Here is a 112,590-nt window from a genome sequence, read left to right on the forward strand (position 1 = left end):
CGTTAACCTCTCGGCTACCTCGCGGCGACTGCGATTAATTTACACACAGTCCTAGAAAGACACAAATCCGCCGGTCACCGGTACTTTCCGGTGACCGGCGGATGAGAGCTTGTAAGCTAGTACCGCTCCTCTTCCTGGGTCCGCTCCACCTGAGCACCCAGTCGGTTCAGGTTCTCTACGAAGTTCGGATAGCCGCGGTCGATGTGGAAGACATCGTGGACCACGGAGACCTCGTCCGCGCACAGCCCCGCCAACACCAGGCCGGCGCCGGCGCGGATATCGGAGCTCCAGACGTGGGTCGAGGACAACCGCTCTTGTCCCCGGACGATGACGTGGTGCCCATCAACTTGTGCGTCCGCGCCTAGGCGGAGCATCTCATCAACAAAGCGGAAGCGGGATTCAAAGACGTTCTCGGTGATCATCGTTGTACCCTCGGCCACCGCGGACAGGCCAATGGCCATCGGTTGCAGGTCGGTAGGAAAGCCTGGGAACGGCAGAGTATTGAAGTTGACCGCCTTCGGGCGCTCATCCATACGGACCCTAAAGCCCGTCTCGTAGGTTTCCACGTCCGCGCCGGCGGACTTGATCTTTTCCAACGGCAGGTGCAGGTGCTTCGGGGCGATCCCGCCCACGGTCAGGTCACCGCGGGTCATGGCCGCAGCGTAGGCCCAGGTGCCGGCGACGATACGATCGCCGACGACTTCGTGCTCGGTGGGCTGGAGTTTGTCCACACCCTCGATAGTCACGGTCGAGGTCCCCGCGCCGCTGATGTGGGCGCCCATGGAGTTGAGCATGTTGCACAGGTCCACGATCTCCGGCTCGCGCGCGGCGTTATCTAAAACCGTGGTCCCCTCCGCCAGCACCGCGGCGGTCAAGATGTTCTCGGTGGCGCCGACCGACGGGAAGTCGAGCTTGATCTTCGCGCCGTGGAGGCGCTGCGCCTCGGCGACGACGGCGCCGTGCTCGATCCGAGTTTTGGCACCCATCTTCTCCAGACCCGACTGGTGCATGTCCAGCGGGCGGGAGCCGATGGCGTCACCTCCGGGGAGGGCGACCTTTGCCCGGCCGCAGCGCGAGGTCAGCGGGCCCAAGACGCAGACGGAGGCGCGGAACTGCCGAACGGCGTCGAAGTCGGCGTCCGATCGCGGCTGGTCCGGGGTATCGATAGTGACTACCGAGCCATTGATAGCAACCTCGCAACCCAGCCCCTCAAGAACCTTCTTCATGAGAGGTACGTCGAGAATCTCCGGACAGTTAGTCAACGTCGTGCGACCCTCCGCAAGCAAGGCGGCCGCCATCAGTTTCAGCACACTATTCTTGGCGCCGTCGACCCTCACAGAACCCTGCAGGCGGGCGCCACCGGTGACAATAAATTGGTCCTTCACACCGACCAACTTACAGCGTCTTAGGGCAGAGCGCCGATCCGGCGGGCGGCGTTTACCGCCTCGTAGCGGGTGTGCGCGCCGAGTTTACGCATCACAGAGCGCAGATAGGACTTGACGGTTTCGGCGCCAATGCCCATCTCTTCGGCGGCCTCGACGTTCGTATGCCCCAGGGCCACACACGAGAGCACGTCGAGCTCGCGGGCAGAAAGCTTGGTGGACTGCTTGACGCGGACCGGCGAGACCATCTGATCGCACAGAGTCTCGAGTTCCTTGCGGATATCGTCCTCGGCCACGCGGTTGGCCAGCATTCGCAGCTTCGAGTGGGTGGAACGGACCTGCTCCCACTCCGCACCGTTCATGACGTGCCCGCTGCGGCCGGCACCGCCCTTGCCGCCGTCGGTGCGGCGCAGCACCGAGTTCACGGCCAGATCCTGCTCGAGGCAGCGAGCCGTCATGGTGACTTCCTCGATGACCTTGTCGCCTAGGCGGACCGGCGAGTGCACACCGACGTAGAGCACTCCGCGGATTTCGCGCTGAACGATGACCGGCACGGCGACGATGGAGTGCAGTCCCTCGTCCTGGATGAGCCGGTCGTTTTCGTGGGAGATGGTCTTGGCGCGCAGGTAATCCGAAACGCCTACCGCGCGGCGACTCTTGACGACGCGGCCACCGACGCCGACACCGGCATCGATAGTCAGGTTCTGCAGGGCGGGGGTGCGCAGGCCGACCCACTGTGTGATCTGCAAGCGATTATCCGGCAGTAAGGTGCCGTACATCGTCACCGGGATACCAGTGGCGGTCTTCAAGGAAGACAATGCGGCCCGTACGGCCTCGTCGTCATCTTTAATTCGGTGCGCTTCCAAGACGTACTCCTACTCGGGGGTACCCATTAAGGTGCACCCAGGGGTGCCCCTTTTGAACGGGTGTATTACAACACTGTTTCCCAACTGTAACGGGCTAGCGGGGGTAATTCTAAATCAGCGCTCACATAAAACACGAATCCGGCGCCTATTTAAAATACAGACGACGGGGTTAGCCCTAAGCGCCAGCGCGCTCCAGCTGGTATAAGTAGCCGCCCTCCCCGCGGCAACCGCCGCGGTAGGCGCGGTGGCCAACTGAATAAAACTCGGTCTATTTCTTGCGGACTGGTCGGTCTAGCCAACTAGTGTAGGGTGGGAAAAGTAAATCGGAAAACAGCTGCACAAGGAGTCCCGAATACCAATGGCAAAGATCTACGACAACATTCTCGAGACCATCGGCGGCACCCCGCTGGTTCGCGTCAACCGCCTGACCGAGGGCCTGAAGGCCGACGTGCTCGTTAAGGTTGAGTCCTTCAACCCGGCCAACTCGGTCAAGGACCGTATCGGCCAGGCCATCGTCGACGCCGCCGAGGCCTCCGGCGAGCTCAAGCCGGGCGGCACCATCGTGGAAGCCACCTCCGGCAACACCGGCATCGCCCTGGCCCTGGTCGGCGCGGCTCGCGGCTACAAGGTCATCCTGACCATGCCGGAGACCATGTCCAACGAGCGCCGCGTCCTGCTGCGCGCTTACGGCGCCGAGATCGTCCTGACCCCGGGCGCCGCCGGCATGCAGGGCGCAGTCGACAAGGCCAACGAGATTGTTGAGCAGAACGAAGGCGCCATCCTGGCCCGCCAGTTCGCCAACGAGGCCAACCCGACCGTGCACTACAACACCACCGGCCCGGAGATCTGGAACGACACCGACGGCAACGTCGACATCCTGGTCGCGGGCGTCGGCACCGGCGGCACCATCACCGGCGCAAGCCGCTTCCTGAAGGAGAAGAACCCGGAACTGAAGGCCGTGGCCGTCGAACCGTCCGCTTCCCCGCTGCTGTCTGAGGGCAAGGCCGGCCCGCACAAGATCCAGGGCCTGGGCGCCAACTTCATCCCGGAGGTCCTGGACCGCAAGCTGGTCGACGAGGTCATCGCCATTAGCAACGAAGACGCTGTGGAGACCTCCCGCAAGCTGGCCGTCGCCGACGGCATCCTGGGTGGTATCTCCACCGGCGCCAACCTGAAGGCAGCCCTGGAGCTGGCGCAGCGCCCGGAGAACGAGGGCAAGACCATCGTCACCGTCGTCTGCGACTTCGGTGAGCGCTACGTCTCCACCATCCTCTACGAGGACATCCGCGAAGATTAATTTCACGCGTTAAGTGCCTGCTTGAGCCTTGTATAGCCAAGCAGGCACTTTTTCTTTCCTTTTAACCGACCGGTTTTTAGTACGCTTTGGATATGAACTTCCTTAGCCGAATCCGCGAAGACCTAGCTAACGCCCGTGACCACGATCCCGCTGCCCGCGGCGACGTCGAAAACGCCATCGTCTATTCGGGGCTGCACGCCATTTGGGCCCACCGCGTCTCCCACTGGCTCTGGAAGCGCGGCCTGAAGGGCCCGGCCCGCGTCCTAGCGCAGATCAACCGCTTCTTTACCGGCATTGAGATCCACCCTGGTGCCACCATCGGCCGCCGCTTCTTCATCGACCACGGCATGGGCATCGTCATCGGTGAGACCGCCGAGATCGGCGACGGCGTAATGCTCTACCACGGGGTTACCCTGGGCGGCCAGGTGCTCACCCAGACCAAGCGCCACCCCACCATCGAAGACAACGTTGTCATCGGCGCCGGCGCCAAGGTACTCGGCCCCATCACTATCGGCCACGGCTCCGCCGTCGGCGCTAACGCGGTAGTCACCAAGGACGTACCCCCAGAGCACAGCGCCATCGGCATCCCGGCCAAGAACCGGCCGCGGCGCCACGAAGAGCGCATTAAGCTCGTCGACCCCGACTACTTCATCTAACCGGGCCGCAACAGCGCTGCAGGGCCCCTCACACAGGCTCGCAGCCGCCGTCTAGCTCCCCCCACTAGCCCCTTCTTTAATACCCCGCCTGCAGCTGCTTGTAGGCGGGATTTTTGTCGATAAAGCGCGCCACGGCGGAGCACGTCGGCCGCACGCGCTTGCCGGCCTCCCGGGCATCATCCAGCGCGGCCTGAACCAACGGCTTGGACAGGCCCTGGCCCTGGAAGTCCGGGTGGACGACCGTGTGGTCGAATTCGCGCACGTCAGCATCATCCACGTAGTGGGCGTAGCCGGCCTCCTGGCCGTCCACGGTGATGACGTACTGGGAGCGGTCGGTCTGGTTCGCAACGGCGTAATTATCCATGGCCCCAGTATGCCAAAAAGGCCCGCTTCCTTGAACGGAAACGGGCCTTGCTGGTGGCCAGAGCCAGGATCGAACTGGCGACCCCACACTTTTCAGGCGTGTGCTCTACCGACTGAGCTATCTGGCCGAAGACTACCGAAATAGCCTTGGCGACCCTGACGGGACTTGAACCCGCGACCTCCGCCGTGACAGGGCGGCGCGCTAACCAACTGCGCCACAGGGCCATTATTTAATTTGTGGCATCCCAGGGTCCTGCACCCTGTCTTGCACGAGTTATTACTCTACACAGAACGCCGAAACATAGGCAAATCGCCTGCTAGTCATCCATATTCATAGCGAAACCCGGCACCTAGTTGGGACACGTCCGCAAGCCTGGACCGCACACCTGCTGCCGCTACTACCCCGACGAAAAACCGCGCCCCGAAAACGCGAAAAGGGCCAAGGCAAAAACCTTGACCCTTCGCAATGCTGCGACCCTGACGGGACTTGAACCCGCGACCTCCGCCGTGACAGGGCGGCGCGCTAACCAACTGCGCCACAGGGCCAGCACGTCTAAGACGTACATAATGAAGAGGAACCCTAAATTAAGGGAACTTCTCCGTACCCCCAACGGGATTCGAACCCGTGCCGCTGCCGTGAAAGGGCAGTGTCCTAGGCCGCTAGACGATGGGGGCGTGCCGCGTAGTCAAGGCAGAAAACTCTCGCTTTCCCTTGCGCGACTTCTCAAAATATACTGGAAGAATCACTCAATACAAAATCGCGCCCTACCCCGGAGAAAAACCACCGCTATGCCCGAAAATCAGGAAGTCTGCTCGTGCCACGAACCGCATAAACACGGCTACAACGCGGACGCCGAGTCGAAAAAGAAGTACCTGGCCAGGCTGCGCAAAATCGAGGGACAAACCCGCGGCATCCACCGCATGGTAGACGAGGATCAGTACTGCATCGACATCATCACGCAGATCTCCGCGGTGACCTCCGCCCTGGAAAACGTCTCCCTCGCCCTCCTCGAGGACCACATCGCCCACTGCGTGGCCGGGGCCCGCAACGCGGACGGGACCATCGCCCAGGACAAGCTAGATGAGGCCATGCGCGCCATCAAGAAGATGGTCAAAAGCTAGGAGCCCACAGCCGGAGTCTCAACCCTCCCCAACGGGCTTTGAGGGTCGATGTTTGTCAAGACAAAAGAACCCGCTAACGGCGCCGTGGCGCGCGTTAGCGGGCGTGTGCGTGGGCCCTGAGGGGCTCGAACCCTCGACCTGCGGATTAAAAGTCCGTAGCTCTACCAGCTGAGCTAAAGGCCCAATGCGTTCCTTATTCTAATAGGAGTCCACGACAGGAAGAAAATAGCCCCCGAACTGGCCCCAAAGGCCCAGTTCAAGGGGGCTGCCAACTGCCTAATAGGCGTCGGCGCGCTTACTGGGGACGCATATCGCCGGTCTCGGCGAAGCGGATCTGGAAGTCGAAGGCGGACTTCAGATCGTGCGGGGTGTGAATGAACTTACCCTGCTTGGCACGCTCGAAGTACTCCTCCAGGGCCGGGCGGTACTCCGGGTGGGCCACAGCGATGACCTTCTCGGCGCGCTCGCGCGGGGCCAGGCCGCGCAGGTCGGCCACGCCGTACTCGGTGATAATCACCATGGTGTCGTGCTCGGTGTGGTCAGTGTGAGCCACGAAAGGCACGATGGCGGAGATCTTGCCGTCCTTGGCGATCGACGGGGACACGAAGGTGCTGATGTAGGCGTTGCGGGTGAAGTCACCGGAGCCGCCGGTGCCGTTCATGATGCGGGTGCCGCCCACGTTGGTGGAGTTGATGTTGCCGTAGATATCGGCCTCAATCATGCCGTTGGAGGAAATCAGGCCGACGCGGCGAATGACCTCCGGGTGGTTGGAGACCTGCTGCGGGCGCAGCACGATGTGCTTGGCGTAGCGGTCGGCCTCGGCGTTCATCTTCTCCGCGTACTCCGGGGACAGCGCGAAGGAGGTGGCGGAGGCGACCGTCATCTTGCCGGCGTCGATGAGATCCAGCATGCCGTCCTGGATGACCTCGGTGTAAGCCTTGATGTTTTCGAACTTGGAATCCAGCAGGCCGGCCATCACGGCGTTCGGGACGTTACCCACGCCCGACTGCATGATGAACTGGTCGTACGCTAGGCGGCCGGCGGCAACCTCGCCCTCGAGGAAGTCGATGAAGTTCGCGGCGATCTTCTCAGAGATCTCGTCCGGGGCCTTGAAGGGGGCGTTGCGATCCGGGGCGTTGGTCTTAACGACGGCCACGACCTTGTCCTTGGGGATCTCGATGTAGGTCTCCCCGATGCGGTCGCTGACCTTGGTAATCGGGATCGGCTGGCGGTTCGGCAGCTTCTCGATACGGTAAATGTCGTGCATGCCCTCCAGGTTCAGCGACTGCCACTCGTTAACCTCGAGGATGATCTTGTCCGCGGCCTCGATGTACTCGAGGTTGTTACCCACGGCGGAGGACGGCACGATGTTGCCGTCCTCAGTAATGCGGACGACCTCGATGATGGCAACCTGGAAGTCGCCGTAGAAGCCCTCCTCGACTTGCTGGCCCATGTGGGACAGGTGGACGTCCTGGTAGAGCAGCTCGCCGGAGTTGGCCTTGTTGCGCAGCACCGGGTCGGAGTTGTACGGAGCACGGAAGCGCAGGGCGTCCGCCTCGGCGAGGACGCCGTCGCAGTCCGGGGCGGTGGAGGCGCCGGAGAAGACGTCAATCTTGAATTCTTCGCCCGCCTCGTGGGCCTTGGTGGCCTTCTCAGCGATAGCGGTCGGCAGTGCCTTCGGGTAACCGGCACCGGTGAAGCCGGAAATGCCCACCCGGTCGCCGTTGTTAACGTACTTGGCTGCCTCCTCGGCGGAGACCACGAGGTCCTGGTAATACCCAATCCGCTCCGTCACGTCTTTACCTCCTGTGATTGTCGCAGCGCGCAAGTGTAACGCACGCCGCACGGTTTTAGTTACACGCACCACATTAGCGAATATTTGCAACCTTTTCCGCAACAGTGCCAAAACTGTGAAGACAAGGTACACCCGCCGTCCCGGTTTGCCAGCGTTTCTGCCCGCAGTCCACAATGTAAAACGTGACTTTGCGCATTGGTTCTATTTCCCTCAACTCCCCCGTCATCCTCGCCCCGATGGCCGGGGTGACGAACGTGGCTTTCCGCACGCTCTGCCGCGAGCAGGAGCTCGCCCGCACCGGCACCGTGGCAGGGCTCTACGTCTGCGAGATGGTCACCGCCCGCGCCCTAGTCGAGCGCAACGAGAAGACCATGCACATGACGACTTTCGCCCCGAACGAGGATCCGCGCTCGCTGCAGCTCTACACCGTGGATCCGGAATACACCTACCGCGCCGCAAAGATGATCGTGGACGAGAACCTGGCCGACCACATCGACATGAACTTCGGCTGCCCGGTCCCGAAGGTCACTCGGCGCGGGGGCGGGTCCGCCCTGCCGTACAAGCGCCGGCTCTTCGGCAATATCGTCGCCGCCGCCGTCAAGGCCACGGAAGGCACCGATATCCCGGTCACGGTGAAGATGCGTGTCGGCATCGACAGCGAACACCACACGCACCTAGACGCCGGCCGGATCGCCGTCGAGGAGGGCGCGGCCGCCGTGGCCCTGCACGGGCGCACCGCCGCCCAGCGCTACTCCGGCCAGGCCGACTGGTCGGAGATCGCCCGTCTGAAGGAGCACCTCGCCGACAGCGGCGTGCCAGTGCTGGGCAACGGCGACATCTTCAAGGCCTCCGATGCCGCCGCGATGATGGAAGCCACCGGCTGCGACGGGGTCGTCGTCGGCCGCGGCTGCCTGGGCCGGCCCTGGCTCTTCGCGGAACTCTCCGCCCACCTGCGCGGCGAGCCGGTGCCCGAAGAACCGACCCTGGGGGAGGTCACGCGGATCCTCTACCGGCACGCGGAATTGCTCGCGCACTACGACGGCGAGGCCCACGCTAGCCGCGATATTCGTAAACACATTGGGTGGTACTTACGCGGTTTCCCGGTCGGCGGCGAGGTCCGCTCGCAGCTGTCCAAGGTGAACTCCCTGCCGGATCTGCGCGAGCTGCTCGCCCCTTGGGCCGGTTCTGACGCCCGAGCCGACGACGCCTCTGGGCCCCGGGGACGTCAGGGTTCGCCGGCTAAGGTCGCGCTGCCCGACGGCTGGCTGGACGACCCGGAAGATGAGGCGGTACCCGCCGGCGCCGAGATCATGAACTCTGGCGGCTAAACCCCCAGCTTGTATACACCTATAGAGGTATTGAAAAATACTTGTTCTTGACGGGCGCCACCAATATACGTGCACTATACTGTTGGGCATGCGAATTGCCTACAGAGAGAAGTTAGATAACTTCGCGCACGACCTGATCCTGATGTGCGACACGGTTCAGGCGATCATGTCGCAGGCTTCGCGCGCACTTCTGACAGCTGCCCTGCAGCCGGCGGAAGACGGTCTGTCCCTATCCGACGAGCTAGAAGAGCTGCGCACCCGGTGCGAAGAACGCGCCGTATCCCTCCTGGCACTGGAAAACCCCATGGCCAAGGACCTGCGCCAAGTGGTCTCCTCTATCTATATCGTGGAGGACCTCTACCGCATGGGCCAGCTGGCCAAGCACATCGCGAAGTCCGCGCGGCGCCGCCACCCCAACCACGTGGTTCCGGAGGAATTCATGGGGTACCTGGAAGAGCTCACCCGCCTGGTGGACGAAATGTGCTCGCGCACCCGCAACGCCCTCATCGACCCGGCCCCCCAGCTGGCTCTGGAGCTGGCCAGCGACGATGACGCGGTCGACGACATCAACCACCACCTGATCACCATCCTGACCCAGCGGGAGTGGAAGTACTCCACCCGTTCGGCCGTGGACCTGGCCATGCTCTCGCGCTTCTACGAACGCTACGCGGACCACTGCGTCAACGTGGCCGCCCGCATCCTGTACCTGAGCACCGGCATGCTGCCGGACGAGTACCTGGCCCGCCGCGCCGACGAGGACCGCCGCCAGGACATGGAGGCCCACTTCGCCGCCCTGGAGCGCCAGTTCCGCCGCTAGGCCAGTACCTCCCTTTCCTCCCCCATTGCCCGCCGCGCGCCCTGCGCGGCGGGCATTTAAACGACTATCCCCCGGCGCCAAGGCTCAACCTGGCACCGGGGGATTAAGTCTTTAGCTCAGACAATCAAGTTTTAGCGCAGCGCACGGTTGAGCCGTGCGCGAGGGGACTCCTTAGCCGAAGCGGCCGGAGATGTAGTCTTCGGTTTCCTTCTTTTCCGGGTTCTCGAAGATCTTGGTGGTGTCGTTGAACTCCACCAGGTGGCCCGGCTTGCCGGTGGCCTCCAGGGAGAAGAAGCCAGTCTTATCGGACACGCGGGAAGCCTGCTGCATGTTGTGGGTCACGATGACGATGGTGAATTCCTGCTTCAGCTCGTGAATCAGGTCCTCGACCGCCAGGGTGGAAATGGGGTCCAGGGCCGAGCAAGGCTCGTCCATGAGCAGCACCTCCGGCTCGACCGCGATGGCGCGGGCGATGCACAGACGCTGCTGCTGACCGCCGGAGAGGCCGCCGCCCGGCTTGTCTAGGCGGTCCTTAACCTCGTCCCACAGGTTGGCGCCGCGCAGGGACTTCTCCGCGACCTCCTTGAGCTTCTTCTTGTTCTTCTCGCCGGACAGTTTCAGGCCGGCGACGACGTTGTCCTCGATGGACATGGTCGGGAACGGGTTGGCCTTCTGGAAGACCATGCCGATGGTGTTGCGCACCGAGACCGGGTCGACCTTGGAGTCGTAGATATTCTGGCCGTCCAGCAGGATCTCGCCCTTGACGTAGGCGCCCGGGATGACCTCGTGCATGCGGTTGAGGGTACGCAGCACGGTGGACTTACCACAGCCGGACGGGCCGATGAACGCAGTTACCGCCTGGGCCGGAATGTGCATGTTGACGTTCTGCACAGCGTGGAAGTCGCCGTAGTAGATATTGACGTCGTTGAGTTCGAGTTTGGACATCTTGTGCTCCTGAGTATGAGAGTTGTCGGTGAAAGTTCGGGCCGTGAAGGCAGTGCGGGTTACTGCTTGACCGAGAACTTCGCGGAGATGATTCGGGCGGCAACGTTGAGCAGCGCGATGAGAAGGACCAGGGTGAAGGCGGCGCCCCACAGCTTGTCGAGGACGGCCTCGGTAACGCCGGCCTTGTACATGTCCAACATCATCAGCGGCAGCGAGGACATGGTGCCACTGGTCGGGTCCCACTTCAGGGCGCTGGTAGAACCGACCAGGATGAGGACCGGAGCGGACTCACCCATGATGCGGGCGATTGCCAGCATGACACCGGTGGCGATACCGGACAGTGCAGTCGGAAGAACGATCTTGGCGATGGTCTTCCACTTCGGCACGCCCAGGGCGTAGGAGGCCTCGCGCAGATCCATCGGGACCACGCGCAGCATCTCCTCGGTGTTACGGACGACAATCGGAATCATCAGCAGCAACAGGGACCACGCCAGGGCCAGACCAGATCGGTCGAAGCCCATGACGCCGATCCAGGCGGCGTAGACGAACAGGGCGGCAACGATGGACGGGACACCGGACAGGATGTCCACCATGAAGGTGGTGATGCGGCCGAGCCAGCCACCGCGGGAGTACTCCACCAGGTAGATGGCGGTGAACACGCCGATCGGGACGGCGATGATGGTTGCCAGGCCGGCCTGGATGATGGTACCGACGATGGCGTGCAGCGCACCGCCGCCGGGCTGGTGGTACATGACGCCCAGCATGTCCTCGGTCCACCACTCCAGGTTCAGAGTGACGGGCAGGCCCTTGACGATGAGCTCCCAGAGCACCCACACCAGCGGAATGAGAGCGACAATCATGCACAGGTAGATAAGGACGGTCGCCGCGCTGTTGGCGAACTTGCGCTTGCCCGAGATGTCGGTAAAGGCGTTGTGTGTGGTCGAAACGTCAGAAGCAGCTACAGCATTAGACATTGTTTTTTATCCTCACTCTTCTACTTCTTGGAGACGATCGCGCGGGCAATGGCGTTGACGATGAACGTCAGCAAGAACAGCACCAGACCGGCGGCGATGTAGGCGCCCGCCTTAATCGGGTTGTTGAACTCCGGTGCCGCGTTCGCAATCGCGGTCGCGAAGGTGGTACCGCCATCGAACAGGGAGAAGCGGAACTCGGACGACGGGCCGACGACCATGTACAGGGCCATGGTCTCACCGAGCGCGCGGCCCAGGCCCAGCATGGCGCCGGAGATGTAGCCCGACAGGCCGAACGGCAGGACGGTCATGCGGACGACTTCCCAGCGCGTAGCACCCAGGGCGAGGGCGGACTCAACCTGCCCCTTCGGGGTCTGGACGAAGACCTCACGCGCGGTTGCGGCGATAATCGGCAGAATCATCACGGCCAGGACAATGCCACCGGTGAACATGTTGCGGGCGGTTGCGAACGACGGCGAGTTCTCGTAGACGGTGAAGAGGAAGAACCCACCGGCCCAGCTGTGAATCCACTCGTAGAATCCCGAGAGCACCGGGCCCAGGACCAGCCAGCCCCACAGGCCGTAAACAATGGACGGGACGGCGGCCAGCATGTCGACCAAGAAGCCCATCGGCTTGACCAGGCGCGCCGGCGCGTAATTGGACAGGAAGATGGCCACGCCCAGTGCCACCGGCATGGCGATGATGAGAGCCAGCACCGACATGGTGACCGTGGCGGCGAACAGGTTCGGGATACCGAAGTACATTTCGTCCACGCTGGACGTGTCCCACGGACCCGTGTAGGTGAAGAAGCCGAGGTAGCCTTCGGCGTTGCGGTTCAGCGCGGGGACGGCACGAATAATCAGGAAAATGCCGATAGCCGCAATGAAGACGGTGATAAGGGTGGCGGACGCCGTGGATAAAATCTCAAAGACGCGATCACCGGGTCGCTTAACGCCGCCGGTCTTCACACCCTCGGAAGCGCCCTGGGGTTCGTTGTCGGGTTTGCCCGCGGCAGTGGTCGTAGCCACGGAGTGGCCTTCCACGTTGCGGTCGTCGTCGAGCTTCTTATGCTCACCCGTTGTCGAGTTGTACTCAGCCATGTGGCGGGGATCCTTCAACTTGTAGGGTTTTTACGTGTGTCACATCTTCCCGTTTAACGGGAAGAACCCCCGACGGCGTAGAAAGCGGCCGGCGGGGGAATTCAACCATCCGGAACATCACCGCGCACTGCGGGCGGGGTGCTGCACCAGTCAGTATGAGGATTCTTTAGGACGCCTGAATCTCGTCCACAGCCGCCTTCAGGCGGTCCAGGTGAGCGCCGGAGACCGGGATGTGACCGGCCTCGGTCAGGCCCTCATCCTGGTGATCCAGAGCGGTCTTCAGGAACTCCTTCAACAGGGCTGCCTCGGACTCGTCGTAACCAGCGGAGCAGACAATCTCGTAGGTGGTCAGGATGAGCGGGTAGGAACCCTCATCGGAGGAGGAGAACAGGGCCTCGGAGTTAACAACCATGTCGTTGCCCTCGGTCTCGAACTCCAGGTTCTCCAGAGCGGTACCGACAGTCTCCTCAGACAGCTCGGTCGGGCCTGCACCGAAGTCGATCTTGGCGACGCCCAGGCCAGCCTGCTCAGCGTGAGAGTGCTCGACGTAGGTGATGCCGCCGTCGATGCTGGAGACCTGGGTAGCAACACCGGAGGAGCCGTTGGCACCCTCGCCGACCTCGGTCGGGAAGTTCTTGCCGCCCTCATTGTCCCACTCTTCGGTGGCGTCGTGCAGGAACTTCTGGAAGTTGTCGGAGGTACCGGACTCGTCGGAGCGGTAGACCACGGAGATGCGGGTGTCCGGCAGGTCAACGCCCTCGTTGTCAGCCTGGATGGCCTCGTCGTTCCATTCGGTGATGTCGCCCTTGAAGATCTTGGCAACGTTCTCGGTGGAAAGATTCAGCTCGTCAACGCCCTCCAGGTTGTAGGCGATAGCAACCGGGCCGATGACGAACGGCAGGTGCCAAGCGTCGTTGCCGTTGCAACGGTCCTTGGCAGCGTCGACCTGCTCCTCCTCCAGCGGGGAGTCGGAACCGGCGAACGTAACCTGGCCATCGACGAACTGGGTACGGCCAGAGCCGGAGCCGGTGGCGTTGTATGCAAGGCTAGCGTCGCCGCCAGTAGCTTCCTGGAACTTGGAAGCGAAGTAGTCCATAGCGTTCTGCTGGGAGGATGCGCCTTCACCAGTCAGCTCGCCGGAGACCTCGGTCTCACCCTCGGAGGAGGAGCCAGAGGAGTCAGAGTCGTTGCAGGCGACCAGCGCGGTAGAAGAAGCCGCGATGATACCGAAGATTGCAGCGGTGCGCTTGAAATTGCGAATCACGGGAAACCTTTCCTGTGGAGATCAGATTCAACTTGATTGTCCGAGCACCTTTTACCCGCGTGCTCTCACCCCATGGGACGGTGGAGCCGGGCTGACCCCCGGCGCGGTGGAACTGACCTTTAAGCGGTGAACTAGTCCGCAGCACAGTACCTCCGAGCCGCAAAGGCCTGGATACTCACAACGCTTAAAGCTATCCAGCCTTGGTTAACCCGAAAGGTGCGTTTCGGTTAACACTGAGTTAACAATCGTCTCACAGCGGGTGATTCTACTCACCTTCCACGTTTCACTGTGTTCTTCACCTGGCTTTTGTTTGGATTTGGTCCGTTTTTTGGACTGGCCCTAGCGCTTCTTCACACCGTAGACGCAGTGACGCTCGGCCACCTCAAAGCCCGCTTTGTCGTAGGAGCGCACGGCCGGGGCGTTGTCCGCCTCCACGTACAAAATCACCTTGCCAGCGCCCTTGTTCCGCATGCGCTGCAGGCCCATCGCCAGCAGCGGCCGGGATAGCCCCTTGCCCCGGTAGGAGCTGGCCAGCCCGATGACGTAGACCTCACCGAAGGGCTCGTCTTCCTCGGTGGTTGCCGGGGAATGCCATTTGGTCCAGTGGAAGCCGGCCAACGTCGGTTCCGCACCGCGGGTATCCCACAGGAAGAGCACGTCCGCAGGATCGAACCAGGAGTTGTCCTTGCCGCGTTCCAAGCGCTCGGCGTCCCAGCCGCCCTGCTCCGGGTGCCAGCTAAACGCCTCGTTGTTGACCGCCAGCCAGGCACGGTCCACGGCAGCGGCCCCGAAGCGTTCGGCGGCCGCCGGGCAATCCAGGGCCTGAAGGCCCGGCGCGTCGTCGGCAGAAAAGGCCGCGGCGCTGGACAACGGTTCCCCTTGGACGGCCATGACCAAAAGCTCGCGCTCTACCTCCCGGCCCGCGGCGGCGGCCAGGCACTGGGCCGCCGGCAGGTTGCCGTGCGCCCAGACCGGGCGGTCGCCAAGCTCGGCCAGCAGGGCCTTGCCCCCGCCGTGGCCGCGGTAGTCGGGGGCGACGAAGAGCTCGGCGCTGTCGCCGTCGTCAGCCGCCACCCCGGCTAGGTCCTCGCCCACCCAGAGCAGGGTGTGGGTATGGCCCAAGCGGGCGTCCTCCAGCCCCGCCAGGAACTGCTCGGACAGAGGCGCTACCCCGTCGGCCTGGGCGGCGTCGCGCGCCAGGGCGGCGACGGCGCGGGCCGTGGCGGCATCGTCGGACAGGTGCGTGGTCTTAGTGTTAGTCACTGTCATGGTTTCCAGAATAGTTTGCAACAATGGAGCATGTGACTGACGTTGTTGTGCCCGCCCGCGCCCGCAAGCCCCTCGCCTGGTTGCTGGGCATCGCCGCGGTGGGCGGAAGCCTGTTCGTGATGGACTCCGGCTTCGCCATGCATGCGGAGCACTCCATTTCCCAGCGGGTCAAGGAAGAATCCAAGCTGGAAAACTCCCCCGAGGTCTTCGTCGGGGGCATGCCCTACCTGGGGGCGTCGGTAACCAACGAGATCCCGCTGATCGAGGTCAAGTCCCTCGACGTGGAGGTCCCCCACCTAGGGATGATCAACGCGCAGACCACCCTGCGCGATATCACCGTCGCCGCCGACCAGTTGACCAGCGGCAACTTCGCCGGCGCGTCGGTGTCCACCTTCTCGCGCGCCATCACCTTGGACGGGGTCGCGCTCGGGCGCCTGCTGAGCATCACTGACTTGTCGATTGCCAACCCGGACAACATCTCACCTACGGGCGGCATGGCCTCCGAGGCCGAGCTCAGCGGCACCGTCGCCGGCGCGAAAGAGCCCACCCGGGTGCGCGTGACGCTGCGGCTAGTCGGCGAACGCTTCTACATGCGCCCGGTGGAGATCTTGGAGCTGGCCGAGGGCACGAGCGAGGAAGAGGCCACGAAGGCCTTCGAGTTGGAACTGGATACCCGGCAGCTGCCCCTGCCCGCCCAGGCCACCGCCGTGCGCCTGCAGGGTGGCGGCATCACTTTCGAGACCCAGCGCCGCAACACCCACCTGCAGCCCGGGCAGCTCGCCCCCATCGAGATCGCCGGAGACTACGACTCCGACGGGCGCGAGGTCAACGACGAGAATTCCGGCGCCTAGCCGCGCCTACTTAATCCGGATCAGATCCCGCAGGATCTCCTTGAGGCTGCGCTTGTGCGGCTCGCCGGCCTCCTGCGGGGCGAATACCTCGAGGGCGTCCGGCACCGACTTGAGCTGTACCCGGGTGTGCGTGCCCTCGGATTCCCCGTCCGCCTGGAAGCGGTGCGGGGTCGGGCAGCTCAGCGTCACCGCGGTGGCGTCGTCGAATTGCAGGGTGCGCGCGTTGGTGACCTTGTTGAGCCAGCGGCGGTGATCCACGCCAATGAGGTGCAGCATGCCGACCAGGCCGGACACGCCCTGCAGGCTGCTCAGGCCGAACAGGCCCAGCCCCTCGTCGAAGGAGTTGCGCGAGTTGGTCACCATGGGCAGCGGGCCCAGAAAAGTCCACGGGTTGGTATTCGAGGCCAGCATCAGGGGCACGTTCTCGTGCTCCCAGCGCTGCCCGTCGCGGCCTTCCGCGACCACGCTGATGCGCGGCGGCCGGCGCAGCGCGCGGGTATAGGCGCGCACCCCGATGGCCAGGTAGCGCAGCGGGGTGGCCGCAAAGCCGCGCTCGCGGGCGCGGTCCACGCGCGCCAGGACGTCGGCGTCCAGACCGAAGCCCGCGTTCACCGCGAACCAGCGCTCGTCCCAGGTTCCCAGGCAGATGGTGCGGGTGCTGTGGCGGTCAAGCAGCCGGGCCAGCACGTGGGTCGCGTCCACGGCTCCGGCGGGAAAGCCCAGCGCGCGCACGAAGACGTTCGCCGAGCCGGTCGGGATGATAGCCAGCACGGGCAGCTCCTCCGGGCGGGGCCGCTGCCCGGAATCGTGCACCTGCCCGAGCAGGCCGTTGACGATCTCGTTGACGGTGCCGTCGCCGCCCATGGCGATGACCGCGTCGAAGTCTGAGCGGCGCATGCCGGCCACCATCTGCTCCGCATGCCCCGGGTACTGGGTCATCCGGGCCTCCATGGACAGCCCGGGCACCGCCCGCAGCGCCGGCACGACCTGCCGCAGCAGGCCGGCGTTCTGGCTCGTGGAATTCGGGTTCAAAACTAATAGGACACGCACACACCACACTCTATAGACCCGGGCCGGGTTTCGCTGGCCCTTCCCCCGCCCAACCACGCAGTGCCGACGCACAGTTAGCTAGGATCGAGGGCATGACTGAGCGAAACGAACACTCCGAAAACCCCGAGAACACTACCCCGGCGGGCGAGCCGGCCCCGGACACGGCTGCCGATGCCGCCGCGGCGAACACCGGCTCCAATGGCAAGCTCAACGGCAACGCCGCCGTGAATCACGCCGCCGAGGCCTGGAAGGACGCCTCGGCCCGCAACATCCCGGCCCCGGACTTCGCAGAGATCCCCGTCTCGGAAGACACCGCCAACCTGCGCCAGGGCCCGTCCCTGCACGACGGCCTGCTGGCCCTCCTGCCGCTGGTGGGCGTGTGGCAGGGCGAGGGCCAGGCACACGGCACTGACGGCAACGAGTACACCTTCGGCCAGCGCCTGATTATCGCCCACGACGGTGAGAACTACCTGTCCTTTAGCTCCCGAACCTGGAAGATCGACTCCGAGGGCAACCCGGGCGAGGCCGACGTGCGTGAGTCCGGCTACTGGCGGATCTCTCCGAAGGACGAGATCGAGATGACCTACACGTCCTCGACCGGAATCGTCGAGATCTTCTACGGCGAGCCCTTCAACGAGCGCGCCTGGCAGCTCGAGTCCGCCTCTACCATGGTCACCGAGACCGGCCCGAAGAACCTGGGCCCGGGCAAGCGCATGTACGGGCTCATGCCCAACAACAACCTGGGCTGGGTCGACGAGCGCCTCCTCGACGGCGAGATGCGCCCGTATATGTCCGCCGAGCTTTCCCGCGTCGCCGGCTAGCTTCTCGCGCTACGCCGCCACCGCGGCGTCGATAAGCGCGCGGATCTCCTTCTCGTTGTCAGGGGCCGCCAGCTTGGTCCCGTTCAGCGAGCGGACGCGCACCCCGATGCGCACCGAGGAGACCAGCCAAACCGAGTCCGAGCGCTGCAGGTAGCCCAGGTCCATCTCCTTGGCCTTGCAGTTATAACCGCGCTCCTCGGCCAGCGCGAACAGCGCCGCCTGCGTGGTGCCCGGCAGAATCCCCGGGGCCTTGGGTGTGCGCAGCTTCTTCCCGCGCACCGCCACGACCGTCGAGGTCGCCCCCTCCAGCACCAGCCCGCTGTCCGGGTGGGTATAGATGACGTCGTCGTAGCCGTCGTGGCGGGCCTGCCGCAGCGTAACCAGCGTCGCGGCGTAGTTCAGGGTCTTGGCCAGCACCTTGTCATCGGCCTGCCAGCGCCGCGGGGTGGCCCACACACGCACCCCCTTCGCCCGCTGGGTCAACACGTCCGCGCCGATGGGCTGGACCGCCACCCACGCCGTGGGTACCCCGGTCGAGGCCCGCCCCCGCGAATAGGTCCAGGTGCACTTGGCCTCCTCCGCGTCGAATTCGCTCGCGGCCAGCGCGGTGGCCTCCAGCCACTTGTCCAGGCACGGTTCCGGCAACCCGAGAGCGTGGGCGGAGCGGGCAAAGCGCTGCGCGTGCCGCTCGACGTTCTTGGCCTCCCCGCCCCTAATGAGCAGGGACTCAAAGACCCCGTCACCCCGGGTGACGGCCGCGTCGTCCCAAAAGACCAGCGGCAGCGTGGGGTTGTGGCGGCGGATCGAACCCCCGAAGGGCTCGACCACGTAGATTACGGGCGCAGGTTGTAGCATGCCCATAATTATGCCCCGTTGGACCTAGCCAAGCAGGCGAATGGCGCGTTACGATGGCAAGTGTGAGTTATTCTTCTGTTCTTCTTCAGCGCCTCGGCGCTGCCGAATTCCAGTCAGAAACACCGCTTGATGCCGCCGGGGTCGCGTGGCATTACGGAAACCCCTTGGGCGAACAGCGCGCCGCCCAGTCCGGCTCTGTCGTCGTAGACCGCAGCCACCGCCGTTTCTTGCAGGTCAGCGGACCGGACTCCGCGGAATTCCTTAACAACCTTCTGTCGCAGAAGCTGGACGATGTCCCCGTGGGCTACAGCGCCACAGCCCTCGATCTAGACATCCAGGGCCACATCCTGCACCAAGCAGACACCACCCGCACGGCCGAGGGCTTTTTCCTTGACCTACCCGCGGGCCAAGCAGACAGCCTACGGGATTTCTTGACCAAAATGGTCTTTTGGTCGCAGGTAGAAGTCACGGAACCCGACTACGCGCTGCTGACGGTCCTAGGCGACGGCGAAGTCTCCGCCCCCTCCTCCACCGTCTTTAGCCGGGACGTCGACTGGCCGGGGATCCGCCGCCGCGACATCGTAGTGCCCCGCGCTGAACTGGCAAACGCCGTCGCGGAGCTGGAAGCGGCCGGGCTGACCCTGGCCGGGCTCATGGCGTATACGGCCGAGCGCATCCGCGCCCGCGAACCGGAGCTGGCCGCAGATTTGGACAACAAGTCCATCCCCCACGAGGTTCCGCAGTGGATCGGCCGCGGTAAGCACGCCGGCGCCGTGCACCTGAACAAGGGCTGCTACCGCGGGCAGGAGACCGTGGCGCGCGTGGAAAACCTCGGCCGCTCACCCCGCCTGCTGGTACTGCTGCACTTGGACGGCTCGGCCCCGCAGCTGCCCGAGCCGGGAGCCGACATCACCTTCTCCGGTCGCCGCGTCGGGCGGATGGGCTCTCTCGTCGACGACTGCGATTTCGGCCCCATCGCCTTGGGGTTGGTCAAGCGCTCCGCCCTGGATTCCGGGCAGCTGACCATCGGCCAGGCGGCCGCCAATCTGGATCCGGATTCCATACCCACCTCCGAGGGGCCGAAGGCCGGGCGCGCGGCCATCAACAAACTGCGGGGCAAGTAGAGCCACCCGTTTACGGGCCTAGTGAGAAAAGCCTTTAAGGCTCTCACTAGGCCATTTGCCCTGCCTTAGGGGGTCGTGCGGAATTTTTTTGACGTACAGGCTATTGTGTCTTACAGGAAGATACTCAAATGACAAGCCGATGGGGCCATCCGAAACCCTGGATCGTGCCCTACACACCTCAAGGGGGTCATGCACATGGGACGCGGACGCGCGAAGGCAAAGCAGACCAAAGTTGCACGCCAGTTGAAGTACAATTCTCCGGAGATGGACTTGGATTCGCTCCAGCGCGAGCTAGCCTCCAAGAAGCCGGGCGATGGATGGGGCCGAGAGGATGAAGAAGACGACCGCTACGAAGACCCATACGCCGACTACATCGACGACTGGGACGACGAAGACAAAGGTTAACCCCTAAAAACGCCACTACGCCGCCGGCGACCAGGACTTGGTCACCGGCGGCGTTGGTGTATCTAAGGGCTACTAGAAGTTCGGGTGGTTGCCGCTCACTACGACGCGGGGCGCGCCCTCGGCGGACTTGCGCACCTCGCCCAGCTCCCAGGCGTCCAGGTGGCGGGCGGTGAGCATGGCCAGCGCGCGGTCGCGGTCCTCGGCGGAGACCACCGCCACCATGCCAACACCCATGTTGAAGGTCTTTTCCATCTCGGACAGCTCGACCTTGCCCACCGAGGAGATGGTGCGGAAGATCTGGCCCGGGGTCCAGGTGGAGCGGGCCACGTGCGCGGTCAGCCCCTCCGGTATGACGCGCTCCAGGTTGCCGGCCAGGCCGCCGCCGGTGACGTGGCAGAACGTTGCCACGTGGCACTCCGCGGCCAGTGCAAGGCAGTCCTGTGCGTAGATGCGGGTCGGGATGAGCATCTCCTCACCCAGGGTGCGACCGAGCTCGTCCATGTACCCGTCCAGCGGCAGTCCGGCCTGCTCGAGCAGGACGTGGCGGGCCAGGGAGTAGCCGTTGGAGTGCAGGCCGGACGAGCCCATGGCGATGAGCACGTCGCCGTCGCGGACCTTGTCCGGGCCCAGCACGCTATCAGCCTCGACCACGCCCACGGCGGTGGCGGAGACGTCGTAATCATCGACCTCCATCACGCCGGGGTGCTCGGCGGTCTCGCCGCCCAGCAGCGCGGCACCCGCCTGCACGCAGCCCTCGGCGATGCCGGCCACGATCTCCGCGACCTTTTCCGGAACGACCTTGCCGACGGCGATGTAGTCCTGCAAAAACAGCGGCTCGGCGCCGCAGACCACCAGGTCATCGACGCACATGGCCACCAGGTCAATGCCGATGGTGTCGTGCTTGTCCATCGCCTGGGCCACGGCCAGCTTCGTGCCCACGCCGTCCGAGCCCGCCGCCAGGATGGGCTCCTTGTAGTCGCCGAGCTTGAACAGGCCCGCAAACCCGCCCAGGCCGCCCATGACCTCCGGGCGGGTAGCGCGCTTGGCGTGCGGGGCGAACAGCTGGACAGCGCGATCGCCGGCGGCGATGTCCACGCCGGCGGCGGCGTAAGTGTTGTCAGTCGTATCGGTCATAGCGAAAGTTTCATTCCTTGGGGGTCTTTTTAAGAGTTCTGGCTCATTAGCGTACGTACGGCCTCCGCGTTGGGGCTACCGGCCGGCAGGCCCAGCGGGTAGTGGCCGTCGAAGCAGGCGGCGCACAGCTGGCTGCGTGGTTGCTCGGTCGCCGCAATCATCTCATCCACGCTGACAAAGCCCAGGCTGTCGGCGCCGATGGCCTCGCAGATGGTCTGGCAGATGACCTCCGGGTCATCGCTCGACGCGACGTTGGCGATGAGTTCGCCCGGGGAGGCAAAATCGATGCCGTAGAAGCATGGCCACTTCACCGGCGGGGAGGCGATCCGCACGTGGACCTCGGCCGCGCCTGCCTCCCGCAGCATGCGAATGAGGGCGCGCTGGGTGTTGCCGCGGACGATGGAGTCATCCACCACCACGAGCTTCTTGCCGGCGATGACCTCCTTGAGCGGGTTGAGCTTGAGCCGGATGCCCAGCTGGCGCAGGGTCTGCGTGGGCTGGATGAAGGTGCGGCCCACGTAGGCGTTTTTCACCAGGCCGTGGGCGAAGGTAATGCCGGATTCGCGGGCGTAGCCGACCGCGGCCGGGTTGCCCGACTCCGGCACCGGGATGACCAGGTCGGCGTCTTCGGCCGGGAACTGGCGGGCCAGGCGGCGGCCGATGTCCACGCGGGTCTCGTTGACCGAGCGCCCGGAGATCTGGGTATCGGGGCGGGCCAGGTAGACGTATTCGAAGACGCAGCCGTGGCGGGTGGGCTCGACGAATTTCTCGGAACGAATCCCAGTCTCGTCGATGGCGACGAGCTCGCCCGGTTCGATTTCCCGGATGAACTGCGCGCCCACGATGTCGAGCGCGCAGGTCTCGGAGGCGATCACGAAGCCCTGCGGCAGGCGCCCCAGCGCCAACGGGCGCACGCCGTGCCCGTCGCGGGCGGCGTACAGGGTGTGGCCGTCGGTGAAGGTCAGGCAGAAAACGCCCTGAACGCGGGGCAGCAGCTGGCGGGCGGATTCAAAGACGGAGGTTTCCTCATTGACGCCGTCGCCCAGCAACATAGACAGGCACATCGAGTCGGAGACCGACTCCTCGTGCGGCTTAATCAGCCCGCGGTCCATGGCCTCTTGGCGCAGGTCCAGGTAGTTGACCAGGTTGCCGTTGTGGCCGAGCGCGATGTCCACCCCGTTGGAGGACGCGCCGAACATCGGCTGCACGTTGGACCATTCCTTGCCACCGGCGGTGGAATAGCGGGTGTGTCCGACGGCCACGTTGCCCTGCAGGGAGCTCAGGATGGACTCGTCGAAGATATTGGCTACCAGCCCCATGTCTTTGAAAACCACCAGGCGGTCATCATCCCCGACCGCCATGCCGGCGGCCTCCTGACCGCGGTGCTGGAGGGCGAAAAGCCCGAAATAGGTAAGCTTGGAAACCTCTTCTCCCGGGGCCCAGACGCCGAAGACGCCGCATTCTTCCCGCGGAGAGGTCTCGCCGTGATCGTCGAGATTAGTGAGGCCAGTTGTCTGAAGTGAGTTGACGGCTTCCACGCCGGTTATCTTAGTCGTTTAGCCAGTCCGGCACTAATACCCGGCCGCCCTCGTGCCCGCTTGCGCGGCTCAGCGGCCCAGCGGGATGATGGGCAGCCACTCCGCGATCTCCGCGGCGCGGGAGCCGGAAGCATCAACCTGTCCTGCGTCGACGGCGGTTTGCCAGCTGGTATGCCCGGTGGCCAAACGCAGCCACGTGTGCGGATCCGTCTCCACGACATTGGGTGGGGTGCCGCGGGTGTGGCGCGGCCCCTCAATACACTGGACGGCCACGAACGGGGGTACCCGCAGCTCCACCGAGTGCCCCGGCGCGTCCTGCTCCACCAACCGGGCCGTATTGCGTACCGCCTGCGCTAGCGTGGCCCGGGTCGGCCGCTCCGCGGCGTCCGGGCTTTCTTGCTGAATCCACTCTGCCAAAGCCACGACGGCCGCGCGCGCCGCAGCGGGATCTGCCTTCTTTGCCATGCCGCCCAGTCTAGTCCCCGCCACCCCGGCGCTGCCTGCGCGCAACCGTGCGGCAGTCCGCGACGCCACGTGCCCTAATCCTTCCTCCCGCCCTGGTAGCTTTATATATTATGACCACTACTCCGCAGACGCAGGATGCTCTTAAGTCCCCGCAAATCACCCTTCGTTTCATGGCTTCGCCCACTGATGTCCGCATGGCTGGCGCCCAGGGCATCAGCGGCGGCCGCGTTCTGGAATGGATCGACAAGGCCGCCTACGCGTGCGCGGTCCAGTGGTCCGGCCAGTACTGCGTGACCGCTTACGTAGGCCACATTCACTTCACCCGTCCGATCCCCTCGGGCCACATCGTGGAGGTCCGCTCCCGCATTGCGATGACCGGCCGGTCGTCCATGCACATCGTCAACGAGGTGCTCTCCGCGGACCCGCGCGACGGCATCTTCACCCGCGCCTGCGACTGCCTGGTCATTTTCGTGGCCAAGGACGCCGAAACCAACAAGTCGACCCCGGTGCCCACGTTCACCCCGGAAGACGACGAGTAGCGCCGCGTCGCCGAGGCCGCCCAGTCTCGTATCGAGCTGCGCAAGGCCATCGAAGAGGAGATGGAACAGCAGACCTACGAAGGCCCGTCCTACGCCCCGCGGCTCATCAACCGCTTTCTGGCCAAGCCGACGGACGTCAACTGGGGCGGCAAGGTTCACGGTGGCACCGCCATGGAGTGGATCGACGAGGCCGGCACCGCCTGCACCATGGAATGGTCCGGTGAGCACACCGTGGCCGTCTACGCCGGCGGCATCCGCTTCTACCGCCCGATTGCCATCGGCGACCTCATCGAGGTCGACGCCCGCATGATGCGCACCGACAACCGTTCGATGCAGATGTCCATCCACGTGCGCGCCGGCAACCCGCGGGGCGGCCGCAACAACCTGGAGACCGCCATCCACGCCACCGTGGCCTACATGGCCATCGACCGCGACTTCCAGCCGCAGGCCGCGCGCCAGTTCACCCCGGTCACCGACGAGGACAAGCGCCTGGCCGAGCACGCCAATATCCTGCGGGAGCTACGCGGCAAGTACTCTCCCAAGCCCCTCATCGTCGCGCCCAACAACCAGCACATCGACTAAGCCCCACCCTGCAATCAGCGCCCAAAACGGCAACGCGCTAGTCGGCGTCTGCCGGCCGGCGCAGAGTCTCCCAGTCCCGCGCCAGAAAGTAAATTACGCCGGCCCCCACCACGACCACGACCGCTACCCGGATTACGACGGTTGCCTTTTCCTTTGCTTTCATGCGGTTCACCTTCTCTCATGGCCTAGGCCCGGCCAGTAATTCGTCCGATTTTTCCGTCCCCTGAAGGGTCTTCGGCCCCGGTGGCCCTGTCTTCACTACTTTTACTAGCGCCCTGTCCGGGCTTTTAGCCGGCACCGACGACCACCATCCACACGGCGACCAGGTGGACTGCGGCGGCCGCGATTGTCGCGGAGTGGAAATGTTCGTGGTAGCCGTAGATGCGCGCGTTGCGCCCCGGCCACTTGAGCCCGTAGACCACCGCGCCTAAGGAATAAACCAGGCCGCCGGCAAAGAGCAGCCAGACCACCGCAGGGCCTTCCTGCCGCCACAGGGTCGGGATGAGAGGGACTATCAGCCACCCGAGCACCAAGTACACGGCCACGGATAGCCAGCGCGGGTGCTCGATCCAGACCAGGTTGAGTATCACGCCGGCCAGCGCGCCACCCCAGGCCACCCCGAGCAGGATCCACGCGGTCGCACCGTCGAAGGCGATAAGTGATAGCGGCGTATACGTCGCCGCGATGAACACGGCAATGGTCGCGTGATCCGCCCGCCGCCACCACTGCACGGCCCGGAAGCTACCCCAGGGCCAGCGGTGGTAGGTCGCGGAAACCGCGAATAGCCCAACCAGGCACACCCCGTAGACCGTCACGCCCAGGGCCGGTGCCCAGCTCAGCGTCATCCAGGAGTAGGTAATGAGCACGGTGGCGGAGACGAGGGCGGCCAGCGCGGCGAAGACGTGCCCCCACCCGCGGGTAAGCGGGCGCGGGCCGCGGTCGGCCACTAGCCTAGTCCGTTCGACTATGCCGTCCTGTACCGGCGCCATTGTTCCTCCTCGCAGGTCTCCACTGGCGGAGTGACCGCTGCTTCTAGCCGTAGTATAACCTACGGTTGCGTAACCCACGGCTGTGAAAATCCTTCGAATTCGTTGCTATATGCGTTATAGTCGAACGGTGTTTAAACCTGTCTCTCTTCGCCGCCCCCGCGTACTAGCCGCCGCCTTCGCCGCGGTCGCCGCCCTCGGGTTCGGCCTCGCCAGCCCTGCCGCCCCGTCCGCTCAGGCCCAGTCGAGCCTCATCGACGGCTCCTTCCAGCTACCCGGCAACCAGAGCAAGCAGCCCTGGTTGGGCAACCAGCCGAAGATCGTGAACAAGCGACACGTCAACGGCAACTTCTGGAAGGTGGACGTCTGGTCCCCGGCCAACCGCGCCGTTATCACCAATAACGTGCTGCTGCCCGGCGGCGACCAGCCGCGCGGATCCTTCTACCTACTGCCCGGCATCCAGGGCGGCGAGCAGGGCATGAACTGGATGAGCCACACCGACGTCGGCCCGTGGTTCGCCGGCAAGAACGTCAATGTTGTCATGCCCATCGGCGGCGCTTATTCCCTCTACACCGACTGGAATACCGCGGATCCGATCCTGGGCGTTAACAAATGGAACACCTACATGACCCACGAACTCCCGCCGCTCATCGACGCCGAATTCCACGGCAACGGCCGCGACGCTATCGCGGGCCTGTCCTCCACTGGCGCCGCCGCCCTCGACATCGCCGGCCACGCCCCGCAGCGTTTCCGCGCCGCCGCCTCCTACTCCGGTTGCCCGGTCCGCTCCGGTGCCCTGGGATGGCCGGTCTCCAGCATCATGATGGCCGCCGGCGGCGGCTCTTCCGTCAATGCCTGGGGCCTGCCCGGCTCCCCGGCCTGGGCCGACCACGATCCCAACGCCCAGCCGCACCGACTGCGCGACGTCAAGGTCTTCGTTGCTTCCGCCTCCGGCACCCCCGGCCCTATCGACGGCAACTACGGCCCCGCCCAACACCTGGGCCCGTCCGCAACCGAGAAGGTTGCCAACGAGTGCACCAACATCTACACCCGCACCGCCCGCGCGGCCGGCGTCGACGTCAACCGCTACTACACCAACACCGGCTCCCACTCCTTCCCGCTGTTCTCACACCAACTCAAGGTCAGTTGGGCACAAACCATCCAGCCGACCATCGGCGGCTAAACCGACCACCCCGGGCGGGTAAACCGCCTTTAGCGCCTCTTCGGCGCCCCACGCCTGGCCGATGAGCCCAACTGAAAAAGCCTCACACCGCATATCACGGTGTGAGGCATTATCTGTCTCCCCTATTCCACCACGGAGTTCGCCCCCACGGCGTGGCCGAAGAGGTCGGGCAGGGTGGCGGACCAGGCGTCGACCAGCTGGGTCAGCGGGACGGCGGTCTGGCCCAGGATGAGGCTGTCCACCGCGGTGGTCTTGCCAACCTGGGTGGCCTGGATGCCCAGCTCCTGGGCGCGCTGGAGAACCGCGTCTGCCTTGTCCTTGGTCGTGGCGACCAGGGCGCGGGAAGCAGACTCGGAGAACGCGGCGACGAACTCGTCGTCGTGCACGGCGGCAAGGTCGAGCTCGACGCCGACGCGGTTACGCTTGGCCATCTCGAACGCAGCGACGGCCAGGCCGCCCTCGGAGACGTCGTGGGCCGCGGTGAGGTCAGAGTTGCCATGGAAGAACTCGGCCAGCTTGGCCTCGTTGCCCAGGTCGACCTGCGGTGGCAGGCCGGACAGGCCCTTGCCGGAGACCTGCTGCCAGATGGAACCGCCAAACTCGTCCTGGGTGGACCCCAGGAGGATGAGGACTTCGTCCGCAGCGGTGCCCAGGTTGTGGCCGATGGAGTCGGCGACGTCGTCGATAACGCCCAGCACGCCGACGACCGGGGTCGGCAGGATGGGCTCCTCACCGGTCTGGTTGTAGAAGGAGACGTTGCCGCCGGAGACCGGGATGCCCAGCTCGACCGCGCCGTCGGCCAGGCCGTGAACGGCCTCCCGGAACTGCCACATCACGTCCGGGTTTTCCGGGGAACCGAAGTTCAGGCAGTTGGTGACGGCCACCGGGCGGGCGCCGGTCACGGCGACGTTGCGGTAGGCCTCGGCCAGGGCCAGGCGCGCGCCCATGTTCGGGTCCAGCTTGGTGTAACGGCCCGAGGCGTCCGCGGAGACGGCGACGCCCCGGCCGGTCTCCTCGTCGATGCGCAGCACACCGGCATCCGCGTGGTGCGACTGCACCGTGTTGCCGCGGACGTAGCGGTCGTACTGGTTAGTGATGAAGTCACGAGAGCACAGCGCCGGGGAGGCCACCAGCTGAAGGAGGGCATCGCCCAGCGGGGCGTAATCCACGCCGCCGAAGTCCTGCAACTTATCCTGCCACTCCGGGCGGGCGTAGGGGCGCTCGTAGACCGGGGCCTCGTCGGCGATGGTGCCGGCCGGGGCGTCCACGACGACCTCGCCCTGGTGGCGGATGACCAGGTGCTTTCCGGTGGTGACCTCACCAATCTCGGCGCAGGTGACGTCCCAGTGCGCACAGATCTCGCGGAAGCGCTCCACGTTCTCCGGGGCTACGACCGCGCACATGCGCTCCTGGGACTCGGAAGCCAGGATTTCGGCGGCGGTCATGTGCTCGGCGCGCAGCGGGACCTCGTCCAGGTTGATCTCCATGCCGCCGTCGCCGGAGGCCGCCAGCTCACTGGTCGCGCAGGCCAGGCCGGCGCCGCCCAGGTCCTGGATGCCGACCACTACGCCGGCGTGGTAGAGGTCCAGGCAGCACTCGATGAGGACCTTCTCCGCGAAGGGGTCACCCACCTGGACGGCCGGCAGCTTGCGCTCCGCGCCGTCCTCGAAGGTGTCCGACGCCAGCACAGACACGCCGCCGATGCCGTCCAGGCCCGTGCGGGAGCCGAACAGCATGACCTTGTTACCGGTGCCGGAGGCGAAGGCTAGCTTCAGGTCCTCGACCTTCAGCGTGCCCACGCACAGGGCGTTGACCAGCGGGTTGCCAGCGTAGGACTCATCAAAGACGGTCTCGCCCCCAATATTGGGAAGACCCAGGCAGTTGCCGTAGCCGCCGATTCCTGCGACGACGCCCGGCAGGACGCGCTTGGTATCCGCGGCATCGGCTGGGCCAAAGCGCAGCTGGTCCATCACCGCGATGGGGCGCGCACCCATGGCCATGATGTCGCGGACGATCCCGCCCACGCCGGTGGCCGCGCCCTGGTAGGGCTCGACGTACGACGGGTGGTTGTGGGACTCCACGCGGAAGGTCACCGCGTTGCCGTCCCCGATGTCGACCACGCCGGCGTTCTCACCGATACCGGCGAGGATCTTCTCCCCCATCTGGTCGGTCATGGTTTCACCGAAGTAGCGCAGGTGCGTCTTCGAGGACTTATACGAGCAGTGCTCCGACCACATCACGGAGTACATGGTCAGCTCGGCATCGGTCGGCCTACGCCCCAGGATGTCCTTGATGCGCTGGTATTCGTCGTCCTTGAGCCCCAGCTCGCGGAAGGGCTGTTCCAGGTCCGGGTCCTGCTGGGCCTGGGAGACGGTGTCATTGTGTACGGTCATGTGCGCCTCCTAAACTGCGGCCGTCACGGCGTTGATAGCGGATACAAAAAGACCCAGGCCGTCAGTGGACGGCCCGGTAAGCGGATCGATAGCGTGCTCGGGGTGCGGCATAAGCCCCACGACCCGGCCGGTCTCGTTGGTAATACCGGCGATCGCGTTGACGGACCCGTTGTAGTTGTCCGTGTAGCGGAAGACCACGCGGCCTTCCTTCTCCAGCTCCTCGACGGTCTCCGCAGCAGCCTGGAAACGGCCCTCGCCGTGCTTGGCCGGGATGAGAATCCGATCGCCGGCGTTAAACTCGCTGGTCCAGGCGGTCTGTGCGTTCGCGACCTCCAGGTAGGTGTCGGTGCAGTGGAAGTGCAACCCCTGGTTGCGGGTCAGTGCCCCGGACAGCAGGCCGGCTTCAGTCAGGATCTGGAAGCCGTTGCAAATGCCCAGCACCGGCATGCCCTTGTGGGCGGCGTCGATGACCGAGCGCATGACGGGCGCGAGGGCGGAAATCGCCCCGGAGCGCAGGTAGTCGCCGTAGGAAAAGCCACCGGAAACCACGACCGCGTCCACGCCGCGCAGGTCGGCATCAGCGTGCCAGAGGTTTTCCACCTCGGCGCCGGCCCGGCGCGCGGCGCGGACCGCGTCAACGTCGTCGAGCGTGCCAGGGAAGGTAATTACTCCGATCTTGGCGGACACTACTTGACCTCCAGCCCGGTGACCTCGTAGTCCTCGATCACGGTGTTGGCCAGCAGCGTGGCCGCGACCTTCTCCAGCTCCTCGGCCGTCACGGAGTCCGCGACCTCCAACTCGAAGCGCTTGCCCTGGCGGACATCGCTAACCCCTTCAACCCCGATTCGACCCAGCGCGCGGACAACAGCTTGCCCCTGCGGATCCAGAATCTCGGCCTTCGGCATGACATTGACAACTACACGAGCCATTAAATTTCCTTACTGTGCTCACGGCTAGGTCTGCGGGCACTAGTTTAGCCTGCCTAGGGCCGCAAAACCTACCCATCACAGCAGTCACCCCCACACCAATGCCCACTCCCCCAATCGTGGCCGGAAAGTAAACACCGGGTATACCCGGCAAAGACGGAAATAAAAATCTCGGCCACACCTAGGCAAACCCCCTGCGGGCTTCGAACACGCGACAGCGCTTACTCCAGCTAGTGTCCGCTCCGTGTTCTACAACTGAGGGTAATGCGCTCGGAACGCATGAAATTGTCTGTCTTTCTCCAGCAAAGGTGGTTCGTTCCCTATGTCTTCTCCCCAGTTGTCTTCCCCCCAGTCCTCGCGGCGGGTGGCCCGCCGCCGCGGCACGCTCGTGCTCGCGGCCGTAACCTCTACCGTTAGCGCCGGTCTCGCCGTCCCCGCAGCCTCGGCCGCCCCGGCCGGGGACAACGTCGTCATCTCCGAGGTCTACGGCGGTGGTGGCAACTCCGGCGCCGACTATACCCACGACTTCATCGAGCTCTACAACCCGACAGATAGCGACATCAGCTTGGACGGTTGGAACGTCGAGTACTTCTCCGCCAAGGGCGGCTCCGGCGGCACCACCCAGCTGAGTGGGACGATCCCGGCCGGGGCCCACTACCTCATCCAGCAGGCCCAGGGCAACGGCGGCAGCACCACTTTGCCGGATCCCGACGCCACCGGAAGCCTGGCCATGTCCGCCACCAAGGGCTCGGTCCAGCTCAGCGACGGCGCGGGCGAGGCGGTCGACTTGGTCGGCTTCGGCGAGACCAGCCTGTCCGAGGGCTCGCCGGCCCAGGCGCCGAACAACCAGACCTCGGTCCAGCGCGACGAGCACGGCACCGACACCGATGACAATTCCGCCGATTTCACCGCCGGCGCCCCTAGCCCGGCGGGCACCGGCGGAGGCGTGGCCCCGGGACCGGGCACTGATCCAGAGCCGCAGGATCCGCCCGCCGAGGGCGAGGTCGTGGTCATCGCCGATATCCAGGGCACGGGCTCGGCCTCCCCGCTGGTCGACCAGACCGTGACCACCGAGGGTGTCGTCACCGCTGTGTGGGAAAAAGGCGGCCTGAACGGCTACACCATCCAGACCGGCGGCGAGGCCGCGGCCGGCGAGGCCAGCCACGGCCTGTTCGTCTACGCCGGCAATGACGGCGCGTACCCGGAAATCGGCCAGTCCGTGCGGGTTACCGGCAAGGTCTCCGAGTACTACGGCAACACCCAGGTTTCGGCGCGCAACTTCGCTGAGCTGGAGGAGCCGCTGGAGAAGGTCGAGCCCATCGACATCGAGGAACTGCCCGCCGGCGACAAGGCCCGGGAGGCCTACGAGTCCATGCTGGTGCTTCCCGGTATTCACACCGTGACCAACAACTACGCGCTCAACACCTACGGCGAGGTCGGCCTGGCTGCGGGCCAAGAGCCCCTGCGCCAGCCCTCCGATGTGCATGCTCCCTCGACGGATCCGAACTCCCCACTCAAGCAGCTGGAAAAGGACAACGCCGAGCGCCTGGTCGCCCTGGACGACGGCCGGACCCGCGACTACCTGAAGACCGATAAGGAGACCCCGCTGCCGTATATCTCCCAGGACGGCGGCCAGACCATCAAGAGCCTGCGCACCACCGACCAGGTGGAGTTCCAGCAGCCGGTCGTCGTGCACTACTCCCACGAGCAGTGGCGCTTCCAGCCTACCTCCCCGGTCACCGGGGAGACCGCCGGCGCGGATCTGCCGATTAGCTGGGAGGACTCCCGCGCCGCGGAGCTGAACGCCCTCGACGTCAAGGGCGACTACACCATCGGCGCCTTCAACGTCCTGAACTACTTTACCTCGCTGGGCGAGGAGTTCGGCGGCAGCTCCTACGACGACAAGGACGGCAACCCGGTCACCGTCAACCGCGGGACCACCCGCGGCGCCTACACCCAGAGCGCCTTCGAAGACCAGCAGGCCAAGATCGTCGCGGCCATCAACGGCCTAGACGCCGACGTCATCGCGCTGTCCGAAATCGAGGACACCTTCGGCGTGACCGGGGACCTCTCCCGCCGCGACGAGGCACTAAACCACCTCGTCGAGGAGCTCAACGCCGCGGGCGGAAACTGGAAGGCCGTCGCCTCCCCGTCCGAGAGCGTGCCCGAGGACGTCGACGTCATCCGCACCGCGTTCATCTACGACCCGGACCGCGTGCGCCCAGTGGGAGAGTCCCGCATCTTCAGCGACGCCCGCTTCACAGGCACCGCGCGTGAACCTCTGGCCCAGGAGTTCGCCCCGGCTGATGCAAGCGAGGACGCCGAGACGTTTGTGGCCGTGGCCAACCATTTCAAGTCCAAGGGTTCCGTAGTCAAGGATGACGCGGACCGCGGCGACGGCCAGGGCAACAACCCCAACGTGCGCAACGCACAGGCCCAGGCGGTCCTGGACCACCTGGCTCAGCAGCCGGACTGGCAGAATAAGGCCACCTTCGTCATGGGCGATCTGAACACCTACACGCGCGAGGAGGCCCTGGATATCTTCCGCAACCACGGCTACACCGTTCCGGCAGAGACTTTTGATGCCGACGCCTCCTACCAGTTCAGCGGCCTGCTCGGCTCCCTGGACCACGTCCTGGCCAACGCGGTGGCCAGCGAGAACGTCACCGACGCGCAGGTCTGGAACATCAACGCAGACGAGCCCGTCGCCTTCGAGTACTCACGCCGCAACTACAACGCGGTCGACTTCTACGACGACTCCCCGTTCCGCTCCTCCGACCACGATCCGGTCAAGGTCGGCTTCTCCCTCGGCAGCGACGACGGCGCCGGCGAGGAAAACGATGGGGACGCTAACAACGAAGACGACGACCAGGGCAAGCCGGCGGGTCCGGGGGATACGGGCTCTAGTGGCTCCTCGGTGGGCGGCGCTGTCGCGGCAGGGATCGCTGGCCTGGCCGCGCTCCTGGGAATCGGTACCGCCCTGGCAGGTGGCCTGCGCGGCGTGCTGCCGATGTTGCCGGCGGATGTCCGCCGCGTCATCGAGCGCCTGCTGCCCTAGTTCGGCAGGAAGATGCTGTAGTCGGCCGGCTGCGCGCCGGCCGCTGCGGCCTTGTGCACGGCCTTGACGAAGTCCTTGACCACCTTCCGGTCGTCGAGGTTACGGCCGGACACGGACAGACGGACCGTGTTGCCGCGCTGGGCGGAGCGTTCCGCCGCGCGGATGATGTTGCGGCGCCACCACTTGGCCGCGCCGAAACCCTCGCCGTAGGAGAGGTTGCGCGACTGGTAGAACTTGCCGGACTCCAGTTCGTGGATGCCGCGGGTAGACACGGCCACGTCGAAGCCGAAAGCCGGCAACACCTTGAGGGTTCCCTCCGACATGCGCCAGCGCGGCGGGGCGAAGATGGTGGGAGTGAAACCGATCTTGCCCATCTGCCGGGTCGCACCGGCCAGCCGCAGCTTTGCCTCGTGCTCATCGAGGTTGGCGAATTCCGCGCGGCGGCCCTGGACGGCCTGATCGAAGCCGTTGAGAATCAGCACCCGGCCGGCGTCTGCTTGCTCTTTGACCCAGCCCTTCGTCTTGGAGTCCTTAGCCAAATGCCAATTGCCGTCAATATGCGGGGCAATCAGAAGAGACACAGGAATCCCCTCGGCATCCAGGATGCGGAGGAGATTCGAGGCCTGTTTCCGGGTGTCGTCGAAAATACTGGAAATCGAAACCAGGAGGTGGCCATGCATAAGAAGTATTATCGCACAGCCTTCTAGGTTCCGCGCGTCGAGAACGCTACTCGGTACACCCCGTGGCCTGGTTGATGATCCAAGCGTATTCGAAGGCGTTCTGGCGCCATTTGTCGTAGCGGCCGGACACGCCGCCGTGGCCGGCGACCATCTCCGTCTTCAGCAGGAACTGGCCGCCGCTGGCAACGGTGCGCAGCTTGGCGATCCACTTGGCGGGCTCCACGTAGAGCACGCGGGTGTCGTTCAGCGAGGTCGTGGCCAGGATGTTCGGGTAATCCTGCGCCGTGACGTTCTCGTACGGGGCGTAGCTGGCCATGTAGTCGTAGAAGGCCGGGTCGTGGTACGGGTCGCCCCACTCGTCCCACTCCACCACCGTGAGCGGGAGCTCCGGCATGAGCATTGAGGTCAGCGGGTCAACAAAAGGCACGGCGGCTTGGATGGCGGTGAAACGGTCCGGGGCCATATTCGCCACCGCCCCCATCAGCATGCCGCCCGCGGAACCACCTTCCGCCGCCAGCCGGTCCGGGCTGGTCAGGCCGCGGGCGATGAGATCATCGGCAACATCGATGAAGTCGGTGAAGGTGTTCTTCTTCTCCATGAGCTTGCCGTGGTCGTACCAGCCGCGGCCCATCTCCCCGCCGCCGCGGACGTGGGCGACGGCGAAGATCATGCCGCGGTCCAGCAGCGACAGGCGGGTGACGGAGAACCCGGGGTCGACGCTGGTCTCGTAGGAACCGTAGCCGTAGAGCAGCATCGGCTGCGGCGCGGAGGTGTCCAGGTCCGCGCGGTGCACCACGGAGACGGGGATCTCCGTGCCGTCCTGGGCGGTGGTCCACAGGCGATAGGCGGTGTAGTCGCCGGGGTCGTAGCCGCCCTGGACCTCCTGCTGCTTCAGCAGGGTGCGCTCGCCGGCGGCCACGTCGTACTGCAGGACCTGAGCAGGCTGCGTGAATGAGCCGTAGACCATGCGGATGACCGGGGTGTCCCATTCCGGGTTGCCGGTGGTGCCGGCAGTATAGATCTCCTCGTCGAAGTCGACCTGGGTGAACTCGCCGAGCCCCTCACCCTCGGTCAGGGGCATGATGGCGATGCGCCCGATGCCGCCGCTGCGGTAGACCAGCACCAGCTGGTGCTGGTAGGTATCCACGCCCTCGATGCGCACGTCCTCGCGGTGTGGGACCAGCACCTGCGTATCGCGCAGGGCGGGCAGGCCGGTGTCCTTCGTCAGCGCCGGGCAGACGGTGACCTCGAAGTTGGCGCCGGCGGCGTTGTGGCTGACGATCCAGCGGTCCTCACCGTCGATGACGGCGTGGTCCACCTCGTATTCGACCCCGGATTCGCGCTCCCAGAGCAGTTGGAACTCGCCTTCCGGCTGGTCCTGCTCCAGCACCCAGAACTCCGAGGTGATCTTCGAACTGGAGACCAAGAACAGGTACTTGTCACTGCGCGTGCCGCCCACCCCTACGCTGAAGTGGGCGTCTTCCTCGTAGAAGATGCGCACGTCGTCTTCCTGCGGCGTGCCTACTTTGTGGCGCCACACACTGTCGGCGCGCCAGGCCTCGTCGACGGTCTGGTAAAAGATGTAGTCCTCGCCGACCCAGGTCGCGCCGTAGAACAAACCCGTCAGGTGATCGTCCAGCAACTCGCCCGTAGCCAGGTCCTTGATGCGCAGCTCGAAGCGCTCGTCACCGCTGACGTCGACGGAATAGGCCAAATAGCGCCCCGAGGTCGTAATGGAAGAGGCCCCGAGGGAGAAGAATTCGTTGCCTTCGGCCAGCTCGTTCAGGTCGAGCAGCACCTCTTCGTCTGCCGGGCGGCCCTCCTCCGAGATGACGGGCGGGAACCACGGGTCCGCCCCCTCCTCGACCGGCAGGCGGCAGGACAGGCCGTAGCTCTTGCCCTCCTGGGAGCGGCCGTAGTACCAGTAATCGCCCTGGCGTACCGGAACGGACATGTCCGTTTCCTTGATGCGGGACTTAATCTCCTGGTAGATATTCTCGGTCAGCGTCTCCAAGTGCGCGGTCTGCGCCTTGGTGTAGTCGTTTTCCGCGTTGAGATAGTCCAGCGTGTCCTGCGACTTCTTATCCCGCAGCCACTCGTAATCATCGACGAAAGTGCGGCCGTGAAATTGGCGCGAAATCGGACGAACGGGGGCTACCGGAGCATGCATGGATTCATCAGTCATAGGCCCCCATCCTACGTCAACGCGCTGCCCAGCCGGCGGGGTCACTCCCGCCCGCTGCGTGGACTTTAGCCTACCCAATCGATGAACTGTTTACCCGACAGGCGCTCGTAGGCCTCGATATAGCGCAGGCGGGTGGCGGAGACGACCTCGCCCGGCAGGGCCGGCGGGGTGGTCTCAGAGGCCTTGTCCCAGCCGGATTCCGGCGAGGTCAGCCAGTTGCGGACGTACTGCTTGTCGAAGCTGGGCTGGACCTCGCCCTCGACGTAGGAGTCGGCCGGCCAGTAGCGGGAAGAGTCCGGGGTCAGCACCTCGTCAGCCAAGACGAGGGTGCCGTCGCTGTCCAGGCCGAACTCGAACTTGGTGTCGGCCAGGATGATGCCGCGTTCCTCGGCGATCTGGGCGGCCTGGGCGTAGATGGTCAGCGTGGCGTTGCACAGCTGGGCGGCGCGGTCGGCGCCGAGGTCTTTCACGACGCGCTCATAGGTGACGTTCTCGTCGTGCTCGCCCTGCTCCGCCTTAGTAGCCGGGGTGAAAATGGGCTCCGGCAGGCGGGAGGCCTCCACCAGCCCAGAGGGCAGCTCAATGCCGCAGACCGTGCCGTTGGCCTGGTATTCCTTCAGGCCGGAGCCGGTCAGGTAGCCGCGGGCCACGCACTCGAAGGGCAGCATCTTAAGTTTCTTGACCACGAATGCCCGCCCCAGGACCTCTTCCGGGATCCGCTCGTCGTCGACCGGGCCGGCCAGGTGGTTGGGGAAATTGATGGCCTCGAAGAAGAACTGCGAGGTCGCAGTCAGCACCCGTCCCTTGTCCGGGATGGCGGGCTCCAGGGCGAAGTCGAAGGCGGAAATCCGGTCGCTGGCCACCATGAGCAGCGTGTACTCATCGATGGCGTAGATGTCGCGGACTTTGCCGGATACGAGGTGCTGATAATCGCTAAGACGTGGTCGCATGCCCCACATCTTAGCGCGCCGATGGGCTAAATAATCTCGCCCGGGCGGTACTGGGCGGCCTGGGGGTGCTGGTCCGCCTTTTCAGCAATCCGGGACAGTACCTGGCCTACCTGCGCTTCCGCAGCGCCGATGAAGGCGTGCTTGTCGGCGAGGGCCTCATCCAGGGCAGCCCTGTCAAGGGGGAGGCGCTCGTCGGCGGCCAGGCGCTCCACCAGGTCTTGGTCCGCGCCGTTTTCGCGCATGTTCAGCGCCACGGCGACGGCGTTTTCCTTGATGACCTCGTGGGCGGTCTCGCGGCCGACCCCGGCGCGCACGGCCGCCATGAGGATGCGGGTGGTGGCCAAGAACGGCAGGTAGCGCTCGAGCTCGCGGTCGATCATGGCTGGGAAAGCACCGAACTCCTCCAGCACGGTCAGGAAGGTCTCGAACTGTCCGTCGAGGGCGAAGAAGGCGTCCGGCAGCGCGACGCGGCGGATGACCGAGCAGAAGACGTCACCCTCGTTCCACTGCTGCCCGGCCAGGTCGCCGACCATGGTGAGGTAGCCGCGCAGGATGACCTGAAAGCCGCAGACCCGCTCGCAGGAGCGGGCGTTCATCTTGTGCGGCATGGCAGAGGAACCGACCTGGCCTTCCTTGAAGCCCTCGGTGACAGTCTCATTGCCGGCCATGAGGCGAATGGTGGTGGCCAGAGAAGACGGCGCCGCGCCCAGCTCGACGAGGGCGGAGACCGCATCAAAGTCCAACGAACGCGGGTAGACCTGCCCGACGGAGTCGAAGATCCGGCTAAAGCCGAGGTAATCCGCCACGGAGGTCTCCAGGGAAGCCAGCTTGTCGTGGGACCCGCCCATGAGATCCAGCATGTCCTGGGCCGTGCCCATCGGCCCCTTGATGCCGCGCAGCGGGTAGCGCCCGAGCAGTGCCTCGACGCGTTCGATGGCCAGCAGCATCTCATCGGCGGCGGAGGCGAAGCGCTTGCCCAGGGTGGTGGCCTGGGCGGCGACGTTGTGGGAGCGGCCCGCCATGACCAGGTGCTGGTACTTGTCGGCGTGCTCACCCATGCGGGCCACCACGGCGATGGCCTTGTCCCGGATGATCTGGAGGGAGCGGTAGATCTGCAGCTGCTCGACGTTTTCGGTCAGGTCGCGGCTGGTCATCCCCTTGTGGATGTGCTCGTAGCCAGCCAGCGCGTTGAATTCCTCGATACGCGCCTTCACGTCGTGGCGGGTAACGCGCTCGCGCTGGGCGATGGAGTCCAAATCGACGTCTTCGACCGCTGCCTCGTAGGCGCTGATCGCCTCTTCGGGGATATCCACCCCCAGGTCTTTCTGAGCGCGCATGACCGCGATCCACAGCTGCCGCTCGAGCATGATCTTGTGCTCGGGGCTCCAGATTTCGGTCAGCTCCGCCGAAGCGTAGCGGGAGGACAGGACGTTGTTAATCTTCTTCTTTTCAGCCACAAGCCCTCATTATTCCACGTAACTAAGACGCGGGGGCAACCCAGATGGCGTCCGCGGCAGCTGCCCCCAAATGGACGGATCCTTCCTGCGTCACCACCTCGACCGTCTCCGTGTACGCCGCCCCCGCTTGGGTGCGCACCTCCACCCCAGCGCGCACGCCGTGGGAGGCCAGGAAACGCAACAACTCGGGGTCCGCGTCGGAGACGCGCTCCACGCGGGCCGCGGCCCCCACTGGCAGCTGGCTAAGCTGCACTGCACTCGGCTGGTCCACTACGCCGTCGGCGGCGGGAATCGGATCCCCGTGCGGGTCACGGGTCGGGCGGCCGAGCGCGTCATCGATGCGCTCTACCAAGAGATCGGATACCGCGTGCTCGAGGACCTCGGCCTCGGCATGGACCTCGTCCCAGGTATACCCCAGCTTTTCTTGCAGGTAAGCCTCGATAAGCCGGTGGCGGCGGACCATTTGGACCGCGAGCTCGCGGCCTTCCGCCGTCAGGTCGAGCGCCCCGTACCGGGTGTCGGTAAAGAGCCCTTGCTGCGTGAGCTTACGAACGGCGTCGGACGCCGAGGACAATGTGACCCCCACGCGGGCGGCTAGCGCGGTCTTGGTGGCCGGCTCGGCGGACCATTCCTTCAACAGCCACGCGGCTTTGAGGTAGTTCTGCGTGCTAACCGGCAGGTCATTGAGCTCGATGTCCATGGGGATACTCTAACAAACTTGAAACTACGGCGTACCGTAGTTTAAATTTGCTTCATGCCGTATTCTGTCGATTCGTTCCGGACGTGCGCGACCGATTTGATCTATTTTTCCTCCGCCTCCGAGAACACCCACCGTTTCGTAGCCCAGCTCAACCGGCCCGCCGCGCGCATCCCCCTGCGCCCTAAACGCGAACCCATGCTGCTGGCCACTCGGCCTTTCGTCTTGGTCGTCCCCACTTACGGCGGCGGCAACCGCGCGCAAGCTATCCCGCGCCAGGTGCGGGCGTTCCTCAACGTGCCTGCCAACCGCGCCCTCCTGCGCGGCGTCATCACGAGCGGAAACACCAATTTCGGCGAGGATTTCTGCGTCGCCGGAAAACTGATTGCTAACAAGACCGGGGTCCCGGAGCTGTACCACTTCGAGCTTCTCGGCACCCCCTTCGACGTCGAACGCGTCAACGCAGGACTGGCCTATTTTTGGGCCCACTGACCGGCCGCAATACGCAACGCCTTTTACCCACCCACCAAGCCTTAAAGGAGAGCAAGAATTGTCCATTATCTCGCAGTCCGTCACCCCGCCCGAGCTCAAGCGGACACCAGCAGCCCGCGTGCGGCCCATCAACTGGAACCGCACCCAGGATCCGAAGGACCTAGAGGTCTGGAACCGGCTGACTTCCAATTTCTGGCTGCCCGAGAAGGTCCCGCTGTCCAATGACTTGAACGACTGGCACGGGCTGACGGCTACGGAACGCACCCAGACCATCCGCGTTTTCACCGGGCTGACCCTGCTGGACACGCTCCAAGCCACGGTGGGCGAGGTCTCCCAGATCCCCGACGCCCAAACCGAGCACGAGGAGGCGGTCTACACCAACATCGCTTTCATGCAATCCGTGCACGCGCGCAGCTATTCTTCGATCTTTTCAACCCTGACCACCACGGAGGAAATCGACGCCGCCTACCAGTGGGCGGTGGACAACGACCTGCTCCAGCGGCGCGTGAAAATGGTGGCCCGCCACTACTTCGGCGCGGACAAGCTAAAGCGCAAGGCCGCGGCCACCTTGCTTTCATCGCTGCTGCTCTACGCGGGGTTCTACCTCCCGCTCCACTTCGCCGCGCGCGGCACCCTGACCAATACCGCGGATCTCATCCGCCTCATCTTGCGGGACAAAGCGGTGCACGGCTACTACTCCGGCTACAAGTTCCAGCGGGGCCTAGAAAAGGCCCCGCACCGCGCCGCAGAGCTCGACGACTTCGTGCACGACCTGCTCGACAAGCTCTACGAACTCGAGCTGCAGTATTCGGCAGAGCTCTACGAGCCCCTGGGGCTAATGGACGGCGTGGCCACGTTCGTGCGCTACAACGCCAATAAGGCGCTCATGAACCTGGGATACCCGGCGCGCTTTGACTATTCGTCCACGGCCGTGGACTCGGCGGTACTGACCGCGCTGGCCCCCAGCGCGGACGAGAACCACGACTTCTTTTCCGGATCGGGCTCCTCCTACGTCATCGGGCGCGCAGAGGCCACCAACGACGCAGACTGGAGCTTCTAACTCTGTTGCCCGAACAGCCGGGCGCCCGCGCCTGCTAGCGGTCCTGGCCAGGCACCTCGATGCGCCCTTCCTGGGCAGCCAGCGCGATGTCGCGGCGGTAGAATCCACCGTCCATAGTGATGCCTTCGAGCACCTCGTAGGCGGCCTCGCGGGCAGCGGCGAGGGTCGAGCCCTTGCCCAGGGCGTTGAGCACGCGCCCGCCGTTGGATACCACCTTGCCCTCGGCCACGGTGGTGCCCGCGTGCAGGATGCGCTCCGGATCCTCCAGGGCGTCGCCGGTAATTTCGTCACCCTTGCGCGGGGAGGCTGGGTAGCCCTCGGCGGCCAGCACCACGGTCACGGCGAAGGCGGGCTCCCACTCCAGTGGGCTGAGATCCGCCAGCTTGCCGGTGGCCACCGCGTTGAGAGCCTCCGCCAGCGGGGAGGTCAGCAGGCTGAGCACGGCCTGGGTCTCCGGATCGCCGAAGCGGCAGTTGAACTCGATAACCGCCGGGCCCTCCGGGCCCCACGCCAGGCCGGCGTAGAGAAGACCCGAATAGGGGGTGCCGCGGGCGACCAGCTCGCGGGCGACGGGCGCGCAGACCTCGTCGACGATGGTGTTGACGCCGTCCTGTGGCAGCCACGGCAGCGGCGTGTAGGCGCCCATGCCGCCGGTGTTGGGGCCTTCGTCGTTGTCGTAGGCGCGCTTGTGATCCTGGGCGGGCAGCAGCGGCACGACGGTTTCGCCGTCGACCAGGCAGAACAGGGAGACCTCCGGGCCGGGCAGGAAGGACTCGATGAGCACGGAGTTGCCTCCGTTGTGCACTGCCTTGATGTGCTCCTCGGCCTGCTCGCGGTCCTCGGTGACCACCACGCCCTTACCGCCGGCCAGGCCGTCGTCCTTGACCACGTAGACTGGGCCGAATTCGTCGAGGACCCGGGAGATCTCGTCCTCCGCGGCATCCGGGCCGATGGTCTCCGCGTGCGCGGTGCGCACGCCGGCCGCGTCCATCACGTCCTTGGCAAACGCCTTCGATCCCTCGATCTGGGCGGCCTCCTGGTTGGGACCGAAGACCGCGATTCCGGCGTCCCGCAGGGCATCAGCAACGCCGGCCACCAGCGGAACCTCCGGACCGATGACCACCAGGTCCGCAGCAACGTCCTGGGCCAGGCCCGTCATCTGGGCCGGGTCGTCTACCCGGGTATAGTCCGCGTGCACGGTGGCGATCCGGTCCATGCACGGGCTGCCCGGCGCCACGTGCAATTCAGTGGTCGCCGGATCAGCAGCTAGTCCTTTCAAGAGGGCATGTTCGCGGCCGCCCGAGCCAATCACGAGAATACGCATACCGTCTATCTTAACTTGCCGGTAGCCTGGGGCCATGGCTTCTGTATTTACCAAGATCATCAACGGAGAACTCCCCGGCCGCTTTGTCTACCGGGACGAGCAGTGCGTGGCGTTTTTGTCCATCGAGCCGCTGCGCTACGGGCACACCCTGGTCGTGCCGGTGCAGGAGGTCGACAAGTGGACTGACCTCGATCCGGAGACCTGGGGCCACCTGAACCAGGTCGCCCTGCGCATCGGCCAGGCCATCAAGAACGCTTTCGGCACCCCGCGCGCCGGCTACATCATCGCCGGATTCGACGTCCCCCACACCCACATCCACCTCTTCCCCACCGAGAAGATGTCGGAATACGATTTCTCCAAGACCTACGCCGCCGAGGACACCGACCCGGCCGCCATGGACGAGGCCGCCGCCCGCATCCGGCAGCACTTGGGCACCGACTCGGAGGGCCGCCCGGCCTAATCCGCCGAAACCGCTGGATCGTTGGCCTCCGCACAGGCCGGCAGGCGCACGGTAAACACCGACCCCTCCCCCGGGGTCGAATCCACTGTGATGCTGCCGCCGTGTTGTTCCACCAGGGACTTCACGATGGCCAGCCCCAAGCCCGAGCCACCCGTGTCACGCGTGCGCGAACTATCTTCACGGTAGAAGCGCTCGAAGATATGGGCGGCTACTTCTTTGTCCATGCCCTTGCCGTCGTCGATCACATCGAGCAGCACGTCGGTCGCGTCCCGGCGCAGCTGCAGTGTCACCGCCGCGTCATCGCCGCCGTGGCGGATGCCGTTAGAAATCAGGTTGAGCAACACCTGGTGCAGGCGGTCCGGGTCACCGTCGACCACAGGCACGGAATTCGACTTGTTGACCACCTGGATGTCCCGGCCGGGAAAGGCCGCTCGGGCCGAGGATCCGACCGATAAGGCCAGCTCCAGCATGTCCACCGGTTTCTTGTCCAGCCGGTTGCCCTCGGCGCGGGTGAGCGAGAGCAGGTCCTCGACCAGCAGCGACATGCGAGTCGACTCGGAGTCGATCTTGGATAGGACCAGGTCCACGTCCTGGGTAGCCCCGGAGCGGTAGAGCTCCGTGTAGCCGCGCAGGCTGGTCAGCGGGGTACGCAACTCGTGGGAGGCGTCGCCGACAAACCGGCGCATCTGGCCCTCCTTCATCTGGGCCTCCTCCACGGACCGCTGCAGGTGCCCCAGCATGACGTTGAGCGCGCCCGCCAGCTGGCCGACCTCGGTGTGCAGCGGCCACTCGGGCACGCGCTTGTTCAGATCCCCGGCGGCGATTTCCGAGGCGGTCTTTTCCACCACCCGCAGCGGGCGCAGCGCCCACCGGATGGACCAATACCCGGCCAGCGCGATGAGGGCGATGACCAGGGACAGGATCAGCACCTGGACCACCGCCAGGCCCTGCAGAATGCTGGCCTCGCTACCCAGGGACTTGGCCACGACCGTGACCACCCCGTCGGTCTCGAAGGCCTGCGCGCGCCACTTAACCTCGTTGACCGCGGAGTCGGTCGTGGACTCCACCGTCTCCGGGGAGCCGCCGATGTAGAGGCCGTCGACCCGCGGCATGGAGTCGAAGACGTTGAAGTATTCGATGGAGCCGTTGGGGTAAATCTTGATGACGCAGAAATCCGTCGGCGGGCGCTGCGAGCGGTCGCCCAGGTTGAACAGCTCGGGGCTTTGCGCCCAGCCCTTGGCTGCGGAGGCGATGTCCTCATCCACGCGGTTGTACAACACGTCCCGCATGATCGAGGAGACGGCCACGGAGCTGCCGACTAGGCCCAGGCCGGAGACCACGACCAGCAGGACCACCAGCCAGGTGCGCAGGGGCAGGGCGGTGGTCTTGAAGCGGCCCTTGAACACCCGCTTCACCTTGCCCCACGCGGAAGTAGGTGCTGCGGCCTGGCGGGCGCTAGTTTCGGTATCGGTCATGCTGGGGGACGGGGCAATCTCTCTTGAAGGTCAGGGACGGGTTTTAGCTGCGCGGGGTGCGCAGCACGTAGCCCACGCCACGGACGGTGTGGATGAGCGGGGTGTCGCCGGTATCAATCTTGCGGCGCAGGTAGGAGATATAGGACTCGACCACGTTGCCGTCGCCGCCGAAGTCGTAGTGCCAGACGTTGTCCAGGATCTTGGCCTTGGACAAAACGACCTCCTTGTTCTGCATGAGGTAGCGCAGGAGGTTGAACTCGGTGGGCGAAAGATCGATGATCTTGCCCGCCTTGGTGACCTCATGGGTATCGTCGTTGAGAGTCAGGTCGGCGTAGGACATAGTCGCGTTGTTGGACTCGTCCTCCACACTGGCCCCGCGGCGCAGGATGACGCGCAGGCGGGTGATGACCTCTTCCAGGCTAAAGGGCTTGGTCACGTAGTCGTCCGCGCCAATGGTCAGGCCGTGAATGCGCTGCTCGACGCTATCCTTGGCGGTCAGGTAGAGCGCTGGGCCGTCGAGGCCCTCGGAGCGCAGCTTGCCCAGAAGCTCGAAGCCGTCCATGCCCGGCATCATGACGTCCAGGATGTAGGCGTCCGGGTTTATCTCGCGGGCAATCCGCAGCGCCTCGGTGCCGGAACTGGCCGTGCGCACGTCGAAGCCCTGGAATTTCAGGGACACGGTCAGCAGCTCGACAATATTGGGCTCGTCGTCTACGACGAGGATTTTAACGTTTTCGGTGCTCTTGTCGTCCATTGTTGTGACCATCGCTTTCTACTATTGGGACCTTTCAGCCCGCCGGTACCGCGGACCTACTCGAGACGAAGTCCGCGCCCGGTACGGGGCTGCTAGGAGAGAATCTGGTTCTCTCAGCTACTACACAGCAGTCTGCCACTTCAATTATCAAAGGTACTGACCGGTTACTGCAAGAACCCTGTGAGTTAGAAAAGCGGGCCCAGCCGTGCTGGGCCCGCAGTTTTCACCGAAAACGCGTGGTACTAGACCTCGAAAACCCTAGACCACAGAGGCCGGGATGTTGCGCAAGTTGGACTTAGCCATGCCCAGCATCTTGCCCACGCCGCCGCCAAAGACGGTGCGGGTGGCGGCCTTGGAGAAGCCCAGCAGCTGCTCGAACGTCAGCGTCGGCGGCAGGGACAGCGCGTTCGGGTCCGTGATCATGTCGATCAGGACCGGGCCGTCGAAGGCCATGGCTTCCTTGATCTGCTTGCGGGCCTTCTTCGGGTCCTCGATGCGGATGCACTTGATACCGGCGGCTTCCGCGATCTTGGCGTAGTTGACCGGCGCGTGGTCGGTCTGGAACTCCGGCAGGCCCTGGACCAGCATCTCCAGCTTGACCATACCCAGTGAGGAGTTGTTGAACACGAACATCTTGACCGGCAGGTTGTGCAGCTTCACGGTCAGCAGCTCGCCCATCAGCATGGACAGGCCGCCGTCGCCGGAGAAGGTGATGACCTGCTTGTCCGGGTTGGCAGCCTGGGCTCCGATGGCCTGCGGCAGGGCGTTAGCCATGGTGCCGTGGCGGAAGGAGCCGATCTGCTGGCGCTTGCCGTTGGCGGTGATGTAGCGCGCACCCCAGACGTTGCACATGCCGGTGTCCACGGTGAAGATGGCGTCGTCGTCAGCCTCGTCGTCGATGATGTCCGCCAGGTATTCCGGGTGCAGCGGGGTCTGCTTGTCCACGTCCTTGGTGTAGGCCTCCACCACGTGGTTGAGCTTGCGGTAGTGCTCCTTGAGCATCTTGTCCAAGAAAGAGCGGTCGGTCTTTTCCTCGACGCTCGGCAGGATGTTGGCCAGCGTGGCGGCGACGTCACCGACCACCGGGTAGGAGATCTTAGTGCGACGGCCGATGTGCGAGCCGTTGATGTCGACCTGGGCCACATTGTGCTTGGGCAGGAAGTCGTTGTACGGGAAGTCCGTGCCCAGCAAGATGAGCAGGTCGGCGTCGTTGGTGGCGTCGTGCGCGGCGCCGTAGCCCAGCAGGCCGTTCATGCCGACGTCGAAGGGGTTGTCGTACTGGATGTACATCTTGCCACCCAGGGCGTGGCCGATCGGGGCCTTGACCTTCTGTGCCAGCTCGAGGACCTCCTTGCGGGCGTCCTTGACGCCGGCGCCCACGAACAGAGCCACGCTGTTGGCCTCGTTAATGGCCTGGGCCAGGGCGGCGGCCTCGCGCGGGTCCGGGTAGACGACCGGACGGCCGGTGGAAATCACCGAGTCGGTGAAGGTGTCATCGTCGGCTTCCTGGGTGGTGACGTCGCCCGGGATGACCAGGACGGACACGCCGTTGCCGGCCATGGTGGACTGGATGGCGTGGTGGAGGACCACCGCGCCCTGCTCGGCGGAGTTAACCATCTCGCAGTAGCCGGAGCACTCCTGGAAGATGGACTCGGGGTGGGTCTCCTGGAAGAAGGTGGAGCCGATCTGACGGGACGGGATGTGGCTGGCGATGGCCAGCACCTTGGCGCCATTACGGTTGGCGTCGTACAGGCCCTGGATGAGGTGGGTATTGCCGGGGCCGCAGGAGGCCGCGCACACGGCCAGCTCGCCGGTGGTCAGGGAGTCGGCCTCAGCGGCGAACGCTGCAGCTTCCTCGTTACGGACGTGTACCCACTCGATGTCCGACTGGCGCACGGCGTCGACGATCGGGTTCAGCGAGTCGCCTACCAAACCGTAGATACGGCGGATGCCCTGCTTTTCTAGCATCGCTACCAACTGTTCAGCGTATGAACGAGCCATAATTCAACTCCTTTGGCTATTAATTAATCTCCTTCGCCATTGTGCTCTCAAACCGGCCAAATATCCATATTCAGCGGTTATAAGGCTCACCTTCTCACAGGCGGCGCATCTTTATGATTTCCGCCACTCCACGCCCTCCGGGTTACAAACAGTACCGCACGGTCGTTACAGTATTCGGCATACAAACGACGACTCTGCGCCCCGAGGAAACCATGTCTAAGGGCGCCCGCTGGTCCTTCTTCGCCGTTATCTCCTCCGGCCTTTTGATGGTGGGGCTCGACAACTCGATCCTCTACACCGCGCTGCCCGCGCTCAACGAGCAGCTCCACACCGACTCCACCCAGCAGTTGTGGATCATCAACGCCTACGCGCTGGTGCTCGCCGGCCTGCTGTTGGGCACCGGAACGCTGGGCGACAAAATCGGCCACCGCCGCATGTTCGTGTACGGCCTGTGGATCTTCGGCGCCGCCGAATATCACCAACCCGGACAAGCACTGGGACCTCATCTCTTCGCTGCTGGCCCTGGTCACCCTGTCCAGCCTGGTCATGGCCATCAAGTCCGCGGCCAGCACCGAACCGAACTGGGGCATGGTAGCCGGCACGCTCATCGTCTGCGCCATCGGCGGATTCTTCTCCGCCCGCCGCCAGCGCCAGCTGACCGAGCCGCTGCTGATGAATATCCACGCCCAGACCGAACCGGAGCACTCCGCCCCCTGGGAATCCGTCAGCCCGCGCTGGGGCCCCGACCCAGCCGCCGCAATCGCTAACGATGCCGATCTAACCGAACTCATCGCCCTCATCATGGGCGAGGGCCTCTGGATCCACGATCACATCACCGAGACCAAGCTCAGCGCCGACAACCGCGCCAAGCTCATTGAGTTCATGCTTAGCCAGCTGCCAGAGGAAAACTAAGCTCGGGAGTCGCGGCCAATTTTGGACATTTTCTGGACACTTGGGCGATCGGTATCAAGCCTCTGCTTCCGGAAACTTCTTTGAGATGGCGTTTTGGAGCTGGAGACGAGACTTGAACTCGCAACCTACGCATTACAAGTGCGTTGCGCTACCAATTGCGCCACTCCAGCCTTCGGCACGGGTGGGTTTCACTCCGTGACGACGTGTAAATGCTACCTTACGGGCTTTCGGGGACGAAAAGAGTGGCGGCGATGGGGCTGAACGGGTACCTAAAAGGCGCGGGTGAGGGCGGGTTATGCGTGAGCACTTTTAAGGCACTAGGCTTCCGGGTAGATTCCTTATTTCACCCGTTTTCACTCCAGCTCGCTAAAGGATAGCTCGTGTCAGTTTTTTCCAAGTTGCGCGGCATTTTTCCGGGCAACAGCAGCAGTATCGCCACTATCGATGCGGCGAAGGCCGCGCCGCCACCCTCCCCGCTGGCACCCATTGATCTGACCGACCCGGCCCAGGTCACCGGCGTCATGGAGATCGCCGCCCGAATTGGCGATCTGCTGATCTGCTCGGGCACGTCGAACTCCGACACCCGCGCGCAGGTCTACCTGGCGGCGGCCTCCTACGGCCTGCACTACTGCCACGTGGGGATCGTGCTCAATACGATTACCATCCACACCAATATCGGCACCGGCTCCGATCGCCGGCCGGTGACCGTCTTCCGGGTCGCCAGCGGGCTGGACGTGAACTTCTCCCGGCTGGCGGCGGTGGACCGGCTCATCCGGTCCATCCACTCGGGCGCCACCCCGCCGGCGATGGCGGAGAAGATGCTCGACGACATCGAGGCCATGAAGCCGCCGCGCAGCGTGCGTTCCTCCCTGCTGGGCTGGGGCGTGATGGGCGGGACGTTCTCCGTCATGCTGGGCGGCGACATCTTCGTCGGCGTCGTCTCCTTCTTCGTGGCCCTGCTCATCATGTCTGTCAACGCGTGGCTGGGCAGATTCCGATTACCGCCCTTCTACCAAAACATGGTCGGCGGGTTCATCGCCGTCGTGCCCGCGGCGTTCTTCTACCGCGTGGCGTCGAGTATTGGCCTGACCTTCTCACCCAGCCAGGTCATCGGTATGGGCATCGTCGTCTTGGTGGCCGGCCTGACGCTGGTGCAGTGCCTGGTCGACGGCATCACCAAGGCCCCGGTGACGTCCTCCGCGCGCTTCTTTGAGGCCTTGCTGTCTACCGGCGCCATCATCGCCGGCGTCGGCGTGGGCATCCAGTTCGTGGACTATATCGGGTTTACCCTGCCGCCGCTGGCGACCATCGCCCCGCCGGTCTATCACGAGATCCCGCTGCTCATCCTGTGCGGCGGCGTGGGCTCGGCCGGGTTTGCGTGGGCGTGCTACGCCTCCTGGTCGGAGACCATCATCTCCGGGTTGACCGCCGCGGCCGGCATGTTCTTCTACTACTTCGTCATCATCCCCTTCGGGGTCTCCACGGTCATTGCCAGTGGCATCTCCGCCGTGGCCGTGGGTCTGGCCGGCGGCCTGATGGCCCGCCGCTTCCTGATCCCGCCGCTGGTGACCATGATCTGCGGCTACACGCCCATGCTGCCCGGCCTGACGCTCTACCGCGGCATGTACGCCGCGCTGAACGAGCAGATGATCACCGGCATGACCAACCTGGTTACCGCCCTGGCTATTGCCGGCGCGCTCGCCGCCGGTGTGGTCTTCGGCGAGCGTGGTGCGCGGCGCCTGCGTCGCCCGAAGTACTTCCGCCCCTACTCCGCCTTCAAGCGCCTGGGCCGGTACTCCTTCCACCAGGCCACGCGCCTGGCCAACAGCCGCCCGCGCATCCCGCGCGTGCCGCTGTCGCCGTTCGCGCCCCGCCAGGAGCGCCCGGTTCCCCCACCGGTTCACGGCCCGAAGCCGCCGACGGCCGCACAGCAGGCGCGCCAGCGCCAGGACGAGACCGCCACCCAGCAGTGGCAGGCCCAGGTGGATGCCGGAGAGATCGACGATCACTGGCCGCAGCGCACGGAGTGGCCGGCCCAGCCGCAGCCACTGCGTGAGGACACCATCTACACCACGCCGGGCACCGAGGAGTTCTACGCCGCCCACGCGGATCCCGACCAGCGCTGAGCCAGGCCGGTAGCGTACAATATACGGTCTGAAGCTACTAGCTTATTTAGCGCCGTCGCACCGTAGGAGGAATACGTGCCACCCAAGGTCACTGACACCCAGCCCAACGTTGAGCAGATGAACGCCGTGGAGGAAGAGACCGCCGCAGCCGCCCGCCGCGTGGTCGCCACCTATGCCGAGGATTTCCTGGACGGCGTGACCCTGATGTCCATGCTGGGGGTTGAACCGGACGGCCTGGTTCACAAGAAGGTGCTGGCCGAATACGGCGAGCCCGAGCCGAAGAAGTCGACCAAGAAGTCCACCAAGAAGGCCGGGAAGAAGTCGACCAAGAAGGCTTCCAAGAAGTCCACCAAGAAGACCAGCAAGAAATCGACCAAGAAGTCGACTAAGAAATCCACCAAAAAGGCTTCCAAGAAGTCCACCAAGAAGTCGACGAAGAAGTCTTAAGGACCCGCCATGGCCGGTACCAACAAGTTCGTGGTCGTGGCCAACCGTTTGCCGGTTGACCTTGTCACCACCCCGGACGGCTCCCAGGAATGGAAGGCCTCCCCGGGTGGCTTGGTCGCTGCCCTGTCCCCGGTCCTGCGGGAGCAGGAAGGCTGCTGGGTGGGCTGGCCCGGCGTGGCCGACGCCGCCCCGGAGCCGTTTACGACGGACGACGGTATTCACCTGCACCCGGTGCGGCTGTCCCAACGAGACTACGAGGAGTTCTACGAGGGTTTTTCCAACGCAACCCTGTGGCCGCTTTACCACGATCTCATCGTGACCCCCTCCTACCACCGCGAGTGGTGGGCCACCTACCGCGACGTCAACCTGCGTTTTGCCAACGAGGTGGCCAGCGTCGCCGCCGAGGGCGCGACCGTGTGGGTGCAGGACTACCAGCTGCAGCTGCTGCCCGGCATCCTGGAGCAACTGCGCCCGGATCTGACCATCGGCTTCTTTTTGCACATCCCCTTCCCACCCGCGGATCTCTTCCGCCAGCTGCCCTGGCGCGAGGAGCTCATCCGAGGGCTGCTCGGCGCCGACGTCGTGGGTTTCCACCTGGAGTCCAACGTGCACAACTTCCTGGGCCTGGCCCAGGCCCAGGGGCTGCGGGTGAGCGGGAAGGTGGCCACCCGGCGCGCCAGCGCGCAGGTCGAAGCACCCGACGGCCGGTTCACCCGGGTCGGGGCCTTCCCCATCTCCATCGACATGGGGGACTTCCCGCCGGCGACCGAGGCGGACGTCGCCGAGGTCGAGCGCCTGCGCGCGGAGTTGGGCAACCCGGAAACTGTCATCCTGGGGGTGGACCGCCTGGACTACACCAAGGGCATCCTCCAGCGCCTAAGCGCTTTTGAGGAGCTACTGGAAACCGGCGCGCTGGACTCGGAGAAGGTCGTCCTGGTGCAAATCGCCACGCCTTCGCGCGAGCGCATCGAGCACTACCAGCAGACCCGTTCCGCGGTGGAGGAAGCCGTCGGGCGCATCAACGGGCGCTTCGGGGGCATCGGCAAGCCGGTGGTCCATTACAGCCACCGTTCGGTGCCGAAGCCGGCGCTACGGCAGTACTACCGCCTGGCCGACGTCATGCTGGTCACGCCGTTTAAGGACGGCATGAACCTGGTGGCCAAGGAATACGTCGCCTGCCACCGGGACGGCTCCGGCGCCCTGGTGCTGTCCGAGTTTGCCGGCGCGGCCGACGAGCTGGAGCAGGCCCACCTGTGCAACCCGTTTGATATCGAATCGGTCAAGTCCGCCCTCCGCCAGGCGGTGGTCGGGCTGCGCGAGAACCCAGAGACCATGGAGGCCAATATGCAAGCCCTGCACGCCCAGGTACGTGACCACGACGTCCAAGTGTGGGCACAGGCTTTCCTGCAGGCCCTCGGGGAGGCCAAGTCCAAATGAAGCCTATGACCCAGGCCGGGACCTGCCTGGCCGCCGCCGCGCTGGTGCTGGCCGGCTGCGGGGACTCCGAACCGCCGGCGCCGACCGCCCCCGGCGACGAGCGTATCGTCGGCAAGGACTGGCAGGTCACCGGCATCTACACGGATCCGGAGGCCCTGTCGACCATCTCCGAGGCGGTGACCAACGTGCCGTCCATCAGCTTCGGCGAGTCCACGGCGGTCGGCACCACCGGCTGTGCCCGGTTTGTGGCCAAGGTCTCCTACATCGAGGGAGAGGACGCCGCCAACGTGCGCGACGCTGATTACCTACGCTTCGACGAGGTCAGCTACGACGAGCGCAGCGAGGACTGCACGGGCGAGGCCGCCTGGGCGCACAACAGCCTGTCCCGGCTTATCGCCACAGACCGCGAATTCGACATCTCCATCAACCCGAACAACCAGCTGGTGCTCACCCTGCGCGACGGCAAGGTCGACAGCCCGGCGGTGGAATTCGTTTCGCTCTAACCGGCCGGGCGCGCGGTAGTTTGGAGGGCATGGATTATGCCTTTGCTCTCGACCGCCTCGCCACTACCGATCAGCTGCTGATAGTCAGCGACTTCGACGGCACCCTGACCGGTTTTGCCGCCGATATCTATGCGGTCACACCCCACCCGGATTCGCTGGCCGCCCTGGAGCGGCTGGCCCGGCTGCCGCGCACCACCGTGGCGGCGCTGTCCGGCCGCCATCTAGACGGGCTCAAGCAAGTCTTCCCCTTGAGAGCCCCCGTGCTACTGGGCGGTTCCCACGGCGCGGAGACCGAGGGGATAGACAACCCGGCCCTTGCGGATGCGGCTGCCAAAATCGCGGCCGTCGACGAGCGGTTGGAGGCGCTGTCCGCCCAGCACCCGGGCACCTATATCGAATACAAGCCCGTCCACCGCGTCTTCCACGCCCTGGAGCTCTCCCAGCGCGACCCAGACGCGGCCGCGCGCGCCCTGGAGGCCGCCCTGCGGCTGGAAGCGCCGGGACTGCACGTGACCGAGGGTAAGAACGTGGTCGAGTTTTCCGCCTCCACCGCCACGAAGGGCTCCTGGATCGCTGAGACCCGCCGGCAGCTGGGCGCTTCCGGCGTGGTCTTTCTGGGTGACGACGTCACGGACGAGACCGGTTTCCGCGCCCTCGACTCGGCCACGGACGTGGGCGTGAAGGTCGGCGAGGGGGACACGGCCGCCCAGCTACGGGTGGCGGATATCGACGCGGTGGCGGCCTTCCTAACCGAGCTGGCCGACCGTCGTGCCGGGGCTGTAGGTCGTTCCTAGGATTTTGCGCGGGCGGGCCACCGGCTCCCCCGCGATGAGCCTGGCCAGCAGGTGCCCGGCCGCCGCGCCCTTGGCTTTGTTCGGCTGCTGGACCGTGGCCACCCCGCGCAGGCGGGCGACCTCGATGCCGTCGAATCCGGTCACGGAGAGATCCCCGGGCACGCTCCAGCCGCGCTCGGCGGCGTAGTCCAAAACGCCAAGAGCCATGGAGTCCGTCGTGCACAGCACGGCGGTCAGCCCCGGGTTGCCCTCCAGCAGTTTCGCCGCGGCCTCCCGGGCGGTGGCCGGGGTGTTGAGGTGGCGGGTCACCACGGGCACCCCCGCAGGATCCACGCCGGCGCCGGCGAAGACCTCGAGCGCGCCCTGCACGCGGGAGCGCTGCACGTGCATCTCGGCCGCCTCCAGGTCCGCCGGGCTCACGGGCCCGTCGAGGCGCGCGCGGCGCAGGCGGATGGACAGGATGCCGATCCGGCGGTGGCCGGCATCGATAAGCGCCTGGGCCGCTGGGGCGATGGCGGCGTGGTCGTCGATGCCGACGAACGGCAGGCCAGTGTCCACCGGCTGGTCGCAGACCACGACGGGCAGCCCGCGGGCCTGCGCGGCGGCCAGGTAAGGGTCCCCCGCGGCCACCGAGTAGATGACGAAGCCGTCGACGCTCGCGCGGCCGAGCAGCTCGGCGGCGCTGGCCTCCCGGCCGGTGGTGTCCGGCCCGGCGGGGATAAGAGTCAGCGAGAAGTCCGTCCCGGTAGTCGCCTCGGAGAGCCCGGCCAGAAAGTCCACAGAGGCCATATCCTCGAAGGCGTAGGACAGGTGCTCGGTCAGCACCACTCCCCAGGACCCGGCGTGGCGGGTGCGCAGGCTGCGCGCCGTCGGATCGGGGCCGGGGTAGCCGCGGGCGGCCGCGGCGGCCAGGATGCGCTGCCGGGTGGCCGGGGCCAGCTGGTCCGGCCGGTTGTAGGCATTCGAGACCGTGGTACGGGAAACGCCCAGCTCGGCGGCTAGTGATGCCAGCGTCTTGCGCTGCGGACTGCGTTTGACCATGCCTCCTACCCTACCGGCTGCCGATGCCCCGTATTTTCAACTCATTTCCATTTGACAACAATTTTCAACAAGTGCAAACTGGGGAACATGCATGTTGCCAAGAACAAACTCGTCCCCGTCGCCCTTCTCGCCGCCGGCGCGCTGACTTTAAGCGCCTGCTCCGGCTCGGGTGCGGACGGCAACGACGCTGACACCTTGAAGGTGGTCGCCTCCACCTCCATCTGGGCGGATGTGGCCCAGGCGGTCGCGGACAGCTCGCCGGAACTGGACGTCGAGGTCCAGGCCCTAGTCGAGGGCAACGACGTCGACCCGCACCACTTCGAGCCCACCGCAGCGGACCTGGCGCGGGCCGACGAGGCCGACGTGGTCATCGCCAACGGCGGCGGCTACGACGCCTGGATGTACCAGGCCTTGTCCAACCAGGACGACATCATTTCCGCGCTGCCGCTGACTGACCACGGCGCCCTCGACGAGGAGCCGGACGTCATGCCGGCCGCCGAGGCCAAGGAACACCCGGGCGAGGTGACCAACATCGAGGGCAACGAGCACATCTGGTACGACGCCGCCGCCATCGAGAAGGTCGCCAAGGAAACCGCCGACCGCCTCAACGAACTCTCCGAGACCAAGGACGCCTCCGCGGACGCGGTGGTCCAGGAGGCCGAGGCCATCCAGGACAAGCTGGCGAGTATCGGTTCGTTCCGCTACGCGCAGACCGAGCCGATCGCCGACTACCTGATGAAGAACACCCCGGCGACCGACTCCACGCCGGACGGGTACCGCAAGGCCACCGTCGCCGAGGGCGAGCCCACCGCCGCGGACCTGGCACGCTTTTTGGGCGAGGTCAACGAGGACAAGGTCGACGTGCTCATTTATAATCCTCAGACGGAAACGGATCTCACCGCCCGCATCAAGGACGCCGCCGAGGACAAGGACCTGCCCATCGTCGAAATCGGTGAGACCCCACCGAAGGACACGAACTTCTTGGAGTACTACGAACAGGTGGTGGATGATCTCGCCGCGGCGAGCAAATAAATGGCGCTAGTTAGCTTCACCGACGCCGCGGTTGACCCGCTGTGGTCCGGGCTCAGCCTGGACATCCAGCCCGGCGAATTCATCGCCCTGCTGGGCCCGAACGGCGTGGGCAAATCCACGCTGCTGGGCACCATCCTGGGCACCCGCCAGCTCACCGGCGGGCGCGTCGATGTCAACGCGCGCGTGGGGTTTATCCCGCAGCAGCGCATGTTCCCGGCCGAGCTGCCCATGCGCGCGCGGGACCTGGTCTCCTTGGCGCTCGCACACGGGGTGGTTCGCAACCGGCGGGCCGACCGGGCCCGAGTGGACGAGCTGCTCGCCGCGGTGGGCGCCACCGGCATCGCCAACCGCCGGGTCGGCCGCCTTTCCGGCGGTCAGCAGCAACTGGTGCGCCAGGCCCAGGCCCTGGCCCAGGACCCGCAGCTCATCCTAGCGGACGAGCCGCTGCTCTCCCTCGATCCCGCCCGGCAGCAGGCCACGGTGGCCCACCTGCAGCGCCTAAGGAAAGAGCGCGATACCTCCATCGTCTTCGTCACCCACAGCATCAACCCGGTGCTCGACGTGGTCGACCACGTGCTCTACCTCGCCCCGCAGGGCCACGTCTTCGGCACCGTGGACGAGGTTATGCGCTCCGAGGTGCTCTCCGAGCTTTACGGGGCGGAGGTCAAGGTTGTTGAGATCGACGGAAGGATGCTGGTGATCTAGATGGATTTCTCCCGCTTTGTCGAGGACACCCAGTACCTACTCAGCGTCGACTTCGTCCAGAATTCCCTGGTGGCCTGCGCCCTCCTGGGCGTGCTGTCGGGCGTGATGACCTCGCTCATCGTGCTGCGCCAGATGTCCTTTTCCGTGCACGCGACCTCCGAGCTCGCCCTGATGGGCGCGGCCGCCGCCCTGCTTTTCGGCCTGAACATCGGCTTCGGCGCGGTGGCCGGCGCCATCGTCGCGGCCATCGTGCTGGCCACGCTCGGATTCAAGGGGCAGCAGGACAGCGCCATCGGCGTGGTGATGAGCTTCGGACTGGGCCTATCGGTGCTCTTCATCCACCTCTACCCCGGCAACGCCACCACCGCGATGACGCTGCTGACCGGACAGATCGTCGGCGTGTCCCAGGCCTCGGTCTGGTGGCTGACCGGCACCACCGCCCTGGTCGTCGGCGCGGTGGCCCTGTTCTGGCGCCCCCTCCTCTTTGCCTCCGCGGACCCGGCCATGGCCGCGGCCGCCGGCGTGCCCGTACGCAGCCTTTCCGTCCTCTTCGCCATCCTGGTGGGCCTGGCAGCCTCCCAGTCGGTCCAGATCGTCGGCTCTCTGCTGGTCATGGCGCTGCTTATCACGCCCGGCGCGGCGGCGGTCCAGATAACCTCCTCGCCCGTGCGCGCGGTGCTCTGGGCCACCGTCTTCGCCGAGATCTCTGCCGTCGGCGGCCTGGTGCTCTCGCTGGCGCCGGGCCTGCCGGTCTCCGTGTTCGTGACCACTATTTCTTTTGTCATTTACCTGTTCTGCCGGGCCATCGGCTGGCGCCGCGGGCGCCACGCCCAGCGCGACGAGACCGCCGCCCAGCAGCACTGTTCGGCGCAGGAGTAGGGACTAGACTGGCAAGCTATGGGATACACGCTGCACCGGGAAGAACTAGAACACCAATCTAGGACGCGCAAATACCTGCTCATAGAGCCCGATAACCTCCCGGACAACCCGGACATTGTGCTGTATTTCCACGGTTCCTTGCAGTCTGCCAACGTCTCCCGCCGGTTCACCAACGGCACCTTCGACGAGCTGGCCGAAAAATGCGGCTGCCTGGTGGCCTACCCGGACGGCGTGGACCGCCATTTCAACGACGCCCGCGGCATCCTGCCGGTCACCGCGCGCGAGGAAAACGTCGACGACGTCGGCTTCACCCGGGCGCTGGTCGAGCGCCTGCGCCGCGACTACTCCGCCGGGCGCGTTTTCGCCTGCGGGTATTCCAACGGCGGGCAGATGGTCCTGCGTCTGCTCTTCGACGCCCCCGGGCTGCTCAGCGCCGCCTGCATCTTCGCCTCGACGCTGGGCCGCGGCGACAACCACCGCCCCAAGAACCCGGACTCCGCCCTGCAGCCGACCCCGGTGTTGCTGCTGCACGGCACCGAGGATCCGTATGCCCCCTACGCCGGCGGCACGGCCGGGTTGGATGCCCGGCGCACCCGCGGCGAGGTGACCTCGGCTGCAGAGACCGCCACCCGACTCGCCGAGCTCAACGGCGCTTCTCCCGAGCCGGAGACCAGCCGCCCCTACCCTGGCGTGCGCGCCGAGACCTGGGGCGGAGATTCCCCCGTGGTGCTGTGGACCATGGAGGGGCTGGGCCACGTGGTGCCGTCTGGCAACGAGGTGGACCCGCGGCTGGGCCCCAACACCCAGGATTTTATCGCGGCCGAGGTGGCCGCGGATTTCTTCGGCCTAGCGGGCCGCGCGGCGCTGCCGGGCGAACTCGGATAGCACGGCGCCGGCTGCGACAGACGCGTTGAGGGATTCCACGCCCGGGGACATCGGGATGGACATGATGACGTCGCAGTTTTCGCGCACCAGACGGGAGATCCCCTTGCCCTCGGAGCCGATGACGATGACCACCGGGTCGGTGCCGCCGTCGTAGCTGTCCAGGGTGTGATCGCCGTCGCCGTCGAGGCCGACGACCTGGTAGCCGTTCTTCTGGAACTGCTGCACCGTGCGGGTGATGTTGGTGGCGCGCGCCACCGGCAGGCGGGCCGCCGTGCCCGCGGAGGTGCGCCAGGCCACCGCGGTGACGGATGCGGAGCGGCGCTCCGGGATGATGACACCGTGGCCGCCGAAGGCCGCCACCGAGCGCACCACCGCGCCCAGGTTGCGCGGGTCGGTGATGTTGTCCAGGATGACGAACATCCCGGTCTCCCCGGTGTCGCGGACTTGCTGCATGAGATCCTCGACCTCGGCGTACTTGTAGGGCGGGATCTGCAGGCCGATGCCCTGGTGCATGCCGTTGCCGGTCATGCGGTCCATCTCGTGGCGCGGCACCTCGTGGATGGGCACGTTCCGGGTGTTGCACATGGCCACCGCCTCGGACAGACGCTCGTCGTTCTTGGTGCCCTGGGCGATGTAGAGCGCCGTGGCCGGCACGCGAGCGTGCAGGCACTCGATGACCGGGTTGCGGCCCACCACCATCTCCGGGGTCTCCTTGACGTGGCGCCCGGAGTCGCGGCGCTGGCGGGCCAGCTTCGCTTTGTGCTTGGCGTGGTAGACGCGGTCCTCCGCCTTGGGCGTCGGGCCCTTGCCCTCCAGGCCGCGGCGGCGCTGGCCGCCGGAGCCTTTAACCTGGCCCTTCTTGTTGGTCTTGCGGGTGCCAGCCCCGCCTCGACCGTGCGTGCGTGCCATTGGTGGTCCTTCCTAGGTATTCAAAAGTCTTAAGACAGCTGCCAGGTGGCGCCGTCGGGGGTGTCCGTGACCGTAATGCCCGCCGCGGCCAGCCGGTCGCGCACCGCGTCCGCGGTGGCGAAGTCCTTGTCCTTGCGGGCCTGGGCGCGCCGGTCGAGTTCGGCCTGGACCAGCTGATCCAGGGCGGCATCGGCGGCCGAAGAGCCCGTGTCCGCCGCCCACTCCTCATCCAGCGGATCGAAGCCCAGCACCGCGGCCATGGCGCGCACGGATTCCGCCAGCTTCCTGGCGGCACTCTCGTTGCCGGCCGCCAGTTCCTTGTTCGCGGCGCGGACGGTGGTGTGGATTTCGGCCAGCGCCTTGGGCACGGCGATGTCCTCGTCCATCGCGGCGCCGAAGGCGTCGGTCCACTCCCCCAGCGCCAGGTCCGGGAAGCGGTTGACCAGGTCCTCGATACGGCGGTAGCCGGCCGCGGCCTCGGTGAGCGCGGCCTCGGAGTATTCCAACACCGAGCGGTAGTGCGCGGAGCCTAGATAATAGCGCAGTTCCACAGGCCGGACTAATTCCAGCATGTTGTCCACGCTGAGCACGTTGCCCAGGGACTTCGACATCTTCTCGCCCGCCATGGTCACCCAGTGGTTGTGCATCCAGTACCGGGCGAAGCCGTCCCCGGCCGCGTGGGACTGCGCCATCTCGTTCTCGTGGTGCGGGAACTGCAGATCCAGGCCGCCGCAGTGGATGTCGAACTCAGAGCCCAGGTAGTAGGTGGACATCGCCGAGCACTCCAGGTGCCAGCCGGGGCGGCCCTTACCCCACGGCGTTGGCCAGGCTGGCTCGCCCGGCTTGGCGGCCTTCCACAGCGCGAAGTCCAGCGCGTTACGCTTGCCGGCGTTGTCCGTCTCGCCTTGCTCCATCTCCTCGACGCGGTTGCCGGACAGGCTGCCGTAGTCGGAGCCTTCCGCCCTGGTCCAGGCGTTAACGTCGAAGTAGACCGAGCCATCGGCCGCGTAGGCGAAGCCGTTGTCAATGAGCCGCTGCATGTAGTCGACCATCTGGGTCACGAACCCGGTCGCGCGCGGCTCCACGGACGGCGGCAGCACGCCCAGCATGTTGTAGGCGGCGGTGAACTCGCGCTCGTAGGTGGACACCCACTCCCACCAGGGGCGGCCGTTGTCGGCGGCCTTGATCAGGATCTTGTCATCAATATCGGTCACGTTGCGCACGAAAGCCACGTCCCAGCCCTTGGCCATGAGCCAGCGGCGCAGGATGTCGAAGGCGACCCCCGACCGCAGGTGCCCGATGTGCGGCTTGGCCTGCGGGGTGGCCCCACACAGGTAGACCGACACGTGACCGGGGCGAAGCGGCTCAAAATCGCGGAGGTTACGGGACGCAGTGTCATAGATACGCAAAGTCACAACAGCAATTCTACCTAACCGTATCTGCCGTCCTAGTTGGGCTTATTCGCCTCCGCGAACTCGTAATATTCGCGGTTGCGCAAGCCGGCCGCGGCGGCCGCGTCCACCACCACCGTGGCGTGCCGGTGCCACTGCAGGATGGAGGCCGGACATGCCGCGCTCAAGGGTCCTTCGACCAGCCCGGCGACCGCGTCCTGCTTGTTTGCGCCGGTGGCAATGAGCAGCAGGTGGCCGGCGCGCTGAATGGTGCCCAGGCCCTGCGTGACGACGTGGCGCGGAACCTCTTCGGCGGAGGCGAAGAAGCGAGAATTATCCGCCACGGTCTGCGGGTGCAGCGTCTTCCAGCGGGTCAGGGAGTTGAGCGAACTGCCCGGCTCGTTGAAGCCGATGTGTCCGTTTTTGCCCACCCCCAACAGCTGGCAGTCGATTCCGCCGGCCGCCGCGATCTCGTCTTCGTAGCACTCCGCCGCGGCCGCATCCGGCACGTGCAGCCGCGCCGGCTCAACCCCCAGGGGGTCGATGAGCTCACAGCGCAGCGTCTGGTAGTAGCTCTGCGGGTGGTCGCGGCCCAGCCCGACGTATTCGTCCAGGGCGAAAAACTCCACCCCGCGGGTCTTCAGGCACCCGGCTCGCGCGCGGGCGATGATCTCGGCGTAGGTGGCCAGCGGCGTCGATCCCGTGGCCACCCCGATGACCCCGCCGGGGCGGAAATACCCGCCCAGGATGTCCGCGGCCACCGTCGCGACCTCCGCCGCGCTGTCCCGGATGATGACCTCCATGCTTGCCGCCTCCCGTCCTTTTGTTCCGCCTACTACCGCGTGCCCCCTATTATCCCCGCAATCGCGTGCCGCCGGCGAAGACGGTGCGAACGGCCCCGGCGGGGTCGAATTCCACGAATTCCGCGGGCTGGCCGACCTGCAGGCCGCGCGCCTGGTCCAGGCCCAGCAGGCGGCCGGGATTCACCGCTGCTGCCCGCGCCGCGGCGGCCGCCCCGTGGCGGGCGCTAAACCGCACGAACTGCTGGGCCAGGGTGCTCGTCCCGCCCGCGATGGCGCCGCCGACGCCGGCCAGCCGGGCCACCCCGCCGGCAACGACGACGTCGAGCGGGCCCAACTTGTAGGCCCCGTCCGGCATCCCGGCGGCCTCCATCGCGTCGGTGATGAGCATCAGGCCGTCGCCGGCGCAGGAGGCGATGACGTCCACTGTCCCGTCGGCCAGGTGCACCCCGTCGCCGATGGCTTCCACGGCCACCTCGCCGCGGGCGGCGGCCGCGAGCATGGCGCCCACGGCCCCGGGCTGGCGGTGGTGCAGCGGCGGCATGGCGTTGAACAGGTGCGTGGCCGTGACCGTCGCACCGCGGGCGACCGCGTAGTCAAGGACACCGGCGGTGGTGACGAAATCCGCCGTGGTGTGCCCCAGGGAGACGATGACGCCGTACTCGACGCACGCGTCCACCAGCGCCCGGGCGTTGGGCGTTTCCGGGGCGAAGGTCAGCTGGCGGACCATCCCGGCGCCGCGCTCTAGGATGCGCCGCAGCATGGCCGGGTCGCCGTCCTGGATGCGGTCCGGGGCCTGCGCCCCGCACTTGGCGGTGTGGATGAACGGGCCCTCCAGGTGGATCCCGTCCACCACGCCTTCGGCCACCAGCGGCGCCAGCACGCCGACCTGGCGGGTCAGCTCCTCCTCCGTCCCGGAGACCAAACTCGCCAGGAGGTGGACGCTGCCCTGCTGGCGGTGGAATTCGGCTGCCTGCCGGCATTCGGCGAGCGTGCCCGTGGGAAAGGCCCCGCGCGCCCCGCCGTGGTTGTGGACGTCCACCAGGCCCGGCGCGACTACCCCCAGCTTGCCGGGGGAAGACTCGAGGCGCTCCACGCTTTCGACAACACCCTCGGCATCCACGCGCACCCGCGCGGGGTAGGGCTCGGCCCGGCCGTCGGTGAGCCGGGCGGAGATAGTACAACCGGCCATTAGCGGTACTCTACCTCCATCACGTGCTGGCCCACGGCCACGTCCCCGGCGCGCATCAGCGCGGTGGAAGAGACCTTCTTCTTGTTGGTCACGACCACCGGGGTGGTCAGGTCGATGCCGCGCTCACGCAGGGCGGCCGCATCCACCCGCACCAGTGGGTGGCCCGGCTCCACCGCGTCCCCGCGGTCGACTAGCACCTCGAAGCCCGCCCCGCGCAGGCCCACGGTGTCCATGCCGATGTGGACCAGCACGTCCAGGCCCTCGGCGCTACGCACTGCGACCGCGTGCTTGGTCTTGGCCACCATGGTGACCTCGCCGGCCACCGGGGAGGCCACGATCAGCTCGTCCTCGTTGCCAGGCACGATGGCGAAACCGGGGCCCACCTGGCCGCCCGCGAAGGCGGGATCAGCCACCTCCTCCAGCGGGATGGCCTTGCCCTCGGTGGGCGCGGACAGCTCCGTCACGCCCGCCTTTTCCGGAGAATCAGCGGGAGCAGGAGCTGGAGCGGGAGCCGGGGACGACACCGCCACAGGGTGCTCCATCTGGCGCCGCACCTCGTCGTGTACGAACTGCACGTTGGGCCCGATGATGACCTGCACGCCCTTGGCCGAAGGTCGGTAGACCCCGGCCACGCCGGCGGATTTGAGCGCCTGCTCCTTAACCAGCTGCGGGTCGTGCACGGTGGTGCGCAGGCGCGTGGTGCAGTACTCCATCGTGTTGAGGTTTTCCGCCCCGCCGAGGCCGTCGAGGATCCGGGCGGCCTGCGCGGCCAGCTTGTCGTCGCCTTCCGCGCCGTCAGCCTCGTCGCTCGATCCGTCTTCCTCGTCGTCGCCACGGCCCGGGGTCTTCAGGTTGAACTTGCCGATGAGGTAGTAGAAGAGCCCGAAGTAGATGAAGAAGTAGGCCACGCCCATCACCAGCAGCATCCACCACTGGTTGGCCAGCGGGTTCTGCGAGGACAGCAGCATGTCGAAGAAGCCAGCGGAGAAGCCGAAGCCCGCCGTCCAGTCGAAGAAGGAGGCGATCGCCATGGAAAGCCCCATCAGGATCGCGTGCACCACGAACAACAGGGGTGCTACGAACATGAAGGAGAACTCGATGGGCTCGGTGACACCGGTGAGGAAAGAGGCCAGCGCGCCGGCCAGCATGAGCGAGCCGACCACCTTGCGGCGCGTCGGCTTGGCCCGCAGCGTCATCGCCAGCGCCGCGCCCGGCAGGCCGAACATCATCACGGGGAAAAAGCCCGCCTGGTACTGGCCGATAACGCCTACGACCTCGCAGCTCGATCCATCCCAGACACCGGGGCAGGAGGCGGCATCGCCAGCCGCCTGGGCGGCGGCCAGGGTGTCCGCGCCGCCCAGGAACTTGCCGATGTCGTTAATTCCGACCACGTCGAACCAGAAGATGGCATTCAGCGCGTGGTGCAGGCCGGTCGGGATGAGCAGGCGGTTGGACACGCCGTAGACGCCGGCGCCGATGGCGCCCATGCCCTGGATCCACTGGCCGAAGTTGAAGAAGGCGGTATACAGCACCGGCCAGAGGAAGTAGAATACCCCGGCCAGCACTATGGAAAACAGGGAGGTCAAGATGGGAACCAGGCGCCGGCCGGAGAAGAACGCCAGCGCGTCCGGCAGCTTGGTGGCATGAAAGCGGTTGTAGGTCCACGCGGCGAGCACGCCGACGAAGATGCCCAGCAGCACGTTCGCCGGGCCGACCGCGTCCCAGCCTTGCGCCGCCCACTCGAGGGCCTGGTCACCCTCCAGGGCGGCAGGGTCCTCGATACCGCGGTAGTTGGCCACGGCCTCCGGACCGACCAGCTTGGTGACGGTGAAAAACCCGAGGAAGCCCGACAGCGCGGCCGCGCCGTTGGAGTCCTTGGCCAGCCCGAAGGAGATGGCGATGGCGAAGAGCACGCCGAGGTTATCCAGCACCGCCCCGCCGGCCTGCTGGAAGACGGAGGCCAAGAAACTTAAGCGTTCACCTCCCCGGGCGTCGAGGAAGTAGCCGATGCCGGTCATCAGCGCCGCGACCGGCAGCACCGCCACCGCGCCCATCAGCGCCTTTCCGAGCTTTTGCAGCGGTCCCATGACCTTGTCCATGGCGCTTTACTCCTTAGCTTTTTTAAAAAACCGAAAGATTAGTCCCGGCAGGAATACACCAGGGCGGTGGCAATGGCCGCACGGCCTTCCTTGCGGCCGGTAAAGCCCAGGTGATCGGTGGTGGTAGCGGAAACGCTCACGGGAGCGCCCAGGACCTCGGTGAGGGTGCGCTCGGCCTCCTCGCGCCGCGGCCCCATCTTCGGGGTTTGCCCGATGAGCTGCGCGGAAGCGTTGCCAATCCGGTAGCCGTGCGCGACCAAGAATTCCCGGCACTCGGTGAGCAGGCGGGCTCCGGATACGTTGTCGTATTCGGCCCGGCCCACGCCCACGAACGAGCCCAGATCCCCCAGCCCCGCGGCCGACAGGAGGGCGTCGACCAAGGCATGGGAGACCACGTCCCCGTCGGAGTGGCCCTCGCAGCCGTCGTCGTCGGCGAAGAGCAGACCGGCTATCCAGCAAGGCTTGCCGGCTTCGATCTGGTGGGCGTCGCTAGCGATGCCCACCTTGGGCAGAATCGGTTCGTTCATTAGGCACCTCAAAAACTGTGGGTTCAGCCTCAGATACTACGGCTTGAGCCAGCCGCAGATCTATAGGGGTAGTGATTTTAAATGCCATGGCATCACCTGTCACCGTCACGACCGGGCAGCCGAACCATTCCATGAGGCTCGCGTCGTCGGTGGCGACGAACTCGCGGGACTTGGCGGCAAAATAAGCCTCGTTGGCCCGGCGCAGGGTGGCTAGGTCGAAGCCCTGCGGGGTCTGGACCGCGCGCAGCAGGCTGCGGTCCGGCGTGGAGCGCACCCGGGAGGTATCCCCGGCCGCCACCTCTTTGATGGTGTCGGCGACCGGCAGCACCGGGATGACGGCCGGCGCCCCGTCCAGCACCTTGCGCACGACCCGGCTAATCATCCCCGGGGGCGTGAGCGCGCGGGCGGCGTCGTGGACCAGCACGACCGCGTCTTCGTGTTCAATGGCCTGCAGCCCAGCCCAGACCGAGTCGGCGCGTTCGCCGCCGCCGGCGACAAAGCGCAGCGGGATCTCCTTGACCTGGCGGGCCAGGGCGCGCTCGGCGTGGGCGCGCATGACGGGGTTGATGAGGACGACGACCTCGTCCACCACGGCGGAGTTAATCATCGCCTGGACGGAGCGTTCCAGCAGGCTGCGGTCGGCCAGCTCGACGTAGGCCTTCGGTAGCTCAGCGCCCAGCCGCGTGCCGCTGCCGGCGGCGGCGATGAGCGCGATAACCCGGCGAGTCATTAGTCTTCGTCGTCGAAGGACAGGTCGCCCAGGTCGACGTCGTCGGTGTCGACGTCGGTAGTCACCGACTTGTCCTCAACCAGGCCGGCGGCGCGGTGGCGCTCGATGGTGGCGTTGATTTCGTCCATCATCTTGTCCGCCTTCGCGTCATCGACCGGCTTGGCCAGGGCCAGCTCGCCGACGAGGATCTGGCGGGCCTTGACCAGCATGCGCTTCTCGCCCGCGGACAGGCCCCGGTCCTGATCACGGCGCCAGAGGTCGCGCACGACTTCGGCGACCTTGTTGATGTCACCGGAGGCCAGGCGCTCCTGGTTGGCCTTGTAGCGGCGAGACCAGTTGCCGGCCTCCTCCACGTCCTCTTCGCGCAGGACGGAGAAGACCTTTTCCAGGCCTTCCTTGCCCACCACGTCGCGCACGCCGACCTTCTTGGCGTTCTTGGAGGGCACACGGACAACCAAGTCGGACTGGTTGATGTGGAGCACCAAGTACTCCAGCTTCTCGCCGCCCATTTCGCGCTGCTCAATGTCTTCGATCACCGCAGCGCCGTGGTGCGGGTAAACAACCACCTCTCCGACCTTGAACTCCATTGCCACTCCTTGCTCGATTGTTAAAGAGGTACCCCTAAAGCCTGCCTGGCAGGCACATAGGACAAATATTCTACCACGCGGCACCTCCCCCGGGTCCGGCCGGCTACATCCCCCAAAAGTACACCCCCAATTGCCCTCCCTAGAGCGGGGGCTAGGTCACGTTGGGGTTGAAAACTGTGTACTTGGCTGGAAAAAATACTAGGCTTGATAATCGACAAATCCCTGTGATCTTTAGTTGATGGAGGACAACCCAAAGTGAAGTCCCTGAAGTCTGCCGCCCGTCGCGGTGTCATCGTTTCGGTTACCGCTGCGTCCGCGCTGGCGCTGGCTTCCTGCTCCGCCGGCCATGTCACCCAGACCGCCGACCAGGTCGCTGCCGTTGACGGCTCCGAAGCTTCCACCGAAGATGGCCTGATTGCGGTGCGCGACGTGACCATTCTGGTCGAGCCGGACGACCAGCACGCCTCCCTGAAGTTCACCGCCGTGAACCAGGGCTACGAGGACCAGGCGGCCGAGCTAGAGTCCGTCACCGTGGACGGCCAGGAAGTCCAGCTGCAGCCGGCTTCCCTCAAGCCCATCAACCGCGACCAGCGCCTGGTGGGCGACTCCCAGGAGAACCTGGACAACATGCCGCAGGCTGAGTCCGAGGACATCCAGTACGTCGCCACCACCATGCAGGATGATGACTTCGGCTACGCCGGCCACCGCACCGTGGTCTTCCAGTTCTCCAACGGCGACATCGAGGTCAACGCCACCATCGCCGCCTCCCAGAAGGAAGCCGGCGAGTACAACCGCGACGTCGAGTCCACCGAGGGCTACACCACCGAGGAGCCCTCCGGCCACTAAGCACTAGCTTTCCCATCTCCCCTGGCTACGGCCGGGGGATTTGTTGTATCTGCGGTAATGTCCGGGGCGTGTTTTAAGCTAGGGACATGGCAAAGAAGCAGCGTCCCATCCATACCTGTACCGAGTGCAACTACGTCTCCCCGAAGTGGCTGGGGCGCTGCCCGGAGTGCGGGTCGTGGGGTACGTTCCAGGAATCCACGCCGGTCAGCCCGGCGGCCGCGACCACCAGCGCGCCGCAGGGCCTGACCCCGTCCAGCCCGGCGCAGCCGATGACCAAAATCACCGCCTCGGCCACCCGCACGCAGAAAACCGGCATCTCGGAGCTGGACCGAGTGCTCGGCACCGGCATCGTCCCCGGCTCCGTCGTGCTCATGGCGGGCGAGCCCGGCGTGGGCAAATCCACGCTGCTGCTGGAGGTCGCCTCCCGCTGGACCCAGCAGGACCGCACCGCGCTTTACGTCACCGCGGAGGAATCCGCGGGCCAGGTCCGCGCCCGCGCCGAGCGCACCGGCGCGCTCCAGGACACCCTGTACTTGGCGGCCGAGTCCAACCTGGACGTCGTCTTCGGGCACGTCAAACAGACCCAACCCTCGCTCATCATCGTGGACTCGGTCCAGACCATGCAGGCGCCCGGCGTGGAGGGCGTGGCCGGCGGCGTGGCCCAGTCCCGGGCCGTGACCGCGGCGCTGACCACCCTCGCCAAATCGACGGGCATCCCCATCCTGGTGGTCGGCCACGTCACCAAGGACGGCAACGTGGCCGGCCCGCGGGTGCTGGAGCACTTGGTCGACGTGGTCTTGAACTTCGAGGGCGACAAGCAGTCCAGCCTGCGAATGCTGCGCGGCATGAAGAACCGCTTCGGCGCCACGGATGAGGTCGGCTGCTTCGAGCAGACCGCCACCGGCATCCGCGAGGTAGCCGACCCGTCCGGGCTCTTCCTCTCCCACCGCGGGACCACCCCGGACGGTTCCGCGGTGACCGTGGCCATGGACGGCGTGCGCCCCATCCTGGCCGAGGTCCAGGCCCTGACTGTGGACCCGGTGGCCAAGAACCCGCGCCGCGTGGTCACCGGCCTGGATACCAACCGGGTGCCGATGGTGCTGGCGGTCCTGCAGGCCCGGGCCGGTCAGCGCACCAATGATAAGGACGCCTACGTCGCCACAGTTGGCGGGGTGCGTATCTCAGAGACAGCCACAGATTTAGCGGTCGCGCTGGCCACGTGGTCCTCCCTGCACGAGCAGCCGCTGCCGCCGCGCACCGTCGTGATCGGCGAGGTCGGTCTGGCGGGCGAGCTGCGCCCGGTGCCCAACCTGGCGCGCCGGCTGAGTGAGGCCGCCCGGCTGGGCTACGAGGCCGCCATCGTCCCGGCCACGAAGAACCTGGAGACCACCCTGCAGGTGCGCCAGGCGCAGACGCTGCGGGAGGCCATCGAGCTGGTCAGCCCCTAGGACAGGTTGAAGGTGTAGGCCGCCGACGGGTTGTCGCCGATGACGGCGTGGAGGTAGTAGCCGCCCGGCTCCACGGCGGAGCGGTCGTTGCACTGCTCCGGGGCGGAAGTCTGCCGCGACCAGGTCGCCTGGAAGTGGCGCTTCTTGCCGGACTCGAAGGCCTGTTCACCCTCCTGCACCGACGGGTAGCAGTCTGTGTCCGCCCACATCCGCTGGTTGGTGCCCAGGTTGTAGACCTCGAAACGCAGCTCCTGATCGTCGAGGTTGATCTGGCAGTCGGCCTTGGTGGGGTTTTCCACCGTCATGTAGAAGGTGGGCAGCTCGCCCTCGCCGTAGGTGGCCTTGTCGCTGCTCGCGGTGATCTTCAGATCAGCCAGCTGACAGGTGTCCTTCGCATCAGCGGCCACCGGCTCCGAGCTCGCTTCCGCGTCTTCGCTTTCGCGGGCAGACTCGGATTCGGTCTCGGACTCAGTCTCCGACTGAGATTCGGACTCAGTTTCTGACTCCACCGCGGTGGTTTCCGTCTCCGCCGCCGGCGTCGACTCCGAGGTGGTCTCGGCGGCCGGCTCGGTCGCCTCGTCGTTGCCAGAGCCGCCGACCATGCTCAGCCCCCAGACCAGCAGAACGACGACCACGACGATGATGACCAACGCCGCGACGCGGCGGCGCTGGTAGATCTCGTTGGGCAGGGGGCGCTTCTGCTGGGGGCTACGGTTAGTCACGGCTTATAGTTTATTGCCTCAGCAGCGGCGACGGCTGGCAGCTGGTGGGGCGTGTCTTCAAATGACCAGCGGTCTCGCAGCTCAGTCCAGCCCGTGGGTCACCAGGGTCTCGACCGTGGAATCCTCCAGCAGGTAGCGGGCGCCGACGACGCCGACGGTGCCCTCCTCGACCTTGCGCTCCAGGACCGAGAGGCTGGCCACTAGCTGGTCGACGGTCTCGCGCACGTGCTGGCGCTCGTAGTCGTCGGTGCTCGAGCTGCCGGCGCGCTTGGGCTTCAGCGTCGACAGGGCGACCTTTTCAATGATCGCGCGCTGGAAGCCGGCGGGCAGTTCGGCTTGCTGATCCACCACAGAAGCGGTGGCGGCCACCGCGCCGCATGACTGGTGGCCCAAGATGACCACCAGGTTGCAGTTCAGGTTTTCCAGGGCGTATTCCAGCGAGCCCTTCACCGCGGTATCCAGGATGTGCCCGGCGGTGCGGATGACGAAAGCATCCCCCAGACCCAGGTCGAAGAGGATCTCCACAGGCGCGCGGGAATCCGAGCACGACAGGACCACCACGCGGGGATCTTGCCCATCGCGCAGGCCGGCGCGCCGTTCCTCGTCACTGTGCGGGTGCAACGGAGAGTTGTCGCGGAAGCGTGCGTTGCCGGCTTGGAGGGTCTCCCAGACTTCCCGGGGACTTTGCTTTTTATCTTTAAGTGGCATGGCTCAAATTATAGTCCTGCGCGCGGCGCCTACTAGACTCCTGCACAGATATGGATACTGGTGCTTTGCTCGATTGGTTCGCCCACGCCCGCCGGCCCCTGCCCTGGCGGGCGCCGTCGACGACCGCGTGGGGCGTGTTAGTCAGCGAGGTCATGAGCCAGCAGACCCCCGTGGCCCGGGTCGCGCCGGTCTGGCAGGAGTGGATGCGCCGCTGGCCCACCCCTACCGACTTCGCCGCCGCCAGCCGGGACGAGGTCCTGCGCGCCTGGGGCAAGCTGGGCTACCCGCGCCGCGCGCTGCGCCTGTGGGAGTGCGCGCAGGTAGTTCGCGACGACTTTGCCGGCGAGGTCCCCGACGACGTCGACGACCTACTGGGCCTTCCGGGAATCGGCGACTACACCGCCCGCGCGGTGGCCTGCTTCCACTACGGCCACAACGTCCCGGTGGTAGACACCAACGTCCGCCGCGTGGTTGAGCGCGCCGAGAACGGCAATTTCCTAGCCCCCAACCCGTCGAAGAGGGAGCTGGACCAAGTCGCCGAGCTCCTGCCGAAAGATAATGGCCCCACCGTCTCCGTGGCCTTGATGGAACTAGGCGCGCTAGTCTGCCGCGCCAAGTCCCCGGACTGCCCCGCCTGCCCGTTAAAAGCTACCTGCGCCTGGCAGGCGGCCGGCTGCCCCAGCCCCAGCGCGGAGGAGCTGACCAAGGCCAAGAAGCGGGTCCAGAAATTCGCCGGCACCGACCGGCAGGTGCGCGGCAAAATCATGGACGTACTGCGCGCTGCCGATGCCCCCGTCCCCCAGGCCGACATCGACGTCGTCTGGCCGGACGCCCCGCAACGCGCCCGAGCGCTGGCCTCGCTTTTGGCCGACGGGCTCGCCGAACAAAACGAGCAAGGCCTGTTCCACCTGCCGCGCTAGGGCCGGACGGAAAAGTCGATCAGCCGGGTCAGCGCCCAGTCCGGGTCCGTGAATAGCCGGGCCAAGACCAGGCCGGCCCCGATGGAGGCGACCACCATCATGCTGGTGGCCAGGTTGGCCAGGGCCTGCTCCATCTGCCCCTCGTTGAGGTAGTAGACCACCCGGAACATAGTCACCCCGGGGATCATGATGACCGCGGCTGGCACCGTCGTGGTAATCCGCGGCAGCCGCGCTTTCCGGGAGGCCAGCGCACCCAGCAGGCCGATGACCAGCCCGCCGCAAAACGCCGCGAAATACCCCGTGGTCCCCAGGTGCAGCAGGAAAAGCCGCGCCGCATTCGCCACGGTGCCCACCACCGCGGCTACCAGAATCATCCGGCGGGAGGAATTAAACAGGAAGGCGAAGCCAGCGATGCCGAAAAAGCTGGCCAAGACAGCCATGGTGTACCAGGTGGCATCGGTAGCCGGCACCGGCGGGGCCGGGTTCAGGTCAGTAAGCCAGCTGACCATGGCCACGGTGAAGGTGGCGGCGAAAATGACGGTGAAAGCATAAGCCAAGCGCACCATACCGGCGTCGAAGTCGAAGCGCGCGATATCAATCAGCGCGGAGAACAACGGAAAGCCCGGGATCAAAAAGAGCACTGCCGCCACGTAGCCGGAGGAAAAATCGCCTGGGTCGGCCAGTCCCAGGGCGCCGACGAGCTCGGTAACAAGGAAGAAGACCAGGCTGGCCGTCGCCCCGCCGGCGACGATGCCGCCAATCTGGTGGACGTGGTTGCTCAGCACGAAATGGCGCACGAATTGGCCGCTGAAAGCGGCCAAGGCGACGATCCCTACCGCGGCCAAGGGAAAGAAATTCAGCAGCGCAAAAGCCGCGCACGCCACGGCCGCGGCGGCGGAGAGCACCCAGCCGTTCCAGCGCTTGCGCACGTTGTGCTCGATCTGGTCGAGTTTTTCGGATAGCTCCTCGGCCGTAATCCCAAAATGCAGATGGTGCCGGGTCAGATCCTCGATGGCCTCAATCCGGGAGGCATCCACCGCCGGCGAGTGCTGCCGGGAAATGACCGTGCGGAAAATCTCGCCCCGGTGGAAGGTACAGGTGATCTGCGTGAGCCCGACCGTGGCATCCAGCCGGTCGAAGCCGAGCGCCCGCGCCGCGCGCTTCATCCCGCGCAGCACACGGTAGCCCGACGTGCCCGCCCCCATGAGCAACATTCCCAGGCGCAAGACCACGTCGGCCTCGACGCCCATGCGGCGGTGCTTTTCGTACGGCGGCGGGGTCACTTTAGCGCCAGCGTCCCCGCCAGTTGAGCCCGCCCGGCAGGTTCACCCAGAACCCGCCGCGGGAGTTGAACGTCACCGGGCCAATCTTGGTCGAGGCCGAGGCCCCGCGGCCGGAGAAGTTGATCCAGCTGTTCTTGCCGGTCTTCTTGCGTGAACGGTATTGCAATCCCATGCCAGTGATTCTAACTCACTTCAAGGAAGCGATATGAAGGCACGAAAAAGCAGCCTCCCGCGGGAGGCTGCTTTTCTCACGTCAGCGACTGATTACATCGGCTGGCCGGCTCCGGCAGGGCCGTCCTCGTCGCCGTGGCCCTCGGAGACCTCTGGGGTCTCCGGCAGGGTATCCGCGGTGATCTGCTCCGGCTCCTCGTTCTCGCGGACCTCGTCCTCGTCCAGCTCCTGCTCGAAGGTGCCCTCCGGCAGCGGCTTCGGGCGCGGGCTGAAGGTGAAGGTGGCCTGGGAGTTGTCCTTGGACTCGCCGTCCCAGTTCTCCACGTCGACGCTGATGATTTCGCCAGCCCCGATCTCGCCGAAGAGGATCTTCTCCGAGAGCTGATCCTCGATCTCGCGCTGGATGGTGCGGCGCAGCGGACGCGCACCCAGCACCGGGTCGAAACCGCGCTTGGCCAGCAGGCGCTTGGCCTTCTCGGTCAGCTCGATGTCCATGTCGCGCTCCTGCAGGGACTTGGACACGCGGCCGATGAGCAGGTCGACCATTTCCATGATCTGCTCTTCGTTGAGCTGGTGGAAGACCACGACCTCGTCGATACGGTTCAAAAACTCCGGGCGGAAGTGCTTCTTCAGCTCGTCGTTAACCTTGGCCTTCATCCGCTCGTACTGCGCGTCCTGATCCGAAGCGGCGTCGGCGGTAAAGCCCAGGCCCACGGCCTTGGAGATGTCCTGGGTACCCAAGTTCGAGGTGAAGATCAGCACGGTGTTCTTGAAGTCCACCACGCGGCCCTGGCCGTCGGTCAGGCGGCCGTCCTCGAGGACCTGCAGCAAGGTGTTGTAAATCTCCTTGTGGGCCTTCTCGATCTCGTCGAAGAGAACGACGCTGAACGGCTTACGGCGGACCTTCTCCGTGAGCTGGCCGCCCTCCTCGTAGCCGACGTACCCCGGAGGGGCACCGAACAGACGGGAGGCAGTGAAGCGGTCGTGGAACTCACTCATGTCGATCTGGATGAGGTCGTCGTCCGAACCGAAGAGGAAGTTAGCCAGCGACTTCGACAGCTCCGTCTTGCCCACGCCGGACGGGCCGGCGAAGATGAAGGAACCGGAAGGCCGGCGCGGGTCCTTCAGGCCCGCGCGGGTGCGGCGGATGGCACGGGAGACGGCCTTGACCGCCTCGTCCTGGCCGATGATCCGCTTGTGGAGCTCCTCTTCCATGTGCAGCAGCCGCGAGGACTCCTTCTCCGTGAGCTTGAGGACCGGGATGCCGGTCCAGTGCGCCAGCACCTCAGCGATCTGGTCCTCGCCGACCTCGGCGATGTCCTCCAGCTCGCCGTTGCGCCACTGCTTTTCCTTCTCGGCGCGCTCCTCGCCCAGCTGGCGCTCCTTGTCGCGCAGGCCGGCGGCCTTCTCGAAGTCCTGGGCGTCGATGGCCGCTTCCTTCTCTTGGCGGACCTCGGCGATCCGGTCGTCGACCTCGCGTACGGAATCCGGGGCGGTCATGCGCTTGATACGCATGCGGGCACCAGCCTCGTCCAGCAGGTCCACCGCCTTATCCGGCAGGAAGCGGTCGTTGATGTAGCGATCCGACAGGGATGCGGCAGCCTTCAGGGCGTCGTCGGTGTAGGAGACGCGGTGGTGCGCCTCGTACTTGTCGCGCAGGCCCTTCAGAATCTTGATGGTGTCGTCCAGGGAGGGCTCTTCCACCTTCACCGGCTGGAAACGGCGCTCCAGCGCCGCATCCTTCTCGATGTGCTTGCGGTACTCCTCCAGCGTGGTCGCACCGATGGTCTGCAGCTCGCCGCGGGCCAGCTTCGGCTTGAGCAGCGAGGCGGCATCGATAGCGCCCTCGGCGGCGCCGGCGCCGACCAGAGTGTGAATCTCATCGATGAACAGAATGATGTCACCGCGCTGGTTAATCTCCTTGAGCACCTTCTTCAGGCGCTCCTCGAAGTCGCCGCGGTAGCGGGAACCGGCGATCAGCGAACCCAGGTCCAGGGAGTAGACCTGCTTGTCCTTCAGGGTCTCCGGGACCTTGCCGTTGACAATGTCCAGGGCCAGGCCCTCGACGACGGCGGTTTTACCAACGCCGGGCTCACCGATGAGCACCGGGTTGTTCTTGGTGCGACGCGAAAGCACCTGCATGATGCGCTCGACCTCGGACTCGCGGCCCACGACCGGATCCAGCTTGCCGTCCTTGGCAGCCTGGGTCAGGTTGCGGCCGAACTGGTCCAGCACCAGGGAGTTGGAGCGTTCCCCGGAGCTACCCTGGGAACCGCGCCCGCCGGCACCAGCGCCCACGGGGCCGCCGCCCTTGTTGCTGTTGTCGTTTTCCTGGTTGTTGCCCTCGTAACCGGACAGCAACTGGATAACCTGCTGACGCACGCGCGGCAAATCCGCGCCCAGCTTGGTCAGCACCTGCGCGGCGACGCCGTCGCCTTCGCGGATAAGGCCCAGCAGCAGAAACTCAGTACCGATGTACTTGTGTCCCATCTGCAGCCCCTCACGCAAGGACAGCTCCAGGACCTTCTTCGCGCGCGGGGTAAACGGGATGTGCCCGGTGTGCGGCTGGGTGCCCTGGCCGATGATCTCCTCGACCTCGCGGCGCACGTCCTCCAGGGAAATCCCCATGGACTCCAGCGCCTTGGCGGCTACGCCTTCACCCTCGTGGATAAGGCCCAAAAGGATGTGCTCGGTGCCGATATAGTTGTGGTTGAGCATGCGTGCCTCTTCCTGCGCCAAGACAATGACGCGGCGGGCACGGTCAGTAAACCTTTCGAACATCTGCTATCTACCCCTTGTGGTTTCTCCTAAATTCTCTATCCACTCTAACGCGCTTTCCCCAGCCTCCATTCTCACTTTTCACAACACCGCCTCAATTAACACCCTTTACACAGGTCAAAAGGCTGTACGCCGGTAGCGAACAGCGGAATTTAGCGGGGTGGAATAGCCCGCACTAGGCTTTAGGGAAAAGCCCAATTCTGAAAGGCGTAGTGAACATCTCCCACCGCTCGGCGCTCCAGCACTACCACGCCGCCGCCAGCCAATCCACGGGCCGCATTATCAGCTACTACTCCACCAGTTTCTCGTGGAGCACCCGGCTCTTTACCGCCCCGATCCGGCGCGATATCCAGGCCCTCTACGCGGTGGTGCGCATTGCTGACGAGATCGTCGACGGCGCAGCAGCGGAGGCGCACACCCCGGACATCCGCGCCCTGCTGGACGGCTACGAGGAACAGGTCGTCCACGCTGCCGATGCCACCTTCCACACCGACCCCGTCCTCCACGCGTGGGCGCACACGCAACGCCGCTGCCAGATCAGCGAGGACCACCTCCGCGCCTTCTTTGCCTCCATGCGTAGGGACCTCGACCCCGCCCCGCATGACGCGGCGAGCCTGCAAAGCTATATCCACGGCTCGGCGGAGGTCATCGGCCTGATATGCCTGGACATCTTCCTGGTCGGCCATAACCCTAGCGAAGAGGACAAGGCCACCATGGCCGACGGGGCGCAGTCCTTGGGATCGGCCTTCCAGAAGGTCAACTTCCTCCGGGATCTGGCCGAGGACACCTACTGGCTGGGGCGGGACTACCTCCGGCAGCTGGACGCGGACACCAAGCGGCAGTGGTGCGCGGAGATCCGCACCGAGCTCGCCCGCGCGCGCCGCGCCGCCTTGCTCTTGCCGCCCAGCGCACGGAGGGGAGTTCTCGCCGCGACGGGGCTGTTCGCGGAGCTGAACGAGCGCATCGACAGCGCGAGCGTCGACGAGCTGCGCTCGCGCCGGATCCGCGTGCCCACGCCCCGCAAGGCCCAGATCCTGGCCGCTAACCTCTGGAGGAAAGCATGAGCAACTGCGTTGTTATCGGCGCCGGCGTGTCCGGCCTGGCCACCGCCTGCCTCCTGCAAGACGCAGGCTTTCAGGTGGCCGTAGTCGACCGCCTCGCGGGGCCGGGCGGCCGGGCAGGGAGATTCGCCGACTCCGGCTTCCAGTGGGATACCGGACCGTCCTGGTACCTGATGCCCGAGGCCTTCGACCGTTTCTTCGGCCGGCTGGGCTACCGAACCAGCGACTTTTTCGAGCTCACCGAGCTTAGCCCCGCCTACCGGCTTTTCAACGAAGCCGGCCGCGCCGCCGACATCGATGACACCGTGATCGAATTTTTCGACCAACGCTCGCCCGGGCAGGGCGCGCGCCTTAGCGACTACCTGGCCACCGCCAGCGACACCTACCAGGTGGCGCTCAAGCACTTCCTCTACACCACGTTCAGTAACCCGCTGGAGCTGACGCACCCCGATATCCTGCGCCGCCTGCCGCGCCTGGCCGCACTTCTTGGCCAATCCTTGGAAAGCTACGTCGGCTCGCGCTTTACCGATCCCCTGCTGCGCCAGGTGCTGACCTACCCGGCGGTCTTCCTGTCCACCGAGCCAGCCGCCGCCCCGGCACTGTACTCCCTGATGAGCCACGCCGATCTCACCCAGGGCGTGCGCTACCCGCAAGGCGGTTTCGCCGCGATCATCGACGCACTCCTGGCCATCGCCACCAAACTCGGCGTGCGCTTCCAGTGGGAGACCGAGGCCACCGCCATCGTCACGCACGGCACACACGCGACAACCGTCACCACGAACCGCGGCACGCTGCCGGCGGACCTGGTGGTCTCCGCCGCCGACCTCCACCACACGGAGACCCACCTGGTGCCCGCCCACCAGCGGACCTTTTCCGATAGGTTCTTCGCCCGCCGCGACCCGGGGCTTTCGACCGTGCTCGTGCTGGCCGGCGTGCGCGGACAGCTCCCCGAACTGGCCCACCACAACCTGCTGTTCAGCCGCGACTGGGACCCGGACTTCGACTCCGTCTTCCGAGAAGGCGGCGCATCGAATTCCATCTACGTCTGCAAGACCTCGGCCAGCGATGCTTCCGTTGCCCCGGAAGGGTGCGAAAACCTCTTCATCTTGGTGCCCACCGCCGCCGATGCCGCCCTCGGCCATGGCAGCGCCTACGGGGAGGAATCGGCGAAGGTAGCCGGAATCGCTAGCCGGGCCCTCCAGCAGCTGGCCGAGTGGGCGGAGATCCCGGATCTGCACGACCGCCTCCTGACCCAGCACACCATCGGCCCCGCCGACTTTGTCAGCCGCTACCATTCGCTCTCCGCCGGGGCTATCGGTCCCGCGCACACCTTGTTCCAGTCCGCCTTCTTTCGGGGGCGCGCGAAGTCCAAAAAGATTGACAACCTGTTTTATGCCGGGGCCACGACCGTTCCCGGAGTGGGGGTACCGATGTGCCTTATTTCGGCCGAAAATGTACTAACAGCTGCAAAAGGCTGTCAAAGAACTTAAAGTTACAAGTGTAAGCCCTACCGCTCTCTCGAACAGGACCCCTCACCATGCCAAGGTTTAACTTCAATATTCAGCAGATTATCTCCGCTGTACTGTCCCTACTGACCATCATCGGGGTGATCATCGGCGGCATCTCCTCCGGCAGCTCGATCGGATCCGCCCCGTCACCATCTCCGTCTCCGTCCGCTTCTGATTCTGCTTCCGGCACCTTCAGCCAGCAGCAGCTCATCGACGCGACCAATAACTTCCGCGCCCAGAACGGCCTTGCCCCGGTCAAGGCCAACGCCGCGCTCAACGATCTCGCCCAGGACTGGGCCGAGACCGTCGCTCGCACCGGCGATTTCAAGCACCGCCCAAAGTTTGCGCAAAGCTACCCGACCGGCTGGCGCAGCGCGGGCGAAAACATCGCCGGTCAGCCCACCGGCAACAACCCGCAGACCTTCGTCAACCAGTGGGCCAATTCCCCTGGGCACCGCGCGAACATGCTGAACCCGGACTTCACTGATCTAGGGGTGGGGATCGCCCGGGCCAACGACGGGACGTACTACGCGGTGCAAAACTTCGCCACCTTTTAAGCCTTCGCCCCGCGCACTGGCTTAAGCAGCGGGGCCAAGGCCACCACGGCGAGGGAAACCACGCCGGCGAAAAGGAACGCCCAGGAAGTGCCCTGGGAGGTAGCGGCCGCCACGTCCATCCCGGCGTCTCGGCCGGCCTGGGTGCCGCGGGTCAGAAAGACCACCAGGAAGGCCGTGCCCGTGGCGCCGGCCAGCTGCTGCAGCGTGTTCATGATGGCCGACCCATGCCCGTAGTACTCGTTGGGCAGGGAGGCCAGCGCGGTGGTCATCAGCGGGGTCATCATCATACCCATGCCCACGGCGAAGAGCACGTGCATGCCCACCACCATCCAGACCTTACTGTCTTGGCCCAGAAGGGTCATCAGCCAGACGCCGGCGGCGAACATGATGGATCCGGGGATGAGGAGCGGGCGCGGCCCGCGGGCATCGAAAATGCGCCCGACGAACGGAGAAATCACGCCCTGCAGCAGTCCGCCCGGCATGACCACCAGGCCGGTGACCAGGGCGGACACCCCCAGCGCGGACTGCAAGTAGATGGGCAGAACCGTGACCGAGCCCAGCATCAGGCCGAAAGACAACAGCATCACGGCCACGGCCAGGGTGTAGTTTCGCACCTTGAACGGGCTAAAATCCAGCAGCGCGCGGTTCTCGCGGGCCAGGCGGTTTTGCCGTCGCACGAAGACCACCAGCGCGACGACGCCCACGATCCCGACTATAAGCGGCAGGGTGGCAGCGCCCTCCACGGCTTTTTCCATGGAGGACAGCGCGTAGACCAAGCCACCGAAGGCCAGGGCGGAAAGGATAACGGAGGGCACGTCCAACGGGGTGTCACGGTGGTCACCCACGTTAGCCAGCAGCTTGATACCCGCGGCCAGGACCAGCACCAGCAGCGGTACCATGCACCAGAAGATGAAGTGCCAGCTGGAGGTGTTCAGGATGGCGCCGCCGACCGTGGGGCCAAGCGCGGGCGCCACTGCGATGACCACGGAGATGACCCCCATGACGGTGCCGCGGCGCTGCGGCGGGACCAGGGTCATCGCGACCGTCATCAGCGTCGGCAAGATGAGCGCCGTGCCCGCGGCCTGGATGACGCGCCCGAGCAACAGGATGGCGAAGACGGGCGCGAGCGCGGCCACGACGGTGCCGACTAGGAAGAGCCCGGTGGCGATCCCGAAGATCTGCCGGGTGGTCAGCCTCTCCAGCAGGAAGCCGGTGGTCGGGATGACCACGCCCATAGTCAGCATGAAGCCCGTGGTCAGCCACTGAGCGGAAGTAGCCGGGATGGAAAAGTCCGCCATGATGGACGGCAGGGCGACGGATAGCGACGTCTCGTTCAGAATCATGATGGTGGCGGCGAGCACCAATACCACCAGGTTGCTGACAACTTCCCGGCTCAATGCGGCATCTTTCACCTGAGGTCCCCCTTAGAAAAAGCTAAAATAAAAACGCAGACCAGAGATATTAGCCGCATTTCACTGGTCTGCGCAAAAAGCCTTTTAGCTTTGCTCAGGCTTGACGATGGGGAACAAGACCGTCTCGCGAATACCCAGGCCGGTCAGAGCCATCAGCAGGCGATCGATACCCATGCCGGTGCCGGCTGTCGGCGGCATGCCCTGCTCCATCGCGGCGAGGAAGTCCTCATCCAGAACCATGGCCTCCTCGTCGCCGCCGGCGGCCAGCCGGGCCTGATCCTCGAAGCGCTCGCGCTGGATGACCGGGTCGATGAGTTCGGAGTAGCCGGTGGCCAGCTCGAAGCCGCGCACGTAGAGGTCCCATTTTTCGGTGACCCCGGGCTGGGAGCGGTGCGAACGGGTCAGCGGGGAGGTCTCCACGGGGAAGTTCTTGACGAAGATCGGGCCCTCGAGCTGGTCCTCGCAGAGCACCTCCCAGATTTCCTCCACCAGCTTGCCGTGGCCCCAGCCGGTGCCGACCTCGAGGCCGATGACGTCGGCGATACCCTTGAGCTCTTCCACGGAGGAGTCGATGGTTACCTCCGGCTGGCCCGGGAACTTCCGCGCCAGCGCCTCGTTCAGCGAGGGGTACATCTCAATCTCCGGCCATTCCTCGCCGCCGAAGTCGTACTCGGTGCCGTCTGCCAGGGTGACCTTCTGCGAGCCGAAGACCTCCTGGGCCACCGCCTGGATGGACTCCCGGGTGGTGCGGGCGCAGTCGTTGTAGTCACCCCAGGCCGCGTAGGTCTCGAGCATGGCGAACTCCGGCGAGTGGGACTTGTCGATGCCCTCGTTGCGGAAGTTGCGGTTAATCTCGAAGACGCGATCGATGCCGCCGACCACGGCGCGCTTCAGGAACAGCTCGGGTGCAATGCGCAGGTAAAGGTCGATGTCCAGCGCGTTGGAGTGGGTCACGAACGGGCGTGCCGCCGCGCCCCCGTGCAGGGTCTGCAGCATCGGGGTCTCGATCTCGTTGAAGCCCTGGGACTCCAGGTAGTTGCGCAGGGCACGGACGACCTTGATGCGGATCATGGCGTTGTCGCGCGCCTCCTTGCGCACGATGAGGTCGTTGTAGCGCTGGCGCACGCGGGTGTCCTCGGCCATGTCGGCGAAGGAGACCGGCAGCGGGCGCAGGGACTTCGAGGCCATGGTCCACTCGGTGGCCATCACGGACAGCTCGCCGCGGCGGGAAGAGATAACCCGGCCGGTCACGGAGATGAAGTCGCCCAGATCGACGTCCTGCTTCCAGGCGTCGAGGCGTTCCTTGCCCACCTCGGCCTGGGAGAGCATGGCCTGCACCTGGGTGCCGTCGCCGTCCTGCAGCGTGGCGAAGCACAGCTTGCCGGTGTTGCGCATAAAGATAAGGCGCCCGGCGATGGAGACTACGTCCTCGGTCTCCTCCCCTACCGCCAGGTAGGTCACGCCTTCTTCCGAACCGGCGGCCTCGTCCTCAACCAGCACGCGGTACTTGGCACGCAAGTCGGCCAGGGAAGTGGTTCGGGCTACCGACACCGGGTAAGCCTCGGTGCCGTCAGCGAGCAGGCGGGCGCGCTTGTCGCGGCGGATCCGTAGCTGCTCCGGGATGTCTGGGGTCTCATTCTTCTTTTGCTCGCTCACGCCCAACAGGATACCGCATGCCATCAGCCGCGGTGTTAACCCGCACTTCATGAAAACGTCGTCCACTAGCAACGTGAACCTCACTCCTTAGTTACCTCACCGAACTAAGTTCTAGGCGCAACTTTCCATGACTTTCTGTAATCGAATTTGGAGCATTCACCCATGGCACTAAAGGGCCGCAACCTTCTCAGTTCCTTGTTCACCTCCTCCCGTTCCAGTCTGACCTGCACCTACAAGTGCGGCAACGCCTGCTTCGGCGAGGCGGACAACCCCACCACCAACCCGTACTTCGGCGATCAGTTCAGCCGCCGCACCGCGCTGCGCGCCGGCGGCCTGGGTGTTGTCGCCGTCGGCGGCAGCGCCGCCCTGGCCGCTTGCTCGGCCCCGGAAGAAAACGCCGGCGGCGCTTCTTCTACCACCACGGAGGCTGAGGTGGAGCTGACCTCCGCCGAAGGCATGAAATTCGAGCCGGTCGAGCCCAACACCAAGGACGAGGTCGTCGTGCCAGAGGGCTACCAGCAGTCCGTGCTCATCGCCTGGGGCGATCCGGTCATCGAGGGCGCGCCGGAATTCGACGTCCACAACCAGACCTCCCAGGACGCGGAGAAGCAGTTCGGCTTCAACAATGACTTCGCCGGCCTGGTGGACCACCCCAACGACCCGGAGCGTTTGGTCTACGTCTGCAGCCACGAATACACCACCGAGCCACAGATGTTCCCCGACTACGACGCAGAGAACCCCACCGAGGAGCACGCGAAGATCGGCTGGGCCAACCACGGCCTGACCGTGCTGGAGGTCTCCAAGGCCGAAGGCGGCAACCTGAAGCGCGAGTTCGGCCCGCTCAACCGCCGCATCACCCTGACCACGCCCTTCCGTCTGACCGGCCCGGCGGCTGGGTCTAAGTACGTAAAGACGGACAAGGATCCGGAGGGCACCACCATCTCCGGCACCATGGCCAACTGCTCGGGTGGCGTTACCCCGTGGGGCACCATCCTGTCCGGCGAGGAGAACTTCGACGCCTACTTCGCCAACGCCAAGGTCGACGACGAGCGCGCGCAGAAGTCCCTGGATCGCTTCGGCTTCGAGGACGAGCCCTCCCAGCGCAAGTGGGAGCGCTTCGACGACCGCTTCGATATCTCCAAGACCCCGAACGAGCCGAACCGCTTTGGCTACGTCATCGAGCTGGACCCGCTCGACCCGCAGTCGACCCCCATCAAGCACTCCGCCCTAGGCCGCTTCAAGCACGAGGCCGCCAACGTGCACGTGACCAAAGACGGCACGGTGGTCACCTACTCCGGCGACGACGCCCGCTTCGAGTACATCTACAAGTTCGTCTCCTCCCGCAAGATTAAGGAGGGCGACACCCGCCACAACATGACCATCCTGGACAACGGCACCCTCTACGTCGCCGAGCTGAAGGGCAACTCTCCGGAGGAGGAGATCGACGGCTCCGGCGTCCTGCCCGAGGACGGCAAGTTCGACGGCACCGGCGTGTGGAACAAGCTGCTGACCGTGGACGGCGACAAGGCCGAGTCCCACGTGGACGGCTTCAGCGCCGAAGAGGTCGCCATCTTCACCCGCGAGGCCGCCGACAAGGTGGGCGCGACCAAGATGGACCGCCCGGAGGACGTGGACATCCACCCGCAGACCGGCAAGGTCTACGCCGCCCTGACCAATAACTCCTACCGCGGCGCCACCGGCGAGGACGCGGAGAAGAATCAGGAGGACCCGAAGGAATGGGCCCCGGTCAAGGAGAACAAGAACGGCATGGTCATGGAGATCTCCGACGACCACGCCGGGGAAAAATTCACCTGGAACCTCTTCCTGGTCTGTGGCGACCCGGCCACCGCGGACTCCTACTTCGGCGGCTTCGACAAGGAGAAGGTCTCCCCGATTTCCTGCCCGGACAACCTGGCCTTCGACTCCCACGGCAACCTGTGGATCTCCACCGACGGCAACGCCCTGGAGTCCAACGACGGCCTGTACGCAGTCACCACGGAAGGCGAGACCCGCGGCGAGCTCAAGTGCTTCCTCACCGTCCCGACCGGGGCGGAGACCTGCGGGCCCATCGTCACCGACGAGCGCGTCATGGTCAACGTGCAGCACCCGGGCGAGGACGACGAGGCCGCCTTCGACGAGCCCTCTTCCCACTGGCCGGACGGTGGAAACTCCAACCCGCGCCCGGCTGTCGTCGTCGTGTGGAAGGATAACGGCAACATCGGAGTCTAAGTCCTGAGCCCAGGCATCCCGCCTGGGCTCCTTTTTCGGATAAATATTCGAACACTTTTGCTACCTAGGTAGCACAATGTCAGCCAGGCGAGTATTATTCAAGTTACTTAGAACAAATTAGCTAACTTACTATCGGGGGAATAATGCAGCCCTACTACACCGTCAACACTCCCTACTGTCCGACTGCTACCGCCTGCACCACCTACCGCCGCAACCACTACCACCTCTGGCAAGACCTCCGCCCTGCTCGCAGCGAAGATGACGAGCTCGCCATCAAACGTTTAGCCCTAAAAACCGGCGTCTCCTTCGGGCACGCCCGGGATTATTGCGAGAGTCTGGAACGGCTCGACACCTTGCCAGAATTGAAACAACTAGTCGAAACCCTTCACCACATCGAATTCAAGCAACTCACCCTCATTGATTCCGTACTCAACAAGCTAGGCACCGCCCCAGCGCCTGAATCGCTCGCGCGGATCGACGCCGGAATTACCAGCTACCTCACCCCAGCGCAGCCCGCCCAGGCCCTGCCCCCCCACGAAAACCTCCGCCGGAAGCTCAACCGTCTCGTCCAAGCGGAACTGGAATTTACCCAGCCCTCCCACGAACCGCCCCCACCGCACTATTCCGCCGGGCCCGTCGGCGCCAACCGAGGCGAGATCGTCGCGGAATACGACGCGGAAACCACCGCCGCCATGGACGCGGCCATCCGGAAGGTCGCCGAGGACAACAACGTCAGCTCGGCCAAAGCGCTGGCCGGCCTCGTCCTAGGCAAGTACGGCTCGCCGCGCGTCGTCCTCAACATGTTCATGGCCCAAGACCTTCCGGACAGTGGCGGGTTCATCGACGGCTACGGCTGGGTCGACGCGGACACCGCCAACCGCATGGCCGAAAAATCCGACCACCGGCGCGACATGGCGGCCGCGGCCGAGAAGCACAGCCCGAACTACCAGACCCCGGAGGATATCAAGGCCTTCCTCAACGGCCGGGACGGCTGCTGCCGGTATCCGGACTGCAGCATCCCCGCCATCAGATGTCAGAAAGACCATTGCAAGGACTTCCGCGACGGCGGGGCCACCGCCGCGAGCAACCTGGTCAACCTCTGCCAGCACCACCACAACATCAAAACCGACGGCCGCGTGACCTATATTCTCGACCCGCGCACCGGCGCCGTGGTGTGGCTGTCTAACGACGGCACCTGGGAGTCCACCTCCCCGGAAGGCCCGCTGTCCGCGAAAAACGTCAATTGGATGCGGACCATGGCTCAGACGCAGCACGCCCGGCGCGACCGCGCGCACGCTAAAGCCACCTCCCCCATTTCAGAAAACCGGCCCCTCCACGAAACATTCGTGCCACAATAGTGATTCATTGCACACTTCGACGGAGGATACCATGAACTCACTCATCCTCGCTGCCATCGGCATCGTCATGATGGCCGCCGGATACTTTCTCTATTCCCGCTTCCTAGGAAACCGAATTTTCCGACTCTCCCCCGACTACGCCACCCCCGCGCACACCATGCGCGACGGCGTGGATTACGTCCCCACCAACAAGTACGTCCTGTGGGGGCACCACTTCACCTCCGTCGCCGGCGCAGCCCCCATCATCGGCCCGGCCGTGGCCGTCATCTGGGGCTGGCTACCCGCGTTCCTGTGGGTGACCATCGGCACCGTCCTCATGGCCGGAATGCACGACCTCGGCGCGCTGTGGGCATCGCAGCGCCACAACGGCCAGTCCATCGGTACGCTCTCGGGCCGCTACATCGGCTCCCGCGGGCGCAACCTCTTCCTGGTCGTAATCTTCCTGCTCCTGCTGATGGTCAACACCGCCTTCGCGGTGGTCATCTCCAACCTGCTGGTCTCCACCCCGACCGCGGTCATCCCGACCTGGGGCGCCATCGTCGTGGCGCTGCTCATCGGCCAGGCCATCTACCGTTTTAACTGGAACCTGCCGGTGGTCTCCATCGTCGGCGTCGTGGCCCTCTACGCGCTGATGATTATCGGCGACCGCATGCCGGTGGTGCTTCCGGAGACCGTGCTCGGAATTCCGGCCAACGGCGTCTGGATCATCGCGCTGTTCATCTACGCTTTCGCGGCTTCCCTCCTTCCGGTCTGGGTGCTGCTCCAGCCGCGCGATTACATCAACGGCCTGCAGCTCTTCATCGGCCTGGGCATCCTCTACGGCGCCTTCCTGGTCACCGCCCCGGACATAGTCGCCCCCGCGCTTAACGGTGCCGTCCCAGACGGCACCCCGCCCATCTTCCCGCTGCTGTTCGTCACCATCGCCTGCGGCGCCATCTCCGGATTCCACGGCGTGGTGGCCTCAGGCACCTCCTCGAAGCAGCTGGACAAGGAAACCGACGCCCGATTTGTCGGATATTTCGGCGCGGTCGGCGAGGGCCTGCTGTCCCTGGGCACGATTATCACGACCACGGCCGGCTTCAAGACCCTCCGTGACTGGGAAGAGATCTACCACGAATTCAACGCCGGGGGCGTGGACGCCTTCGTCGCCGGCGGTGGCTCGCTGATGAACGAGGGCCTGGGTATCCCGACCTCGCTGTCGGCGACCATTCTCGCGACCATGGCGGTGCTCTTCGCCGCCACCACCATGGACTCGGGCATCCGCCTGCAGCGCCTGGTGGTCCAGGAAATCGGCGAGGTCGTCGGGGTGAAGATCGGTGCGCTCGTCGCAACCTTGATTGCGGTCGGCGTCGCCTTCACGCTGACCTTCTCCCAGGGCACCGACGGCTCGGGCGGCATGACCATCTGGCCGCTGTTCGGCACCACCAACCAGCTGATGGCGGGCCTGACCCTGGCCGTCCTGGCGGTCATCCTGACCTACCTGCGCCGCCCCACGCTGCCGGTGCTCATCCCCTTCGCCTTCCTCATGGTCATGTCCGTATGGGCACTCATCATTCAGCTCGGCACCTTCTGGCAGGAGCAGAACTGGCTGCTGCTGGTCATGGACATTATCATCCTCATCGCCGCGCTGTGGGTCACCGTCGAGGCGCTCGCTTCCCTCAAGCGGGCGCGGCGGCAACCGGAGCCGGTCCAATGAGCCTGCGGCAACTTCTCCAGGATTTCTACGCCGGCCCCTACCGCGCGACCTTCGCGAAGGCGAGGCAGGAAGAGGATGACCTGTTCCTGCTGCTGGTGCTGTCAGAGGCGCTCGGCGTGCCCAACCCGGCGTCCTACTACACGCTGGAGCTGTTGCCGGTCGTCTACGACGAGTTCCACGACTGGCACCGGCGCATGGGGATGGACCGTTCCCCGCTGGAGGGAATCTCATGCTGCTAAAGCCCGTGACGTTTTTCGGCGGCAAGGGCGGCGTTGGCAAGACCACGCTGGCGGCCGCCGCGGCGTGGAAGGCCGCGCAGCAGTATTCGACGCTGCTGGTCTCCACGGACCCGGCGCACAACCTGGGCTACCTCTGGGATGTCTCACTGAATGATGCCCCCACGGCAGTCGCCGACCGCCTCGACATCGTGGAGGTTGACCCGGCCGAGGTCACGGAAAAGCACCTGACCGAGGTCCGGTCAACCATGCAGAAGATGATGCCGCAGCGGCTGCACTCGCAGGTCGACCACCACCTGGACCTGGCGCGGCAGTCGCCCGGCACGCACGAATCCGCGCTGCTGGAGCGGATGGCGGACCTGGTCAATAGCGGATACGAGCGCATCATCTTCGACACCGCCCCCAGCGGCCACACCGCCCGCCTGGTGGAGCTGCCGGAAATCATGCAGGCGTGGACCGACGGGCTGCTGGAGCGGCGGGACCGCTCGGACCGGTTCACCTCGCTGGTGCGCGGACTGGGTGGAGACACCGACAAGGTGGACAAGCGCAACCAGGAAATTCGAAGCATCCTGTGGCGCCGGCGGGAGCGCTTCGTGCGACTGCGGGAAACGCTGCAGCAGGACTCGGAGTTTTACCTAGTTCTGACTCCCGAGCGGCTGCCGGTGCTAGAGACCAAGCAGTTCTACTCCCAGCTCCGGAAGAGCGGCATGACCATCGGCGGCGTGATTGTTAACCGACGCTCGCCGAAAGGGCAGGGCAGCTTTATGGATGCCCGCCGGCGGGTCGAGGACGAGGCCTTAAAAAGCCTGGGCCTGCCGACCGTGGAGGTGCCGCTACTGCCCGCGGACGTCGGACCGGAGCAACTCGGCTTCATCGCGGAGCTGCTCTGACTGGTACTCGTCCCAGTTTTTGAAGCCCACGCCCAGCGGCAGGCCGACGTTGTCGATAAGCCGGATCCCTCCCAGGGTGGTGGCGACGAGGAGGCGGGCATCGCCCTGCTCGGGTGCGGGCCCAAGATCCTTGCCACGCACGGCGACGTAGTCGGGATCCACGCCGGCGGAGCGAAGGACGGACTCGGTGACCTCGAGGACGTGCTCGGCGCCGGCTTCTGCCGCGTGCGCCCCGGCGGTCAGCGCGGCGGAGATCACGGTGGCAGCGGTGCGGTGCTCGGCGGGCAGGCGGGTGTTGCGCAGGCTCATCGCCACGCCCTCGGCAGTGCGGACGGTGGGCACGCCGTGGAGGCTAACGCCCAGGTGCAGATCGCGCACGGCCTGGTTTAAGGCCAGGTTGTATTCGTAGTCCTTCTCCCCGACCACGACGTCGGAGGGACGTAGCGCGCCGATGAGCGCCAGCGGCAGCGCTAGGTCCTGAACGGGCTCCAGGCCCCGGTCGGGGGTCGGAACGGTGACGGTTTTTCCGTACGGCCAGAGGGTCTCGGCATCGTAGTGCCAGACCACGTCGGCGTCGGGGGCGCCGCCTTCCCGCAGTGCAACGACCACGACGGCCGAGCGGATGGCGCGGGCCGCGCGGATGAGCGCCTGGTGGCCGGCGTGCACTCCGTCGCCCAGGATGACCAGCACGACGGGCCGGCCGGTTTTCGCGTACGCGCTGCCGACCATGCGGATCTTGGCAAGGTCACTGGTTTCGATCATTGTTCCCCCAGAATTCTAGTTCGATGTCCCCGCGCAATTCTGCCAGCCGGCGGGCATAGCCTAGGTAGGCGGGTTCCCCGTTGTAACCGGCCATTATCTGCTGCGCGCTCAGCGGCACGTAGTCGTTTCCGCCGCCCTCCCGGGCGAGGATCTCGCGCAGCATCTCCCGCTTGTAGAGCCCGGCGACGAAGCCGGGGCGGTCGGCATCATCGAGCAGCATGTATTTCCCGTGCGCCTCGAAGACCAAGAGGGTGGCGACGGTCTCGCCGAGCTCGTCCAGGGCATCGACGGCCCAGGCCTCGTCATCGACCGGGCAGACAGCGGCGACGATAGCGCCGCGGGTCTCCAGGGCATCGAGGGCCTGCGCGCCCCGGGTCAGGCAGGTGTGCATGACGATGGTGCCGGAGGAAACGAAACCTGCCGCCTCGTCGATGGCCACCGACAGCCGGTCTTCCTCCACCGCCAGGATGAGGGCTTCCGCGTCCGCGGCGGTGCCGACCTTGTGGCCGGCTTGGGCCAGGCGTTCGGCGAAGAGCTTTCCAGGGGCGGAGTCACCGATCACCCCGATGCGCATGCGCGGTGCGTCCACGGCTACTTCTTTTTCTTCATCTCGGCTATGAGCTCCGCGACGGAGACCGAGCCCTCGCGGTGAGCGTCCTGGCGGCGGCGGCCGCGCTTTTCTTCCTTCGGCTTGCTCACTTCCGGATCCCCACCGGTATCCCAGCGCACGGCCTGGAAGGAGTCAGTCTGGAAGGTGGGGCCTTCCTGCTTTGGCTCCTCGGCTTCCTGCTTTTCCTTGATAATCTCCTCGAGCGGGGTCTCCTGCGGCGTCTGGTTGCCCAGGCGGCCGGCGATGGCGTCCTCGGAGGGGGCGCCGGCGGAGGTCTGCTTGAAGTTGTCTTCGAGCTCCATGATGCGGCGGGCCTCGGCGCGCAGGGCGGCCGGCTCGTAGCCGAACTCGCGGCCCGACAGATCCTCCAGCTGCTTGCGGATGGTGCTCAGCTGCTCGCGGATCTCGGCGAGGACCTCCGGTTCTTCGGCGGTCTGCACCTTTTCCAGCTCCGCCTGGTGGAGCTTCTCGCGGTAGGCGAGCTCGTCCTCACTCTTCTGGGCCAGGCGGCGGTAGCGGGTGACAAGGAAGAACCCGATCACAGCGGCCCACAGAGCGGCGAGAAGTGCGATCTTTAGCGCGGCGTCGGAACCGGCAATGAGCATGACGATGCTGGCAACAATTGCGAGCACCACCAGCACTGCGAGCCCAATCTGGCCGCGATCGGTCTGGTTATTCATGGGTACTACTCTAACGCGTCCGATCCCGTTTCGGGCGGAGGGACTTCGCAGTATCGCTCCAAAACCACTCCCGCGATCGCCATGGCCAGCCCACCCAGGGCGGAAGCCAACACGCCGGTCAGATCGTCGGAGGCAGCGGCCAGGCGGCCGGCGTTCGGGACGACGTAGCAGGCAATGCCTGCGTACGCGCCACCGACGATGGTTCCGGTCCACGCCGAGGCCTTCGCCACCAGCATGAACTGGGCAATCGTCAGCGGGTTCAGCTGGGTGCGGTCCAGGCCGATGCCGTCGTCGTTTTTGGCCTGCCGCACCTTCCACGCCAGGCCTAGGCAGAGCGCGGTCATGACCCACAGGGTGATAGACACCGTCGCGGGGATGGCCAGCATGGAGCCGTAGAAGCGGCCGGTCAGAATCGCGGCCGCGGCGGCCACGAAGAGCCCTACCCCGACGAGCATTCCAATGGAGGTGCGTTTCACTTAGCGTTCCTTGATCTTCGAGACCTCGGCCGGGTCCAGCTTCGCGATCAGATCGCGGACGGGCACGCCGTTCAGGCGCGCGTCCGGGTCGGCCGCCAGCCACGGGACGAGGACGAAGGCGCGCTGGTGGGCGTACGGGTGCGGCACGGTCAGCGCGGGGTCGTCGCTGACGTAGTCGTCGATGTCGACGATGTCGACGTCCAGGGTGCGCGGGCCCCAGTGGCGGATGCGCTGGCGGTCGGCGGCCTGCTCGAGCTTTTGGCCGCGGCGCAGCAGCTCGATCGGGGTCTCCTCCACGTCGACGATGAGCACCGCGTTGAGGAATTCGTCCTGGTCGGTAACGCCCCACGGCGGGGTGGAATAGACGGGCGAGGCCGCCACCGTCTGGTCCGCGAATTCGCGGAAGACGGTCTCCAAGAGTTTTTCTCGGTCGTCCATGTTGGAGCCGATGGATAGTACCGCGCGCATTAGCCCCTCCGAATGGTCTTCTTCGAGCGCCGGGCGACGACGGCGACGTCACCGAAGGTGCGCTCGATGGGTGCCTGCGGCTTGTGCACGGTCACCTCGACCGCGAAGAGCTGCTCGTAGGTTTCCATTGCGGCGTCGGCAATCCGGGAGGCGACGGTCTCGATGAGATCGTAGGGCTCGCCCTCGACGATCCCGGCGGCGAGATCCGCCAGCTCCGCGTAGTTGATGGTCTCGGCCAGGTCGTCGTTCGGGCTGAAGCTCAACCAGCAGGTGATGTCGACGAGGAACTTCTGGCCATCCCGCTTCTCGTGGTCGAAGACCCCGTGGTAGCCGTAGCACTCGAGGCCGGTGAGCTCAATGCGGTCTGCCATTAGTTCCCCTGGTAATCCGCGCCGAGCTTCCAGGCGGCGGCGACATCGACGGCGTCGCGGGAGACGGCAACCTCGTGCACGCGCACGCACCACGCGCCCAGCTGGGCGGACAGCGCGGTCACGGCGGCGGTGGCGGGATCGGCCTCGGTCGGGCCGGCCGGCAGGTCGCGGTTTTTACGAATGCCGGTCAGGAAACGCTTCCGGGAAGCGCCGACGAGCACCGGGTAAGGCCCGTCGATGAATTCGGGCAGGGCGTTCAGCAGCGCCCAGTTGTCCTGCGGGGTCTTGGCGAATCCCAGGCCCGGGTCGATGCTGATGTTGTTCTCGCTCACGCCGGCCTGCAGCGCCTTGTCGACCAGATCGTCCAGGACGTTGTGCACGTCGCGCACGACGTCGCCGCCGTGGTCGGCCGCGCCCGCGGCGTCGCCGAAGCGGACGGTGCGCCAGTGCATCAGGCACACGGGCAGGTCGGTCTCGCCCATCACGCGGAACATGTCCGGATCGGCCAGACCGCCGGAGACGTCGTTGAGCAGATCCACGCCGGCCTCGGCGGAGGCGGCCGCCACGCTGGCGCGCATGGTGTCCACGGAGGTGAGGATCCCGTCTTCGTGCAGGGCCTTGATCACCGGGGTGACGCGGTCGCGCTCGACGCCCGCGTCCACGCGGGTAGCCCCCGGGCGGGTGGACTCGCCGCCGACGTCGATGATGTCCGCGCCCTGGGCCACGAGCTCGTGGGCGTGCGCGATGGCGTCGTCGACAGCCAGCCACTTGCCGCCGTCGGAGAAGGAATCCTCGGTCACGTTGACAATCCCCATGACCAGCGTGCGGTCGGTCGGGGCGGACAGATCTGCAATCGACATGGTGTTAGCTCCGGATTAGGCTCATGACCTCAGCGCGTGAGGCCGCGTTGGTTTTGAACCCGCCGCGCACGGCGGACGTCGTGGTGGTCGCGCCCGGCTTGCGGATGCCCCGCATGGCCATGCACAGGTGCTCGCACTCGATGACCACGATAACCGACTGCGCTCCCAGGGTATCGGTCAGCGCGTCGGCGATTTGGGTGGTCAGGCGCTCCTGCACCTGGGGGCGCTTGGCGTACATATCCGCCAGGCGGGCCAGCTTGGACAGGCCGGTGACGTGCCCACCCTTGCCGGGGATATAGCCGATGTGGGCCACGCCGTAGAAGGGCACCAGGTGGTGCTCGCAGGTGGAATAGATCGGGATATCGCGCACCAGGACCAACTCTTCGTGGTTCTCGGCGAAGGTCTTGTGCAGCACCTCGGTGGGATCCACGTGCAGACCGGCGAAGATCTCCGCGTACGAGCGGGCCACGCGGGCCGGGGTCTCCTGCAGGCCCTCGCGGTCCGGGTCTTCGCCCACGGCCAACAGGAGTTCGCGGATAGCCGCCTCGGCGCGCGGCTGGTCGAAGGAATTAGTCATCGTCGCGGTCCTTTTCATAGTCCCCGGCGTGCTCGCCGAAGTTGAATCCGTACTCGCCGGACGGGGTCTCGCCGGCCTCCCGGCGCTCCCGGGCCGCGCGGGAAGCGTCCAGCAGCGTCATGCGCTTAGGCAGCTCCTCGCCGCGCTCCTTGGCCAGCTCCACCGGGGTCTTGACCGGCTCGCGACCGGCCTGCTGCGGGAAGCGCACGTTCTCGCCCGGGAAGACATCGTAGGACTCGCGCGGGACGATATCGGTAAACAGGCGCTCCAGGTCCGGGCGGCGCAACGTTTCCTTCTCCAGCAGCTCGGTGGCCAAAGCGTCCAGGTAGTCGCGGTGCTCGGCCAGGATCTCGTAGGCCTGCTGGTGGGCGCGGTCGAGCAGGTAGTGCATCTGCTCATCGATCTTGGCGGCGACCTGCTCGGAGTATTCGCTGGTCCCGCCCGGGCGCCCGCCGAAGGGATCGCCCTGTTCCTGGCCGTACTTCACGGTGCCCAGCTCCGGGGAGAAGCCGTATTCGGTGATCATGGCTCGCGCGATCTTGGTGGCCTGCTCGATATCGGCGGAAGCGCCGGTGGTCGGGTGGCCGAAGACCAGCTCCTCGGCGGCGCGGCCGCCCATGGCGAAGACCAGGCGGGCGAACATCTCGTCCCGGGTGTACATGCCCTTGTCGTCTTCCTGGGCAGTCATGGCGTGGCCGCCGGTGCGGCCGCGGGCCAGGATGGTGACCTTGTAGACGCGCTCGATGTCCTTGAGCGCCCACGCGGACAGGGTGTGCCCGCCCTCGTGGTAGGCGGTGACCTTCTTCTCTTGCTCGGAGATGATCTTGGACTGGCGGCGCGGGCCGCCCACCACGCGGTCGGTGGCCTCCTCGAGGGCGTCGGCGGTGATTACGTTGCCGCCGATGCGGGCGGTCAGCAGCGCGGCCTCGTTGAGCACGTTGGCCAGGTCGGCGCCGGACATGCCGGCGGTGCGCTTGGCCAGCTGGGTGACGTCCACGTCCTTGCCCAGCGGCTTGTTCTTGGAGTGCACGCGCAGAATCTGCTCGCGGCCGGCCAGGTCCGGGGCGGTGACCGGGATCTGGCGGTCGAAGCGGCCCGGGCGCAGCAGCGCCGGGTCCAGGATGTCCGGGCGGTTGGTCGCGGCGATGAGGATGACGCCCTCGCGGTCGCCGAAGCCGTCCATCTCCACCAGCAGCTGGTTCAGGGTCTGCTCGCGCTCGTCGTGGCCGCCGCCCATGCCGGATCCGCGCTGGCGGCCGACGGCGTCGATCTCGTCGACGAAGATGATGCACGGGCTGTGCTCCTTGGCCTGCTTGAACAGGTCGCGCACGCGGGAGGCACCCACACCCACGAACATCTCCACGAAGTCCGAGCCGGAGATGGAATAGAAGGGCACGCCCGCCTCGCCGGCCACGGCGCGGGCCAGGAGGGTCTTACCGGTGCCGGGCGGGCCGTAGAGCAGCACGCCGCGCGGGATCTTGGCACCCAGCTCGTGGTAGCGGGTCGGATCCTCCAGGAAGTCGCGGATTTCTTGGAGCTCGTCGACGGCCTCGTCCGCGCCGGCCACGTCCTCGAAGGTGTTGGTCGGCATGTCCTTGGTGAGCTCTTTGGCCTTGTTGCCGCCGATGCCGAACATTCCCCCGCCCTGCTGCATGCGGGACATGAAGAAGAACAGGAGGCCAAACAGCAAGAGCATGGGCAGCAAGAAGCTGAGCATGGAGCCCAGGAAGGATTCCTGGGTCACGTTGGTCTCGTACTTCTCGGCGTCGGTGTCCTTGACCGCGTTGAAGATCTGCTCGCTGGCCCGGGCCGGGTACTTCGCGACGATCTGCTCGACGTCCTCGCGGTCGTCTACCGTGATGGGCTTTTTCAGCTCCAGGCGCAGCCGCTGTTCGCGGTCGTCGATCTGGGCTTCCTTCACGTTGCCGTCCTGCAGCTGCTGGATGGCCACCGACGTATCCGCCGGCTCGTAGCCGCGGGTGTCGTCGGTCAGGAAGGTAAAGGCGTACAGGGCGATGAGCAGGATCGCCGCAATGCCGCCATAGCGGAGGATTTTCTGGTTTTTCATCAAGGAATAAGTCTAGTTGTTGCTGTAGACACTAGGGTGCAGGGTGCCCACGAACGGCAGGTCGCGGTAGCGCTCGGCGAAATCGAGGCCGTAGCCCACCACGAACTCGTTGGGGATGTCGAAGCCGACGTCGAACAGGTCCAGCTTGGCCTTGACGACCTCGGGCTTGCGCAGGAGGGAGACCACCTGCAGGGACTTCGGGTTACGGTTTTGTAGGTTGCCGATGAGCCAGGACAGGGTCAGGCCGGAGTCGATGATGTCTTCGACGATGAGCACGTCGCGGTCCGCGATGTCCCGGTCCAGGTCCTTGAGGATGCGCACCACGCCGGAAGACGAGGTGGAGTTGCCGTAGGAGGAAACCGCCATGAACTCCAGCTGGGCCGGGATGGACAGCGCCCGAGAGAAGTCCGTGAGGAAATAGGCCGCGCCCTTGAGCACGCAGACCAGCAGCAGCTCGTCCTCGGCGTCGCGGTAGTGTTCGGAGACCTTGTCGGCCATTTCTTGGACGCGACGGGCGATGTCGTCTTCGGAGAGCAGGACCGCTTCCACATCAGCGCCGTACCGCTTATCCGGCACGGAGTAGTCCTTGGCCTCGTGCAGAGTCATGGTGGGGTGACCTTTCTTCTTCGCTTCTACCAGTGACAGTTTGCCACCTCGGCGCAGCACTTCCAAGCTCTGCACCGCCACCGGACCCTGGCCGTGCCAGTCGGTGCACAGCTTGTCGATGCCCCGGATGGCCGCCCGGCTCACCGGCACGCCGTGCGCGTTCAGCCAGCCGGCAATCGCGCGGCGGCGCTGCGGCTCGGCCAGCGCGGCCAGCTCCGCGCAGTCGTCGGTTAGGCGCGCGGGGCTAAGCAGCTCGTCGTCGGCGGCGACGTCCGCGGCCGCCTGAGCCAGCGCTGGGGTGGGATCCCCGCCGATGATGTCGCGCAGCAGCGGCAGGACCTGGGTACGGATAGCCACGCGGCGGAAGCGGGCATCGGCGTTCTGTGGATCCTGCCAGGGGGGATAGCCCAGCTCCCGGCACGCGCCCGCAGTGTCGGCTCTCCTGATACTAAGGAACGGCCGCCAGACGTTGTTATCCACCTTCCGCATACCCGTCGCCTTGCCGCGCAGGGCTCCCAGCAGCAGGGTTTCCGCCTGGTCGTCGGCGGTGTGGGCGACCAGGACGGGCCTTTCCGTGCCAAGCGCCTGGTACCGCGCGACCCGGGCGGCGGCCTCGGTGGGTTCGGGCACGTCGACGGTAACGACCTCCCCGGCCACGCCCAGCTGCCGCGCCGCCTCCACCGCGCGTTCGGATACCTCCCGCGAGCCGGGCTGCAGGCCGTGATCGACGGAGACGGCGGTGATTCTGTCTTTGTGCTCTCCGTACTCGGCCGCCAGGGCGGCGGTCAGGGCGAAGGAGTCCGCCCCGCCCGACAACCCGACGGTGACAGCGGGATAGCCCTCCGTGAAGGGCCGCACCGCGGTGCGGCAGGCCAGAAAGTGCGGGGATTTCCGCGGCCAGAAGGGCTCGGCCATGGCTAGTACTTGGCCAGGATGCTGGTCAGCGCGTCCTGGTTGGCGCGGGCGGGCAGCAGCTCGCCGTCGTTGGTCAGCAAAGCGAAGGCGTAGATGCGGCCGGACTGGCCCTGGGCGGTGCCGGCCAGGGCGGCGGTGCCCGTGAGCGTGCCGGTCTTGGCACGCACGTAGCCCTTGCCCGCCAGGTCGCCGTAGCGTTCGTAAAGGGTGCCCTCCCCGCCGGCGACCGGCAGGTAGGTCAGCAGCGGGCGCAGGTCCGCGTCCGCAGCGGCGTGCTCGACCAGGTGGGCCAGCAGCTGGGCGTTCAGGCGGTTGCCCGAAGAAAGGCCAGAGTTGTCCTCCAGGTGCGCCCCGCTCAGGTCGTAGCCGGCATCGTGTAGGACCTCGAAGGTGGCCTCGGTCGCGCCTTGGAAGCTGGCCGGCTTGCCCTGGTGGAGGGCGAGCTCGCGGGCGATAGCCTCGGCCGCGACGTTGTCGGAGTGCTTAACCATCTGCTCGGCGCGCAGGGACAGCGGCTCGGATTCGATGGTGGCCGCGATCTGCGCGCCCTCCGGGGCAGTGCCCTCGCCGGCCTCCGCGCCCAGGCGATCGGCCAGCTGCTGGGCGACGTCGCGGGCCGGCTGGTGGCTGCGCGGAACGTCGCCTTCGGTGGCACCCAAGCGGCCGCCGTTAATCATGGACGGCTGCATGGGGGCGACGTAGCCCTCGTCCACGTTCGCCGGGTCCCAGCCGGTGGCCTGATCGGGGCCGGACCAGACGGAGTTGTCGATCAGCACGCGGGAAGCACTTCCGATCTCTTCCGCCGCGCGGTCCAACTGCTCGTGCGTCATCCACACGTCGCCGGCGGACTTAATGATGACGTCGTCGCCGTCGCGGACGATATCGGTGCGCAGCCGCTCGTTCTCGTCCAAGGCCAGCGTGGCCGCGGCCGTGGTCAGCACCTTGGTGATGGAGGCGGGGACGAGGGCTTTGCCCGCGTCCTTTTCCCACAGCACCGCCCCGTCCGTGGTGTCGATGATCTGCGCGCCGTAATTGGCCAGGCCGTCCTTGTCCAGGGCCTCGATTTCGCCCACGAGCGCGGCAGCGTCGATGTCACCCGGGGTGGCCGGGGTGAGCGCGTCTCCAGGGGCGGAGACGGCATACGCCTCGCCGTGGTCTAAGTCGCTGTAGGCCTGCTGGACCGTGATACCCACCGCCGCGGTCGTGCCCACTGCCGCGGCGGTGACCACGGCAGCCAGGGTCCACCACACATGTTTTGCCTTCATCGCCTAATACCCTACCCCGGGCGCACGCTAGGATGTTCACTAGAATCATTACTGCCAATCTGCATTTCTTTTCATGGAGGTACAACGTGAGCGTTGAAGTAACCATCGAGATCCCGAAGGGCTCCCGCAACAAGTACGAGGTGGACCACGAGACCGGCAAGATCTACCTGGATCGCTACCTGTTCACCCCGATGGCCTACCCGGCGGACTACGGTTTCATCGACCACACCCTGGGCGAGGACGGGGATCCGCTCGACGCTCTGGTTCTCCTGCCCGAGCCGGTCTTCCCGGGCGTCATCGTGGAAGCCCGCATCGTCGGCGTGTTCAAGATGACCGATGAAGCCGGCGGCGACGACAAGCTGCTGGCCGTGGTCGATGACCCGCGTTGGGAGCGCTACCAGGACATCGACGACGTCGAGCAGCACATCAAGGACGAGATCGAGCACTTCTTCACCCGCTACAAGGACTTGGAGCCCAACAAGGAGGTCACCGGTTCCGGCTGGGGCAACAAGGAAGAAGCAGAGAAGATCCACGCCGCCGCCATCGAGCGCTACCAGGGCTAGTCCTTATTATGCGTAACGTTAACCCAACTGAGGTCCCCGCGGGCGCCCAGCTCATCGACGTGCGCGAAGACAGCGAGTGGGCCACCGAGCACGCCGCTGGCGCCACCCACATCCCGATGGGCGAAATCATCGACTGCGTGGGCGAGCTGGATAGTGATAAGCCCGTCTACGTCATCTGCCATTCCGGCGGGCGCAGCCTGCAAGTGGCCGCCTACCTGGAGCAGAATTTTGGTCTCGACACCGTCAACGTCGTCGGCGGGACCGACAACTGGAAGGCCAGCGGTCGCAAGATGGCCTAAATCGTTGGCTTCTGCCAATCATTTAGGTTTTCGACCTTAGGGGCGTTACTATGGTGGAATGAACTCAATACCCACCGAATTGCTAGAATCCCCGTCTTTCCAGTTGGAGCGCCTCCGCCGCCGCACCCGCGACGGCGTCGAGGCCGCCTTGTCCACCAAGCAGACCACCCTGCGCGAGTACTGGGTGCTGACCTGCTTGGTGGATTCTTCTGCCACCTCCCAGTCCTCCCTGTCCGAGCTTTTGGCTATCGATGCCTCCGATATGGTCCGCCTCCTGGACTCGCTGGAAAAGCGCGGCTGGGCCAAGCGCGAGCGCGACCCGCAGGACCGCCGCCGCCAGATCGTGGCCTCGACCAAGAAGGGTTCCAAGGCCCAGAAGGAACTGGCCCAGCTGGTCGACTCCGCCGAGGAAGAGGCCCTGGACTCTTCCACCAACAAGCAGCTCAAGCACCTGCGCAAGCTGGCCAAGTCGATCATTGCCGCCGATGAGGAAGAAGCGTAAATGGTCCCGCAGCACTACCTAGCCAGTGCCCTAGCCCCGCGCCCGCGGACTCTCTGGGACGTGCTGTGCACCACCGCTGAACTTTTCCCGGAGGCAGCCGCCATCGACGACGGCGAGGTGATGACCTACGCCGAACTCATCGACAGCGCCCGCGCCTGGGCCGCTGAGCTGGCCTCCCGGGGTATCCGCCGCGGCGACCGCATTGGCATCCGCATGACCTCGGGCCACCGGGATCTCTACCTGGCCATCGTGTCCACCCTGGCGGTGGGCGCGGCCTACGTGCCGGTGGACGCGGACGACCCGGACGAGCGCGCCGAGATGGTCTTCGGCGAGGCCGACATCGACGGCCTGTTCACCGACGCCGGCTTCCGCGCCCTGCGACGGCGCGATCCCGCTCCGCTGGAGGAGCCGCAGCCGGGAGATAACGCCTGGATCATCTTCACCTCCGGCTCGACCGGCAAGCCCAAGGGCGTGGCGGTAAGCAACCGATCTGCGGCGGCCTTCGTGGACGCGGAGGCCGCGCTCTTTTTGACCGACAACCCGCTCGGCCCGGACGACCGCGTGCTGGCGGGCCTGTCCGTAGCCTTCGACGCCTCCTGCGAGGAGATGTGGCTGGCCTGGGGCCACGGCGCCTGCCTGGTGCCGGCCCCGCGCTCGCTGGTGCGCTCCGGCATGGATCTGGGCCCCTGGCTCATCCGCCGCGACATCACCGTCGTCTCTACCGTCCCGACCCTGGCCGGCCTCTGGCCCGCGGAGGCGCTGGATCACGTGCGCCTGCTCATCGTGGGCGGCGAAGCCTGCTCGCAGGAGCTGGTCGAGCGCCTGGCGACCGAGGACCGCGAGATGTGGAATACCTACGGCCCTACCGAGGCCACCGTGGTCGCCTGCGCCGCGCAGCTCAAGCCCGGCCAGCCCGTCTCCATCGGCCTGCCGCTCAACGGCTGGGATCTGGCCGTCATCGACGGCTCCGGCAACCCGGTTTCTTACGGCGAGGTCGGCGAGCTGGTTATCGGCGGCGTCGGCCTGGCGTCCTACCTGGACCCGGTCAAGGACGCGGAGAAATACGCGCCGCTAGAGTCCCTCGGCTGGCAGCGCGCCTACCGCACCGGCGACCACGTGCGGCTGGAAGAAGATGGCCTCTACTTCGTGGGCCGCGTGGACGACCAGGTCAAGATCGGCGGCCGACGCATTGAGCTCGGCGAGGTCGAGGCGAACGTCGCCGCCCTGGACAACGTCTACAACTCCGCCGTCGCCGTGCAAAAGACCCCCGGCGGCGAGTCCGTGCTGGTGGGCTACGTGAGCCTGGAAGAGCCCGCGCGGGGCTTCGACGAGCGCCAGGCGCACGAGCGACTAGCCGAGACCATACCGGCGGCGCTGGTGCCGCGCATCTGCCTTATGGACGAGCTGCCCGTGCGCACCTCTGGCAAGGTGGACAAGAAGGCCCTGCCCTGGCCACTGCCCGGCGTGGGCGTGGACAGCGCCGGCCTGACCGCCACCGAGGCCTGGCTGGCCCAGCTGTGGGTCGACGTGCTGGGCGTGTCCGTCGAGGACGAAAACGCGGACTTCTTCTCCCTGGGAGGGACCTCCCTGGCCGCAGCGACTCTGGTCGGCCGGATCCGCGAGCGCTACCCCACCGTGGCCGTGCGCGAGCTCTACGATCACCCGCGGCTGGGCTCGCTGGCCGAGCACCTCGCCGGCGCCGAGCCGCGCCCGGCAACCCACGAGCCGCGCTCGGTGGCCCCGGTGGGGGCCGCGACCCGCGTGGCCCAGACCCTCACCAACGTGGTCGCCATGACGCTATCCGGCATGACCTGGATCGCCTGGCTGCTGCTGGGCTCGAACCTGGCCGCGGCGGCCGGCGTTGATTTCGCCGCGCACACCAGCTGGTGGCTGGTGGCCGTCCTGCTGGTCGTCTTCGCGACCCCGCTGGGGCGCATCCCCATCGGCGCTTTGGGCGCCCGCGCGCTCACGGCCGGGATCTCCCCGGGCGACTACCCGCGCGGCGGCTCGGTGCACCTGCGCATCTGGGCCGCGGAGCGCTGGGCGGACGCCTCCGGCTCCCGCGGTATCGCGGGCGCTACCTGGGTCAACAACTACGCCCGCCTGCTGGGGGTAAAGATTGGCAAGTCCGTGGACCTGCACACCCTGCCGCCCGTGACCGGGCTGCTGACGGTGGGCAAGCACGCCGCCATCGAGCCGGGCGTGGACCTGTCCGGCTACTGGGTGGACGGGGACATCGTCCACGTCGGGGCCATCGACATCAAGGAGGGTGCTCGCATCGGCGCGCGCTCGACCCTGCTGCCCGGCGCGGTCATCGGCGCTTATGCCCACGTGGAGACCGGCTCCACCGTGACCGGGGCCAAGAAGGTCAAGGCGGGCCAGCGCTGGTCCGGCTCCCCGGCGCGCAAGGTCGGCCGCTCCAAGCACCGCTTCCCCGACCACCCGCCGGCGCGGCGCTCCAGCTGGGTGCCGGTCTACGGGCTGACCTCAGTGGTGCTGTCGCTGCTGCCAATCGTCGCTATGGCGGCCGGCGCCGCGCTGGTGGTCTGGCTGGTGAACGGCCCGGGCAACCCCGCAGTCGGCGCCATGCTTTTCGCACCGCTGGGCGGGCTGGTGGCCTTCGCGGTCCACCTGGCGCTGACCTGGGCGGGCGTGCGGCTGTTCTCGCTGGGGCTCAAGCCCGGCACGAACCCGGTGCGCTCCGCGGCCGGCTGGCGCACGTGGACCATCACCCGCCTGATGGACGACGCGCGCACCAACCTCTTCCCGCTCTACGCGGGACAGCTGACCCCGGCCTGGCTGCGTAGCCTGGGTGCGAAGATCGGCTCCGACGTGGAGGTCTCCACCGCCGTGATGGTGCCCAAGTTCGCGGAGGTCAAGGACGGCGCGTTCCTCGCCGACGACACCCTCCTGGGCGGCTACGAGCTCGGCGGCGGCTGGATGCTCACCGGCGTGTCCAAGGTGGGCAAGCGCTCCTTCCTGGGCAACTCGGGCGTGACGGGCCCGGGCCGCAAGCTGTCCAAGAACTCCTTGGTGGCCGTGCTCTCCTCGACCCCGAAGAAGTCCAAGGCCGGCGCCAACTGGTGGGGCTCCCCGCCGGAGCGCATGCGCCGTGTGGAGGCCCACGTCTCCACCGGCGAGTCCCGCACCTACCGTCCGGGCCTGGGCGTGAAGGTGGGCCGCGGGCTGGTGGAGACCCTCCGCCTGCTGGCCCCAATGGCCTCGGCCATGCTAGCCGCCGGCGTGCTGGCTACCCTGCTGTGGCTGCTCAAGGCCGCCAACCTGGGCGTGGCGATCGCGCTGAGCGGCCTCGTCCTCATGGCGGCGGGCGCGGTCGCGGTGGCGATTGCCTGGGTGGCCAAGTGGGTCTGCGTCGGTAAACACCGCGCCGCGGATCACCCGCTGTGGTCGGCGTTCGTCTGGCTCAACGAGCTGCAGGACACCTTCGTGGAGGTCGTCGCCGCGCCGTGGTTTTTCAACCACACCACCGGCGCGGGCGAAATCAACCTGGCGCTGCGTGCGCTGGGGGTCAAGATCGGCCGCGGCGCCTGGATTGAGACCTACTGGTTCCCAGAGACGGACCTGTGCGTGGTCGGCCGCGGCGCATCCGTGGGCCCCGGCACGGTGGTCCAGACCCACCTTTTCCAGGACCGCGTGATGAGCCTGGATACCGTCACCGTCTCCGACGGGGCGACCCTGGCCGCCCACTCGGTCGCCCTTCCGGCCGCCACCATCGGGGCCGGCGCGACCGTCGCGCCCGGCTCCCTGGTCATGCGCGGCGATGCCGTGCCGAGCGACTCCGCCTGGCAGGGCAACCCCATCGAGCCGCTCGCCTAACGCGGGAAGTCCTGGAATTTCAGCATCTTCTCGGCCTTGAAATCCCAGGCTTCCACGCGCACCCGGTCCGGGTAGACCTTTATCCGCAGGCCGGACGATGCCGCGTCCTTCTCCTTCACGATTTCCTCGTCGTGGTCGCCGTCGGGCAGGTATTCGTTGAGGATCGCCCCGGTGTTGACCACCGGGAAGGCGGCGTCTTTGTAGCGGTAGGTACCCCACCAGTTGTTCTGACGCAACGAGGAGTGCGAGTGGCTGGTAAAGGCCACGATATTCGGGTGTCGGGCGAGCACCTCACTGAGCGCTTCTAGGTCCTCGAAGTCGTTTTGGTACCACGCCGAGTGCGACATCGACACCGTCTGCGGCAGCAGCGGGTGGGTAAACACCAGCGGGGTTACTCCCCGGCTCTCCCAGAAGCCCAGGCGGGAGTCCAGCCAGCCCAGCTGCTCTTCTGACAGACGCTGGAAGGGCTCCTTGCCGCCGCGGTCGATATCGGAGTAGTACTCCGTGTTGATCGAGATCAGCGGCACCCCGCTGGCCATGACCTCCGCCCAGGGCTTCTCCTGGCCCGAGTGCTCTAGGAAGCGCTGCAGGTAGGTCTCCGAGCCTTCGGGCCCGTACATCTCGTGGTTGCCGATGGTCCACAGCTCCGTGCCGGAATCATGCGGCTGTGCCCGGTGCGCGGCGAGGAACTCATCCCACTGCGCCTTCGAGCCGTCATCGACTAAGTCCCCGTTGAGCACCAGCGCGTCCGCCTTGTCCTCCATGCCGTTGAGCTGGCGCACCGCGTCCTGGTAGTCCTCCGGGTCTCCCTGCACGTCGGAGAGCACGTCCACGACTGCCTCCGGCGTGCCCGCCTGCCCGAGCGGGCGCGTGACCTGAACGTTGTCCAGCGCCCACCACCAGTCATCGTTGCCGTTGCGGTAGACGAATTCTACCTGCATGGTTTTAGCCCCCGCCGGCACGTCGAGCTCCAGGCTCTCGTGCTTGGAGAAGACGTCCTCGGAAAAGACCGCGACCTCGCGCGCCTCACCGCCATCGAAAGCCACGCGCACCGCCGCCGACTGCTCCGGGGAACCCTGCCGGTAGTGGTGATCGAATTCCAGGTTCACGGTCTCCCCGCCCACGGGGATCTCCGGGCTACGCAGCGCCGTGGTCATGGAGTCGGTCTCATTGAGACGCTGCTGCTTGTTATCCACGATGGCGACGTTGCCGTGCGCCTGCGTGAACCAGTGGCGCATGTCCGTCCCGGCCGCCCAGGTCCAGTCCCGGATGGTGGACAGCGCCCACCCTTTCCAACGCGCCTCCCCAGACCTGACCCCGGACGTCGCCACCGACCAGCCCTCCGGCACGTTGTGCGTGAACTTCGCGGGATTAGGCACCGCGTCGAAGCCCTCCGACCAGAGGACCCGGTCCCCCGAGTCAGCATCAGGATCAGAAACAGAAGAAGAACTAGACGACGAGCTCAACGAAGAACCCGACGACAACGAGGACAAAGAGGATAGAGACGAAGTAGAAGACACAGACGACTGCGCGTGCGCCACCGGTGCAGCAAGGACCGCGATGCACAGCAAGCTGACGAAAAAACGGGAAGAGTTATTCACCCCAATAACTCTTCCCTACCCGCTTCACCGCAGGGTGACGACGAGATTAACCCTTAGGAAACTTCCTCCTAGTCACCGATCTGGTCGCGGCCGCGCTTGACGATGTTCTCGTCTACCTCGCCCACGACGGAGTGGTCCTTGTTCGTGTACTCGAACTTGGACAAAACGTAGCGCATGGCGTTGATGCGGGCGCGCTTCTTGTCATTCGACTTGATGGTGATCCACGGGGACTCGTCCGTATCCGTGTAGCGGAACTGCTCTTCCTTGGCGCGGGTGTAGTCATCCCACTTGTCCAAGGAAGCTAGGTCCATTGGCGAGAGCTTCCACTGGCGCACCGGGTCGATCTGGCGGATGGCAAAGCGGGTGCGCTGTTCCTTCCGGGTCACGGAGAACCACAGCTTGGTCAGGGAGATGCCAGAGCCTAGGATCATGTTCTCCAACATCGGCACCTCGCGGAGGAACTCAGCGTGCTGCGACTCGGTGCAAAAGCCCATGACGCGCTCAACGCCGGAGCGGTTGTACCAGGAACGGTCGAAGAAGACGATTTCCCCGCCGGCCGGGAAGTGCTGGATATAGCGCTGGAAGTACCAGGAGGTCGACTCGCGCGGGGACGGCTTCTCCAGGGCCACCGTGCGCGCACCACGCGGGTTGAGGTGCTCGTTGAAGCGCTTAATGGTACCGCCCTTGCCCGCGGCGTCGCGGCCCTCAAAGAGGATAATGTGGCGCTGGCCCGTTTCCTTGGTCCAGTTCTGCCACTTCAGCAGCTCGATCTGGAGCGCACGCTTAGTGGACTCGTATTCGTCGCGCGTCATGCGCTCGTCATAAGGGTAGTTTTCCCGCCAGGTCTGGACCGGCGAGCCATCCGGCATAATCAGCGCCGGGTCATCCTCATCAGAGTCGTCGACGACGTAGCCGTCGGTCTGCGCCAAGTCGATCTCGGGAAGTTCGTCGTCTTTGTGTTCAGCCATGTATTAAGTGTAACCTCCCCACCCCATTCTGGCGCGCCGATCTAGACATCTACTGTGCACCAACGATCAAAAAGACCCCGTCCGAAGACGGGGTCTCAAGCCAACTGCTTCAAGCAGTTAGAGCATTGTTCTTAGACGAACATGCCGATCAGCTGGGACAGACCCTTGCCGAGATCAACCAGCGGTGCCATGAAGTCGGTGAAGCGGGCCAGATCTGCAGCGAAGGCGGAAGAACCAGCAAAGAAATCGAGAGCGTTCTCCATTTTATTTCTCCTTATTTAGAGTTGATTGATGGTGTCTGCGATATCAGAGAATTACTTCTCAGCAGCCTCAGCGGCAGCCTCAGCGGCAGCCTCAGAGGCATCTACGTTCGCAGCAGTGTTCGGGAAGAAGTCGCCAGCCTCCGGGTTAGAGGACAGGAAGAAGACGCCGTTGAACAGATTGTTGACAATGTTCGGAATAGCGTTGAAGACCTTGCCCCAGCCTTCCCAGGTGTCAACGAAGTTGTCGATGTGAGTCTGGATGAGAGAGAGATCCATATTGAACTCCTAATCTAGTTCCGACTTACGCCGGAGAGGGTTTGCGGTTTTGCAGACACCCTGCGGGCGTCACACGAAGTAATTTTGCCACAATATTTCCGAACGTCAACCGGAGTATTTCTCCATAATTTATTTAACACCAAAAACTCACGCCACACTCGACACTTAATATTTAGGCGGTTCAGGTGTGCCACCCCCGCTTTTCCTGCAGTTTTGTACGAGAATTCCAGGAATTTTTTTCATTCACAGATTTCTACGTAACAGACATTTGTTTCGCCGCGATAAACCTACCCAAATTTCCAAGGTTTCAGCGTCAGAATCCCCTGGGCCGCCACCCTATTACAGGGGTAATTTAAGGTCTGGATCCCTGGCTTTCACGGGGACGAAATCTTAAGTCTGAACAACTGTTAAACGGGTGCTGTAAAGCCATTTAAGGCGAGATACATACGCCAAAAGGCCGCCCCCCTGGGTGGGAGGCGGCCTTAGCTTTATGGGCTGATTGTGGACTTAGAAGCCGCCCATGCCACCCATGGCATCGGCAGCAGCTGCGGCGTCGCCCGCACCGGCCGGCTGCGGCTTGTCAGCCACGACGGCCTCGGTGGTCAGGAACAGGCCCGCGATGGAGGCCGCGTTCTGCAGGGCAGAGCGGGTGACCTTTACCGGGTCGTTGATGCCCTTCTCCATCAGGTTGACGTACTCGCCGGTGGAGGCGTCCAGGCCCTCGCCAGCCGGCAGGGAAGCAACCTTGTCGGCCACCACGCCCGGCTCCAGGCCGGCGTTGTAGGCAATCTGCTTCAGCGGAGCGGACAGGGCCTCACGGACGATCTTGACGCCGGTGGCCTCGTCGCCGGTCAGGTCGGACAGGCTGTCCAGGGCGGAAGCCGCCTGCAGCAGAGCCACGCCGCCGCCGGCGACGATGCCCTCCTCGACGGCTGCCTTCGCGTTGCGGACAGCGTCCTCGATGCGGTGCTTGCGCTCCTTGAGCTCGACCTCGGTGGCGGCACCGACCTTCAGGACGGCCACGCCGCCGGACAGCTTGGCCAGGCGCTCCTGCAGCTTCTCGCGGTCGTAGTCGGAATCGGAGTTCTCGATCTCGGCGCGGATCTGCTTGATGCGGCCGTCGATCTGCTCCTGGGCACCGGCGCCCTGGACGATGGTGGTGTCATCCTTGGTGACAACGACCTTGCGGGCCTGGCCCAGCAGCGGCAGGTCGGCGGTCTCCAGGGACAGGCCGACCTCCTCGGAAATGACCTGGCCGCCGGTCAGGATGGCCATGTCCTGCAGGGTGGCCTTGCGGCGGTCGCCGAAGCCCGGGGCCTTGACGGCCACAGACTTGAAGGTGCCGCGGATCTTGTTGACCACCAGGGTGGACAGGGCTTCGCCCTCGACGTCCTCGGCGATGATCAGCAGCGGCTTGCCGGCCTGCATGACCTTCTCCAGCAGCGGGACCAGGTCCTTGATGTTGGAGATCTTGGAGGAGACCAGCAGGATGTACGGATCCTCCAGGACGGCCTCCTGGCGCTCCATGTCGGTGGCGAAGTAGCCGGAGATGTAGCCCTTGTCGAAGCGCATGCCCTCGGTGACCTCGAGGTCCACACCGAAGGTGTTGGACTCTTCCACCGTAATGACGGAGTCCTTGTTCACCTGGCCGTTGCCCACGGTGTACATGGCCTCGGCGATCTTCTCACCGATAGCCGGGTCCGCAGCGGAGATGCCAGCGGTGGTAGCGATCTGCTCCTGGGTCTCGACCTCCTTGGCCGAAGACAGCAGCGAGTCCACGACGGCCTTGGTGGCGGACTCGATGCCGCGCTTGATGCCCATCGGGTTGGAGCCAGCCGCGACGTTGCGCAGGCCCTCGCGAACCAGAGCCTGGGCCAGGACGGTAGCGGTGGTGGTGCCGTCACCGGCAACATCATCAGTCTTCTTCGCTACTTCCTTGACCAGCTCGGCACCGATCTTCTCGTAAGCATCTTCCAGCTCAATCTCGCGTGCGATGGAAACGCCATCGTTGGTAATGGTCGGAGCGCCCCAGGACTTCTCCAACACAACGTTGCGGCCCTTCGGGCCCAGGGTGACCTTGACGGCGTCGGCCAGGGTATTCAGGCCGCTTTCCAGGCCGCGGCGGGCCTCTTCATCGAAGGCGATAATCTTTGCCATGGTGTTTGTGCTCCTCGTTTATTAGATAGGACGACACTCACGTCGGTGCTTGCATGGACGCCCGCGACGGCATGATTGGCGAGTGTTAGACCAACCTCAACCATGCAAACCAAGATTTCTAGCACTCGCCTTCTGCAAGTGCTAAAGACCATTCTGGCACTCGGGACCCCCGAGTGCAAGGACGCTTCCTACCACGAGCTGCCTGAGCTCAGACTGCTGGAGTTTAGGCTGCTCGAACCCTCTTCCTCGCCGGCAGTGACGTAATCGGGCAAAGCCTTCGGCGCATCCAGGGGTTGCTTGGCCGGGGACATGTCCAACCCCAAGTCCTTGGCGAAGATGACACGGGTGGACTCGTATACCTCCGACGCATCCAGATTCAGCTCGAAAACCCGCGCGCCGCGCAGTGTATGCATGGCCAGCGTGCCGTCCCGCAGGCCGTAGGGGCCAAACCCGGTGCCCGGCGCGTAACCCAGCTCCACACCGAAGTAGTTCCCCTTATACGTATTGATGTGGTCGTGCCCGCAGTAGATGCCCTTGACGTCCCCGCGGTTGGCCACCGCGGCGTAGATGCCGGAGTTGAACGCGCCTTTGTAGACGTCCTCGTTCTTCTCACCGACAATCTGATGGCGCTGCTTCGCCTTCCCATGATCGATCAGGGAATTCTTGTCCGGACCGCCGAACCACATGTCGCGGTGCTCGTAGGTCGGAATGTGGAAATACATCAGCCCCGGGACCAACGCGCCGGCTTGGTCCTCCAGCTTCCGGGAATTGTCCTCGTACCAACGGATCTGGGCCGGGCGGAGGTAGTCGTACCCCGGCAGGTCCTCCACCGGTTGGCCGGCGACTTCCTCACCGAGGTACGCGCCCGAGTCCAGCAGCCAGAGCGCAAACGCGGGCTTGTCTCCATCCAGGAGAGGAATCAACGTATTCGAGACGCCATAGCCCTCCCCCGTGGCCGGCGCGTTGCGGTTGTGTCGGTATTGCCTGACAAAGCGGGTCATCTCCGGCTTCCGCACGGTGACCGCCTCGACCTCCTCGGCCGGGTCCTCGTCGTGGTTGCCAAAGGTCACCGCCCACGCGATGCCGCGCTCTTCCATCGGTAAGACCACGTTGTTGATGGCCTGGTAGACCTGCTCGTTGGTGGCCGGCCCGGCCGCGATGACGTCACCATTAATAAGGGCGAAATCGGGCTCTTCCATCTCCAGAACCTTCTCCATGAACTCGATGGTCCGGCGGTCAGTGAGGTGGTCATCCTGCGTGTCGTTGAACTGGATGACCTTGAAACAGCGCTCGGCGTTAAAGCGCAGCGCCTTTTGCGCTGGGGCCGCGACGGCGGCCGGCTGGTGGGTGGTGGCAGCAGCAGTCATTCCCAGCGCGCCGGTGGCGGCCAGGAAAGTACGGCGGTTAAAAGGGCTCACGGGCTTTTCTCCTCTACTATACGAATGCAAAAGCAGAGCCTACGCAGTCGAGATAGCCCGTGAGTTAAATCTGCGTAAACTCTGCTTCTAGTTTTCTGAGCGCCTTAGGCCTCCTGCGATTTCTTCGCGGTGTAGCGGTAGACGAAGGCGAGCACGACCACGAAGAGGATGGCGCCGACCCAGTTGGCGGCGGGGCCGCCGACGAAGATCTCCAGCGGGCTGTCGCCGCCGGAGGCCGCGATGATGGCCGCGTTGACCACGCCGAACAGGGACTCGCCGACGATGAGGCCGGTGGCGGCCAAGGTGCCCAGCCGCTTCTTGGCCTCCGCGCCGTCCTGCTTGGCGGCCCAGCGGTTGTAGAAATAGCCCAACAGGGCGCCGATCGGGATGGTCACCGAGAGCGTGGCCGGCAGGTACATGCCCATGCCGGCGGCCAGCGGCGACAGGGACTTGTTCGCGGTGGTGCGCTGCAGGGTCTCATCGATAACGATCAGGATGGCGCCAATTCCGGCTCCTAGGAAAATGAGGTTCCAGTCTAGGGAGCTGTCGAAAATACCGGAGGCGACCGAGGACATCAGGGCGGCCTGCGGGGCGGCCAGCGCGTCTTCGCCGGCGCCCTCCATGCCCTGGAAGCCGAAACCGGTCAGCATGACCTGCAGGATGGGCGGGATGACCAGGGAGCCGAAGACGACGCCGATGACCAGGGCGACCTGCTGCTTCCACGGGGTCGCGCCGACCAGCTGGCCGGTCTTGAGATCCTGCAGGTTGTCGTTGGAAATCGTGGCAATACCGAAGACGATCGCGGCGGTGAACAGGGTATACGCCACCAGGGAGAGCGGATCGGCGCTCGTGCCGCGGGTCACGGCGGCAATGATCAGGGAGGCGGCCAGCACCGCGATGATGCCGATGGAGGAGATCGGCGAGTTAGACGCGCCGATAAGGCCGGCCATGTAGCCACAGACCGAGGCGATGATCAGGCCGGCCAGCAGCGTAAAGAGCACGGAGACGGTAATCAGCACGCCCATGTGCTCGTGGATGTCGGTGCCCTGCACGAAGTCCCACAGCAGCAGCCCAATGGGCAGCATCAGCAGCACGATGGTGGTGACCACGTACGGGAAGGGGATGTCGCGCTCGGTGACGTCGACAGCCTGGCCCGCCTTGCGCAGGCGGGAGGAGGTGAGGCTTTCGCCGATGCCCTTGACGATGGGCCCGATGATCTTCAGCAGCGTCCAGATGGCGGCAATCGCCATCGCGCCCACACCGATGAAGCGGATCTCGTCCGAGAAGACGGTGTCCACCACATCCGGCAGGCTGGCCACGGCCGTTATATCCCCGGTCTTCCAGGGCAACAGGATGAAATAGGAGATGCCGACGCCGACCAGCATGGCGATGCCCACGGGCAGGCCGACCAGGTGGCCGACGCCGATAAGCGCCGGCGAGAGGCTCATGCCCAGGGTGGTCGCACCCGCGCCCAGCTTGAAATAGCTGCCCAGCGAGGAAGCAGCAGCCTTCATGGCCGCCAGCAGGCTCATCCCCGCAGAGACTAGGCCGCCGACTAGGATGACGCGCAGGCCGCGGGCGTTCTCGACGTGGTTGCCGTTGTCGTCGCCGACCTTGAGCACCTCAGCCGCGGCGACGCCCTCCGGATACGGAAGGTCGGAGCCGGTGACCAGGGCGCGGCGCAGCGGGATGGAGTACATCACGCCCAGGATGCCGCCGATGGCACAGACCGCGGCGGTCTCCAGGAAGGAAAAACCAGTCCAGTAGCCGACCATGACCAGGCCGGGCAGCACGAAGATGATGGCCGACAGGGTGCCGGCTGCCGAGGCGATGGTCTGGACAATGTTGTTTTCTTTAATATTGTGCCCGGCGAACTTCCGCAGGATAGCCATGGAAATCACGGCTGCCGGGATGGAGGTGGCAAAGGTCAGCCCCACCTTCAGGCCGAGGTAAACGTTAGCGGCGGTAAAGACTAGGGTAATAAGCCCGCCGATAATGATGCCGCGGAGGGTAAGCTCCCGCAGGCTCGTCTGTGAACCGGCGGCGGTTTCCGTTGTCGCCATGCCAGGTCCTTTCTAGCTAGTATGGAGGTTTTCGCCCGCGTCCGGAAGGCGTACTGCCGAAACCTGACAGGATAGGTTTCCTAGTGGGTAGTTTCCTGGTTGCGAGTTAACGAAATTCTAGTACTTGACAGGTTAATTCCCTAAACGAGCCTCCCAGTAGGCGGGACGGGTAGTTTAGAGGGCATGACCGAAAACATTTCCGCACAGCAAGCACTCGAATTCGTCACCGGCGACCGCGAGCAGATTTTTAAGCAGCTTTCCGAGCTAGTCGGCTTCAACTCCGTCCATGGGGATCCGGAGCTTCAAGACCAGACCGAAAAGGCCGCCGCGTGGGCCGCCAACGCCCTGCGCGAGCTGGGCGCCGAGGTGGAAGAGATTGCCGCGGTGGACGGCTCCACCGCCGTGGTGGGCACCCGCGCCGGCAAGGAGGGCGCGCCGACGGTGCTGCTCTACTCCCACTCCGACGTCGTGCCGGCCGGCGACCCCGCCGGCTGGGACTCTGATCCTTTCACCCTGACCGAGCGCGACGGCCGCTGGTACGGCCGCGGCGCCGCAGATTGCAAGGGCAACGTCGCCATGCACCTGGCGGCCCTGCGCGCCGTCGAGGCCCTAGGCGGGACCGACCTGAACCTGAAATTCCTCATCGAGGGCTCCGAGGAGCAGGGCGGCGAGGGCCTGTCCCACCTCATCGAGACCCGCCCGGAGCTTTTTGCCGCCGACGCCATCATGATCGCCGACGCCGGAAACGTGAAGGTCGGCCAGCCGACGCTGACGACCTCCCTGCGCGGCGGTGGCCAGATCGTGGTCCGCGTGGACACGTTGTCTTCCCCGGTACACTCCGGCCAGTTCGGCGGCGCCGCCCCGGACGCGGTCAAGGCCCTGATGCGCGCCATTGACTCGCTCAGCGACGACCAGGGCCGCCTGGTCATCGACGGCGTCGACACCCGCGCCAAGTGGGAGGGCCGGGAGTACTCCCGCGAGGACTACCGTGCGGACGCGCAGCTGCTGGACGGCGTGGGCATCCTGGGCGATGAGACCGACGCCGTGGCCGACTTCCTCTGGGCCCGCCCGGCCGTGAGCGTGACCGGCTTTACCTCCACCCCGGTCGCCGAGGCGGTCAACGCCGTGCCCGCCACCGCGCAGGCCAACCTGAACGTGCGCGTGCCGGCCGATATGGACCCGCGCGAGGTCATCGACGGCATCGTCAGCCACCTTAAGGCCCACACCCCGTGGGGCGCGCACGTAAGCTGCGAGGTCCCGGAGGTCAACCGCGGGTTTACCACCGATCCGACCAAGCCAGCCCTGGCCACCCTGGGCGAGTGCCTGGGGGCCGCCTACGGCGCGGAAGTCGCCCAGGTCGGCATGGGCGGTTCCATCCCGCTGACCGTGGAGCTGCAGGAGGCCCACCCGAACGCGGAGATCGCGCTGTACGGGGTCGAGGATCCGCAGGCGGCCATCCACTCCGCTAACGAGTCCGTGGATCCGACGGAAATCGAGCGCATCGCCACCGCCGAGGCGCTGTTCCTCCTGCGTTACGGTAAATAAACCCAACGGGCGCCGCCAACTGAGCCCATATAATACTGCGTGGAAAAATTTAGGTTTAAAAACCAGCACTTTAACGGTAAAGTGGGGAAACGTTGGCCGCGCCATTCATGACGCCGCCTCAACGCTGGACGCTCCCACTTGGTGGTGTCGCTTGTGTTTCTCAGTGAAAATCAGATCGGTTCCGCCGCCATCCTTAAGCGCGGTGAATGAGTGCAGACTGCCGCTGGGGCAGCACCGTTGTGCGTCGACATGGACCCTTTCCTCGCGGCACCCTGTCCTATCCGCGACTTACACGTAGGGAGCACTCGTCTCACCGTGCTGATTTTGCTTTGCGCACTGCTAATC

Annotated in this window: 101 protein-coding genes, 6 tRNA genes and 4 pseudogenes (1 of these 111 only partly in view); 42 read left to right on the top strand and 69 right to left on the bottom strand. The window is 65.6% G+C overall.

The features are described 5' to 3' along the window. Positions 1 to 116: 116 nt before the first annotated feature. A complete protein-coding gene (murA, locus tag HMPREF3067_RS04800; protein ID WP_070768597.1) occupies positions 117 to 1,385 on the bottom strand; it encodes a UDP-N-acetylglucosamine 1-carboxyvinyltransferase in 1,269 nt (422 codons plus the stop codon). Between the two features lie 20 nt (positions 1,386 to 1,405). Then, positions 1,406 to 2,248, bottom strand: coding sequence for an acetate metabolism transcriptional regulator RamA (gene ramA, locus HMPREF3067_RS04805; RefSeq protein WP_070768598.1), 843 nt, complete (start codon positions 2,246 to 2,248; stop codon positions 1,406 to 1,408). A 358-nt stretch (positions 2,249 to 2,606) separates the two neighbouring features. On the opposite strand from ramA, the gene cysK reads away from it, so the two are divergent. Together cysK and epsC are read left to right on the top strand one after the other, a co-directional pair. Next, entirely contained in the window at positions 2,607 to 3,545 is a 939-nt protein-coding gene (gene cysK, locus HMPREF3067_RS04810) for a cysteine synthase A (RefSeq protein ID WP_070768599.1), read from the top strand. A 92-nt stretch (positions 3,546 to 3,637) separates the two neighbouring features. Next, a complete protein-coding gene (gene epsC, locus HMPREF3067_RS04815) occupies positions 3,638 to 4,201 on the top strand; it encodes a serine O-acetyltransferase EpsC (RefSeq protein ID WP_070768600.1) in 564 nt (187 codons plus the stop codon). 76 nt (positions 4,202 to 4,277) lie between these two features. Here the strand turns inward: epsC and HMPREF3067_RS04820 are convergent, their stop codons facing one another. From HMPREF3067_RS04820 to HMPREF3067_RS04840, 5 genes are all read right to left on the bottom strand, one after another. Further along, positions 4,278 to 4,652 (bottom strand): GNAT family N-acetyltransferase, encoded by a 375-nt coding sequence (locus HMPREF3067_RS04820; protein WP_371259771.1) that lies wholly within the window; start codon positions 4,650 to 4,652, stop codon positions 4,278 to 4,280. Then, a tRNA-Phe gene (locus tag HMPREF3067_RS04825) sits at positions 4,617 to 4,692 on the bottom strand. Before HMPREF3067_RS04825 ends, HMPREF3067_RS04820 begins: the two co-directional genes overlap by 36 nt. A 20-nt stretch (positions 4,693 to 4,712) precedes the next feature. Then, a tRNA-Asp gene (locus tag HMPREF3067_RS04830) sits at positions 4,713 to 4,789 on the bottom strand. A 247-nt stretch (positions 4,790 to 5,036) separates the two neighbouring features. Beyond that, positions 5,037 to 5,110 (bottom strand) — tRNA-Asp (locus HMPREF3067_RS04835). A 56-nt stretch (positions 5,111 to 5,166) separates the two neighbouring features. Beyond that, positions 5,167 to 5,239, bottom strand: a tRNA-Glu gene (locus HMPREF3067_RS04840). A gap of 114 nt (positions 5,240 to 5,353) precedes the next feature. Between HMPREF3067_RS04840 and HMPREF3067_RS04845 the strand changes: the two genes are divergently transcribed. Beyond that, a complete protein-coding gene (locus tag HMPREF3067_RS04845; RefSeq protein ID WP_070768602.1) occupies positions 5,354 to 5,686 on the top strand; it encodes a metal-sensitive transcriptional regulator in 333 nt (110 codons plus the stop codon). 110 nt (positions 5,687 to 5,796) lie between these two features. Here the strand turns inward: HMPREF3067_RS04845 and HMPREF3067_RS04850 are convergent. Together HMPREF3067_RS04850 and HMPREF3067_RS04855 are read right to left on the bottom strand one after the other, a co-directional pair. Beyond that, positions 5,797 to 5,869, bottom strand: a tRNA-Lys gene (locus HMPREF3067_RS04850). 112 nt (positions 5,870 to 5,981) lie between these two features. Further along, positions 5,982 to 7,481 carry an acetyl-CoA hydrolase/transferase family protein gene (locus HMPREF3067_RS04855; RefSeq protein WP_070768603.1) on the bottom strand — a complete coding sequence of 500 codons (1,500 nt, stop codon included), beginning with the start codon at positions 7,479 to 7,481 and terminating at the stop codon, positions 5,982 to 5,984. A 182-nt stretch (positions 7,482 to 7,663) separates the two neighbouring features. On the opposite strand from HMPREF3067_RS04855, the gene dusB reads away from it, so the two are divergent. Then, positions 7,664 to 8,809: a tRNA dihydrouridine synthase DusB gene (gene dusB / locus HMPREF3067_RS04860; protein WP_070768604.1), complete on the top strand. Its 1,146-nt coding sequence runs from the start codon at positions 7,664 to 7,666 to the stop codon at positions 8,807 to 8,809. Positions 8,810 to 8,897: 88 nt separating this feature from the next. Next, entirely contained in the window at positions 8,898 to 9,626 is a 729-nt protein-coding gene (gene phoU, locus HMPREF3067_RS04865; RefSeq protein ID WP_070768605.1) for a phosphate signaling complex protein PhoU, read from the top strand. Positions 9,627 to 9,797: 171 nt separating this feature from the next. Here the strand turns inward: phoU and pstB are convergent, their stop codons facing one another. From pstB to mshD, 5 genes are all read right to left on the bottom strand, one after another. Next, positions 9,798 to 10,571, bottom strand: a complete 774-nt coding sequence (pstB, locus tag HMPREF3067_RS04870; RefSeq protein ID WP_070768606.1) for a phosphate ABC transporter ATP-binding protein PstB — start codon at positions 10,569 to 10,571, stop codon at positions 9,798 to 9,800. Between the two features lie 59 nt (positions 10,572 to 10,630). Continuing rightward, complete coding sequence (gene pstA / locus HMPREF3067_RS04875) at positions 10,631 to 11,545, bottom strand: phosphate ABC transporter permease PstA (protein ID WP_070768607.1); 915 nt, start codon at positions 11,543 to 11,545, stop codon at positions 10,631 to 10,633. Between the two features lie 20 nt (positions 11,546 to 11,565). Then, complete coding sequence (gene pstC, locus HMPREF3067_RS04880; protein ID WP_070768608.1) at positions 11,566 to 12,642, bottom strand: phosphate ABC transporter permease subunit PstC; 1,077 nt, start codon at positions 12,640 to 12,642, stop codon at positions 11,566 to 11,568. 166 nt (positions 12,643 to 12,808) lie between these two features. Beyond that, positions 12,809 to 13,906: a phosphate ABC transporter substrate-binding protein PstS gene (gene pstS / locus HMPREF3067_RS04885; RefSeq protein WP_070768609.1), complete on the bottom strand. Its 1,098-nt coding sequence runs from the start codon at positions 13,904 to 13,906 to the stop codon at positions 12,809 to 12,811. Between the two features lie 339 nt (positions 13,907 to 14,245). Continuing rightward, positions 14,246 to 15,175 (bottom strand): mycothiol synthase, encoded by a 930-nt coding sequence (gene mshD / locus HMPREF3067_RS04890; protein ID WP_070768610.1) that lies wholly within the window; start codon positions 15,173 to 15,175, stop codon positions 14,246 to 14,248. Positions 15,176 to 15,207: 32 nt separating this feature from the next. On the opposite strand from mshD, the gene HMPREF3067_RS04895 reads away from it, so the two are divergent. Then, positions 15,208 to 16,026 carry an LmeA family phospholipid-binding protein gene (locus tag HMPREF3067_RS04895; RefSeq protein ID WP_246819239.1) on the top strand — a complete coding sequence of 273 codons (819 nt, stop codon included), beginning with the start codon at positions 15,208 to 15,210 and terminating at the stop codon, positions 16,024 to 16,026. A 6-nt stretch (positions 16,027 to 16,032) separates the two neighbouring features. Here the strand turns inward: HMPREF3067_RS04895 and HMPREF3067_RS04900 are convergent, their stop codons facing one another. Then, entirely contained in the window at positions 16,033 to 17,076 is a 1,044-nt protein-coding gene (locus HMPREF3067_RS04900) for a diacylglycerol/lipid kinase family protein (protein WP_070768612.1), read from the bottom strand. Positions 17,077 to 17,168: 92 nt separating this feature from the next. Here HMPREF3067_RS04900 and HMPREF3067_RS04905 point away from each other — a divergent pair, with 92 nt between their 5' ends. Continuing rightward, complete coding sequence (locus HMPREF3067_RS04905) at positions 17,169 to 17,897, top strand: heme-binding beta-barrel domain-containing protein (RefSeq protein ID WP_070768613.1); 729 nt, start codon at positions 17,169 to 17,171, stop codon at positions 17,895 to 17,897. A gap of 9 nt (positions 17,898 to 17,906) precedes the next feature. Here the strand turns inward: HMPREF3067_RS04905 and HMPREF3067_RS04910 are convergent, their stop codons facing one another. Then, on the bottom strand, positions 17,907 to 18,752 hold the full coding sequence (locus tag HMPREF3067_RS04910; protein ID WP_083319149.1) for an aminodeoxychorismate lyase: 846 nt from the start codon (positions 18,750 to 18,752) through the stop codon (positions 17,907 to 17,909). 62 nt (positions 18,753 to 18,814) lie between these two features. Between HMPREF3067_RS04910 and HMPREF3067_RS04915 the strand changes: the two genes are divergently transcribed. Both HMPREF3067_RS04915 and HMPREF3067_RS04920 read left to right on the top strand, forming a co-directional pair. Beyond that, a complete protein-coding gene (locus HMPREF3067_RS04915; RefSeq protein WP_070768615.1) occupies positions 18,815 to 19,876 on the top strand; it encodes a CAF17-like 4Fe-4S cluster assembly/insertion protein YgfZ in 1,062 nt (353 codons plus the stop codon). A 195-nt stretch (positions 19,877 to 20,071) separates the two neighbouring features. Next, positions 20,072 to 20,281 carry a DUF3073 domain-containing protein gene (locus HMPREF3067_RS04920; RefSeq protein ID WP_210400087.1) on the top strand — a complete coding sequence of 70 codons (210 nt, stop codon included), beginning with the start codon at positions 20,072 to 20,074 and terminating at the stop codon, positions 20,279 to 20,281. Positions 20,282 to 20,353: 72 nt separating this feature from the next. On the opposite strand, the gene purM is transcribed toward HMPREF3067_RS04920, so the two are convergent. From purM to HMPREF3067_RS04935, 3 genes are all read right to left on the bottom strand, one after another. Beyond that, positions 20,354 to 21,415 (bottom strand): phosphoribosylformylglycinamidine cyclo-ligase, encoded by a 1,062-nt coding sequence (gene purM, locus HMPREF3067_RS04925; RefSeq protein ID WP_070768617.1) that lies wholly within the window; start codon positions 21,413 to 21,415, stop codon positions 20,354 to 20,356. Between the two features lie 29 nt (positions 21,416 to 21,444). Further along, the gene (purF, locus tag HMPREF3067_RS04930; protein WP_070768618.1) at positions 21,445 to 22,953 is read right to left on the bottom strand and encodes an amidophosphoribosyltransferase; all 1,509 of its coding nucleotides are present in this window, start codon (positions 22,951 to 22,953) and stop codon (positions 21,445 to 21,447) included. Positions 22,954 to 23,022: 69 nt separating this feature from the next. After that, on the bottom strand, positions 23,023 to 23,418 hold the full coding sequence (locus HMPREF3067_RS04935; RefSeq protein ID WP_070768619.1) for a sterol carrier family protein: 396 nt from the start codon (positions 23,416 to 23,418) through the stop codon (positions 23,023 to 23,025). Between the two features lie 110 nt (positions 23,419 to 23,528). Between HMPREF3067_RS04935 and HMPREF3067_RS04940 the strand changes: the two are divergent. Next, positions 23,529 to 24,539, top strand: a pseudogene (locus tag HMPREF3067_RS04940) (acyl-CoA thioesterase). A 37-nt stretch (positions 24,540 to 24,576) separates the two neighbouring features. On the opposite strand, the gene HMPREF3067_RS11600 reads toward HMPREF3067_RS04940, so the two are convergent. Together HMPREF3067_RS11600 and HMPREF3067_RS04945 are read right to left on the bottom strand one after the other, a co-directional pair. Next, a complete protein-coding gene (locus tag HMPREF3067_RS11600; RefSeq protein ID WP_256381266.1) occupies positions 24,577 to 24,702 on the bottom strand; it encodes a hypothetical protein in 126 nt (41 codons plus the stop codon). A gap of 124 nt (positions 24,703 to 24,826) precedes the next feature. Then, entirely contained in the window at positions 24,827 to 25,528 is a 702-nt protein-coding gene (locus tag HMPREF3067_RS04945; protein ID WP_070768620.1) for a PAQR family membrane homeostasis protein TrhA, read from the bottom strand. A gap of 127 nt (positions 25,529 to 25,655) precedes the next feature. On the opposite strand from HMPREF3067_RS04945, the gene HMPREF3067_RS04950 reads away from it, so the two are divergent. Further along, positions 25,656 to 26,708, top strand: a complete 1,053-nt coding sequence (locus tag HMPREF3067_RS04950; protein WP_246819240.1) for an alpha/beta hydrolase — start codon at positions 25,656 to 25,658, stop codon at positions 26,706 to 26,708. A gap of 122 nt (positions 26,709 to 26,830) precedes the next feature. Here the strand turns inward: HMPREF3067_RS04950 and purL are convergent, their stop codons facing one another. From purL to purS, 3 genes are read right to left on the bottom strand one after another with little or no spacing between them, the layout of a single operon-like run. Beyond that, positions 26,831 to 29,101 carry a phosphoribosylformylglycinamidine synthase subunit PurL gene (gene purL, locus HMPREF3067_RS04955; RefSeq protein ID WP_070768622.1) on the bottom strand — a complete coding sequence of 757 codons (2,271 nt, stop codon included), beginning with the start codon at positions 29,099 to 29,101 and terminating at the stop codon, positions 26,831 to 26,833. 9 nt (positions 29,102 to 29,110) lie between these two features. After that, on the bottom strand, positions 29,111 to 29,788 hold the full coding sequence (gene purQ / locus HMPREF3067_RS04960) for a phosphoribosylformylglycinamidine synthase subunit PurQ (protein ID WP_070768623.1): 678 nt from the start codon (positions 29,786 to 29,788) through the stop codon (positions 29,111 to 29,113). Further along, positions 29,788 to 30,030, bottom strand: a complete 243-nt coding sequence (gene purS / locus HMPREF3067_RS04965; RefSeq protein ID WP_070768624.1) for a phosphoribosylformylglycinamidine synthase subunit PurS — start codon at positions 30,028 to 30,030, stop codon at positions 29,788 to 29,790. Before purS ends, purQ begins: the two co-directional genes overlap by 1 nt. Before the next feature lie 319 nt (positions 30,031 to 30,349). Between purS and HMPREF3067_RS04970 the strand changes: the two genes are divergently transcribed. Continuing rightward, complete coding sequence (locus tag HMPREF3067_RS04970; protein ID WP_070768625.1) at positions 30,350 to 33,085, top strand: ExeM/NucH family extracellular endonuclease; 2,736 nt, start codon at positions 30,350 to 30,352, stop codon at positions 33,083 to 33,085. Here the strand turns inward: HMPREF3067_RS04970 and HMPREF3067_RS04975 are convergent. From HMPREF3067_RS04975 to HMPREF3067_RS04995, 5 genes are all read right to left on the bottom strand, one after another. After that, a complete protein-coding gene (locus tag HMPREF3067_RS04975) occupies positions 33,082 to 33,765 on the bottom strand; it encodes a DUF2334 domain-containing protein (protein WP_070768626.1) in 684 nt (227 codons plus the stop codon). The two genes, HMPREF3067_RS04970 and HMPREF3067_RS04975, sit on opposite strands and share 4 nt — an antisense overlap. A gap of 46 nt (positions 33,766 to 33,811) precedes the next feature. Next, the gene (locus HMPREF3067_RS04980) at positions 33,812 to 35,950 is read right to left on the bottom strand and encodes a S9 family peptidase (protein ID WP_083319142.1); all 2,139 of its coding nucleotides are present in this window, start codon (positions 35,948 to 35,950) and stop codon (positions 33,812 to 33,814) included. A 65-nt stretch (positions 35,951 to 36,015) separates the two neighbouring features. Next, positions 36,016 to 36,900, bottom strand: a complete 885-nt coding sequence (locus HMPREF3067_RS04985) for a phosphoribosylaminoimidazolesuccinocarboxamide synthase (protein ID WP_070768702.1) — start codon at positions 36,898 to 36,900, stop codon at positions 36,016 to 36,018. 26 nt (positions 36,901 to 36,926) lie between these two features. Then, on the bottom strand, positions 36,927 to 38,357 hold the full coding sequence (gene purB / locus HMPREF3067_RS04990; RefSeq protein ID WP_070768627.1) for an adenylosuccinate lyase: 1,431 nt from the start codon (positions 38,355 to 38,357) through the stop codon (positions 36,927 to 36,929). A 22-nt stretch (positions 38,358 to 38,379) separates the two neighbouring features. Then, entirely contained in the window at positions 38,380 to 39,057 is a 678-nt protein-coding gene (locus HMPREF3067_RS04995; protein ID WP_141759327.1) for a metal-dependent transcriptional regulator, read from the bottom strand. A 54-nt stretch (positions 39,058 to 39,111) separates the two neighbouring features. Here HMPREF3067_RS04995 and nrdI point away from each other — a divergent pair, with 54 nt between their 5' ends. Next, on the top strand, positions 39,112 to 39,546 hold the full coding sequence (nrdI, locus tag HMPREF3067_RS05000) for a class Ib ribonucleoside-diphosphate reductase assembly flavoprotein NrdI (protein WP_070768628.1): 435 nt from the start codon (positions 39,112 to 39,114) through the stop codon (positions 39,544 to 39,546). Positions 39,547 to 39,604: 58 nt separating this feature from the next. Beyond that, a complete protein-coding gene (nrdF, locus tag HMPREF3067_RS05005) occupies positions 39,605 to 40,606 on the top strand; it encodes a class 1b ribonucleoside-diphosphate reductase subunit beta (protein WP_083319143.1) in 1,002 nt (333 codons plus the stop codon). 34 nt (positions 40,607 to 40,640) lie between these two features. Here the strand turns inward: nrdF and purD are convergent, their stop codons facing one another. Continuing rightward, the gene (gene purD, locus HMPREF3067_RS05010; protein ID WP_070768629.1) at positions 40,641 to 41,930 is read right to left on the bottom strand and encodes a phosphoribosylamine--glycine ligase; all 1,290 of its coding nucleotides are present in this window, start codon (positions 41,928 to 41,930) and stop codon (positions 40,641 to 40,643) included. 34 nt (positions 41,931 to 41,964) lie between these two features. Between purD and HMPREF3067_RS05015 the strand changes: the two genes are divergently transcribed. After that, positions 41,965 to 42,390, top strand: a complete 426-nt coding sequence (locus tag HMPREF3067_RS05015) for an HIT family protein (RefSeq protein WP_070768630.1) — start codon at positions 41,965 to 41,967, stop codon at positions 42,388 to 42,390. On the opposite strand, the gene HMPREF3067_RS05020 is transcribed toward HMPREF3067_RS05015, so the two are convergent. From HMPREF3067_RS05020 to HMPREF3067_RS05030, 3 genes are all read right to left on the bottom strand, one after another. Next, a complete protein-coding gene (locus tag HMPREF3067_RS05020; RefSeq protein ID WP_083319144.1) occupies positions 42,387 to 43,865 on the bottom strand; it encodes a sensor histidine kinase in 1,479 nt (492 codons plus the stop codon). The two genes, HMPREF3067_RS05015 and HMPREF3067_RS05020, sit on opposite strands and share 4 nt — an antisense overlap. 43 nt (positions 43,866 to 43,908) lie before the next feature. Further along, positions 43,909 to 44,631, bottom strand: coding sequence for a response regulator transcription factor (locus HMPREF3067_RS05025; RefSeq protein WP_371259772.1), 723 nt, complete (start codon positions 44,629 to 44,631; stop codon positions 43,909 to 43,911). A 246-nt stretch (positions 44,632 to 44,877) separates the two neighbouring features. Continuing rightward, on the bottom strand, positions 44,878 to 46,620 hold the full coding sequence (locus HMPREF3067_RS05030; protein ID WP_070768632.1) for a pyruvate dehydrogenase: 1,743 nt from the start codon (positions 46,618 to 46,620) through the stop codon (positions 44,878 to 44,880). A 212-nt stretch (positions 46,621 to 46,832) separates the two neighbouring features. On the opposite strand from HMPREF3067_RS05030, the pseudogene HMPREF3067_RS11490 reads away from it, so the two are divergent. After that, positions 46,833 to 47,292 (top strand): annotated as a pseudogene (locus HMPREF3067_RS11490) (MFS transporter); the annotation flags it as partial. A 334-nt stretch (positions 47,293 to 47,626) separates the two neighbouring features. On the opposite strand, the gene HMPREF3067_RS05040 reads toward HMPREF3067_RS11490, so the two are convergent. Next, positions 47,627 to 47,702: transfer RNA gene (locus tag HMPREF3067_RS05040), tRNA-Thr, on the bottom strand. Positions 47,703 to 47,912: 210 nt separating this feature from the next. On the opposite strand from HMPREF3067_RS05040, the gene HMPREF3067_RS05045 reads away from it, so the two are divergent. The 5 genes from HMPREF3067_RS05045 (at position 47,913) to otsB (ending at position 52,839) form a co-directional block, all read left to right on the top strand. Beyond that, the gene (locus tag HMPREF3067_RS05045; protein WP_070768634.1) at positions 47,913 to 49,658 is read left to right on the top strand and encodes a threonine/serine exporter ThrE; all 1,746 of its coding nucleotides are present in this window, start codon (positions 47,913 to 47,915) and stop codon (positions 49,656 to 49,658) included. A gap of 75 nt (positions 49,659 to 49,733) precedes the next feature. Next, on the top strand, positions 49,734 to 50,105 hold the full coding sequence (locus tag HMPREF3067_RS05050; RefSeq protein WP_070768635.1) for a hypothetical protein: 372 nt from the start codon (positions 49,734 to 49,736) through the stop codon (positions 50,103 to 50,105). Between the two features lie 9 nt (positions 50,106 to 50,114). Beyond that, the gene (locus HMPREF3067_RS05055) at positions 50,115 to 51,542 is read left to right on the top strand and encodes an alpha,alpha-trehalose-phosphate synthase (UDP-forming) (RefSeq protein WP_070768636.1); all 1,428 of its coding nucleotides are present in this window, start codon (positions 50,115 to 50,117) and stop codon (positions 51,540 to 51,542) included. Then, on the top strand, positions 51,539 to 52,045 hold the full coding sequence (locus tag HMPREF3067_RS05060; protein ID WP_070768637.1) for a hypothetical protein: 507 nt from the start codon (positions 51,539 to 51,541) through the stop codon (positions 52,043 to 52,045). Before HMPREF3067_RS05055 ends, HMPREF3067_RS05060 begins: the two co-directional genes overlap by 4 nt. A gap of 29 nt (positions 52,046 to 52,074) precedes the next feature. After that, positions 52,075 to 52,839 (top strand): trehalose-phosphatase, encoded by a 765-nt coding sequence (gene otsB, locus HMPREF3067_RS05065; protein WP_070768638.1) that lies wholly within the window; start codon positions 52,075 to 52,077, stop codon positions 52,837 to 52,839. Here otsB and HMPREF3067_RS05070 read toward each other — a convergent pair. Then, a complete protein-coding gene (locus tag HMPREF3067_RS05070; protein ID WP_070768639.1) occupies positions 52,792 to 53,880 on the bottom strand; it encodes a LacI family DNA-binding transcriptional regulator in 1,089 nt (362 codons plus the stop codon). The genes otsB and HMPREF3067_RS05070 overlap by 48 nt on opposite strands. An 87-nt stretch (positions 53,881 to 53,967) precedes the next feature. On the opposite strand from HMPREF3067_RS05070, the gene HMPREF3067_RS05075 reads away from it, so the two are divergent. The 4 genes from HMPREF3067_RS05075 to HMPREF3067_RS05090 are packed head-to-tail and all read left to right on the top strand — an operon-like array spanning position 53,968 to position 57,381. Then, on the top strand, positions 53,968 to 54,912 hold the full coding sequence (locus tag HMPREF3067_RS05075) for a metal ABC transporter solute-binding protein, Zn/Mn family (protein WP_070768640.1): 945 nt from the start codon (positions 53,968 to 53,970) through the stop codon (positions 54,910 to 54,912). After that, positions 54,913 to 55,617: a metal ABC transporter ATP-binding protein gene (locus HMPREF3067_RS05080; RefSeq protein WP_070768641.1), complete on the top strand. Its 705-nt coding sequence runs from the start codon at positions 54,913 to 54,915 to the stop codon at positions 55,615 to 55,617. Continuing rightward, positions 55,618 to 56,496 (top strand): metal ABC transporter permease, encoded by an 879-nt coding sequence (locus tag HMPREF3067_RS05085; protein WP_070768642.1) that lies wholly within the window; start codon positions 55,618 to 55,620, stop codon positions 56,494 to 56,496. 18 nt (positions 56,497 to 56,514) lie between these two features. After that, entirely contained in the window at positions 56,515 to 57,381 is an 867-nt protein-coding gene (locus tag HMPREF3067_RS05090) for a CE1 family esterase (protein WP_070768643.1), read from the top strand. Here the strand turns inward: HMPREF3067_RS05090 and rlmB are convergent. Genes rlmB through HMPREF3067_RS05130 form a run of 8 tightly spaced genes read right to left on the bottom strand, consistent with a single transcriptional unit; the run spans position 57,343 to position 65,616 of the window. Beyond that, positions 57,343 to 58,290, bottom strand: coding sequence for a 23S rRNA (guanosine(2251)-2'-O)-methyltransferase RlmB (rlmB, locus tag HMPREF3067_RS05095; RefSeq protein ID WP_070768644.1), 948 nt, complete (start codon positions 58,288 to 58,290; stop codon positions 57,343 to 57,345). The genes HMPREF3067_RS05090 and rlmB overlap by 39 nt on opposite strands. A 29-nt stretch (positions 58,291 to 58,319) precedes the next feature. After that, positions 58,320 to 59,705: a cysteine--tRNA ligase gene (gene cysS / locus HMPREF3067_RS05100; protein WP_070768645.1), complete on the bottom strand. Its 1,386-nt coding sequence runs from the start codon at positions 59,703 to 59,705 to the stop codon at positions 58,320 to 58,322. A 32-nt stretch (positions 59,706 to 59,737) separates the two neighbouring features. Then, a complete protein-coding gene (locus HMPREF3067_RS05105) occupies positions 59,738 to 60,484 on the bottom strand; it encodes a glucosamine-6-phosphate deaminase (protein WP_070768646.1) in 747 nt (248 codons plus the stop codon). A gap of 49 nt (positions 60,485 to 60,533) precedes the next feature. Continuing rightward, positions 60,534 to 61,673 carry an N-acetylglucosamine-6-phosphate deacetylase gene (locus HMPREF3067_RS05110; protein ID WP_070768647.1) on the bottom strand — a complete coding sequence of 380 codons (1,140 nt, stop codon included), beginning with the start codon at positions 61,671 to 61,673 and terminating at the stop codon, positions 60,534 to 60,536. After that, positions 61,673 to 63,772: an N-acetylglucosamine-specific PTS transporter subunit IIBC gene (nagE, locus tag HMPREF3067_RS05115; protein ID WP_070768648.1), complete on the bottom strand. Its 2,100-nt coding sequence runs from the start codon at positions 63,770 to 63,772 to the stop codon at positions 61,673 to 61,675. The genes HMPREF3067_RS05110 and nagE overlap by 1 nt, the downstream gene beginning before the upstream one ends. A 38-nt stretch (positions 63,773 to 63,810) precedes the next feature. After that, on the bottom strand, positions 63,811 to 64,299 hold the full coding sequence (gene ispF, locus HMPREF3067_RS05120; RefSeq protein WP_070768649.1) for a 2-C-methyl-D-erythritol 2,4-cyclodiphosphate synthase: 489 nt from the start codon (positions 64,297 to 64,299) through the stop codon (positions 63,811 to 63,813). Next, positions 64,262 to 65,029, bottom strand: a complete 768-nt coding sequence (gene ispD, locus HMPREF3067_RS05125; protein ID WP_070768650.1) for a 2-C-methyl-D-erythritol 4-phosphate cytidylyltransferase — start codon at positions 65,027 to 65,029, stop codon at positions 64,262 to 64,264. Before ispD ends, ispF begins: the two co-directional genes overlap by 38 nt. After that, positions 65,029 to 65,616 carry a CarD family transcriptional regulator gene (locus tag HMPREF3067_RS05130; protein ID WP_070768651.1) on the bottom strand — a complete coding sequence of 196 codons (588 nt, stop codon included), beginning with the start codon at positions 65,614 to 65,616 and terminating at the stop codon, positions 65,029 to 65,031. Before HMPREF3067_RS05130 ends, ispD begins: the two co-directional genes overlap by 1 nt. Before the next feature lie 255 nt (positions 65,617 to 65,871). Between HMPREF3067_RS05130 and HMPREF3067_RS05135 the strand changes: the two genes are divergently transcribed. Continuing rightward, a complete protein-coding gene (locus HMPREF3067_RS05135) occupies positions 65,872 to 66,462 on the top strand; it encodes a hypothetical protein (protein ID WP_070768652.1) in 591 nt (196 codons plus the stop codon). Between the two features lie 86 nt (positions 66,463 to 66,548). Beyond that, a complete protein-coding gene (gene radA, locus HMPREF3067_RS05140; protein ID WP_070768653.1) occupies positions 66,549 to 67,910 on the top strand; it encodes a DNA repair protein RadA in 1,362 nt (453 codons plus the stop codon). Here the strand turns inward: radA and HMPREF3067_RS05145 are convergent. Next, positions 67,907 to 68,632 carry a hypothetical protein gene (locus HMPREF3067_RS05145; protein WP_070768654.1) on the bottom strand — a complete coding sequence of 242 codons (726 nt, stop codon included), beginning with the start codon at positions 68,630 to 68,632 and terminating at the stop codon, positions 67,907 to 67,909. The two genes, radA and HMPREF3067_RS05145, sit on opposite strands and share 4 nt — an antisense overlap. An 81-nt stretch (positions 68,633 to 68,713) precedes the next feature. Beyond that, positions 68,714 to 69,340, bottom strand: a complete 627-nt coding sequence (locus tag HMPREF3067_RS05150; RefSeq protein WP_070768655.1) for a carbonic anhydrase — start codon at positions 69,338 to 69,340, stop codon at positions 68,714 to 68,716. Positions 69,341 to 69,390: 50 nt separating this feature from the next. Between HMPREF3067_RS05150 and HMPREF3067_RS05155 the strand changes: the two genes are divergently transcribed. Beyond that, positions 69,391 to 70,260, top strand: coding sequence for an HhH-GPD family protein (locus tag HMPREF3067_RS05155; RefSeq protein WP_070768656.1), 870 nt, complete (start codon positions 69,391 to 69,393; stop codon positions 70,258 to 70,260). On the opposite strand, the gene HMPREF3067_RS05160 is transcribed toward HMPREF3067_RS05155, so the two are convergent. The 3 genes from HMPREF3067_RS05160 to HMPREF3067_RS05165 all read right to left on the bottom strand — a co-directional run bounded on the left by HMPREF3067_RS05160 (position 70,257) and on the right by HMPREF3067_RS05165 (position 74,495). Further along, complete coding sequence (locus HMPREF3067_RS05160; RefSeq protein WP_070768706.1) at positions 70,257 to 71,510, bottom strand: threonine/serine exporter family protein; 1,254 nt, start codon at positions 71,508 to 71,510, stop codon at positions 70,257 to 70,259. The genes HMPREF3067_RS05155 and HMPREF3067_RS05160 overlap by 4 nt on opposite strands. Before the next feature lie 34 nt (positions 71,511 to 71,544). Continuing rightward, the gene (locus tag HMPREF3067_RS11225; protein ID WP_141759328.1) at positions 71,545 to 71,715 is read right to left on the bottom strand and encodes a DUF4236 domain-containing protein; all 171 of its coding nucleotides are present in this window, start codon (positions 71,713 to 71,715) and stop codon (positions 71,545 to 71,547) included. Between the two features lie 92 nt (positions 71,716 to 71,807). Continuing rightward, positions 71,808 to 74,495: an ATP-dependent Clp protease ATP-binding subunit gene (locus tag HMPREF3067_RS05165; RefSeq protein WP_070768657.1), complete on the bottom strand. Its 2,688-nt coding sequence runs from the start codon at positions 74,493 to 74,495 to the stop codon at positions 71,808 to 71,810. A gap of 209 nt (positions 74,496 to 74,704) precedes the next feature. Here HMPREF3067_RS05165 and HMPREF3067_RS05170 point away from each other — a divergent pair, with 209 nt between their 5' ends. Genes HMPREF3067_RS05170 through HMPREF3067_RS05180 form a run of 3 tightly spaced genes read left to right on the top strand, consistent with a single transcriptional unit; the run spans position 74,705 to position 77,618 of the window. Then, positions 74,705 to 75,556: a phytoene/squalene synthase family protein gene (locus HMPREF3067_RS05170; protein ID WP_246819241.1), complete on the top strand. Its 852-nt coding sequence runs from the start codon at positions 74,705 to 74,707 to the stop codon at positions 75,554 to 75,556. Beyond that, positions 75,553 to 77,043: a phytoene desaturase family protein gene (gene crtI, locus HMPREF3067_RS05175; RefSeq protein WP_070768658.1), complete on the top strand. Its 1,491-nt coding sequence runs from the start codon at positions 75,553 to 75,555 to the stop codon at positions 77,041 to 77,043. Before HMPREF3067_RS05170 ends, crtI begins: the two co-directional genes overlap by 4 nt. A 47-nt stretch (positions 77,044 to 77,090) precedes the next feature. Continuing rightward, positions 77,091 to 77,618: a CAP domain-containing protein gene (locus HMPREF3067_RS05180; protein ID WP_070768659.1), complete on the top strand. Its 528-nt coding sequence runs from the start codon at positions 77,091 to 77,093 to the stop codon at positions 77,616 to 77,618. Here the strand turns inward: HMPREF3067_RS05180 and HMPREF3067_RS05185 are convergent. After that, complete coding sequence (locus tag HMPREF3067_RS05185; RefSeq protein ID WP_070768660.1) at positions 77,615 to 79,030, bottom strand: MDR family MFS transporter; 1,416 nt, start codon at positions 79,028 to 79,030, stop codon at positions 77,615 to 77,617. The two genes, HMPREF3067_RS05180 and HMPREF3067_RS05185, sit on opposite strands and share 4 nt — an antisense overlap. 84 nt (positions 79,031 to 79,114) lie before the next feature. Then, positions 79,115 to 80,686, bottom strand: a complete 1,572-nt coding sequence (gene lysS, locus HMPREF3067_RS05190) for a lysine--tRNA ligase (RefSeq protein WP_070768708.1) — start codon at positions 80,684 to 80,686, stop codon at positions 79,115 to 79,117. Between the two features lie 162 nt (positions 80,687 to 80,848). Here lysS and HMPREF3067_RS05195 point away from each other — a divergent pair, with 162 nt between their 5' ends. The 5 genes from HMPREF3067_RS05195 to HMPREF3067_RS05215 all read left to right on the top strand — a co-directional run bounded on the left by HMPREF3067_RS05195 (position 80,849) and on the right by HMPREF3067_RS05215 (position 87,095). Next, positions 80,849 to 82,915: a PhoX family protein gene (locus HMPREF3067_RS05195; RefSeq protein WP_070768661.1), complete on the top strand. Its 2,067-nt coding sequence runs from the start codon at positions 80,849 to 80,851 to the stop codon at positions 82,913 to 82,915. Between the two features lie 143 nt (positions 82,916 to 83,058). Further along, entirely contained in the window at positions 83,059 to 84,273 is a 1,215-nt protein-coding gene (locus tag HMPREF3067_RS05200; RefSeq protein ID WP_070768662.1) for an HNH endonuclease signature motif containing protein, read from the top strand. 31 nt (positions 84,274 to 84,304) lie between these two features. Next, positions 84,305 to 85,969: a carbon starvation CstA family protein gene (locus tag HMPREF3067_RS05205; protein ID WP_070768663.1), complete on the top strand. Its 1,665-nt coding sequence runs from the start codon at positions 84,305 to 84,307 to the stop codon at positions 85,967 to 85,969. Next, positions 85,966 to 86,208 (top strand): cory-CC-star protein, encoded by a 243-nt coding sequence (locus tag HMPREF3067_RS05210; protein WP_070768664.1) that lies wholly within the window; start codon positions 85,966 to 85,968, stop codon positions 86,206 to 86,208. Before HMPREF3067_RS05205 ends, HMPREF3067_RS05210 begins: the two co-directional genes overlap by 4 nt. Next, positions 86,199 to 87,095 carry an ArsA family ATPase gene (locus tag HMPREF3067_RS05215; RefSeq protein WP_070768665.1) on the top strand — a complete coding sequence of 299 codons (897 nt, stop codon included), beginning with the start codon at positions 86,199 to 86,201 and terminating at the stop codon, positions 87,093 to 87,095. Before HMPREF3067_RS05210 ends, HMPREF3067_RS05215 begins: the two co-directional genes overlap by 10 nt. Here the strand turns inward: HMPREF3067_RS05215 and HMPREF3067_RS05220 are convergent. The 12 genes and pseudogenes from HMPREF3067_RS05220 to dacB form a co-directional block, all read right to left on the bottom strand. Further along, positions 87,039 to 87,857: a pantoate--beta-alanine ligase gene (locus HMPREF3067_RS05220; RefSeq protein WP_070768666.1), complete on the bottom strand. Its 819-nt coding sequence runs from the start codon at positions 87,855 to 87,857 to the stop codon at positions 87,039 to 87,041. The two genes, HMPREF3067_RS05215 and HMPREF3067_RS05220, sit on opposite strands and share 57 nt — an antisense overlap. Beyond that, positions 87,841 to 88,446 carry a Rossmann-fold NAD(P)-binding domain-containing protein gene (locus HMPREF3067_RS05225; protein ID WP_083319145.1) on the bottom strand — a complete coding sequence of 202 codons (606 nt, stop codon included), beginning with the start codon at positions 88,444 to 88,446 and terminating at the stop codon, positions 87,841 to 87,843. Before HMPREF3067_RS05225 ends, HMPREF3067_RS05220 begins: the two co-directional genes overlap by 17 nt. Before the next feature lie 2 nt (positions 88,447 to 88,448). After that, positions 88,449 to 89,147, bottom strand: a complete 699-nt coding sequence (locus HMPREF3067_RS05230) for a DUF6779 domain-containing protein (protein ID WP_070768667.1) — start codon at positions 89,145 to 89,147, stop codon at positions 88,449 to 88,451. Positions 89,148 to 89,152: 5 nt separating this feature from the next. Continuing rightward, the gene (locus tag HMPREF3067_RS05235; protein WP_070768668.1) at positions 89,153 to 89,623 is read right to left on the bottom strand and encodes a DUF3180 domain-containing protein; all 471 of its coding nucleotides are present in this window, start codon (positions 89,621 to 89,623) and stop codon (positions 89,153 to 89,155) included. Then, complete coding sequence (gene folK / locus HMPREF3067_RS05240; RefSeq protein WP_070768669.1) at positions 89,624 to 90,091, bottom strand: 2-amino-4-hydroxy-6-hydroxymethyldihydropteridine diphosphokinase; 468 nt, start codon at positions 90,089 to 90,091, stop codon at positions 89,624 to 89,626. Further along, complete coding sequence (gene folB / locus HMPREF3067_RS05245) at positions 90,091 to 90,462, bottom strand: dihydroneopterin aldolase (protein WP_070768670.1); 372 nt, start codon at positions 90,460 to 90,462, stop codon at positions 90,091 to 90,093. The genes folK and folB overlap by 1 nt, the downstream gene beginning before the upstream one ends. Continuing rightward, the gene (gene folP / locus HMPREF3067_RS05250) at positions 90,462 to 91,322 is read right to left on the bottom strand and encodes a dihydropteroate synthase (protein WP_070768671.1); all 861 of its coding nucleotides are present in this window, start codon (positions 91,320 to 91,322) and stop codon (positions 90,462 to 90,464) included. The genes folB and folP overlap by 1 nt, the downstream gene beginning before the upstream one ends. Before the next feature lie 4 nt (positions 91,323 to 91,326). Beyond that, entirely contained in the window at positions 91,327 to 91,899 is a 573-nt protein-coding gene (gene folE, locus HMPREF3067_RS05255; protein ID WP_070768672.1) for a GTP cyclohydrolase I FolE, read from the bottom strand. A 73-nt stretch (positions 91,900 to 91,972) separates the two neighbouring features. Further along, positions 91,973 to 93,967 (bottom strand): annotated as a pseudogene (ftsH, locus tag HMPREF3067_RS05260) (ATP-dependent zinc metalloprotease FtsH); the annotation flags it as partial. 12 nt (positions 93,968 to 93,979) lie between these two features. Next, complete coding sequence (gene hpt / locus HMPREF3067_RS05265) at positions 93,980 to 94,567, bottom strand: hypoxanthine phosphoribosyltransferase (RefSeq protein ID WP_070768710.1); 588 nt, start codon at positions 94,565 to 94,567, stop codon at positions 93,980 to 93,982. 42 nt (positions 94,568 to 94,609) lie between these two features. Next, a pseudogene (tilS, locus tag HMPREF3067_RS10970) lies at positions 94,610 to 95,488 on the bottom strand (tRNA lysidine(34) synthetase TilS); the annotation flags it as partial. Positions 95,489 to 95,490: 2 nt separating this feature from the next. Further along, positions 95,491 to 96,753, bottom strand: coding sequence for a D-alanyl-D-alanine carboxypeptidase/D-alanyl-D-alanine endopeptidase (gene dacB / locus HMPREF3067_RS05270; RefSeq protein WP_070768673.1), 1,263 nt, complete (start codon positions 96,751 to 96,753; stop codon positions 95,491 to 95,493). Between the two features lie 86 nt (positions 96,754 to 96,839). Here dacB and HMPREF3067_RS05275 point away from each other — a divergent pair, with 86 nt between their 5' ends. Genes HMPREF3067_RS05275 through HMPREF3067_RS05290 form a run of 4 tightly spaced genes read left to right on the top strand, consistent with a single transcriptional unit; the run spans position 96,840 to position 101,954 of the window. After that, on the top strand, positions 96,840 to 97,316 hold the full coding sequence (locus HMPREF3067_RS05275; RefSeq protein WP_070768674.1) for an inorganic diphosphatase: 477 nt from the start codon (positions 96,840 to 96,842) through the stop codon (positions 97,314 to 97,316). Between the two features lie 8 nt (positions 97,317 to 97,324). Beyond that, positions 97,325 to 97,615, top strand: a complete 291-nt coding sequence (locus tag HMPREF3067_RS05280) for a rhodanese-like domain-containing protein (protein ID WP_070768675.1) — start codon at positions 97,325 to 97,327, stop codon at positions 97,613 to 97,615. A gap of 58 nt (positions 97,616 to 97,673) precedes the next feature. Then, positions 97,674 to 98,117, top strand: coding sequence for a MarR family winged helix-turn-helix transcriptional regulator (locus tag HMPREF3067_RS05285; RefSeq protein ID WP_070768676.1), 444 nt, complete (start codon positions 97,674 to 97,676; stop codon positions 98,115 to 98,117). Further along, positions 98,118 to 101,954: a Pls/PosA family non-ribosomal peptide synthetase gene (locus tag HMPREF3067_RS05290; protein WP_070768677.1), complete on the top strand. Its 3,837-nt coding sequence runs from the start codon at positions 98,118 to 98,120 to the stop codon at positions 101,952 to 101,954. It begins immediately after the preceding gene. Here HMPREF3067_RS05290 and HMPREF3067_RS05295 read toward each other — a convergent pair. From HMPREF3067_RS05295 to HMPREF3067_RS05320, 7 genes are all read right to left on the bottom strand, one after another. Then, positions 101,951 to 103,333, bottom strand: a complete 1,383-nt coding sequence (locus HMPREF3067_RS05295) for a metallophosphoesterase family protein (protein WP_246819242.1) — start codon at positions 103,331 to 103,333, stop codon at positions 101,951 to 101,953. The genes HMPREF3067_RS05290 and HMPREF3067_RS05295 overlap by 4 nt on opposite strands. Positions 103,334 to 103,623: 290 nt before the next feature. Next, complete coding sequence (ppk2, locus tag HMPREF3067_RS05300) at positions 103,624 to 104,523, bottom strand: polyphosphate kinase 2 (RefSeq protein WP_070768679.1); 900 nt, start codon at positions 104,521 to 104,523, stop codon at positions 103,624 to 103,626. Between the two features lie 131 nt (positions 104,524 to 104,654). Next, positions 104,655 to 104,786 carry a hypothetical protein gene (locus HMPREF3067_RS11605; RefSeq protein ID WP_256381267.1) on the bottom strand — a complete coding sequence of 44 codons (132 nt, stop codon included), beginning with the start codon at positions 104,784 to 104,786 and terminating at the stop codon, positions 104,655 to 104,657. Positions 104,787 to 104,837: 51 nt separating this feature from the next. After that, positions 104,838 to 105,062 (bottom strand): hypothetical protein, encoded by a 225-nt coding sequence (locus HMPREF3067_RS05305; RefSeq protein WP_070768680.1) that lies wholly within the window; start codon positions 105,060 to 105,062, stop codon positions 104,838 to 104,840. A 507-nt stretch (positions 105,063 to 105,569) separates the two neighbouring features. Further along, a complete protein-coding gene (gene groL, locus HMPREF3067_RS05310) occupies positions 105,570 to 107,219 on the bottom strand; it encodes a chaperonin GroEL (protein ID WP_070768681.1) in 1,650 nt (549 codons plus the stop codon). A gap of 188 nt (positions 107,220 to 107,407) precedes the next feature. Continuing rightward, positions 107,408 to 108,637 (bottom strand): metallophosphoesterase family protein, encoded by a 1,230-nt coding sequence (locus HMPREF3067_RS05315; RefSeq protein WP_070768682.1) that lies wholly within the window; start codon positions 108,635 to 108,637, stop codon positions 107,408 to 107,410. Positions 108,638 to 108,741: 104 nt separating this feature from the next. Further along, positions 108,742 to 110,700 carry an OPT family oligopeptide transporter gene (locus tag HMPREF3067_RS05320; protein WP_070768683.1) on the bottom strand — a complete coding sequence of 653 codons (1,959 nt, stop codon included), beginning with the start codon at positions 110,698 to 110,700 and terminating at the stop codon, positions 108,742 to 108,744. A gap of 183 nt (positions 110,701 to 110,883) precedes the next feature. Here HMPREF3067_RS05320 and HMPREF3067_RS05325 point away from each other — a divergent pair, with 183 nt between their 5' ends. Together HMPREF3067_RS05325 and HMPREF3067_RS05330 are read left to right on the top strand one after the other, a co-directional pair. After that, positions 110,884 to 112,245 (top strand): dipeptidase, encoded by a 1,362-nt coding sequence (locus HMPREF3067_RS05325; RefSeq protein ID WP_070768684.1) that lies wholly within the window; start codon positions 110,884 to 110,886, stop codon positions 112,243 to 112,245. Positions 112,246 to 112,560: 315 nt separating this feature from the next. After that, positions 112,561 to 112,590, top strand: the start of a protein-coding gene (locus tag HMPREF3067_RS05330) for a Na+/H+ antiporter subunit A (protein ID WP_070768685.1). 2,985 nt of this gene lie beyond the right edge of the window; the window shows 30 of its 3,015 coding nt (coding positions 1-30); its start codon is at positions 112,561 to 112,563; its stop codon lies beyond the right edge, outside the window.

Origin of the sequence: Corynebacterium sp. HMSC04H06, assembly GCF_001815935.1 — a bacterium.
In the GTDB taxonomy this organism is placed as follows: domain Bacteria; phylum Actinomycetota; class Actinomycetes; order Mycobacteriales; family Mycobacteriaceae; genus Corynebacterium.

What these genes read in the sequence shown, in the direction of transcription:
- nrdI (WP_070768628.1), top strand. Translation starts at nt 39,112, where the DNA reads ATGCCGTATTCTGTCGATTCGTTCCGGACGTGCGCGACCGATTTGATC.
- HMPREF3067_RS04975 (WP_070768626.1), bottom strand. Translation starts at nt 33,765, where the DNA reads ATGCATGGCCACCTCCTGGTTTCGATTTCCAGTATTTTCGACGACACC.
- HMPREF3067_RS04845 (WP_070768602.1), top strand. Translation starts at nt 5,354, where the DNA reads ATGCCCGAAAATCAGGAAGTCTGCTCGTGCCACGAACCGCATAAACAC.
- HMPREF3067_RS05305 (WP_070768680.1), bottom strand. Translation starts at nt 105,062, where the DNA reads ATGGATCTCTCTCTCATCCAGACTCACATCGACAACTTCGTTGACACC.
- HMPREF3067_RS05055 (WP_070768636.1), top strand. Translation starts at nt 50,115, where the DNA reads ATGGCCGGTACCAACAAGTTCGTGGTCGTGGCCAACCGTTTGCCGGTT.
- HMPREF3067_RS04995 (WP_141759327.1), bottom strand. Translation starts at nt 39,057, where the DNA reads ATGGACATCGAGCTCAATGACCTGCCGGTTAGCACGCAGAACTACCTC.
- HMPREF3067_RS11225 (WP_141759328.1), bottom strand. Translation starts at nt 71,715, where the DNA reads ATGGGATTGCAATACCGTTCACGCAAGAAGACCGGCAAGAACAGCTGG.
- pstB (WP_070768606.1), bottom strand. Translation starts at nt 10,571, where the DNA reads ATGTCCAAACTCGAACTCAACGACGTCAATATCTACTACGGCGACTTC.
- HMPREF3067_RS04985 (WP_070768702.1), bottom strand. Translation starts at nt 36,900, where the DNA reads ATGCGACCACGTCTTAGCGATTATCAGCACCTCGTATCCGGCAAAGTC.
- HMPREF3067_RS04935 (WP_070768619.1), bottom strand. Translation starts at nt 23,418, where the DNA reads ATGGCAAAGAAGGCAGATCCCGCTGCGGCGCGCGCGGCCGTCGTGGCT.
- HMPREF3067_RS05085 (WP_070768642.1), top strand. Translation starts at nt 55,618, where the DNA reads ATGGATTTCTCCCGCTTTGTCGAGGACACCCAGTACCTACTCAGCGTC.
- nagE (WP_070768648.1), bottom strand. Translation starts at nt 63,772, where the DNA reads ATGGACAAGGTCATGGGACCGCTGCAAAAGCTCGGAAAGGCGCTGATG.
- folP (WP_070768671.1), bottom strand. Translation starts at nt 91,322, where the DNA reads ATGTCGATTGCAGATCTGTCCGCCCCGACCGACCGCACGCTGGTCATG.
- HMPREF3067_RS05060 (WP_070768637.1), top strand. Translation starts at nt 51,539, where the DNA reads ATGAAGCCTATGACCCAGGCCGGGACCTGCCTGGCCGCCGCCGCGCTG.
- pstC (WP_070768608.1), bottom strand. Translation starts at nt 12,642, where the DNA reads ATGGCTGAGTACAACTCGACAACGGGTGAGCATAAGAAGCTCGACGAC.
- HMPREF3067_RS05180 (WP_070768659.1), top strand. Translation starts at nt 77,091, where the DNA reads ATGCCAAGGTTTAACTTCAATATTCAGCAGATTATCTCCGCTGTACTG.
- HMPREF3067_RS05195 (WP_070768661.1), top strand. Translation starts at nt 80,849, where the DNA reads ATGGCACTAAAGGGCCGCAACCTTCTCAGTTCCTTGTTCACCTCCTCC.
- HMPREF3067_RS04910 (WP_083319149.1), bottom strand. Translation starts at nt 18,752, where the DNA reads ATGCTACAACCTGCGCCCGTAATCTACGTGGTCGAGCCCTTCGGGGGT.
- folB (WP_070768670.1), bottom strand. Translation starts at nt 90,462, where the DNA reads ATGGCAGACCGCATTGAGCTCACCGGCCTCGAGTGCTACGGCTACCAC.
- HMPREF3067_RS04945 (WP_070768620.1), bottom strand. Translation starts at nt 25,528, where the DNA reads ATGGCGCCGGTACAGGACGGCATAGTCGAACGGACTAGGCTAGTGGCC.
- HMPREF3067_RS05200 (WP_070768662.1), top strand. Translation starts at nt 83,059, where the DNA reads ATGCAGCCCTACTACACCGTCAACACTCCCTACTGTCCGACTGCTACC.
- HMPREF3067_RS05150 (WP_070768655.1), bottom strand. Translation starts at nt 69,340, where the DNA reads ATGCCACTTAAAGATAAAAAGCAAAGTCCCCGGGAAGTCTGGGAGACC.
- pstA (WP_070768607.1), bottom strand. Translation starts at nt 11,545, where the DNA reads ATGTCTAATGCTGTAGCTGCTTCTGACGTTTCGACCACACACAACGCC.
- purD (WP_070768629.1), bottom strand. Translation starts at nt 41,930, where the DNA reads ATGCGTATTCTCGTGATTGGCTCGGGCGGCCGCGAACATGCCCTCTTG.
- epsC (WP_070768600.1), top strand. Translation starts at nt 3,638, where the DNA reads ATGAACTTCCTTAGCCGAATCCGCGAAGACCTAGCTAACGCCCGTGAC.
- ppk2 (WP_070768679.1), bottom strand. Translation starts at nt 104,523, where the DNA reads ATGGCTGAACACAAAGACGACGAACTTCCCGAGATCGACTTGGCGCAG.
- HMPREF3067_RS05015 (WP_070768630.1), top strand. Translation starts at nt 41,965, where the DNA reads ATGGCTTCTGTATTTACCAAGATCATCAACGGAGAACTCCCCGGCCGC.
- HMPREF3067_RS05320 (WP_070768683.1), bottom strand. Translation starts at nt 110,700, where the DNA reads ATGGCGACAACGGAAACCGCCGCCGGTTCACAGACGAGCCTGCGGGAG.
- purS (WP_070768624.1), bottom strand. Translation starts at nt 30,030, where the DNA reads ATGGCTCGTGTAGTTGTCAATGTCATGCCGAAGGCCGAGATTCTGGAT.
- crtI (WP_070768658.1), top strand. Translation starts at nt 75,553, where the DNA reads ATGAGCAACTGCGTTGTTATCGGCGCCGGCGTGTCCGGCCTGGCCACC.
- HMPREF3067_RS05165 (WP_070768657.1), bottom strand. Translation starts at nt 74,495, where the DNA reads ATGTTCGAAAGGTTTACTGACCGTGCCCGCCGCGTCATTGTCTTGGCG.
- HMPREF3067_RS05110 (WP_070768647.1), bottom strand. Translation starts at nt 61,673, where the DNA reads ATGGCCGGTTGTACTATCTCCGCCCGGCTCACCGACGGCCGGGCCGAG.
- HMPREF3067_RS05210 (WP_070768664.1), top strand. Translation starts at nt 85,966, where the DNA reads ATGAGCCTGCGGCAACTTCTCCAGGATTTCTACGCCGGCCCCTACCGC.
- rlmB (WP_070768644.1), bottom strand. Translation starts at nt 58,290, where the DNA reads ATGGCACGCACGCACGGTCGAGGCGGGGCTGGCACCCGCAAGACCAAC.
- HMPREF3067_RS04920 (WP_210400087.1), top strand. Translation starts at nt 20,072, where the DNA reads ATGGGACGCGGACGCGCGAAGGCAAAGCAGACCAAAGTTGCACGCCAG.
- radA (WP_070768653.1), top strand. Translation starts at nt 66,549, where the DNA reads ATGGCAAAGAAGCAGCGTCCCATCCATACCTGTACCGAGTGCAACTAC.
- HMPREF3067_RS05280 (WP_070768675.1), top strand. Translation starts at nt 97,325, where the DNA reads ATGCGTAACGTTAACCCAACTGAGGTCCCCGCGGGCGCCCAGCTCATC.
- otsB (WP_070768638.1), top strand. Translation starts at nt 52,075, where the DNA reads ATGGATTATGCCTTTGCTCTCGACCGCCTCGCCACTACCGATCAGCTG.
- HMPREF3067_RS05285 (WP_070768676.1), top strand. Translation starts at nt 97,674, where the DNA reads ATGAACTCAATACCCACCGAATTGCTAGAATCCCCGTCTTTCCAGTTG.
- HMPREF3067_RS05230 (WP_070768667.1), bottom strand. Translation starts at nt 89,147, where the DNA reads ATGAATAACCAGACCGATCGCGGCCAGATTGGGCTCGCAGTGCTGGTG.
- HMPREF3067_RS04905 (WP_070768613.1), top strand. Translation starts at nt 17,169, where the DNA reads ATGACTGAGCGAAACGAACACTCCGAAAACCCCGAGAACACTACCCCG.
- HMPREF3067_RS04970 (WP_070768625.1), top strand. Translation starts at nt 30,350, where the DNA reads ATGTCTTCTCCCCAGTTGTCTTCCCCCCAGTCCTCGCGGCGGGTGGCC.
- HMPREF3067_RS05130 (WP_070768651.1), bottom strand. Translation starts at nt 65,616, where the DNA reads ATGGAGTTCAAGGTCGGAGAGGTGGTTGTTTACCCGCACCACGGCGCT.
- HMPREF3067_RS05020 (WP_083319144.1), bottom strand. Translation starts at nt 43,865, where the DNA reads ATGACCGATACCGAAACTAGCGCCCGCCAGGCCGCAGCACCTACTTCC.
- HMPREF3067_RS05215 (WP_070768665.1), top strand. Translation starts at nt 86,199, where the DNA reads ATGCTGCTAAAGCCCGTGACGTTTTTCGGCGGCAAGGGCGGCGTTGGC.
- HMPREF3067_RS05030 (WP_070768632.1), bottom strand. Translation starts at nt 46,620, where the DNA reads ATGGCTCGTTCATACGCTGAACAGTTGGTAGCGATGCTAGAAAAGCAG.
- mshD (WP_070768610.1), bottom strand. Translation starts at nt 15,175, where the DNA reads ATGACAGTGACTAACACTAAGACCACGCACCTGTCCGACGATGCCGCC.
- HMPREF3067_RS04980 (WP_083319142.1), bottom strand. Translation starts at nt 35,950, where the DNA reads ATGACTGATGAATCCATGCATGCTCCGGTAGCCCCCGTTCGTCCGATT.
- cysK (WP_070768599.1), top strand. Translation starts at nt 2,607, where the DNA reads ATGGCAAAGATCTACGACAACATTCTCGAGACCATCGGCGGCACCCCG.
- purM (WP_070768617.1), bottom strand. Translation starts at nt 21,415, where the DNA reads ATGACCGATACGACTGACAACACTTACGCCGCCGCCGGCGTGGACATC.
- purL (WP_070768622.1), bottom strand. Translation starts at nt 29,101, where the DNA reads ATGACCGTACACAATGACACCGTCTCCCAGGCCCAGCAGGACCCGGAC.
- HMPREF3067_RS05205 (WP_070768663.1), top strand. Translation starts at nt 84,305, where the DNA reads ATGAACTCACTCATCCTCGCTGCCATCGGCATCGTCATGATGGCCGCC.
- HMPREF3067_RS11600 (WP_256381266.1), bottom strand. Translation starts at nt 24,702, where the DNA reads ATGAAAGCAAAGGAAAAGGCAACCGTCGTAATCCGGGTAGCGGTCGTG.
- phoU (WP_070768605.1), top strand. Translation starts at nt 8,898, where the DNA reads ATGCGAATTGCCTACAGAGAGAAGTTAGATAACTTCGCGCACGACCTG.
- folK (WP_070768669.1), bottom strand. Translation starts at nt 90,091, where the DNA reads ATGCGCGCGGTACTATCCATCGGCTCCAACATGGACGACCGAGAAAAA.
- HMPREF3067_RS05090 (WP_070768643.1), top strand. Translation starts at nt 56,515, where the DNA reads ATGGGATACACGCTGCACCGGGAAGAACTAGAACACCAATCTAGGACG.
- folE (WP_070768672.1), bottom strand. Translation starts at nt 91,899, where the DNA reads ATGACTAATTCCTTCGACCAGCCGCGCGCCGAGGCGGCTATCCGCGAA.
- HMPREF3067_RS05220 (WP_070768666.1), bottom strand. Translation starts at nt 87,857, where the DNA reads ATGATCGAAACCAGTGACCTTGCCAAGATCCGCATGGTCGGCAGCGCG.
- groL (WP_070768681.1), bottom strand. Translation starts at nt 107,219, where the DNA reads ATGGCAAAGATTATCGCCTTCGATGAAGAGGCCCGCCGCGGCCTGGAA.
- HMPREF3067_RS05290 (WP_070768677.1), top strand. Translation starts at nt 98,118, where the DNA reads ATGGTCCCGCAGCACTACCTAGCCAGTGCCCTAGCCCCGCGCCCGCGG.
- HMPREF3067_RS05075 (WP_070768640.1), top strand. Translation starts at nt 53,968, where the DNA reads ATGCATGTTGCCAAGAACAAACTCGTCCCCGTCGCCCTTCTCGCCGCC.
- HMPREF3067_RS05155 (WP_070768656.1), top strand. Translation starts at nt 69,391, where the DNA reads ATGGATACTGGTGCTTTGCTCGATTGGTTCGCCCACGCCCGCCGGCCC.
- HMPREF3067_RS05325 (WP_070768684.1), top strand. Translation starts at nt 110,884, where the DNA reads ATGACCGAAAACATTTCCGCACAGCAAGCACTCGAATTCGTCACCGGC.
- ispD (WP_070768650.1), bottom strand. Translation starts at nt 65,029, where the DNA reads ATGACTCGCCGGGTTATCGCGCTCATCGCCGCCGCCGGCAGCGGCACG.
- ispF (WP_070768649.1), bottom strand. Translation starts at nt 64,299, where the DNA reads ATGAACGAACCGATTCTGCCCAAGGTGGGCATCGCTAGCGACGCCCAC.
- HMPREF3067_RS05025 (WP_371259772.1), bottom strand. Translation starts at nt 44,631, where the DNA reads ATGGTCACAACAATGGACGACAAGAGCACCGAAAACGTTAAAATCCTC.
- HMPREF3067_RS11605 (WP_256381267.1), bottom strand. Translation starts at nt 104,786, where the DNA reads ATGGAGAACGCTCTCGATTTCTTTGCTGGTTCTTCCGCCTTCGCTGCA.
- HMPREF3067_RS05160 (WP_070768706.1), bottom strand. Translation starts at nt 71,510, where the DNA reads ATGGGCGTCGAGGCCGACGTGGTCTTGCGCCTGGGAATGTTGCTCATG.
- HMPREF3067_RS05105 (WP_070768646.1), bottom strand. Translation starts at nt 60,484, where the DNA reads ATGGAGGTCATCATCCGGGACAGCGCGGCGGAGGTCGCGACGGTGGCC.
- dacB (WP_070768673.1), bottom strand. Translation starts at nt 96,753, where the DNA reads ATGAAGGCAAAACATGTGTGGTGGACCCTGGCTGCCGTGGTCACCGCC.
- HMPREF3067_RS05070 (WP_070768639.1), bottom strand. Translation starts at nt 53,880, where the DNA reads ATGGTCAAACGCAGTCCGCAGCGCAAGACGCTGGCATCACTAGCCGCC.
- HMPREF3067_RS05080 (WP_070768641.1), top strand. Translation starts at nt 54,913, where the DNA reads ATGGCGCTAGTTAGCTTCACCGACGCCGCGGTTGACCCGCTGTGGTCC.